Below are 115,343 nucleotides of genomic sequence, written 5' to 3'. Positions count from 1 at the left end.
GGTGCGGTCGGCGGAGCACTTTGCAAATCGCGAAGATGTCTCGCAAACGCTTGTGGTGGTCAGTCCCGATGACAAAGATTGGTTTCGGGAGAAGTTCCGTCCGCATTTGGCATTTATGGATGTGCAGATTGTCGAAGGCGGAGCTGAGCGAGCCGACAGCGTGCAAAATGCACTCGCGCAGGTCAAAGCCGACACCGAGTTTGTCGCCGTTCACGACGCTGCCCGCCCGCTACTCGTGAAAACATGGATCGACGCGATCTTTCAAGCGGCCACCGAAAATGGAGCCGCCATCCCAGCGGTCCGCGTTTCCAGCACCTTGAAACGCGGGGAATCGAACAACAACACGCACACCATTACGGAAACCGTCCCGCGGGAAAACCTCTGGTACGCTCAAACGCCCCAGGTGTTTCGGCGAGAATTGCTACTCGAAGCCTACGCAAAACGGGGCGATTTCGTGCCGACCGATGAAGCGAGTCTCGTTGAACGATTGGGCCATGCGGTCACGCTCGTGGAGGGATCGCCCATGAACCTGAAAATCACCACACAAGAGGATTTCCGAATCGCCGAGGCACTCCTCGATGTCCTCCCGAAGGAAAAAAGCCTGAAGAATCTCCACCCGTTTCAAGATGAGAGACTCGACTTCTTTTCCTAAGACAACTTGATTCTGGTCATCGTGCGTTCTGACGTTCCCAGAACGCACGTTCGGTGGACACCATCAACGCCATCGCACCTCCGCGATCGTCACGGCCGAGGATCGCGGTTCGGTGAAAATACGCTTCCAAGTTCTTCTGCTTCCCGGTTCCGGTGCAGACGTCGGTGAGATCGAGACCGTTCGAACCGATCCGTGATTTGATCGCGTCCCATCCGCGGTTTGCCGGTTCTCGATACTTGTCTGGATCAAGCCAACCGTGACGCATGCCTCGCAACATCGCGAATGTGATCATGCAGGTGCTCGTGAATTCCCGGTAGCTCTCAGGACGATCGACCACTTGATGCCACATACCTGTGGCGTCCTGATGCTTCACCAGTGCAGCGATGTGGTTCTGAAAGTCCTGAAGAATCTCCGCACGCCCCGACCAGTCGACAGGCAACTCACTGAGCACCAGTGCCAAACCGAGTGCGGGAAAACCATTGCCACGCCCCCAGGCAGCTTCATCGAGTGGAGAGTGGCGATAGAGTCCATCATCTCGTAGGCAGAGTTCTTGCATTTTCCGAGTGTGATTGAGACACGCCTCGAAATACCGAGTATCACCGGATAAACGACCGGCAGTGGCGAGAATCGGTCCATCCATGAAGACGGAATCGCTCATTTCACTATGGTTCGGGACAAAACCCACCGGCTGACCGGATTTCTTCGCCAGTCCAATCGATGCGATGTCCAATACGATCTCTTTCGCTCTTGGTTCCTTCGTCCGGGCGTAGGCATCCGCGAAAACGAGGTAACCCGCAACCGTGGAACCGCCGGGGACCTTGTTGCCCGACGGCTGGTGATCCCGTTTCAACCACGGCGCAATCACCGCTTCAGCTTCTTTGTTCAATTCCGCATTTCCGGTGAATTCCCCTAATCGCTGACGCCCAATGACAGCCAGCGAAGGGATGTAGGCGATCGAACGCAGTTGCTTGCCGTAGTGACGAGAAAGTGCGGTGGCAACTTCGATCGGCGTGCGTTGTTTCCGCTGGCGAATCCGCACCGCCGCGGAATCCGGCTTTCCAACCATGACACCATTCGTCTGGAGTGCCGTTTTCACTTCACCCGCAGTCGCGACCAATCGACAAGGGACTTTCCCGACCTTGGCCACGTCGTGAGATTCCAACGCGTTTTTGAGAGCTTCGCCACCGTCACCGATGACGAAAACCGTGTCGAACCCCTCCGAGCCAATCCAACGCCACAGATACAATCCCGCGATATCACCTTTGTTGTAGGCCGTTCCTTTGGGCGGAAACTCGTGCCCCTGAAGCGGGAAATCGATCGCGAAGACATCCACAGATCTGGGAAAACTATTGCTTGATTGACTTGCCAGCCACTTCGCACCGCCGATCAACAAGACTTTGGCCCGCGACGCCTCCACCGATTCCGGAACCATCGCATGCAAGACGTTCCCCTGGACATCACGTCCGATTGGTCGTTCCTCCCACTGGCCAAATGCTGAAACATGGCTCAAGCCGAATACCAACGTCAGGGTGGCGACGACGAAACGAAGACTCAATCTAATTTGCATAATGTGACTTTGCTCAATTGATTGCCGTTCTTTTGCACATGTTCACACGCTACGCTGCCACACATGACGTGTAAAGTTGACCGAGGGAAATTCGGAAGTGCTGTCGATGCTCGGAAGAGTCCAATTTCCAAAATCCGATGGTTTTCGATCGATGAGTTGGTCGATCAACGGAGACTGACAGTCGTCCGAAACGGAAATTCAGTATTCGAGCTTGGGCGATCCGTTGACAACAATCACGGGCATGGCCTATTCTATTCGACTTGGATTTCGCCGTGTTGAAGGTTTATGAAGTCGTGTTTCATCTCGAAACGGGACTGCTAGGTGAGGTGATTCGATGACAATTGATAAGAGTCTTAAAGGATCAGGCCGTCTCGTGCGGTCCCGAAATGTCTTGAGCCGTGGTGAACGGATCAAGCAGCTCCAAATGGAAGAACGCTGGAGCGAAGGACAAAGCCCATTTGGCTTGCCGAAAGTCCGCGTGATCAAAACCGTGGTCGGTAAGAAGAAGAAAAAGAAGAAGAAGGAAGACGACGAAGATTAAGCTGGTCCGACAAAGCACCACGCCGATCGTTCTTCACGGACGGATCGGCGTTTTCGCTGCGCTGCTGCGGATGAAAATCCATTTGCCCCGATGAGTTCTGTAGCAATTCCAACGAGGGCCGAACTTTATGAGCTGGGTTGGCAAACTCCGTCACGTGGTCGGTTCCGTCCCGCGTGCGCGAGTTCGACGACAACTCCGCGAGTTCCAACACGCCACCCAAAATTGCCAATCGGTCCAGCAAACCGTCTTACACAACCTGCTCGCTTTGAATGCCGACTCGGAATTCGGCCAGCGACACCGCTTATCGGCAATTCAAACGCCCGCCGACCTGCAAAAGCAGTTTCCCCTCACCAATTACGATTTCTACCGTTCTGACATTGATCAGGTTCGTGAAGGGAAATTCAACGCGCTCTTGGGGAGCGGCAACCCATTGCTGATGTTCTCTCTTAGCAGCGGGACGACATCGGCGACGAAATACATCCCCATCACTCAACGATTCTTGGATGATTACCGGCGTGGTTGGCAGGTGTGGGGCATCCGAATGCTCGACAACTACCCCCAAGTCTCGCAAGGACGAATCCTTCAGCTCAGCAGTAATGACGATCAGTTTCGCACACCGGGGGGAACTCGTTGCGGCAGCATTACCGGACTTGTGGCGTCGCTGCAGAAGCGAATCGTGCAATCGATGTACACGGTCCCGGGGGTGCTATCGAAGATCGAAGATTCCACCACTCGACACTATACCGCCTTGAGAATTGCGTTGGCCGATCCGGAAGTTGCGTTGGTGATGACGGCCAATCCCAGCACGCTCATTCACCTTGCACAGCGGGCTGATCGGGAAGCGGAATCTCTCATTCGCGACATTTCCGACGGGACGCTAACCGTCTCGGCCGATGTCCCATTGGTGGTGCGTTCCGCCATTCGGCGTAAAATCCAAGCTCGGAATCCACGCAGAGCAGCGGAACTGGAGCGGTTGAAGTCATCTCGAGACCGACTCGATCCGCAAGACTATTGGCCGAATTTAGCGCTCATCGCAGTTTGGACGGGCGGCAGTGCGGCGGCTTATTTGCCGAAACTGCGAGAGTACTACGGAGACGGTCCGATTCTCGACCCCGGACTCTCCGCTAGTGAAGGTCGAATGACGACTCCCCTACAAGACAATCGTCCCGATGGTGTGTTGGACGTCACAAGCCACTTTTTCGAGTTCATTCCGGAGGCGGAATACGGATCACCAAGTCCGTCCGTTTTGTTGGCTCATGAACTGCAAATCGGCGAGTCCTATTACATCCTGCTGACAACTTCTTCGGGGTTTTATCGCTACGACATCTGTGACGTGGTTCGCTGCACCGGCTACTATCACACGACGCCGACACTCGAGTTCCTTCACAAGGGGGCTCATATTTCGAATTTGACGGGCGAAAAGATTGCTGAATCGCAAGCGGTGCGAGCCGTCCGGGAAGCCGCCGATGAAGCAGGGCTCGTGCTCGAACAATTCACGCTTGCCCCGGCTTGGGGTGATCCGCCGGGATATGAATTGCTGACCGAAACGGAACTGTCAACGACCGCGAACTTGGCAGATGCCATCGACCGCAAACTGAAGACGCTGAACAGCGAATACGCCGACAAACGTGCCAGTGGCCGTTTGCAGCCGTTGCGATGCGTGGCCCTGTCGCCGGGCACTTGGCAGCGATTTGCGATCCAACGCCAATGCGGTGAGGGCGGATCGGTCGAGCAATACAAGCATCCCTTTCTCAGCCCAGAAATTGGTTTCGGCGAACGAATTCAAAAGGAATTCGGTTCGTCTACATAGTGGCTCCGTCCGAGCGAAGTTCCGCAGCGGCGTCTTCCGGCAACACGAGATTCACGTGTGTGCCACCGCCAAGTTCGAGCCCCGCCAATCCGGTGATTCGCGGCAGAATGCGAATCTGCCAACGATAGTTCGGATGCTCTTCGCCAAACGGAGCCGAGTGCAACACAAAGTTGTAGGCCGCATCGCCGGTGACAGCTTCTAATCGCAGCAACACATCCCGCAACACATCTGCAAGCTCAAACAAATCGGAATTGTTGGTTTGTTCAAAGTGAGAGGAACGCCGGCGAGGCAACAGCCACATCTCGTAAGGAAATCGAGACGCGAACGGACAAAAGACGACAAACTGAGGCGAGGTTCGAACAACGCGTAAGCCGTCTTCGAGTTCCTTTTGGATCAATTTGGTGAATGCGTCGCCTGTCGATTGCTGGGCGTAATCCAGTCCTTTCAGAACCATCGGTGGAACAAACGGGAACCCCATGAGTTGCGAATGTGCATGCAGCAACGATGCACCAGCAAATCGACCGTGATTCTTAAAAACGAATGCGTGTCGGACGCTCTTTTCATCACGAAGCGACTGCATCCGCGTGCGATATGCCAGAAGCACGTTGCGTGTTTGTTCAATCGGTCGTCGAGTGAGGTGCGATTCCCGCTGCGGACACTCGATGATCACTTCATGCACACCGCTGGCGGGGTGGGACGCGAACTCGACGCCTGCCGGTGATGAAGTCGCGCTCCCTGGAGACAACGCGGGAAACTTGTTCGGAACCACGCGGACCAACCAACCGGGTGTATTGGCGGCCGTTCCTGGTTCACGAAGGGCGAAAACTTCGCCGGGCGTTTGGTGCTCTTGACCTTCGGCGAATGGATCGTCCGCGGGCAGTGTCCAATCGATCTGGTCCGATTTCGCGTGCGGACGACGAACTCGATCCGGTGCGAACAAGATCATATCGCCGCTGATGGGTTCGCATCGCCACTCGGACGCCATGAGACTACCATTCAAAAACCGGAAAAAGCCAATTCGGTCCGCAGTATAGAGAGCGAAGTGTTTTCCGACCAACCCGAGTGGAAATCGGTGATACGGCGGAAAGTCAGTTCCGGGTTTGTTAGAATCACCGCCAACCCGCCGCTCGATCGAACACACCGTTGGAAACTCCTCAATGTCCCAGACCTACCAAATCTCCAAAACTACCGAAATTTTTTCGCCTGCGTTGGTCGTTTTCACCGAAGTGCTGGATGCGAATATCGCCGAGATGGTCCGTGTCGCGGGCGATGTGAACCGACTCCGTCCGCATTGCAAAACGCACAAAATGCCCGAAGTCGTGAAACGACAATTGGACATGGGCATCACCAAGCATAAAGCTGCCACGTTCGCAGAAGCCGAGATGCTCGCCGATACCGGCGTCAAAGACATTTTCCTGGCGTACAACCTCGTCGGGCCGAACATTGGACGTGCCGTTGCATTCTGCCGAAAATATCCGGATGTCAAATTCGCCGTGACCGCAGACGACACCCGAATGCTGGCTCAACTCTCGGAAGCGATGACCGCCGCCAGTACCGAGATTGATGTGCTTCTCGACTGTGATTCCGGCTTACATCGCACGGGAAAAGAGCTCGTCGAAGAAGCCGCTGCGTTGTACCAACAAATCGCGGATTCACCGGGCGTGAATCCAGGTGGTCTGCATTTTTACGATGGACATCATCACCAAGTCGATTTCGAAGAACGGAAATCGGCAGTCCTCGCGGACTTCCAAACGGCTCTGGATTTTCGCGAGCAACTGCAACAACGCGGTCTAGATGTGCCCAAGATTGTCGCGGGCGGAACGGGGTCATTTCCGGTTTACGCCGGCGTCGATGATCAGACGGTGGAACTCTCACCGGGCACCTGCGTGCTGCATGACTGTGGCTATGGCACGATCTTCCCCGACTTGAACTTCCAACCTGCCGCGATGATGCTGACCCGTGTCATCAGCCGACCGACCCCGAATCGGCTGACCGTCGATTTAGGCAACAAGTCCATCGCCGCCGATCCACCGATGGGCAATCGAGTCATGTTCCCCGACTTGCCAGACGCCGAACAGGTGTTGCACAACGAGGAACATCTCGTGCTGGAAACACCGTTGGCGAGCAAGTACCAACCGGGCGATGAACTTCTCGGCATACCGCGACACATCTGCCCCACGTCGGCATTGCACCGGCAAGCCTATGTCGTCGAAAATGGCGAACTGATCGGCCGCTGGGATGTCGTTGCCCGTGATCGGCAAATCACGATCTAGGCCGAATCCCCGTGTTCAGTGTCGTGGTGGATGCGGAAGCCTTTGTGTTCCGAAATCCACCTAGCGGCAGTCATTCCGTTTGAATGTAACCCGGTCTCGTGAGTGTCATTGTGCGATAACCGTGTTGCGGCGTTGGTTGACCTTTGCGCTCCCACCACCAATGCCGAAATTCCGACTACCGAATCGGGAGCCCTGAAATCATCGAAGAGCATCTGATGTCTAAACGTGTTACGACTGGTCTCCCCGAACTTGATTCGCTTCTCGGCGGCGGACTGCTGCCCGGCACACTCACCGTTGTGCTCGGGGCGACTGGCATCGGCAAAACGCAACTGGGCGTGACCTTCGCCAATCAAGGACTGCAAGAAGACGGCGAGCGTGGCATCATCTTCGACATGACCAGTCGAGGGGATTCCCAAAACCAAACCGATTACGCGAAACGTCTGTTCAATTGGTCCATCACCTCCGGATCGACGGATGAAAATATCGATCCCGAATCCGTATGGGATGCAGAACAAATTCGTCGTGATTATCTCCATCTCTTCCGTCGCAGCGGTCGGCGGGTGACATTCAGTGACTTGGAAGTCGATGCCAAACGGGAATGGAAAACCGAACTTGCGAAAAAGCTGAATATCGCCATCGCCTGGTTCTACGGTAACTTCGTTCACGGCGTGCGACGCTGTGTGATTGACGGGGTCGAACCCGCGGAAAAGGCGAGTGACTCTTTTCAGTTTCATACCTTCGACTACGTGTACCACCAAATCTTGCACAAAGACGCCGATTGGGTCGCCAGAGACTTATTTCGTGTGAAATACCGAGCCAATGCTGAGAAGGTTCAGGAGCATCACTACCGACACGAAGACATCGCCACGCTGCTCCTCTACACAACTCACGAAGTTATGTTGGACGACATGCTCGCACGACCGATCGAAAGCGGCGATGTCCTCTCGAACGCCAACACAATTATCATGATGGGCAAAACCCGTGACGGCGCGAAAATGGGCCGAGCATTGCACGTTGCCAAACACCGAGGCAGTGCCTGTGACGACCGCATCGTACCGTTTCAAATCACCGAAGATGGACTGAATTTGCAAATTTGAAAACTCGACCGAAACCATCTCCGCTGAGCGGTGTTGCGTGTGTTGTACGATGTGTTCATAACAGTTCACCACTCGGTTTTCCGACCGATCATCAATTCAACACTTCGACGTGGACGCATTCATCCTATCAAGTTAAAATTCTATTAGATTCACATTATTGATGAGTATTCACTCACGATCCTCAGTCTTGTTCTAGGTCTCTTTTCAATTTTCTCGGAGGAACTGTCATGGTTAGACACAACAAGCCACGTGGCTTCACGTTGATCGAATTGCTAGTGGTCATTGCCATTATCGCGATTCTGATCGCGTTGCTGCTACCCGCCGTCCAACAAGCGCGAGAAGCGGCTCGACGGACACAATGTAAGAGCAATCTCAAGCAAATTGGGATTGCGATTCACAATTACCATGACACTCACGGTTCATTCCCGCCCGGATGTATCAGCACCACGAACTCCGCCGATCCGCCGACCGGGCCGCAACAGTGGGGATGGGCAGTTTTCATCATGCCCATGATCGAACAAAACAATCTCTATGAACTGCTGGACCCTGCCAATCGCACCTTGGCTGACACATTAGCCGATACCGATTCAAGCGATGGTACCCCGGATCGCTCGATCGTTCAGCAGCGAATTGAAGTCTATCGTTGTCCGTCGGACCGCACGAAAGACACAGTGAAAGGCACTCCGCAGACCGTCGATTTCCAGGGAAGCGGTTCCGGTGCCGCGATGCCAGGAACCGGCTTCTTTGGTGGCACATCCAACTATGTGGGTGCGGGTGCATTTGCGGCGTTGGATATTATCGAATACCCGACAGGTCCGCTCTACCGAAATAGTGCGACCGCCTTCGCTGACATGATCGACGGTTCAAGTAACACGTTCTTGGTCGGTGAGAGAGACTTCGATTGTTCCGCCGGAGTGTGGGCTGGCGTTCGGAATGATGGTGGCCCTGGTCCCCGTGGGATCAACTATGTGACGGGACGCGTGAGTATCCCGTTGAACCTGAAGACACAAAAGACTGGCAACAACGGATGTGTGGAGGGCTTCAGTAGTTCGCACCCTGGCGGTGCCCACTTCTTGTTCGGTGATGGCACTGTGCAATTCATCAGCGAAAACATCAATTTCAGCAACAGTAACGCCAATGTCGGTGACAGCACCGGACTCGCCGGCAATTTCAATCAAGCCAATCTCGGCGTGTATCAGCGTCTCGGCTTGATGGATGATGAGCAACCAGTAGGCGAGTACTAACCCGAGTGCTGCATACTAGCAGTCAAACTCGGTGAACACTTTTTGGTTTCAGATTACACATGGGAAACTTGCGCACGCACCGAGGCCATCTTCGGTGCGTGTTCCATTTTGAGCGTCGCTGCATCTCAAAGAAAACCGGAGACCTTCAGACCGAACCTTCGGTTTCTTTTCTTCAGAAATTCTTACAAGGAATGATTATGAAAACCATGACCCAGCTGCTCGGTCGTTTCGCGATTGTCGTTTGCGTTTTCGGATTGGCTGCCGGGTGCTCTAGTGCCCCTGATGACATGCCCGATGTCGCGGAGGTGACCGGTACAGTGACATTCAATGGCGAACCATTGACCGACGCCAGAATCACGTTTCAACCGGAGTCTGGTCGACCTTCCTCCGCAACGACTGGTTCCAATGGCGAGTACACATTGATGTACAACGAGAACACTCCGGGAGCAAAAATCGGTAAGCACAAAGTTTCGATTAGTAAAGCCAACGACACCAAAGACGCGGCCGGCGAAATCATCAAATCTGAGGAGATTGTCCCGGCGAAATACAATCTCGAAACAACCCTCGAAGAAACTGTTGAAGACCAAGCCAACGAGATCAATTTCCAACTGGAGTCATAACCGCAATTGTCGTGTTTTCACTGGGATCGAATTTCTCGAAAGTTAGATTCTTGCGAAGAACGTTCGCATCAATAGACTGATGCGCGTTATACTGTTGAACCCTGAAATCGCATTGAATCTTTTTCATTCGATTGACTTCAACAATGGTTCGACTTGTTCAACTTTCAACACTCCTTTCGATTGCACTCTGTGTCAGCCAGAGTTTGACCGTTCACGCAGCCGATGCGAAATTCTCGGCGGACGATTTGCAGTTTTTCGAGCAGAAAATCCGCCCGGTTTTGGTCGAGCATTGTTACGAATGTCACAGCGAAGCCGCCGCCGAGAACGATGAACTCAAAGGCGGGTTGCTCGTCGACACGCGGGCGGGGTTACTCGAAGGTGGCGACAGCGGTGCTTCGGTAACCCCAGGTGATCCGACCGACGGGATGCTGCTCGATGCGTTGCGGTATGAAACATTCGAGATGCCACCCAGTGGTCCATTGCCGAAATCTGTGATTGCAGACTTTGAGGAATGGATCCGTCGCGGTGCGCCCGATCCACGCAGCGGAAAACCCGTCACCTCCGTGAAACGCACGATCGACATCGAAGCCGGACGCCAACATTGGGCATACCAACCGATTCCCCACGTCGTCGCTTTGCCTGCGAAACCAAACTCCAATCGGACGTCGATCGACGCATTGATTGATCGCCGTCTCCGTGAAGCAGAGATTAAACCATTTCCTGCTGCCAACGCTCGCACGCTCGTTCGGCGGTTGTATTTCGATTTGCTAGGCCTACCGCCCACGCCGACACAGATTGATGAGTTCGTTTCCGACACGTCACCGAACGCGTATGAGAAGCTCGTCGATCGACTGCTGGCCTCACCGGCGTTTGGACAGCGTTGGGGGCGACATTGGTTGGACGTGGTTCGGTACGCGGAATCGGTCACCCTGCGAGGGCTGGTCCAGCAGCAAGCGTGGCGATATCGCGATTATGTGATTGATTCGTTCAATGCCGATCTGCCCTACAATGAATTTCTGAAACAGCAAATCGCAGGAGATTTGTTACCAGCGGAGTCGCTCGCGGAGCAGCGTCGCAATGCAATTGCCACCACCTTCCTGACGATGACCGACGCCAATCTCGAGGATCAGGACAAAGAGAAGCTGCGGATGGATGTGGTTGATGAACAACTCACCGTCATTGGCAGCGCGTTCCTCGGCCAGACGATTGGATGTGCGCGTTGTCACGATCACAAGTTCGATCCCATCCCCACGCGTGATTACTACGCCATGGCGGGCATTCTTAGCAACGTCCGAACGCTGCGAACGAGTAACGTCTCCCGCTGGTTGGATTTGCCTCTCGCCGTCACTCCAGAGCAGCAAGCACAAATCGACCAATTCGCGGAGCGGTCAAAATCTCTGGAAGATGAGATCGCAAGTGTCAAGAAACAGCTTGGGAAGAACTTGCCCAAAGCGGTCGTCGTGCCGATCGATTCGCTGCCGGGTATCGTGATTGACGATGAGGACGCCACCTACGTAGGTGACTGGCAGCAATCGACATCGAACAAACCCTACGTCAACAACGGCTACCATCACGACCAAAACGAGGAACGCGGAAATAAGTCGGTCATCTACAAAACGAAATTGCCCAAAAGCGGAACCTATGAAGTTCGTCTTTCCGTTTCGGTTGGAAGTAACCGGAGCACGCGAGTTCCGGTCGTGGTGCACTCGGCAGACGGCGAGCATATGACGTCCATCAATCAACGGGTGCGACCGCCGATTGACGGATTATTTCATTCGCTCGGCAAATTCGAGTTCACCACTGATAAGCCGGCAATCGTGACGGTCTCTAATACGGGTGCAAACGGTGTTGTTATCGCCGACGCAGTTCAGTTTCTAGCCCCCGATCTGCCGAATTCCATTGCTGTTCCGGAGTCCCCCGAGGACAAAGCCAAGGCATTAGCCGAGAAGCAACGAATCGATACGTTAACGACTCGTCTCAAGTCACTGGAAGCCGACCTCAAGAATCTCCAGAGGCAAGCTCCGAAACAACCCCAGTACATGGGCGTGGTCGAACAACCGGAAATCACGGACACCCGCATCAACATTCGGGGCAACGTTCACAATTTGGGAGCGGTCGCCCCGCGAGGCTTTTTGCAGGTCGCGTCTGGCAACAGCACGGTTTCCATGCCCGACGATCAAAGCGGCCGTGTGCAGTTGGGAGAGTGGTTAGCGGATCCGAGCAATCCGTTGCCGGCTCGCGTGATGGCCAACCGCGTTTGGCACTGGCTCTTTGGTGCTGGTCTCGTCCGCACTCCCGACAACTTCGGCAAGACCGGGGAAACACCATCACATCCAGAATTGCTGGATTATCTCGCTCGGCAATTGATCAACAACGATTGGTCCTCCAAGTCGCTCATCCGTGAGATTGTTCTGACAGACGCTTACCAGCGAAGTAGTCACCCCCCTGGCATCCAAGAGAATGCTCATCGGATGACAGTCGATCCAGAAAATCGTCTTCTCTGGCAAATGAACCGGAAGCGGTTGGAGGCGGAGTGCATATTGGATGCCTTGCTGTGTGTCAGTGGAGAAGTTGAACTCCGACACGGTGGAAAAACATTTCGAGACGGTTTGTCCGCCGATTACGGATATCAGTATGAAAGTAGCCGACGCGCGGTGTATTGGCCGGTCCTGCGGAATTCGATTCCCGAAATGATGCAAGTTTTCGATGGAGCGAATCCCAGTTTGGTGACGGGTCGACGCAACTCCAGTGGTGTGGCACCGCAGGCACTGTATCTGATGAATAACTCGTGGGTGATCGGTCGCTGTGAGGCGGCTGCGAAGTCGTTACTGGCCGACCACAAATTATCGGATCAAGAGCGTGTTCAACGACTCTTCGAAGTCGCGTTGGGGCGTCTCCCGAGTTCCGAAGAACTGGCATTGAGTTTATCGTTTCTCAAATCGGATTCGGATGATGATGCCGATCGTCTCCAACGGTGGGCGCAACTTGTTCAATCGGTGATCTCAACGCTGGATTTCCGGTTTGTGAACTGATTCGCCAATCTCCGCGTACACGATCGTCTGTTTGCAATTCCGAAAAGGCAATACTGAAGGACTCTCATGAATCCACAAAGACTCCATCCGGTTTCTCGCCGACAGATGCTGCAAAACGTTGCCTGCGGATTCGGTGGATTGGCCTTCACGGCAATGGCTCATCAAGCGGCGTCGGCTTCAACGAACCGAAACCCACTCGCGGAACTTCCGACCCATTTCCCACCTCGTGCGAAGCGTGTCATTTTCATCTTCATGCAGGGTGGGCCGAGCCATGTGGATTCCTTTGACTACAAACCCTCGCTCGCCAAACAGCACGGCAATTCGTTCGAGTTCGCCGATGATCGAGCAAGAGCGAACTCCGGCAAGAAGCTCACGACACACAAGCTGATGAAATCGCCATGGAAGTTTCGGCGGTACGGCGAAACCGGGCGATGGGCTTCCGACTTGTTCCCGGAAACCGCCAAGCACATGGACGATTTGGCGATGGTGCATTCCATGCATACCGAAGGCGTTGCCCACGGACCGGCCACGCTGTTTCTGCACACCGGTGCAACGAACTTCGTCCGGCCGTCGGTGGGGTCGTGGATTACCTACGGACTCGGTTCGGAAAACTCGAATCTCCCTGGCTTTGTTGCGATCTGTCCATCCGCCGGAAATGGCGGGCCGCGAAATTACGGCAGTGCGTTTTTGCCACCGGTCTATCAGGGAACCGCAATCGGCGATCCCAATTCGCAGGACATCATGATCCGCGATTTGAAAAACCCCGCCGCCACACGTCCCGAACAACAACGACAGTTGATGCTGACGCAGGCACTCAATCGTCAACAACTCCTGCAAAACGGCGGCGGTGCGGAATTGGAATCGGTGGTCAAGTCGTATGAACTCGCCTGGCGAATGCAGTCGCACGCACCGGACCTGCTCGATTTGGTTGGAGAAACGCCGGAAACTCTGAAACTCTACGGAATCGGAGAGAAAGAAACCGACAAGTTCGGACGGCAGTGCCTGATCGCCCGCCGATTGTGTGAAGCCGGCGTCAGATATTTGCAAGTCAATTACGGCGACAACAGTGCGAACCCGGCATGGGATCAGCATTCGAATTTGCCTCGACATGAGCAACATGCTCGACGGGTCGATCGCCCCATTTCCGCCTTGCTAACCGATTTGAAACGACGTGGCCTGCTCGAAGACACCCTGGTCTGGTGGGGTGGGGAATTCGGCCGTACACCGTACTCGCAAAGCAATGGCACCGGTCGTGATCACAACCCCAGCGGCTTTACGATGTGGCTGGCCGGTGGAGGTGTGAAACCCGGCGTGAGTTACGGGAGTACCGATGAATTCGGGCATCAAGCTGTCGAAAACAAAGTCCACATGCACGACATGCACGCGACCATTCTACATTTGCTGGGGATTGATCACGAACGCCTTACGTATCGCTATTCCGGTCGCGACTTCCGTTTGACCGATGTGCACGGTCGCGTCGTCCACGAATTGTTTGCGTGAACAGGCCGTGAATGGGCCGACGGCTTGGACAGATCGCTTGAAGACGACCTACAATGAACACACGATTCATTCGACGTCGTTTGCAAGAAATCGAGTTCCATGCCGAAATTTCAAGTTGCCAGCGAATTTGCCCCAGCGGGGGACCAACCATCTGCGATTGCGTCCCTCGTCTCCGGCATCAACGAGGGAAAAAAGGATCAGGTCCTGCTCGGTGTCACCGGGAGCGGTAAAACCTTCACGATGGCCAACGTCATCCAGCAGGTGCAAAAACCGACGTTGGTCCTCAGTCACAACAAAACGCTGGCGGCCCAACTCTACGGCGAATTCCGCGACTTCTTTCCGAACAACGCCGTCACATATTTCGTCAGCTACTACGACTACTATCAGCCGGAAGCGTACATCCCGCAGCGGGACATCTACATCGAAAAAGACTCCTCGATCAATGAGGAGATTGACCGCCTGCGGTTGCTCGCGACCAGTGCGTTGGTTAGTCGGCGGGATGTCATCGTGGTCGCCAGTGTGAGTTGTATTTACGGGTTGGGGTCGCCCAAAGACTACCTCGAAATGATGATTCCCCTGCAAGTCGGTAAGGAAATCGATCGTGATGAGCTGCTGCGAAAACTGATCGATATCCAATACGACCGCAACGATGTAGCGTTCGAGCGGGGTCGGTTCCGTGTGCGGGGTGATGTCGTCGAGGTTTGGCCAGCGTACGAGGAATTCGCCTATCGCGTTGAGTTGTGGGGCGATGAGGTCGAAAAACTTTCGATCATCGATCCGCTCACCGGCGAAGAGTCCAAGTCGCTGCCAGATGCGTATATCTATCCGGCGAAGCACTTTGTGTTGCCTCAGTCGCGAATCGACAGCGCGATGGAGGAAATCGATACCGAACTCAACACCTCACTAGAAACGTTTCGCAAAGAAGGCAAGTTGCTCGAAGCGCAGCGGTTGGCGGCCCGGACGCGACACGATATGGAACTGCTCAAAGAGGTCGGTTTCTGTCCGGGCATCGAGAACTACAGTCGGGCACTTGCCGGTCGAAAACCGGGACAACCACCGTACACCCTGCTCGACTTTTTCCCTGACGACTTCCTCATGATCATCGACGAGTCGCACGTCACGGTTCCGCAAATCCGGGCCATGTTCAATGGCGACCAGGCCCGAAAAACAACACTCGTCAATCACGGTTTTCGGCTGCCGATGGCTTTGGACAATCGGCCGTTGAAGTTTGAAGAATGGGACACGATCCGCAAGCAGACTGTATTCGTCTCGGCCACACCTGCTGATTGGGAGTTGGAACAATCGGCGGGTGAAATCGTCGAACAAGTGATTCGCCCGACCGGCCTGGTCGATCCAGTGATTCACGTGGTTCCCGCCCGTGGTCAGGTTCCGCATTTGTTGGAGCAGGTGAAAATTCGCATTGAGCGGGGCGAACGTACGTTGATCACTACGCTCACTAAGCGACTCGCCGAGGATCTGACAACCTACATGCAAGAAGAAGGCATCCGCTGCCAGTGGTTACACTCGGAGTTGGATGCCATCGAACGAGTGGAAATTCTTCGGGAACTTCGCGAAGGCCGGTTCGACGCCGTGATCGGCGTCAACTTGTTGCGGGAAGGTTTAGACCTGCCGGAAGTCTCGTTGGTCGCCATTTTGGATGCCGACAAGGAAGGTTTCCTGCGAAGCGAAACGAGTCTGATCCAAACGATCGGGCGGTCGGCTCGGAACGTGAACGCCGAGGTGTATTTATACGCCGACACGGTCACGAACAGTATGCAACGGGCCATCGAGGAAACCGAACGCCGGCGAGCCTTGCAATTGGCGTACAACGAAGAGCATGGAATCACGCCGGAAACCATCCGCAAAGCGATTCGTCGGGGCATCGAAGACGAGATCGAAGCCCGGCAGATCGAACGAGAAGCAACCGGCCAGAACGAAACCCAATTCGTCACACAGGAATATCTCAACGAGTTGGAAGCAGAAATGCTGGCCGCGGCCGAGAATCTGGAGTTTGAACGAGCGGCGAGTTTGCGAGACCGGATCACGGAACTGCAGCAAAAACTTGGGGAGAAAATCTCCGTTCACTCCGAGTCTGCAGAATCAAACGAACCGAAGCGTCGAGGCGGTCGCAAAGGAAAAGGCAAACGCTCCCGCGGAACTGGCAAACGCGTCCCTAAACCCCAACGACCTGATAGTTAAAAGTTCCGCAACGGTCCTAGGGATTCGATGTTCGGTTGCAGTCTCGATCGGACCGTGACCGTTGGTGAGATCCGCCAATCTCACGGATTCCAAAGTCCGACATACCACTCAAACCAACCGGCAATCCAGTCGAATTCGCACAGTAGGACAATCGGGTAATAGAGAAAGTAAATGAGCCGGTCGATTGATCGGCCGCCGATGTTGTACGCCTCATAGATTGGCCAATACATCGGACCGGTCGAAAGGACGTAAAGCAAGAAGACGATGGCAATGCGATTGTAGATCCTCCAACCTCGACCGTCATCCAGGCCGGAGCGATATCGGTTGGAGGTGTTGGAAGGGGACGTCCCCGTTGGCGTCGGTGTCATCGAATAGAACGGCCCTTCTCAAATTCTCTGGTAATTACAGTGGCTGGGGGAAAATGTGTCTCCGACCGCCGTGAGACTGAACTCGCTGCAAAGACGTGATAACGGCTGAATCGGGCGTTAGGGAACCATGTCGTGTTGGCGGTACCACTCTAGAGTGTTCTGTAAACCCTCTTGGAAATCAACTGCAGGAGCATATCCGAGCACCCGACGGGCCTTCTCGATGGAATAATCCAAGTTCAGCCCGAGGAACTTAATTCGGGCACTGGAGAGGATCGGTGCATGCTTCGCCCCTACAAGGCGATACGTGCCTTCTAACAGTCGGGCCAAACCTTTGGCGATCGGAAGTGGTACGGTTCGCGTCGGCACATGATAGCCCACCCCCTCCGCAATCCCCGCCACGAGTTCTTCCTTGGAAACCAAACGCGCATCGGTGATGTTCAAAGTCTCGCCCAACGCTTCTTCGCTTTCCAACGCGAGAAAAATGGCATCCACCAGATTGGAGACATAGGTGTTGTTGATCAACTTGTCCCGCGAACCAAGATAGCGGAACTGCTTCGATTTCAGACGTTCCATGATCCGAGGGAACACCGTGCGATCGCGTGGCCCGTAAATAAAACCAGGACGTAAAATGATCGCTGGCAGGTTGTGTTCGTCGATGTGTTGCCGAACCGCCTGTTCTGTTTCCGCTTTGGAAACCGTGTACCCGTCAATTCCTGTGGTGCTGATAGGAGTCGTTTCATCGGTTCCGAAATGATCTTTGGCCGGATAGACCCCCAACGAACTGACGTGGACCATTCGACGCACGGTGCCAGCGGTTTCCATTGCAGCTAGCAGGTTCTTCACTCCACCGACGTTGACAGCGCGATAGTCCGAAACTGGCCCCCAATCACCGACTTTCGCGGCACAATGCACCACTAAGGTGACGCCATCCATTGCGGCTTTCAACGATTCGGCGTCGCTGAGATCGCCAGTCACCAATTCCACGCCCAGGTCATCTAGGAATTGCGTGTCACTCGTCGGTCGGACAATCGCGCGAGTTTTCAAACCGCGTTTGTGAGCAGCTTCAACGAGATGACTCCCGACAAGCCCAGTCGCTCCGGTGACCAGCAAAACGTCCTGTTCCGTGATTTCCATTTGTTGAGAATCCGTTCGACCGCAATATTACTGGGGGGTGAGAACACTCATGATGATACTGGCGACTTCGCTCGTCGCGTTGGGTTTCGCTAGCGAAGTCATCGCTTGCCGCATTTTGGCACGCATGGCGGAATCACACAACAGCCGTTGCCCAAGTTCGATCCACTCCGTCTGATTGGCGTTTTGCTCCATCACAACTGCTGCACCGGCGTCCGCGAAGAACTGAGCGTTCTTACGTTGGTGGTCGTCTTTGGCAGTGGGGTAGGGCACTAGAATTGCCGGCACGCCGACACACGCCAGCTCACTGAGCGTCGTCGCCCCCGCCCGAGAGATCGCCAACTCCGCATTGGCGTAGTGTTTGGAGAGATCAGACATAAAACGCGAGACCGTCGCGGAAATCCCAAGTTCATCATATCGATCACGAACACGCTGTTCATCCAGTGCTCCGGTTTGATGAACGATTTTCCACCCGGCAGTTTGGGGTTTCAATGACGGAAGGAGCGACAGCACACGGTCATTGACAGCACTTGCTCCCTGGCTTCCCCCAAGAATTAAAAGCGTTTGGTTCGATGGATTGATGCGGTTCCCAGACAACGCTGTGATCGATTCGCGAAGTGGATTCCCGGTCGAGACCACGTTCCGAGGGCAATTGCTGCCAAAATCTGTCTCGGGAAAGCTGGTGCAGACGGCAGAGGCATTCCCAGCGAATAACCGCGTCATCCGACCGGCGACAATGTTTTGTTCTAACAAAATCGTGGGCAGACGATGTCGTCGTCCGAACCAGATCGGCAACCCCGAGGCCAATCCTCCCAAACCGATCACTGCCGACGGTGTGCAATCTCGAAAAATGCGTCTCAGTAATTGCAGGCTGCGAGAAATTTGGAATGTGGATCGGACGGGTCGTCGCACGGTCTCTCTTGGTGTCGGTACCGGAATGGAAAAATGCTCGTAACCGGCGGACGCCAGGATGTCGCGTTCGAGCGGCCGATCAGAACCGACGAAGACGCAGCGAATTTGCGGATCGCAGCGAGTAAGTTCCTCAGCGACCGCAATGCCCGGTATGAGATGTCCCCCGGTTCCGCCACCCGCGAACAACACGGTTCTACGTGTCATGCGACCTCACTCCGTGGAATCAGCCGGCGATGTCAGTTCCAAACTTCGCCAACAGTACCAGCTGGCAATCGTCGCGTACGGTCGCCAGGGCATTGCGAGACGTTCGGCGTCGGCTCGGTTGGGGAGGTCATCGAGAGCGTACAGATTCTTGAGGGCGGTGCGAATCCCCAAGTCGGCGTGCGGCAACACATCCATGCGGCCTAGCGAGAAGATCAGGAACATCTGAGCGGTCCACTCACCGATGCCTTTGACCTGTGTGAGTGCAGCGATAATTTCCGTATCATCCCGTCGGCCGATCGTAGCCAATTCGATTTGCCCGGACTGGACGTGATCGATCAAGTCGCGGAGATATCGAACTTTTTGGCCGGAAAGCCCGACGGCTCGCAAATCTTCGTCCGTGAGATTGGCAAGTGATCCCGGTTTGAGTGGCTCGGGCTTCAATCGTGTCAGCAAGCGGTTTCGAATCGATTCCGCAGCCTTTGTCGAGATCTGCTGCGAAAGAATCGAACGAACCAGCATGGCAAATCGATCGCGTTTGGCCCGCAATGTGAAAGGCCCCACGCGATCGATCACGTCTTCAAGAACCGGGTCGGCACTTCGCAAATGTGCCAACGCTTGTTCGACCTGCACCGTTCGAAATGCCATCCGTTGACACCTCAGTTTCCGAGTGTGTCCGATGTTATCGTTTGGCCAACGAAGGTGGTTCGGCATTGCGATGAGGAATCATCCAGATATTGCGATAACGAACGGGATCCCTGTGATTTTGCAGTTTGATGGGCAGGGGATTCGGGCCTTCGCCAACCTTCTGCCCGGCACCGGTTCCGCGTTCGATTTCGAACTGATCTTGGACGGGCACACCGTTGTGATGCACCGAAATCACGGCGTTCTTGATCTTCTTGCCTTCGGCGTCGAAACGAGGAGCGATGTAGAGAATGTCGTAGGTTTGCCAGGTCAGTGGTGGCAAGCACATGTTTAGCTTCGGCGGCTGGTAGCGGTACAGGGCACCACATTCGTTAAACACACCGTCGAGAGCAAACGAATCGAGGACCTGAACTTCATAGCGACTGTGAATGTACACACCACTGTTGGCCCGACTTTGCCCCCGACACTCGGGCATGTATGGCAGTTTGAATTCCAAATGCAGGGTGAAATCGTTCGCGGGCATGACGATTTCACATCCCTCTTTCAGAAATCCTTCTTCGTCGATAGCACCGTTCTTGAGGTGTTCGCTGGAAAGGCTTCCATCGAAGATTGTGACGGCATTCGAAGGAGCAGCCTTGCCGATCGTGGGACTGTGCCGCTCGACTTTGGTCAGATCACCGACCATGAGCTTTTCCGTCGAAGCCAACTTCGCGGCTGACTTCGTGACCTCAACTTGAAGACCATCGCCGAGCAATTCGATTTGATCGCCCTGACGAACGCCACGGACTTTGAACTTGGTTTCGCGATCCCAACCGGACCCTGGCAGCCCACCGAGATACACAACACCGATGAACTCCCCTTTGCCTTGGGCGGCGACTTGGAGCCCTAACTTGTGCGTCTCGAAACCACCATTCTGGTGAATCGCACCCTGGCCGCTGAATTCTCCTTGGAATGCGAAATCCTCGTCGACTTGTTCAACGGATGTCGCGGCAATTCCGGGACCGGCGGCAGAGGCGATGCGATCAGAAATATTCAGCCCACAGGAAATCAAGCCGGCGAGCAACACGACTATCGGAATACGCATCGAGAGAGTCCTTCAGTATCAAATCGTCGTCATCGGATTACTTCAAAATAGGAGGACTTTCCAGTCTGAGCAGACTGAGCCGTTCGTGCAAGCGTTGTGTCGGAGATTCTGCTCTCGAATTGGTCAAACTTCGTCGGATGACTACGATATTGGCGGTTGGAATCGAAATGTCCTCATTCTTCAAACCCACCAGAATACCGTGCAGCTGTTTTATACCGACCATTTCGTGCTTCCCCTGCCGACGACGCACCGTTTCCCGATGTTGAAATACTCCCGGCTTCGTGAACGGGTTTCCACAGCGGATTTAGTCGGCACAGACAATTTGCGTGTACCGGACGCTGCCACGAATGAGCAACTCATGTTGGCACATCAACCCGACTACATACGACGAGTCGCTGACGGTGAACTGACTCGGCAGGAGGTCAAGCGGATCGGATTTCCATGGTCGCGAGGGTTGGTGGAGCGATCACGGCGGTCGGTGGGGGGCACGATTTCCGCCTGCCAATCGGCCCTAGAATGTGGTGTGGGTGGCAACCTTGCCGGAGGGACGCATCATGCGTTCGCCGATCGGGGAGAAGGTTACTGTGTGTTCAACGACGCTGTCGTTGCCGCTCGCGTGTTGCAATCGACGGGACACGCCCGGCGAATTGCGATCATCGACTGCGATGTTCATCAGGGCAACGGGTCCGCTGCTATGACGGTGGGAGACCCGACGATCTTCACGTTCTCTATCCACGGCGAAAAGAACTGGCCACACCGCAAGGAGCAGAGTGATCTCGATGTCGGTCTGCCGGACGGAACTGAAGACGAAGCTTATCTCGTCGCACTCCGAGCGGGAATCGATCAAACGCTAACGCAGGCGGAACCGGAACTGGTCATCTATGTGGCTGGTGCGGACCCGTATCATGCCGACACTTTGGGCCGCCTCAGATTATCAAAATCTGGTTTGGCCCAGAGAGATCGGCTTGTGATTGAGAGTTGCCGAGAACGCGGAATTCCTGTTGCGGTCTGCATGGCGGGGGGATATTCCCCAAACATCGAGGATATCGTGGATATCCATTTTCAAACGCTACGAACGCTCCGCGAGTTCGCCGATTGAGTGAAATTACTTCGCACCGGCGAACAGGCCGAACAACCCCTTGCGAGCTTTCTTGTCTTCCTCGGGGACGACTTCTTCTTTCGCATCGTCAAAGGCGCGGGCGATTTTCTCGATCGCTTTTGTGAGTTTGGCTTTTGGAGCTTTCTGGATCAGCGGGATTCCGTTGTTCCGGGAGTCCACCATCGTGGCGTAATCGTTGGGAACCTCGAAGGAAATTTCTCGCCCCAACGTTTCTAAGGCTTTCCCCAAACTGATTTGGGAATCCTCCAGCCCCAACCGATTGATCACAACCTGAACGCGGTCGCTGAACGTTTCCAAGCCATCAAAGAATTGCAGCAAACGCACCGCATTTCGCAAGCTCGGGAGATCAAGCTGCGTGACCAGCAATGTCGCATCGGATGCTTCCATCGCGGCCAAGTCCAACGGACCGAATGTCTTGGTCACGTCGATCACGAGGTGCGTAAAGGTGGCTTTGAGCAAGGAGATCACTCGCCGCATTTGATCCGGCGACATGATCGGGTTTTCTTCCAAATGCACCGGACGCGGCAGCAAAAACGCACCGCATTCGTGTTTCGTCAGCGACCGCTTGAGTAACGAGTAATCGAGTCGTGAAATGTTCTCGGAGACATCCTGAATGGTGTAGTCTGGAATGATGTCCAACCAAACGTCGGCATCGCCGAGGGCAAAATCCATGTCGATGCACGCTACGCTATTCGCAGGATTCTTCGCGAGAATGCATGACAGATTGATCGCCAGACTCGTGCAGCCGACACCACCACTAACACCAGCCACCGTGATGACCTGACTCCCACGAGTGTTGCTTTCACCGCTGCGTGTTGTGAGCGTTTGCTTGATTCGATCCAACGCCGCCAGGAAGTCGTCCAAGTTTAAGGGTGAGCTGAGAAACTCTTTCGCACCATTTCGCATCGCCTGCAGAATGATGCTGCCTTCGTTGGAACTACTTACCACAAGCACGTTCGTGCCCGGCATGTCTCGGTTAAGTTGACCGACCAACGCCAACGCTTTCGTGGGATCGCTGTCCAGACACACCAAAGCGATATCTGGTTGCGATTGCCCGACAACATCGGAGAAGAACTCATAGCGAGAACAATCGGCATCCAGCCAAATTTGATCGATACCCAACAACAAGCTCTTCAACGAGGAGCGGGTCGCATCATTGGGGTCGACGATGGCCACTCGCACAACGTTGTTCATTTTGAAGTCCGTCCATTCCCAAGTGAACCGTGATTTCCCACCAAATCGGTTACCATCATCGGCAATCAATTGTCGTTTTGTGGATCATGTAATGACGAGAACCGCCATCATCCAGAGGCCCATTCGCGTGTTGATCCGACAACACGAGTTCGGTCTCATGATTTGGTGAATGATGCCGCCGTTTCGGGGCGTCGCATTTCGCCGTGTTCAACACTGTTGACCGAAAAGACAATCGAAACGGGAGGCAACACTTGTGTAAACATAGCTCAAGAATTCGGTCGTGAGTCGAATAGATGACGAGATTCTGGGGTTGAGTGTTCGGAATCGCCGGAAGTGCGAGTTTTTCGTAATCGGACATTGAGCAAAGATTCAGTCCCCAACAAAGAAAGCCGGCCACACCGAAATGTGACCGGCTCTTTGACCGAACAAATTGGTTCAGACGATTATTGCGGTGCAATCAGTCCACTTCGCGAGGGAGCTGAGTAACGATTTCCCGCGGGAACAACTCGCGAATCGTTGGCAGGCTGCCAGTTCTGACCGCCTGATCGACGCTGCGTCGTCGGCAGTGGCGGTGGTTGTGGCATCGAGTTGTTCGGCGTCGGAACACCTAACCGCGGCAGTTCAAAGGCAGACTCAGGCTGTGGTTGGACCGGTTGCAACGGTGCAACTGGTTCTGCCTGAGGCATCGCCGTTGGACCTGCTTCCATGACCGGTTCGTAATCCGAAGTCGGAGGTGCAATCTGTTCCGGACCTGGAGCCATTGCCGGAGCCGCCGGCATCATTCCGGCACCCGTGTCAGGACCGGCATAGTGGACTCGGCTGAACGGGACACCACTTGGTTCGCAGTCTGGGCAAACGCCACCGTAATTTGGCACTTCGATGAAGCCATCACGGTAGAGTTCACGGTCGGTTGGCACATCGGTACTCAAGCCAGGACCACCGGCTGGAACTTCGTGAGGTTCAAGAGGACCAGCAAGTTCCGGCGTGACGAGGATCACGAGTTCCGTTTCGCCTTCGTCATATTGAACGCGTCGGAAGGCGGCACCGATCCAAGGCAATTCGCCAAGGAACGGAATTTTACTGGTGGTTGCTGTTCGACGCAGTGAAAGCAAACCGGCCAGCATATAGGTTTGTCCGAACTTCATCTCGACTTGTGTGTTCACGCGGCGAGTCGTCAAACCCGGCACGGTGAACCCGTTGATGTTGACGGAATTCGAGAAGTCCCGTTCGCTGACTTCCGGTTGAAGTTCCAACCGCACGCGACCAGCTCCGAGGATTGTCGGAACAGCTTCCATTCGGACCCCGAACTCACGCCATTCGATTGTGGTCGTCCCCAACGATTGCGGCACCACAATCGGGAATTCCCCACCCGCCAGCATTTGAGCCGGGCGGCCGTTGGTTGTGTTCAGGGTTGGTTCGGCGAGGATTTTCAACAACCGCTCTTGCTTCAAAGCATCCAAGAAACTTTGGAAGATGTTGTTGTCGTCAACAATCCCACCTGCCAGCGACAGCGAACTGAGTGCGGTGTTGAGGATTTCAAGCCCCTGTCCGCCGGCACCATTCCCAGTGAAGTTGGCAGTCGAGTTCGAAAGCGGAACCAACGTTCCCGGCGTCGAGCCCACGAAACCGTTGTCGTTGACATATAGGAAGTTCAAACCTAGCTGACGAATTTTCGAGCGTTGAACTTCCATCACGCGGCATTTCAGAATGACTTGTTGCATCCCGCCGACGTACATTTGATTCAGAACCGTTGGGTAGAATCGTTCCGCGATCTCGACGATCTTGGTGATTTCCTCCGGTCGCGTGACCCACCCGCGAAGGACAACACTGTCTTGCACAGCCACCGCTTTCACTGCGGAGCCGGGGAACAGGCGATCGATGTAGGCTTGCAGGTGTCGCACGTCGCCAGCCACGAATGTTTCGACCGTATAGACGGCACCGAATTCATCGGTGAAGACAACGGTCGTCACGCCGGGCGTGAGTGCTTGCAACCGGAAGCTCGTTGCGGACAACGCGGTGACGTTGAGCACCACCGGATCGAACCCGTCAACACGGGAAATTCGCTGCGGCAACTTCAAGACTTTGGAGAACTTTTCCGTAATCTGCGTCTGCGATTCCGGTTTGTTCACCACGAAAACGGGATCGTTTGACGACACCGATTGGTCGACCTCCGCCGTTTGAGCGAAGGACACCGACGGCGAAACCAGAGTCACGGTCGCGACGAGCGTGCAAACCGCGATGAATCTGCTAACGCGATTGTTGCCGGCGCGGAGCCGTTTCCGGTTCATGCGGTGACCTCCGAGGTCGATTGTCGCCTGTGCCCAACGTGGGGCCGCAGTTTTCTTATGCATCCATGCACCTCAGACAGGTAATTACGCTGGCTGGATTTCGGCTCCGCCAGAGCCGGAGATGGGAACTGACCGAACACTTGTCCTCATGGGGAGTCAATTCCCGTGAGAACAAGTGTCAAGGTCAAGAACGGTTTTTCGGCCCGTTATCTCACTCTATCGTCTTTTAGAGGGTCGGAACTTTCGGCATGTCCGCTGCAACCCCATTTTCCGTCAAATCTTCTTGTTCGTTTTCCAGGTCAACCTCTTCAACCCGGTGATCATCTCCGAAAAATATTTCGATCTTCCATTTTTGCTGGATTTCCGGAGTCGGTTCGACCGAGACGGTCGGCTCGGGTTCGGCTGGTGACTGGTCCTGTTGTTGTTCCAGTTCCATCTTCAAGGCATCTTGAATGCTCAATGCTCCCGTATCGCCGGTTCCGTCGTCCTCGGCGTCGGCAAACAGGTCTTCGGAGAAGCGGCCGACGCTACTGCCACTGTCTTCAAAGAACGCATCATCGACCGATTCCGTTTGCACGGTGCCTTGGTCGGTTTTGTTTCGCAGGGCCAAGTGAATGGGCCCTTTGTTCTGGGCAAGCATCACCAAGTTGGCTTGGTTCGGTTCGACGAGCAGCGAAATGTTCTTGGCGACGTGTTCAGTTTCCTCAGTCACAGCGGACGAACGAACACTGTCGGACGCGAAGACTTCGATGTACTCCAAGATGGTCTTGGTTTTGTTGGACATCCCCCGGTCGGTGCGAACTTTGTAAGTCACTAACACGTCCACACGGTCGCCTGCTTGGATCAGACCAGAGTGCGTTTTGGTCGCATCCACCGGCACTGAAACAACTCGCATTCCTTCGGGAATCTCCAAAGACGCCCCGTGCATCCCGGGTTGATTGAGCTTCGCCTCCAAGATCAGGTCACCAGCCACACAGGCGGCTTTCAAGGAGCGATCGGCGAATTGCTCGTCGGTGGTGACGGCACCAGCCGGGATGGCGTCGATCGGCCATTTCTGAAAGGCGACGTTGTCTCCGTTGAGCGGAATCCCTGGTTGGATATTCGCCATCGCGACCAAAACTTGTCCGTATTCGCTTTCCGCAGGGCCATCCTTGGACACATATTTGTTAGCCAGCACAACGCCGACGAGTCCCATACTGACCGAGAAGGCCAACAGGACAAACGATTTCATTCTCATAGGACGACTCTCTTTGTGTTCAAAGTATTGGCCGAGAAGACTGCCTTACACGAACGGGCCGCGACCGTGTGAGGAGCCAAAATTTTTCAATACAACAAACCGGCGTAGCAGAAGTAACCGATCGATCCGATGCAGATCGGAATTCCATAGGGCAGCAAGAACATTGTTGGCTTCCGTTCCTTGGCGATTTTGGAAAGTTCCGCCGGGTTTCGGACGGTCATCCATTCGTTGAGGATCATCAAGAACTGGGCGTAGTGCTTTTGCACGCCGCGTTTGTAGATGACCATCAGAACCGCCATCACGGCTCCGACAACAACCGTCGCCACGAATGCGTAAAAAGTGATGTAGGAACCAAGCCATGCTCCGATTCCGGCCATCAATTTCACGTCGCCGGCTCCCATCCCGCCAACCGAGTACAACGGCAGCAGCGTGAGCAAACCGACAACCATCCCAAGCAACGCAAAACCCAAACCGCCCCAACCGCCGACCACGGTGTTGTAAACCAAACCGCTGAGGACCATGGAATAGGTCAGCCAATTCGGAACTCGAAGTTCTTTACCGTCGATCCAAGCTGCCACAATCAATACGACTGCGACGAACTTCACGTGCCAGTTCTCAATCAAGAGAGCTTGCCAATCCATTGTCTGCCGCCTTTCTTATTTGTCTTCTGCCGAATGGCTAGAGGGGAATTTTTCGGAATTGTCACAAGACACCGGAGACTGCCACCGCCGCAATCACGGCAGCGGTCCTCGCTGTCTTTGTTCATCGTTGTTGTCACGTTCTCTGGACGGAAAGCCGTTACGCAGCTCCGCGACCGAACATCATGGACGCCAGCCACATCGTGACCGCGACGAACACGGGAGAAAGTTGCCACAGTGTCGAGAAATCGATCCAAAATGCAGACATCACAAGACCTTTGTAAGTGGTTTCCAAGCGAGACTGACGTATGCTCTAGACGTAAAGGGAGGCCGACCGACGGAGTCCCGTAGAACTCCATCGGGCGGCCCAGCCCGTTGACCCCGCGACATCAATGACACAACCAGAGGGCCGACTGGTATCAACAGAATCCGATGGATTCGGTCGATTATGTCAACGCGTCGCGAACACCTTCGAATTTGGTGTTGGCGTTCGTGCCGATTTCACCAATCGCTGTCAAGCAGACGATGACGATCAACGCCAGCATGACGGCGTATTCGACGGCCGTCGGGCCATCTTCGGAAACCAGGAACTGTTTGACACTGCTGAGGATGTTCTTCATGAGTTGCCCTTTCTGGACTCGTGTCACCCCGAAACGGGGTTCAACCTGTTTGCGGACCATTTCAAGACGGCTGACCCTCCGCCAAGTTGGATTCCGCGACCCGAAAAACCTCACCGCGAGGTTTATCCACAAGTGAATCTCCCAGACGACGAACAGACGCTCGTCACTGGCAGTTCAAAGCCGATTCCCTAAATCGTTTTCAGGAAACCGTTTAGAGTGACAGGCTCGTATTAACGCCTGACACGTCAAACCTAGGTCACACTTTGCAACAGTCAAACTGCGTTCTTTAGAAAACTTAGAGAATTCAAGAAGTTTCTTTTGAACCTGCTCTCCTGGGCAACCGGGGGACGCAAAGTTACACTAGGCGTTTGACCCAATGGGACTCGATCGAAACCGCACTACGATTCGCAAAGATTGTCGACCGAGATGTGGACTGACCTTGTTGCCAACATCACCGACTGGATGGACGAACACAATACGTTCGTTTGGACGCTCTCAATCGTGTCGGCCCTCACGTTCATCGCCAGTTTGATGTTGGTGCCATTTCTGATCACCCGCGTCCGGGCAGATTACTTCGTGACCGATGAACCGTCCGCGATGGCGTTCGCCACAAAGCATCCGGTCTGGCGGGGCCTGTTCTTAGTTGCCAAGAACCTATTGGGAATCATCCTGCTTCTTGGTGGCATCTTGATGCTGGCACTTCCGGGGCAGGGGTTGCTGACGATTCTGATTGGCATCTCGTTGTTGAACTTCCCCGGTAAACGCGAATTGGAGTTGTGGATCATCCGCCGGCCAGCCATTTACCGGACCATCAATTGGATCCGCATCCGACGCGGCGGCGAACCTCTGCAACTCCCTGAGGCCACGGAGTGAAGTCATGCCGGAAACTCCCAACGAACACACGCCGCGTAAACGACTCTCGTTCGGTTTCATTGGGTTTCTCGCATTGATGTTCGTGCTGCTTTGGCCCTTGAGTCTTGGCCCCGTGGCGTGGTTGTACGACCATGGATATCTCAGTGACGAAACGGCTCGAATGATTGGCGTCCTCTACCAACCGCTGTCCTGGGTTTTTGAGGCGTCTCCATTGCTGGAAGATGCCATGATGCGTTATTTGGCTTTCTGGCGTCAGTGATTTTGTTTTCAAAGGAAATGTTGACTGATGAACTCTGCTTCGCTCGATCCGACCGCGATGATCAAACCCCGCCGAAAGGTGACCGGGATTTCCGCAATTTTGCTTCCGTTTCTCGATTCCGGAGAAGTGGATTGGGAAAGCCTGGAAGCCCACATCGAACGCACCGCGAACGCAGGTCTCACACCGGCAGTCAATATGGACACCGGATATACGCACCTCATCGACGAGCAGACGAAGCTCGAAGTGCTGAAGCGAACTCGCGAAGTGCTTTCCGGGGGCAAGTTCGTCGCAGGAGCGTTCGTGAAAGATGAGCCCGGCGCGGAATTCGACCTGGATGCTTACAGCCGGGAAATGACACTCATCAGCGAGTACGGCGGGTTGCCGGTCGTGTTCCAATCCTTCGGGCTCATCGAGCAAGCCGGTCCCGAAATTGTGGAGTCTTACCAAGCCCTCGGCCGTGCGGTGAATGAATTCTTGGGTTTTGAACTCACCCAGGATCTAGCACCATTCGGGAAGGTTTACGACCTCGAAACCTACGCCGGTTTGATGGCCATTCCACAGTGCATCGGTGCAAAGCATTCATCGTTTCATCGCGAACCGGAATGGCAACGGCTACAGCTTCGCGATCAGAAACGACCGGACTTCACCGTCTTCACGGGGAATGATTTCGCCATCGACATGATCATGTACGGCAGCGATTATCTGCTCGGATTGAGCACGTTCGCGCCGGACTTATTCGCGAAACGCGACGCCATGTGGGAAGCGGGCGATCCGGCGTTTTACGAACTCAACGACCAACTGCAATACTTGGGCTACTTGACCTTCCGGAGCCCAAGCGCCGGATACAAACACTCCGCGGCACAATTCTTGAAATTGCGAGGTTGGACCAAAACCAACAACACTCACCCCGACAGCCCTCCGCGACCGGAAAGCGACATCGCTGTACTGAAGGAACTTGGCGAACGACTCGGAGTGTTGTAATCAAAAATTCCGCAGAAGTGTCGGTCATGCTTGAGTGGACCGGCTTCTGCGAAAAGTGTCTTGAGACTGTTATTCCTCGTCCGCATCCGCGGGCGGGGCTCCCATGATGTGGTATCCGCCATCGACGTGTAATGTTTCGCCGGTGATGCCGGACGCCAAGTCGCTCAGCAAGAACATCCCGGCTTTGCCAACTTCACCCGGTGAAACACCGCGACGCATTGGCGAAAACGCTTCGTAGAGCTTCATCATTTTGCTGAAATCGCCCACGGCTGACGACGCGAGCGTCTTGAGCGGTCCCGCACTGAGCGCATTCACTCGGAAACCTTCCGGCCCTAATTCGCTGGCGAGATAGGTCATCGTGCTTTCCAGAGCGGCTTTGCAGATCCCCATGAGGTTGTAACCAGGGATCACGGTTTCACCGCCGAGGTACGTCATCGTCAGCAAGCTGCCGCCCGGATTGAGGATCTCACGTCCCCGACGAGCCAACTCAATTAGGCTGTACGCACTGATGTCCATGGCAAGCGAGAAACCTTCCCGCGAGACATCATAAACCGGGCACTTCAGTTGATCGATTGCCGCGAATGCCATCGAATGCAGAATGAAATCCACTTTCCCGAACGATTCTTTGGCCTGATCGAAGACGGCATCGACCATTTCGGGATTTTGAATGTCACAGGGCATGACGAACTTGGCACCGATCGGGTCCACAAGTTTGCGAAGACGATTCTCGCTCTTGGGTCGTTCGGGGTCTTTGTCGGGCAGGTGCGTGAAACCCATTTCGGCACCGTTTTCATGCAATTCCTGCGTGATCGCCCAAGCAATCGACCGATCATTCGCGATGCCGAAGACCAGACCTTTTTTTCCTTCGAACAACTTCATTCTTCCACTCCTTGCCACTCCGAAGGCAAACTGCGGCCGATCTACGGCGACCGCTCATGCCGTTCGTGCGGTGGATTGTCTCTAAGTCCGATGCCAACACCCGTCGACACGCCGGTACGATTCCAAAGCAAACATTTACGCCGTGACAGCGAGCCGTAGAGATATCACACACGGAAGTGACGATCAATGCTAGCGAAATTCGAACAACGACCGATTCCACATCATTCATTCTCAGAATCTTAATAATCCTCGACTAAATTGCCTCCGTTCGCGATCTGGATGGCTTGCGGCTGCCGAACCTCACAACCCCCGGCCCCTTGTGTTTTTGCTGCAGTATGCGATTATAATTCCTGCCGTCAAAACTCGGTTTTTTCCACGCAATGCCATCACGAACTCGCCGGTGAAAAATTCATGACGATCCACCTATTTCGAGACTTGGAAGAGATCCACCGCGACATTTTGTCCATGTGCGCTCAGGTGGAAGACATGATTCACCTGGCAGTGGACAGCTTGAACGAACCAAGTCCGCAAATTGTCGAGGAACTCCAAGAACGCGACACTAAAATTGACGCATGGGACGTGCGGATCGAAGAAGACTGCCTCAAAATTCTGGCATTGCACCAGCCTGTTGCGGTTGATCTTCGGCGAATTATGGCCGTGATGAAGATCACCGCCGAACTGGAGCGGGTGGCGGATTTAGGTGTCCACATTGCCGAACGTGCTTGCGGACTCATTGGCTATCCAGAACTCCACGTACCTGAGAAGTTGAAAACGATGGCTCAGGTTGCATTGGACATGCTGCACCGCAGTATTGACGCCTATGTGGAATTGGACAGCAAAGTCGCTCGGCGTGTCTGCGCTGAGGACGACTTCGTCGATCAAATGAATCGTGAAATGATCGAAGGCCTTCAGAAAATCATGAAGGAACAACCGCAGTTGGCCGAACCGGCTATGCACGTTTTTTCCGCCTCCCGACACATCGAGCGAATCGCCGATCACGCCACGAACATCGCTGAAGATGTGGTGTATCTTGTCGAGGGCGAGATCATCCGTCACAAACGACCGCCTGAGTCAAAATCCGATGATAACTAATACTGAGATTGCCCCGACTTCATCTACACGTGCTAGCAACCCCATGAGCAAGCAAAAGATTCTGGTGATTGAGGACGAACGCTCGATCGTGGAGGTTCTCACTTACAATTTGACGCACGAAGGCTTTGACGTCATCAGCGCCACCGATGGGCAAGACGGACTTCGAAAGGCGCAACGGGAACTGCCGGACCTGATCGTTCTCGATCTCATGTTGCCGGTCACGGATGGTTTGCAGGTCTGTCGGCAACTCCGTAGCGATCCCAAAACGCAGCACATCCGTGTGCTCATGCTGACCGCCCGTAGTGAAGAAATCGACGAGATTGTCGGCTTCAACATGGGAGCCGACGATTACGTCACCAAGCCTTTCAAGATGAAGCCGCTGATTCATCGTATCAAAGCCTTGTTGCGACGACCGGCTAGCGATTCGACCAATGTCGACAAAGTGGCTGTCGACGGCATCGAGATTGACAAGTTGAACCATCAATGCCGAATTGATGGGGTCGAAATCATGCTGACGCCGACCGAGTTTCGTCTGCTATGGGAACTGGCTCGCCAACCGGGACGGCCCTTCACTCGGCATGAATTGATGGACAAGAGCCGTGGTGAAGATGCCAACGCATTGGAACGCACGATCGACGTCCACATTCGCTCTCTGCGTCAGAAACTCGACCCCTATGCCGACTGCGTCGAAACTGTTCGCGGCGTGGGTTACCGATTCCGACCGCAATCCGCGTCCAGCAATTAGATTCGAACGGCCCAACAAATCCGCTGACTCTCCAACGTGAACTTGATGACCGCAGGAAGACGCAAAGGTCGCCTTCAAAACAGTTTACGTCAACCCGCATTCGCATCCTAAGTTTCGGCGAGCGACTTCTTATGGGCGTGGACTGGTCCGCCGGCTTGTTATTCGTTAGAAGTTGCAGGCAAACTCACGGAAACGCCGTTCCAGTTGTTAGATCGTATGCCGGACACCCCGCGAAAGTCGCCCCGCAGTGAATACCTCGACCGTCTACAGTCGCGATCCGCGGTTGTATCAGCCTTAAAGACCGTAGACGGTCGGATCGCGACCGCCCGAGGATTGGTGTTCCTCGCCGGAATCATTCTGACAGTTCTTGTCTTTCAAGAAACTTGCTCGGCCGGCTGGCTTCTACTGCCATTCTTGGCGTTTGTTGCATTGGTGATCTGGCACGGTCGTGTGCTGAAACGTCTCTCGGCCGCTCAACTGGCCGTGACGTACTACGAACGCGGACTCAAACGCCTGGACGATGAATGGTTCCAAACAGGGGCGACAGGAGAACGCTACGGCGACCCCAATCACGTGTATTCGGGTGATCTCGACTTATTTGGAGATGGCTCGCTATTCCAGCTGCTCTGTCGTGCACGGACGCGGTTGGGCGAAGATGTCTTGGCGAACTGGCTGCTTTCACCCGCTGGTCAGGACGAGATTCAACAGCGTCAGCAAAGCGTGCGGGAGCTTCGCCCCGAACTCGATCTCCGAGAAGAGTTGGCGTTGCTGAGTGCCGTCGTGCATGACGAGCTTGATCAGAACCGATTGCGGGAATGGTCGGTCGAGCCTCCCGCTCCTGTTGAACCTTGGCGACGTGTTCTCGCCTTTGTTCTGGCTGCTTCGACGCTGACCGGGCTCGTACTTTGGTTGTTCTTGGGATATCGGCTGTCGGTTTTCGTCGCTCCGTTGCTGTTAGAAATTGTGTTCGTCGCCAGCTCGGCCGGCACGATCCGCCGGGTGTTCGATTCTGTGGATATCGGAAACATCGGCTTGCAAATTCTGTCGGAAGTGTTGGTGATCATTGAGGCCAGGCAATTCGAATCGGAACTCTTGGTCCGAAGCCGCCAAGCCTTGGAGACCGATGGCCTCCCGCCCTCCGCACAGATCGCAAAACTGCATCAGCTCACAGGTTGGCTCAACAACAGCTTGCAAAATCAGTTTTTCTTTCCGTTCGCGTTCGTGTTGTGTCTGCCATTGCATCTGGTACACGCGATCGAGAAATGGCGGGAAGATGTCGGTTCTCACATTCCTCAGTGGCTGGATGTCGTAGGACGTTTTGAGGCGTTGTCGTCGCTGGCCGGTCACAGTTACGAACGTCCGGACGATCCGTTTCCGGAGATTGTTGCCGAAGGCCCGGTGCTCGATGGTGTGGAATTGGGGCACCCACTGCTTCCCGATGCCGATTGTGTTCGGAATGACTTGGCACTTGATTCCAACCGTCAGCTGGTGTTGATCAGCGGTTCGAATATGTCCGGCAAAAGCACATTGCTTCGCACAGTGGGAACGAACGCAGTCTTGGCATTGGCGGGCGGTCCGGTGCGGGCGAAGTCGCTGCGGTTGACCTCACTCCAATTGGGGACGGCCATGCGAATCAGTGATTCATTGCAAGACGGGCGATCGCTGTTCTATTCGGTCTTGCGACGATTGAAAGCCGTCGTCGACCTTGCAGAAGACGAACGACCGTTGCTCTTCCTGCTGGATGAGATTCTTCAGGGCACGAATTCCCATGATCGTCGAGTCGGTTCGGAAGGCGTGATCAAGAAGCTTATCGAGAAGGGAGCCGTCGGTTTAGTGACGACGCACGACCTTGCACTCACGGATATCGTTCAGGAACTTGATGGCAAAGCCGAGAATGCACACTTCGAAGATCACATCGAAGACGGCGAAATGACGTTCGACTACAAAATTCGTCCGGGTGTTGTTCAGAAGAGCAATGCGTTGGAATTGATGCGGATGATCGGTCTGGACGTTTAAACCATTCTGCGGTCTTCGGCATTCCTGGCGAACTCGAAAAGAGTCTTTGGCCCCCGGTCTGCACGAGACGGATCCTGCTTTGATCATTCGTGAACTGCTCGCGTACGTTGTCACTTCTTTCATCTCGCGGATACACTGAACGCTGTTTTCTCCCGTCAACCCGCAGCCGTTCCGGTCCGGGGTGTTTGAATGCCGCATGAATTTTGGGTTCGTTCCGCTAACAAGGTCCGAGGGCCGTTTGCCGCCGCCGACCTGCAACGCTTGGCTCGCGACGGACAGTTACAACCAACCGACGAAGTCAGCCGCGATCAATCCCGCTGGAAACCGGCCGGTGAGATTCGAGGACTCGGGTTGCAACAAACGGCAAAACAGCAGCCGTCAACGCCGCTCCGTCAACGGAATCCTCTCTTGATCGCGGCTGGAACTGTGTTGCTTGTGGGGCTCACGGTCGCAACCTGTGGCGCAGTTGTCTCCGCAGGTTTTTTTCAGACGTTCGTCGTGCTGCTGCTTTTCTTGGCGACAGTTGGACTGGGATATGCGGCATCAAATATGGGCTGGATGACGGCCGGACTCTACGCGGTTTTGGTGGCCGGGTTTGGTGCCTTCGTACTGGCTGAGAAGTTTCCTTCGGATACCGCGTCATTGGCCGCCGGGATTGTTGTCGCTAGCATCGTTGTCCTGGCCTGGCGACTCATTGCGATGGGTCTCGGGCACGACTACCAAGACGCGATCATCACGCAACACGACTTAGATTACTTCACCACAAAACCGATCAGCCCGCGAGAATTCCGCCGTGTGCAACAGGCTCTCGGCGGTTCTCGCCCGGAAGCCAGCTCAAGCCGCGTTCGATTGCGTCTCGATCCGGATGACCTGCTCCGCACGGAGGATACGTTCGTTGAGTCATTCGAAAAGGAGACCAAACGAAGCCTCCCCGCCCTTGGTATGAGTGCGGTGGCTCATGTTCTCTTGTTGGCGATGCTGTGGTTGTTCAAAGTGAGCTTTCTCGACCAAAACGACATTGTCATCAATGGCGGTTGGATCACCGAACGGGAACAAACCGAGGTTATCGAAGCTCCGAAAGAAACAGCCGCTGTCGAGTTGCGGGGGTTGGACTTCAATGCCGATTCGAATACCACGCCAACGCGAAACCCGTTGCGAGCCATGCGGGAAGACGACGAACCGACGGACGGTCCAGCTTCGTTGGCGAATGTCAAAGAACTGCTTTCCACTCGCACACCGGAAAAACGACGCGTAGCACTCTCAGAGTTTGAAGGGGCAGAGCGAATTGATGAGGCCGTTTCTTCCGGACTGAAGTGGCTATTGCGGCATCAACAACCCGAAGGGCATTGGCAACTGCACGCTGGGTATCCGAATGCGAGCGAAGTCGTCTTGAGAACCGACACTGGCGCAACGGCATTGGCATTGCTGGCATTTCTAGGGCATGGGCAAACCCACGTGAATGCCGACGATGAAGCCACGCGTGAGGGCATCGAACGCGGTCTGAATTGGCTCCTCGATGTGCAGAAGCCGAACGGTGATTTCCATGATTGGGACGAACTCGGTCGGCAAACCGCTTACTACGCTCATTCCCAAGCCCTGATCGCCATTTGCGAAGCCTACGCGATGACGGGCGATCGAAAGTTCATCGAACCGGCCGAGCGAGGAATTCGGTTTCTTTTGGACAGCCAACAACCAATTGAAGGCGGCTGGAAATATCAACCACAAGATGATCAATCGGTCGGTGATTTATCTGTTACCGGTTGGGCGTTGATGGCGTTGCATACGGCTCGAGTCGCGAACTTACGTGTGCCAGGCGAACCGTTCCGTCGCGGGATGAAGTTTCTCGACTTAGTCCAACTTGAAGACGGTGCCCGTTACAAATATGAACCACGTCCCGGTTGGGATGCGACTCACGCAATGACGGGTGCCGGGTTGTTATGTCGTCAGTACTTCGGCTGGACGCAGCAAGAACCGGCACTCAACAGCGGCGTGGATTACTTGCTCTCACCACCCAATGAGCCAGTTTGGGCCAAGGGGAAACGCAATGTCTACTCTTGGTACTACACCGGCCAAGTGCTGCACAACTTGAATGACGAGCGATTCCAGCGGTGGTATCAACAGACGGCGACGGAGATTCTCGACCATCAATTCACCGGCGGCGGGCGATCGACCCGTGGAAGTTGGTCGCCGATTCCAGCGGGTGATCCTTACGAGTACGGCGAGAAAGCCGGTCGGCTATACATCACCGTGATGTGTCTACTCATCCTCGAAACACCATACCGCCATACATCGCTCGAACAACCGACATCGTGAGCCCCATCGAATCGTCTACAGATCGATATGCAAATGGGCACTGTGGCCATGCCGTCGATACGGTCGGCAGCGTCTTGGCGAACGGAACCGGATCGGTCCAGGATGCACGAAAATGGGCGCCGGTCGCGGTTCGACGACGATCACCTCAGGACCGATCGCAGGCGGCGGAACCACGGTTGTTGTGCTCACCGGAGCGATTGGCGAGCCGCTTTGTTGCATGGTCGCGATTACTGCATCGGAGACGCCACTGTTTTTCAACCAGATCAATGCATTGGGACTGGTGTCGAATTGTCCGCCCCGTGTGCGGATGGCGTTGATGATCACTTCCTGACTGACGCCGCTTTGCGTCATCGTGACCACATCGGCGTTTGTCACGGCTTGGGCTGCGAATTGCTGTTGTTCGACTTGGTAGGCATGTGCCCAGGCGGCGTCACGTTGACGTGCGGCGTCTTCGGCGTTTCCGACCAACGCTCCCCCGAGAGCACCGGCGGTCGCGCCAATCAATGCTCCCTTGCCAGCGTTCCCTGAAACGCTCCCGAGAACTGCCCCGGTCGTTGCGCCGAGTCCGGTACCGAACAACGCACCGTTCCCAGTCGATGTGGCACACCCCGTCAAAGGCAAACTACCTAAGATGACTAAGCCACCAAGAATCCATTGTGTCGGCATGGCGTTTCGTCCATGAAACAATGCCCGCGCGAAATTGTATTGAAGGGCAGGATATTACCCCCATGTGACAACCGTGTCACCCCCGGATTTGATCGGTATTTTGTTCGCGTCGGTGGAACGAATCCTTCGTGGCAATCAAAAAAGCCGCCTCGCACGGAGCGAAGCGGCTTGGAGTTGGTTGACGTTTGACTCGGTTAGACAGAGCGGCTAGCCAGTCGATTGAAGCCACCGATCGGATCGAAGAAGAACAATTCGTCTTCGACTCCACCGTTGAAGTTGAGGCCAATCACGATCTGGAATGCCCCACCATTGACCGCACCGCTGGGCACGCCATTGGTTTCGAGACCGTAACTGAGGCCATCGGTGTTGTCGACGAACGCCGTTCGGTTGCGTCCGGTTTGTGGGTTCCAGAAGAACAAGTCATCGTCGCCGTCACCATCGTAGTCCGCGACCGTCAACTCGGTGAAGTCATTTCCGTTGAGTGCCGAGGCTTCGATCACGTTGGTCAGGATCACATCTTCGATGACTGCCGTTCCCGGTCCACCGGACTGAACCAGCGTGATGTGCCGATTCTTACCAGTTGTTCCGTTCCAGAAGTACAGGTCGTCCAAACCTTCTCCGTCGAAGTTCCCCGTGACCACGGTATCGAAGTCGTTACCGTTGATCGCCGCAGGATTGACGAAGTTGGTCTGCACCGATGCCTGCGTTGGAATCGGGCTTGTCGAGTTGAAGGCCACAATTCGGTTCTTACCGGTCGTTCGGTTCCAGAAGAACAAGTCGTCGCCGTCATTCGCAGCCGAGACGCGGAAGCTACCGGAGCTGACATCCGTGAAGTCGTTGCCATTGATTGCGGTCGGGTCCACGATGTTCGTTTCCACTTGCAACACGCCCGCGGCTTGGAAGGTCGCCATGCGGTTCTTACCGGTGAGCGGGTTGTAGAAGAACAAGTCAGTGAAGCCGCCCGTTCCACCGAAGTCGCCAGCAACGAGCTGAGTAAAGTCGTTACCGTTCAACGCGGTTGGGTCAATGGCGTTCGTGAGATACGTGATGTCGGCAACACCGTTCATCAGGAATCGGTTGGCACCGGTGAGCGGATTGTAGAAGAACAAGTCTTCGCCGCCATCGCCACCATCGAAGTCACCTTCGACCACTTCCGGGAAGCCATTAATCGCGAGTCGGTCAACTGGCTGATCCGTAATGATTGCTTCCGGTCGAGACAGCACCGTCAATCGGAACGTGTCAGTCGCGGTTTCATTCGCTGTCGTGGCCGTCACAGTGATGTCAGCCGTGCCGATGAAGCCGTCGACCGGGTCGAGAATAATATGGTTATCCTCAACCGTCACCGTGACTTGATCGTTGTTGCTGACAGCGGTGTAGACGATGACTTCACCCGTTGCATCCGTTCGCGGCAGCGTGATTTCACGGATGTCTTCCGTGGTCAGCATGCTTTGATTCGGAATTTGGAGCAACTCTTCCAAAGTCGTGGTTCGGTCGAGGATCGTTCCAACACCGATACCGTCAAGGATACCGGAATTCGTGGCGTCGCTGAGGACCAATTCGAAGTCTTCGAACAACTCATCGACGTCGTCGATTCGGATCGGCACCCGCACGATTTGACCATTTGCATCCGCGTCGGTGAAGGACAGCGTGCCGCTGGTGGCTTGGTAGTCCAAACCGGCCGTGGCAGAGCCGTCCCGCGTTTGGAAGCGAACCGTCGCCGTTTCGCCTGCAAGGGGAAGTTCGGTCATTGTGACAAGGAATTCAGCGAAGTTGACTTGGCCTTCGACGACGGTCACGTCATCGACCATGAATTTCGGCGAGTCGTCGTCCAGAATCGTTCCGGTGCCTTCCTCTTTCAACACGATGGCCGGTACCGGCGGTGGTGTCGGGATGTTCGGGTCATCCACATCGGGCAGAGTCAACAAGACCGTGAATTCTTCGTCACCTTCCCGGATATCGTCGTTCGTGATCGTCACTGAGACGGTTTGCGAATCTGGTCCCACACCTTCGAGGAATTCCAACCGTCCCATGATTGGCGTGTAATCCGCTTCGGTCGCGGTGCCAGCCACGGTTTCGTAATCGATATAGTAGTCACCGGTTTCCGGACGGTTGAGCAAGGTGACGGTGAAGACTGCCGTTGCCGGAGTATCCGGATCGTCGCCTTCGATCACCGTGACATCGCTGATCGTGAACGATGGGGTATCGTCGTCGATGATCGTTCCGGAGACCACAAGTTGATTGTTCAGGCCGCCGACCAAGTTGGCCGAACCCGGATCCTGGAGCGACAAGACCAGTGAGAACGTTTCCGATGGCCCTTCGGCGATATCGTCACCGAAGACTTTCACCCGAACGGTATAGGTCCCCGCATCTGTCACCGTGATCGAGGTATCTTGCAACTGGTAGTCAGCATCCATCGCTGGGAAGCCGATCGCGGTTCCGTCGACAGTGTCGAAGTTCAACTGGAACGGAGTCACGACTTCGCCTTCCACTTCGACGCGGAAGTCGAGGAATCGATCTTCACCTTCCTCACCTTCCGTCACTGTCGCAGAGAACAGGGAGACGGTCGGTTCGTTGTCGGTGATGGTCCCCGTTGCCTCGCCATCAGCCACACCGATGGTTCCGGCGACGGTGCCGGTGATTTGACCATTGCCGTCGGTCGTCACTCGGCGTGCATTCGACAGCAAGAGGTTGAACCGTTCTGGAACTTCCACCAGGGAGTCGTCGAGCAGTTCCACACTGATCGGAACAACCAAGTTCGCAACGTCCGACGCATCAATCGGATCCAACTCTTCCGTGGAACCACCAGAGTGGATGAAGACTCGGTAAGTGTTGTCGTCGATGTTGTACTTCAAGACCAATGTACCGTTGGTCGCGAAGTAGTCCGCCCCAGCAGTTGCGGCGTCGCTTCCCGTCACATCCTGAGTTGCGAAGTCCACGGCGACACTGGCTTTGGGGTCGTCGAGCAGGGCAACTTGGAAGACGATTTCGCCGCTGTTCTCCGGTGCCATCGGATCGGTCACACCGACCGGGAAGGAGAACTTCGGATCGTCGTCGATGATTGTTCCCAATGCGACCTGATCATCCGGGGTCTCGAATCGGCTGTTCACAGGGTTACTGAGCATGACCACGAACGTTTCGTCGGTCTCAATCATCGAATCACCGATGATTGGGATCGTAATCGTTTGGGTCGTCTCACCTGGGTTGAAGGTGACGGTGCCGGTGATGGCACGGAAGTCTTCATCAACCGTAGCCGGATTCATTCCATCAGGATCGACCATCGCTTCGTAATCGACCGAAACGGTGGAGGCGGATGGCGAAGTCAACGTTACGGTGAAGTTCGCGAACGATTCGCCGAAGTCACCTTCGGTAATCATCGGAGCATCGCTGATGCTCAGTCCGCCAGCGATGAGCTGAATGGTGAACTGAACCGAACCATCGCCCTGGTTGCCGATAACCGGATTGCCAGCTTCGTCGCGAACACCAGTTGCAACCCCCTGACCATTGACCGCATTGTCGACCACGATGGTGTAAGTCCCGAATGGATAGAGACCGGCCACCGGTGCCAACGTCACTTCGTTGGTATTGGAGTTGTAGAAGAAGAGGTAATCGTTCGTGAGTTCCAGCGTTCGCGGGCCAGTCCCATCATCGTACATGATAGTGAACTTGTCCGGGGTGACGCTGTCGTCATCGATACCAATTCCGAGGTCGTTGAACTTGATCACGAACTCGCGTTGAGCTGGGTTATCAAGTCGAACGATGGTGTTTGCGGGATCCTCGTCTTCGGGATCGTTGCCGTTGTCGACTGGATCAACCAGTTCCACGGTCGGCCCGTTGAAGTCGGCTCGCTCGACTGCACCACGGTCTTTGATGATCTCCTCAGTTCCCCCACTGAATGGCGGGTTCTGCTGTGGATCATCGACACGGGTTTGGCCGAAGCGATCGATATCAGGAGCCAGGATTGTCGATTCCGGAATACCGAGAGCGTCGGCAAACGAGGTGATACTCGCTCGGTCCGGCAAAGAGTTCGTAGCACTATCAATGGCTGGCGAGCCGTCCGCCGGATAGAAATTATTCGTTGACGGATCAACAAACAACTGCTGTGCCGGATCGGCGACGATGTCTTGCGTCGCAACGACCGCCGTCGGACCGAAGACAGTCCCACCGATACTCGCGTTGTTACCGTTGTTGCTGTAGAGGTTGAACCCGGTCACCGTGTTCGCTTGGTCCGATGAAGCATCGACGATAATCCCGGTCGTGAGATTCGCGAAGATGTTGTTGAGAATCGTCGGGCTGGCGTTGTTCGTGACACTGATCCCAGTTCCGGTGGGAGTCTCCCCACCGTAAAGTGTGTTGTTGATCACACGAGCGAATGGTACGGCGGCATTCGCGACGGTTCCGGAGTTCGGGTCGCCGGCAAGTGAAATCCCACTCTGACCAAAGGTCGCCACCACGTTGTTGACGATCTTCACACCAGGCACGAGGTTTTGGTCGTTTTGTGGTGCAAAGTTGATCGGCACACCCAACGGAGCCAACGCACTCTGCGAACGCTGAGCAGCATCGACCGAAATGCCGGTGTTAGCGGTGTTGGTGATTTTATTTTGCGAGATGACCAACTGCCCTTGCTCACGTTCCAAGTTCGCGTCACCGATTCCGGTGTTCACGATGTAGGAAATCGGGCTTTGTTTCTCACCGATATTGGCACCAGTTCCGGCATCCGTGTTCGCAACGAACACAGCGTAGTTCGAACCAGTCCCTTCGAGGAATCGACCTTCAACCGTGCGAGTTGCACCAGTGATCGGGTGCTCAAATTCGAATGTGACAATCGTGTCGATCAGCTCCGGTCCCAGCGGCAAGCCAGAGGCGAACGGAATTCCGAAGTTGAATTCCTCACCAGATTCGAACGGGCTGGAATCGAGAATGTTAACCGTCGCCGACGAACCGTCCGGGCTGACTTGCACCTGCGGCGTCGGCAGGTTGATCTGCGAAGTCGTGCCACGGATGGACAGGCTTGTCGCGGCCGGATCAAAGACCGGTGCAGTCAGACCGAGTTCATTGCTACGGAGCTGAGCTTCAGTCAAGTCGAGTGTGATCGAAGTAATCCATTCACCAGTCGGTGAGTCGTTCGTGAAGCTGAACAAGTCAGACAGGAATTGGACATACTCCAAGTTGATACTCGACGGAATCGTAAAGAGCGGTGCTCCCAATGGACCAGGGTCGAGGTTCGAGGCGAACGAGTCGTCCCGAATTCCGCGATTGACCGTACCGGTGACGCCACGAGTCAGATCGAGGTTAACGCCATTCGGTGCGAAGAAGTCGACGGCACCGAACAGGTTGACCCGGTTACTCGTGCTCGAAGATGCACTCGCATCGGTTCCATCATCGATTCCGGCCACCACGTCGAGCAGAACCGGGTTGAGCGGATCGAGCGGTTGCGGATTTGGATTCGAATTCGAAACCCGATTGATCGCGTCCCGCATCGCGGCAGCGATGGTGCTGGCCCGGTCGTCCACGAGGAACGGCACGGCGACGTTGCCCGCTCGGACACTACTACCCCCGGTGATCCGTCCTGCTGGACCATTCAGGTCTGGTACAGGCTGGAAGGCCTCGTTGAGGACGGTATCACCATTGACATCGCGGAACAGAACTTGTGTTCCAACGATGCTTGAACCGTTGATGGTTTCCTCACCGTTGTTAGGGTCACCGTCGTTTTGGTCCACGTCCATCCCGAAGGAAACGGTTTCACCCGGTTCAAAGTTGCTGAAGGACACTCGCAACACACGGCCATTACTGCCTTGGAAGTCCGGCGTTGTGCTGATGCCGGTCAGGCTTCCTCCAGATGACACCGTAATGTTCGACTGATTGACGTCGAAGACAAGACCACTTGGCAGAGTCAGGTCCACGGTTGCGATGTTCGTATCACCGGTATTGGTGAGGGTGAACAAGCTGCTGTTGTTCAGAGTGTCACCGCGTGACAATTCGGCTGCGAGAGCGGTCTGAGCAAACTCGAAGGTGAAGGTGTTCACGCCATCGCTGACCAGGAACGTCTGGCCTTCAGCGATCTCCGCCCCACGAGGGGCGACAACCGTGACATCCGAACCGGTCTGCAAGTCCTTGATGTCGATTGTGAAGTCCAGCGTTGAATCGTAGTTCGTGTTGCTGTTCTTCTGTTGGAAGATTTCGAAAGCGTCGTCGCGGCGATCGATGTCGAATTCGGTCGCTCGGCGAATCTCGAGTTGGTACAACCCGGTTTCGATTTCGCTCGCAGCGGTCGAGGTGAACGTCGTGTTCTGAGCTTGCGAGTAGACGTCGGTTCCGGTGACGTAATCACCTCGGCTCGCAAAGCCGATGATAATGTCGTCAATGTAGACGCCTTCGAAGTTATTGTTTTCCAAGCCCTTATTGTTAGCCACCGAACCGAAGCTGTCGCCAGGCATACCGACCAAATACTGACCGTTGACGGTCGGCAGTGGGTTGCCGACGGCTTCCCCATCTTCGATGCGTCCGCGGGCTCCATTCGCTTCGGTCAACCCGAGCGGACCGGCGTCGGTCACATCGAGCTTGATGATACGGATGACTTCGCGATAGTTCTTGAAGACCTGCTCACGCCAGAATTCGTCAGCGTTCGCGTCGGTGTAGACATCGACCAAAGCATTCTTGATCTGCGTGACCACATCGGAGTTTTCGGGGGTTTCCCGTCCGATGCCATCACTCACGGCTCCGTCGTCAAACCGGTTCATGCCCGAGTGGACACGAATTCGAGTGTTGGTACTCGCAGCCTCGAACCCGGCTTGGCCACCGCCGATCCCTTCCAGTTCGATCTGCGACGTGTTTCGGACGGTGACGTCGATCACGTCGGCCACCGAGAACAAGTTCACCCGTTGCGGTTGATCCAGTTCTGCATTCACGACCAAATCGGAACCGAAGGTTGCTCGCACCGCATCTCGGAACGCACGAGCCACTTCTTGAGCGGTGTCGGTCTTGCTGTACTCGACGGGAATATTCGCGCCGGTGTAGCTGGACGCATCTTGCGTGAACTCAAAGATCGCATCTTGAACGTCATTGACTTCGATTTCGTCGCCGTCATTGATTCGCGAACCCGTTGGGAAGACGACAGTGAAGTCGTTGTCGAACTCGAAAGTTACGTCTTCCGGATGGTTCGGTTCCACCTCTGCGATGGGGTCTTGCCCGAGCGGGTTCAGCGGGTGATTGTCTAGCGACAGATGCAATGTATAGACATCGCCCATTTGCGGCGGATTACCAACGATGGCTCCAGCGTCGTCCGTCGAACCGAACGACGACACTCCAAGATAGTAAGTCCCTGCGGACGCGAATGTGAAATCTTGGATATCGGCGCCAAACGCGCTACTTGCGATTACTGTCCCACTATCATTGAACAAGAACAGTTGCGTAGCGAAGTTTTCGTCATCGATATCAAAGGTGCCGACGTCACCCGCATTAGCCACTGTAAAGCTGTAGTAGTCGAACGTGCCATCTCCAGCTCCGTCGATGGAAACGTGCGGCCGTGTTGTGGCATTTTGAATATCAGGATTCGGGTTCGTATTCCAACCACCATTATCGACATTTTGAGCAGCAGCGAGGACGGTCGACGGAGACGTTCCAGCAATGGTGAAGGTGTCACCGTTGGCGATTTGCCAACCGTTCACCGCACGAAGTTCTTCACCGACCGTGTCGATCAGACCGGTTCCCATCGAACCGAAGGTGCTGAAGTCGATTCGCAGTCGCAGGTTTTCTTGTCCTGCATACGGACCGAGGTCCACCTTCACTTGTCGCCAGCTATCCCGTTGTTCGATGTCGAACGTCTGTTGAACATCGAAGATTGACGAGTTGTTGAGTTCGTCACCCCGCAGGATGTCGACAGGGTCGTACTCATTGTTCGTGGTGAGCAACTGCCACTCACCAGAGTCGTTGGCGATGAAGACTCGCAGTGAGTCCCGGAACAATTCGTCTTGGCTCGAAAGCGGATCGTACTGGGCGTTTTCCGTTTCCAGGTAGTAGTTGAAGTACAACGACGGTTCATCCAACGCGGAGTAGCCGGTCAGATCGAACGTATTCGTTTCGATGCTCCCGTGAGCCCCACCCGCGAATTCGTAGTCGTCACCGAGACCACCGGCACCGAATTGCAAACTCGACGAGCCAATCCGACCGGTGTCACCACCGAGTGTCTCAGGTGAACGCGGGTCGTAGCGATCCGTGGGGACTGGATCGTAGAGACGACGACGATCGAAGGTGGTATCGAGACCGTGTCCCGGATCAGCACCGCGGTCGCCTTCGATATGCCATAGGTTCTCCGTCAGGTTCGAGAACACCAAACCTTCTTGACCACTGAGAGGAGTTCCGAACGAACTCGTCAACTGGACGCTACGCTGAGCATTGAAGAACACTGGCAGCAAATCACCGGCTTGTTCCGTAGTGTCGACCGTGGCGAAATCATCGCCGGTTGCGATGGCGTACAATCGACCGTTGGCGTCGGTTGCAAAGAGAGTGTCTTCGTACCGACCATCTTCGGTCCGTTCTGGTCCTGGGGTCAGGCCTGTGAACTGAATTGGATTGCCGGCTTCGTCCAAGACCGTTGTCACGAAGTTCAACTGAGCGTTCGTGCTGGTCGCACCTGAGATCGTGTAGAGGTCGCCACTTTCATCGACGGCCCAGACAATGCCGTTGACGACAGCCATCCCTGTGATGAGGTCCGAACCGTTGACCATGTCACCCGTGGCACCAACACTGGTGTCGAGAATCCCACGTTCTTCGATGTTCGTTCCCGCTCCAATCACCTGCGAGTTGGGATTTCGGCTATTGCCGACCGCGCTGCCGTTTGAATTGAACTGGTAGAGAACGTTGTAGGTGATCAACCCCGTTGGACTATTGCCGGCACGGATCAAGTCGTTTCGCGTTCCGATCGCGAAGTAGCCATCATTGGTGCTTCCGGGACCGCCGTCTCGCAAGAACAAGTCGCGGTTTTCGTTGAGCGAAATAGCATTCCAGGTGAACCCAACCCCGTTGTTGTTACTTCCAGGAGGTGCGATATCGTTCGGTCCGGAATACGTGACGAGGTTGCCGCCGGTCCGGTTGTTGGTAATGGTGTCGTTGAACTGATTGAAATCGTCGTTGGCAATGTTCGTGGTATCGATTTGGTTGAACCCGCCGGTATTGCCGTCGGTCGGGGTTCCGTTCTGGCTATCGAACGAGATCAATCGCCCGTCGGTCATGCGAACGGTCAGGTCCTCCAGACGTTCGTTGACAACACCGACAACCACTTCCTCATGCCCGGTGAACGGGTCCACGATTCGAACTCGGCTGGTGTTGTTGCCCAATGGTTCGACCACGAACAACCCTACGTCCCCTAAGTACCAAGGTACGAAGGAACTGCCCAATTCGATTTCGGCATCCCGAGTGTCGACAATCTTCTTCAGTTCTTGCTCGTCATTCCGCTGATCGGTTGACGCACCTTGCTCAAATGTTTCCCCGATGAACGTGCTGTCTTCGTCGGCGTCAGGGAGCGTGAAGAATCCGTCGTAATCAATATGGTCTTCCACGATCCGATCGACCGCCAAGTTCGGCTCCACACGGGTGAGCGGGAAGGCTGAGTTGGCATCGGTGAATTGCGTGAGCACCTGCGGCACGCGTGAGGACCGCGAGAGATCCGTTGGGTCTTCGAAGTCGGTTGCGACGGCTACGATGTAGTCGCCCTGTGGCAATTCCACCGGCCCCAAGAACGGATCGGTCGAACTGTTTGTGCCACGGGTGAGGTCATCGCTATCGTTGCCGTTGAGCGGTGCTGGAACGTCGGCTTGATTCCGCGAATCCTGCGACATCAGCACCAAACGGCCCGTGTCGTCGAACACGAACAACGTCATATCGCCGCCTGCAAAACCTTCGGCATAGTCGATATCGAAGGTGACCGCGAAGCGTTCAAAGTCATCGCCGTCGAATGTCGGGTCGATGTCTTGGTAATCCACTGTGAAGCGGTAGAAGTCAACGTCCGCATCGTTCGGAAGAACACCGGCCACGGAGAGCGTATTCCGATTCGTAGCGAGCAAGTTGCCAAGACTGTCTGCGGTGCCGAAGGAGTTGTTCGTTTCGGCTCCGTCTAGACCACTTTCCCCGGCTTCGCCAGTCAGCGGTGAATTGGACGGCAACCCACTGACTTCGATCCCGTCGGTCGAGTAGCGAATATCCGCAAACCGCACGGTCGAGCCGGCATGCTCGTCCTCTTGCTGCAAACGGACTTGCAGTTCGTACTGACCCGAAGTGTATTCGCCACTATCCGGAGTTCCCCGACTGCTCACTCGCAGGTAGTAGATGTTGTCGTCGCCTTCGATCCCCGGCAACACAACCCGCATCCCGGCGTCTTTCGGGTTGGTGGTGTAGAAGTCGCCACCGTCGCGAGAATCCTTAATCAACGGCAACCCGATCGTGTTCGGACGGGGGTTCCCGAGTCGGTCGACATTCAAGACCGTATTACTATCGGAACTCGCAATCACCACCCCAGCCGAGTTCATCAGCTCGATGAATGTATCGAGCGAGGAATCGGTGCGGTCAATGTCGATCCAAACTTCCGTCCCTGTTTGGGCGATGAAGCTATAGGTATCGCGATCGTCGTTGCCATCCGGATTGATAATCCCGTGAATTTCGAACCCGGCACGGTTGTTGGCATCGGAACCTTTTGTGCCGTTGCTGGCTAACAAACCAAGTGGCTCGGCGAGGGTGCGTTGTGCGTTCGTGTCCGGACCGACACCGCCACCTCGTTCAGCTTCCAGAATGATATCAACGTTGCGATCGTTCGCGTATTGATTGAACTGAATGCTTCGCCAATCGCCAGCGGACGGTGCAGCACCGCTACTTCCGTCGCCGTTCGTGTCGCTATTCGGGAAGCCGTCTGGGCGGAACCCGGCGGACACGGAGTCGTCGTTAAGCGAAGTCATTACAACTGGGAAGCCAGGGGCCCCAACGATCTGCACGGTACCACCGATGCGATCGTCGATATCAAGTGGTTCACCGTCGGCGGTGAATCCTGCCGTTGCTCCCAAAAGTTTCACAACGAGACTCGAAGTCGCACTACTTTGGAGCAGCAAGCTGCCGAAGGTGTGCATATTCGTCGTGCGAATTTCGTCGCGGACCACGTGGACGATGTCGGTGTCGTCCCAAACCGTGTCGGTTGTAATAACCGAGGGTGCGATGTCACTATCGTTGAAGGCCAAGCCTTCCGTACCCCGAACTTCCATCCCGTTTGTGACATCGATGCCGGCGTCGGTGTCGTCGGAACCGGTAATCCGGTTGATCCGAACCAATGGGCCACGGTTGTTCGCGAAGCTGGTGAACAACGCTTGTTCTTCGGCTCCCGAGTAAGCGAACCCAGTCACGTTACCGGTATCAGCCAACGTATCTGCGATCAAAGCATTCGCGTTGATGCTGATCGTATTTCCGTCGTTATCCCGGAAGTCGTTGTCCATGATAATTGGCTGAGCACCACGGACGAAGATCGTCGCGGAGGAGTTCTCACCACGACCATTTCGATCGACATCTTGTCCCGCAGGACCCGTTCCGTCAGCGTTCAAGCGGAAATCGCTGTTAACGACACGCACTTCGGCTTGATGGATTTCCAGCGGATTGAATTCGGCGAAATCACCTTCTGCTGGGGCACCACCACCTGCGTACGACACCCGGATGTTGTTGAACGATCCAGAGCTCGTTGCGTTGAAGACAATCCCTGCCCAGTCCCCAGGAGCTGCCGTTCCTCGTTCCACACCTGGAATGACCGGGGGTGTACCACCCGTGCCGTCAATCAAGTGCGTACCGAGTGCGTCGACAAGTTGCTGAATGTGGAACTGTGATTGATTCCCAGCCTCTTGGTTCTGACCACTCAGGGAGAACTCGCGATCGATAATCCGGTCGCTATCCGGCAGGTCGATCGCACCGGTTCCCATGATCGGCGGCTTGCCGTTTGGTGTGACCACTCCAGCCCTGTTGATGTGGTCAAGCGAGACGGTATGGCCGATCTCGTGCGAAGTTGTCCCGGCAATTGCATTGGTCGTCGCTACCAAATCGCCTTGGACGCCTGCGATGGTGGAGACGATATCTGTGAAGACCGTGGCGACCACGTCCCCAGTCTGGATTCCGAAGGCAGGACCAACGCCCGTCGCGTTGCGTACAACCGATCCACCAGCAACACCGAGCGGCCCATTGAAACCAGGACCAGAAACACCCGAGCCAATCTGAACGTAATAATATTCGGTCACACCAATCGGGGCGGTTCCGATATCGCCGATCAGGAAGTCGATGACCAGGTCCTCACCCACTGGCACAGGGGTGGTTCCTTGTGGAATGCCGAAGTAGTCGAACTCGACGGCAGCTAGGACCGATTGGGCGATCGTATCGAAGTCCGCAGGTGTGAAGCCGAACGAAGACAGGTCAATCGCGTCAACAACGTTATTGAAGATATCGGACGAGGTTGCCTCGCCGACTTCTTTGAAGTCCAACACGATCGTCAGAATATCATCGCCGGGCCGCGCGTCGGCCTGGGCCAGCACTGGTGGTGTTTTCGTGCTGTAGCGACTGTGACCAGTGACGGACTCAAGAGCTTCGAACTCTTCTCGCGAAGTGCCTTCCAGTACGTCCGCGTGCATCGTTGGCAAGTCGGCGACGCCGTCTTGATCGACATCGTCATTGTCGTTGTTCGTGTCGAACGTGCCGCTGCCGCCGTAGGTATCGTCGAAGATCGACGTGAAGATGATCGGGTTGTCATCGGTTCCCTCAGCGATGACTTGAGCGCCACCACGTTCGGCTTCGATTCGCGAGGAACCGAGTTTCACAACCACACCCGGGTCAATCGTCAATCGCCCGGAGAATCGCGGACGGGTGACGTTGTTGAACTCAACCGAACCACCGGGGTTGCCGGAGACGATCAAGTTTTGAGTCACGACGTGGACAATATCCGTATCATCGAATTGCGCACCAACTTCCAACTCGTCGAGAGCTTGATTGCCAGACTGGTTGATGCGGACGAACAATCCATTGACGGTGTTTCGTTGGATTGTGTTGTCGTGGATATCGGGACCGATCCGCCCCAGCGTGTCGCTGAAGTTGTTCGGGTTAGCGGAAATCGCGTTTCCGGCGTTGTCGAAGATCGTGTTGAAGGACAACGTCGGACGCGGACCGAAGCCACGGAACTCACTACCGGTTGGCACGCTGTCCAACGCGATCGCTTCGTCCTGTGAGTACGCGAACAAAGTAATCGGGTCGAAACTTGCCGATCCCGATCCGGTCGCTACCAGACCACCACCGAACAGAATCGTGGCGTGATTGACGTAGTTCAGGAAGACCGCTTCGGCCTGCCCTGGGTTCATGGTGTTGAAGGTCTGGAAGTTGTCGAAGTCCGAGTCTTCGCGGAAGACCAAGCCACCCCAGTCGTCGGGTCGAACGTTGGGGCCGACACCGTCGCTATCGCCACCGAACAGATCGTCGCGGTACGACGTGAAGATCACATCGTCATCGGTGGTCCCCAAGACCTGCAATGCCGCACCTTCGCGAGAGACGAGGGCCGATTCCGATCCGACGTCGATATTGGCATTGCTCAACTTGAAGATCGCACCTGCGTCGATCATCAATGTCACGCCTTCAGGGACTTCCAAGTTCGCAAGTTGCGCCCCCGCGACCGGATTGCCGTTGTTGTCCACCCCGATGATGTAGGGCGTATCGCTCACGTTGCCACTGACACGAACGATCGTATCCGGTGTAGCTGCGGCAAATGCGTCCGAAAGACTTTGGTACGGATTGGCCACTGAACCACTGCCGGAATCCGTATTGGTGACATCCACATAAATCGTATTGGTGCCGTCGTTGCCGCGGAAGGAGAAGGTGAACTCTCCGCCAGCTACGCCGTCGGCATCACCATCCAATGGCGTTGGGTTGCCGTCGGCATCGAGGATGGTTGCCGTGTCAGATGGTTGCGGCGTGAAGCCCAAACGCAGTTCGTATTCGCCGTCACTCTGACCGCCAAAACCACTATTTCGAACGCTCGGGTCGTAGTCGTCATTTCCGGCGGCACTCACACCAATGTAATAGGTGCCCGACTGGAGCATGACCTCAATCAGCGAATCTTTGCTGAAGTAATCATCGTTGCTGGCGAGAACGTTTCCATCGGCATCGAACAAGATCAAATGCGAGTTCAACAGACTCGGTTCAGGCGTCCCATCCGGCACATTGTCCGCGCCGTTTTGGTTCACCAGTCGTTGAGCGAACGTCTGGGCATTGAGAGTCCCAGTTTCTGTGACGTTGAACTGATAAAGATCGATGTCCGTCGCGTGACGTGGGTACAAACGCCGTAAGTGAGTGATGTCGTGATCACCAGGGAAGACCGGTTCGCCGATTGGATTCGCCCCGGCGACACCGACGGTTTCTTCACCCATGATGGCGGCCAGTTCGAAGGCACTGCCCAAACCGATTGCCTGACCAATCCCTTCCATCGCCTGACGGAAGAAGAATCCACCGTATTCGTTGTTGTCTTGGTTGAACGGCTCGTTACCGTCCATGATCAACAAGCCCGTTGAGAACGGATTAATTGCACCGTTCGTTTGCGTCAGCGGAACGACCGCGTACTCGACTTGGTCGTTCGCACGCGGCTCGATCTTCGTGACCTGCGGTCCGCCAGGGAACTGGCTGACATTGATCTGACCAACCGCGATCGTCAAACCTTTCGATTCCGTCTCGACGAATTGCACACCGGCGTAGTAGCTGAACAAGTCGAAGATTTCTCGAATGCGTTGTTTTTGCAAGTCGGAAATCGTGTTCTCTTGTTGAACGCCACCTTCGTTGAATCCGTAAACCGTCTGGAAATTGTAGTTGATGACGGGAATCTGTTTCGGTACCTGCAGCGGAGTACCGTCTTCGTTGAACTGCAAATGGTTTTGCGGCGTGACATCCCGATGACCAGGCTCGTCGTTGCCACCCGGTTCTGGTGGGAGCAACACAAACGCATCCTGCGGCTCAATCAACGCGTTGATGACACGACCAGCTGATGACAAGAGTTCGCCAAGATCGGTGGCGGTGTTGAAGCTCGAGTTGTCGTCGTTCGTCTCATTGAACGGCGTGATCGTGGCTCCACCTTGGAAGTCCTGACCGATTTTCAAATTGTAGAGTTCGCCATCAATTGGATTGGCGAATTGCAATGAAACCGTATTCGAAGACTCATAGAACAAAACGTTCGTTGGCAGCGTCGTGTCGCCAGTGATCGCGTCAACCAACCGGTAGTTGGAAGCGACCGTCGCAGTGACTGGATCGAGCGGATCATTGGTGTTGAAGTAAACGTTGATCCGGTCGAGTTGCGGAACGATCGCGCCATCACCGAGTTCAATGCCCTCGCCGCTTACAGAGACGTCCGCCGAGAACGCGGTACCGACCACTGAAACGATCGTGCGATCGGTCGGATCCTGCGAAACCGTAACCGCTTGTTCGGGGCCAACGAAGTTGTTGTTTAGCGTTGTTTCAATCGCATTGCGAATTCGAGTCGCCAACGTGATCGGATCGTTAATCGCTGGAATCGAGACCGCATTCTCATTGCTGACACCATCGTTATTGGTGTCGAACTCGAACTCAAAGACCTGCCGGGCAATTGTCACTCGCAACGTGTCGCCATCTTCGACGGCGGCGGGGTCGGTGACTTGGATCAGCGTTTCCCGAATGATCGGCTGCGGGACAACGCCTTCCACCTTGGCGCCAAGATCCAACTCGAAGTTCCGGGCGAAGTCGCTACCGTCTTGGAAGCGTTCACCGTTGACGTTCGCCAAAGGCCCACCCGGCCCGACGTATGGTGAATCCGACGCAGGATCTCCGATAATGACGATCTGGTACAGATCATCCGGGAGGTTCTCGGCGAATCGCACGATGACTTCGTTGTCACGGTCGCCAACGCCAATGAACCCGGGAGAGACGATGACATCATCGGTACTCGTCGGGTCAGCGCTTGCGAACACGCCGTCGCCACCGCTCCGCACAACCCGAATGCCACCGAGGGTGGCCGGATCGATTTCTTGGCCTTCACTGAACTGAATCGTTAATTCGCGGAATTGCTCGTCCAGCGTCGTGTTGTTCTCGATCGTCCCGCCGGTATTGGGGGAGATCGTAACGACCTGAGGCCCAGCGAGCAGAACTCGCTCTTCTAGCGACTCGACGGAGCTGACTCCTCGTTGCCGTTTAGTGATGGGGCGTCGTTTTCGACTGGGGCGGGGGGTGCCCTTTCCACGAAACGCCAGTCGGGAATACACAGTTTCAAGCCAGTGCTTGATGAGCATCGTCGGAATCCTTGGTGGGTCTCTGAGCAATATCGATATGGGAAAATCGTCGGATTGCAGGAATCCGACCCCGCAGGATACCGCTTACGCACGGAACCCGGGGCGAATCAACTGAAAGACTCAATCGGTTCAAATGAATGACAATTTCAATTCACGGGGAAGAGTCCATCGCCAGCGTTGCCGACAACGATCAGACTCTTTGCCGACCAACATCAAACGGTCAATTCCCATCGTGGTTGAAAACTATTCTCTTGGCGGCCAATCGCCAGATTGACACTAAATGCAATGGTTCGCATGTGGGCGAGCCATCGTTTCAGTGTGAAGTTGTGACGTTTGCGAAAGAGATGAGTTCCTAAAAGATAGGACCGAAATGGACTGCCAAGCAGAATATTTCGAGCGACTTTCCCTCTTCACCAAATTCAGACCCCGAGAATCCCCCGAGGTCATCCTGACACACTTCAATTCAGGCAACCTATGCGAATCTTATGCCAAAACCCGGACAGCTTGATGGCAACCACCAGACAGGTGGCTACTATCGGGCGGTCCGAATCGCCGCAATCGTTTCACCAGAATCAAATCAGTCAATGGACCAATTTCGATTTCGGCCAATCTGTCAAGATAGCTAAAGGCCGACGTGGGGAGTTAATGCAAAGATTGCGGAAATCCGGCAAGAGAGCGGGATTATTCGGGATCTACCGGCTGATCAAATCTCTCTAAAGATTGACAAACCACCAGCAAAACCAGCACAAGAGGGGAAAGAGAAGGAAGAGTAATGCCGCCGTAATCCATGTGGATTGGCGACCATCTGGCCAGCGTCCCATGAGATTCAATTTCCAAAATTCACAACAACTTGATGAAAATTGCGTCACTCAGCGGCAAGACGAAGCATGAGTGTTGCATTTTGAGCGCATCATTTTGCTTCACTTCGTCCAAAACTGCCGCACTTGTTGTGGGATTAACCACTTTGTTTCTGAAACAAGTTTTTAACCTGGACTCTTTGAGGAACATCTCGACGAATAGTCGCAATTCCGCGAATTCGGCCAGATCGACATCCATGAGACTCGCATACTCGGTGGTTAATCTCGCTTGGTCGCTTCTTCACCGAGTGCGTAGAGGTAGTCAAGTGTGTAGATGCCGGTGTTATGACCATCACTAAAAGAGATGTGATAGGCATAGTTTCCCGACGGCTGCATCGCAACAGGACGGATCGGCTGGGTCTCTTCGGGCTTCAAAATCGTCAGAACCGGTTTTTCCGGCGGCGGTTTGACACGTTCCGCCCGACAGGTCGCGCAGGGACAGGCCCTCCGCAGGGTTTCCCATCGCAGGCGATGAGTTGCACCATCCGCCCAGGTCAACACGAGGGTATCCCCATCGTTCTTTAGCGACTTTGGTGGTGCAGGCGTGTCCGCAGCCATGATACATACCGTTTTCAAATGTACTGTTTGAAGCGAACGTCGCCATCGTGCCTGGCTCATGCCGGTGTTGGCCGAGAATCAATGCGTTCCGGCCGAAACATCGACTCCGCTCTAGTCTTCGTAGTCCGTGTCTTTTGTATCGATTTCGAGCGGTCCGCGAATATCTTGCATTTCAACAGGTGGCAACGTCAAGACTCGGTACAGGCAAAAGCTGACCAACGTTAACACGGACCCAACCGACAAGATCATGACCGCTAGTGCACCAAAACTCATGTGTCCGTCTCCTCATTATTGACAGTTGTCGCCGTTTTCGGGGCTCCATCGGGTTCCGGATCGTAATTCAACCGCCCTTCACGTTCCCATCGACGCCCCGCGATTCGAATTAGCATCAGCAAGAAGCCAATGATGACCAAAATGAACAAGACCGAAGCCAAAGCGGCTGGCGTATTGCTGATTTTCTCAAGGTAACCCGGTGCGTTGTTGAAGCAAAACGCGATGAAGATCACCAGCAGATAACACGGGACGACATACTTCAACATGTACTGAACAAAAACGGGGATGCGAATATTCGCCCCTTTGTGGGCTTCGTCTTCCCCTTTCATAATTCCCATTGCCCAACCGTAGAGGATCGCTTGGACCAACGCCAACACGAAAATCATGACGCTGCCCACCCAGAAATCCATCGTGTCCAGCGCGACAAGCCCCTCCGAGAGATACAGTGTGATACCGCAACCAATTGCGGCAAGTAGCCCTAGGAAAGCCGCTGAGTCTCGCCGACGGAGGTTGAACCCTTCCTCAAGGAAGGCGATCACTGGCTGAAGCATCGAGACGCTACTTGTCACCGCAGCAATGAACAGCATGAAGAACCATAAGAACCCAAAAACCTTCCCGCCGGCCATTTGAGCAAAAACGTTCGGCAAGGCCACAAAACCCAGCCCGAATGTTCCCTGTTCGCCGACCGCCGGGCCAAGAAAGATAAATGCGGCTGGTAGGGTGATCAATCCGCCAAGACAGACCTCGAAGAATTCGTTCATGCTACTGGACGTCAAGCCACTGAGAACGACATCGTCGCTTTCACGTAAGTAGCTGGCGTAGTTAATGATAATTCCAAAACCAACGGAAAGACTAAAGAAGATCTGCCCGGACGCCGCCAACCACGTTTTGGGGTCTTTCAGGGCCTCTCCTTTCGGACTCCACATGAAATTCAATCCACCGAGGACCGACTGATCTGGCTTGGTCGGGTCGGGAGTTCCCAACGTGAGAACACGAACCAAAACAATCAGCGCCAGCACGATCATCACAGGCATGGCGACTTTACAGAACGATTCGATTCCCTTGGTGACACCGCGATAAATCAGCATGAAATTGAATGCGAACACGCCAACCAAAATCAGCAGCCAATTTCGTCGTCCTGGCGAGAGCAGTGCGCCATTCGCTTCCGCACCGACAAAGTAATTGAAGAACGACTCAAAAGCCTTTGACAAGGCTTCTTGGTCAGATATCGGTGTCTCGGCCGCTTGTTTGGCCTGAGCAGCAAGTGTATCGATCGCGCCGCCGGAGCCTGCGACAAGATCGCCCGTCAGATAACGGATCGCGTACCCAAGACACCACGCCTCGATTAACACGTAGTACATGTAGATGACTAGAGGCAGCAACAACGCGATCGCACCGAAGTACTTGGACCAACGGTTTCGCCAGATGGTCGAATAGATCCCCGGTGCGGAGTTGAACCCGTTCAGCCCGCCGTACCGTCCCATGGTCCATTCCGCCCAACAAAGGGGAATCCCTAGGACCAAAAGGGAGATGAAGTATGGCAGCATAAATGCACCGCCACCATTTTGAGCCGCTTGGCCGGGAAATCGCAGAAAGTTCCCCAACCCGACAGCGGATCCGGCGACTGCCAGAATCACCCCGATTCGGGAACCCCATTGCTCCTTCGACTTCGGTTGCTCGCTCACGGATACCGTCCTTTACTCCAAATGCTGATCAGGGAAGAGTTTCGAGAGCCTGGGCAGTGTAACAATCTTTCTGTCTAGGAGAAACTCATCGATAAAATCAACGGCGTGGGACGCGTCGCTCAGCGATTCGTAGGCAATCCGGTTATTTTTCGCATTTTTCGTTGTTAAAATTGCTTCAGCTGTCTAGAATCCCGTCAGAGAGATTGGTGAATGGAAACCACATCGGCCAACATGCACCACATGAAAAACCAACATGCAATATCGACTTGAATCCCAAGACCAAGAATTCCTTCAGCGATTGAATCAAATCGGTGGCGGGACCATTCAAGAGTTGTGTGTTGAGTTCGGTGTGACTGCAACAGCCGTTCGGCAACGCCTGACCCGTTTGGAAGGTCAGCAGTTAGTTGAGCGAGTTGTCGTGCGTGAAGGGCGAGGGCGTCCTGCCCATCGATATTGTGTCACGGAAATCGGTCAGCGGGAGTTGGGAGACAACTACGCGGACTTGGCACAAATCCTGTGGCGGGAACTTATGGAGATCGAGGACATCGAGGTTCGCGGCCGTGTTTTGGCCCGAATTACTGACGCTTTGGTCGAGCGATTCCGTTCGGTATCGTCCGGGAAGACGTTGGGCGAGAAGTTCGAGCGGCTCAAGGATGCGTTGTCGGATCGAGGGTTTCAGGTCGAGTTGGATCACACAGGTGACCTGCCGATCCTGCGGGAAAATCACTGTCCCTATCTCGATCTGGCCCAAGCGGACGACTCGATCTGTGAATTGGAAAAAGAGGTGTTTCGCCGTGTCCTTGGAACGGACGTTCGTCTGACACAGTGTTGCCTCGATGGACATTCCTGTTGTGAATTTGAACCGGCCTAAGCGGTCCAATTGATGAGGCCCGTGGTCTTCCATCGTCGGGCGTGTTGCATCCGAGAGATGGTCCTCGTAAAGTGCTTTTTCAATTTGGGTTGAGAATTTCGTTCCTCAGGTTTGCTTAGGCGGATAGATCGATGACTTGGATCGAAGGACGATTTGAAGAAAACGTTGGTCTGACCACGTTGGAACAAGCCATGAACTGGGCACAGGAGTCCAGCGTTTGGCCAATGACCTTCGGGTTGGCGTGTTGTGCTATCGAGATGATGGCCACAGGAGCCAGCCGATACGATTTAGACCGCTTCGGCGCCGGTGCCTTTCGAGCAACACCGCGTCAAGCTGACCTGATGATCGTCGCTGGCACTGTGACGTTCAAAATGGCCAGCCGAGTGCGTCGGCTTTACGAACAAATGCCCGATCCCAAATACGTGATCGCAATGGGAGCGTGCACCGTCGGTGGTGGCCCGTACTTCAAGCACGGCTACCATGTGGTGAAAGGTGTCGACTTGGTGGTCCCGGTCGATGTGTATGTGCCTGGATGCCCTCCACGGCCGGAGGCTTTGCTCGAAGGCATCATGCGAATTCAGGATAAAATTAAGACGCGACGGATTGGTAAACAGCAAGGAACCGCCGGTTTCGGCAAACAGGGTGACAAGGTGGCTGATGCCACAATCGTACCGCATCACCGAGGCCAAGTTGCCGTGCCGCACGTCGCAACCTTGGACGTTTGAAATAGTTGAATACGTGCGATTTGAACAGGGAATTTTGGTGTGACTAGTATTCTGTCCGTGAAAGACCTCCACGTCTCGGTTGGCGAAACGCCGATTTTGAAGGGCGTGAACATCGAGATCAAGCAAGGCGAGGTGCACGCTTTGATGGGGCCAAACGGTTCCGGAAAAAGCACATTGGCTTACGCACTCGCCGGACACCCGAAATATCAGATCACCAGTGGTGAAGTGACCGTCGATGGAACGAACATCGTCGAACTCGATGCCACCGAACGGGCGCGAATTGGTCTATTCCTCGCGTTCCAGTATCCGACCACAATTCCCGGCGTCAAAGTCGCCGACTTCCTTCGACACGCGATCACGAATGTCCGTTCTCCGGAGCGAAAAGAAGGTGAGAACCTGATCGGCATGCGTGAGTTCCGTAAAGAACTTCGTTCGCGAATGGAAGAACTCGGCATGCCGTTGGATTTCGCTCGGCGGTACGTCAACGAAGGTTTCTCCGGCGGTGAAAAGAAACGCATGGAGATCCTGCAACTGGCAATGCTCAAACCGAAGTTTGCTTTCCTCGACGAAACCGACTCCGGGCTCGATACCGACGCGGTAAACGTCGTGAGTGAAGGAGTTCAGCGGTTGTCCAAAGAAAACGGCATGGGTTCGCTGATCATCACTCACCACGATCGGCTTCTACAATACAACGTCCCAGACTTCACACATGTCATGCTTGCAGGGCGGATTGTCGAATGTCAGTCCGGACCAGACCTCGCCCATGAGTTGCATAGCAATGGATATGTGAAAGTCCGAGAACGTCACCCCGAAGCGGCAGCCGAACAAGAGGCGGCTGAAGAGCAAGTCACGGCGGGCGCCTAGTGCAATTCATGGTTTGGTATCCTTGTATCCAACTTGTGACGACACGTCTGCCACTCATTGGTTGTGTGTTGACAATCGTAGTTCGATGCCAAAGCACGATTTTGCAACTCAAATCATCCCCGCTAGGCTAGAACGCTGCGTCAAAGCCTTTGCTAGTTGAATTTAACTCGCGGACCCTAGTGAGCCGCAGGAGATTATAATGTCGACCGAAGTCAACCAACCCGTGAATCCGGAAGCGTCCGCTGCGATCGGCGACTATCAATACGGCTTTCACGACCCAACAGATAAGTACGTCTTCACAAGTCGCAAAGGCTTGGATCGCGAAATCGTCGCTCAGATTTCAGAAATGAAGAACGAGCCGGCATGGATGCGAGACATGCGTTTCGACGCTCTTGAAACATTCTTCCAAAAGCCGATGCCGAACTGGGGTGGCAAGCTTTCGGAACTCGATTTCCAAGACATCTACTACTTTGTTCGAGCATCCGATCGGCAAGGCAAGAGCTGGGACGATGTTCCAGACGACATCCGCAAAACCTATGATCGGCTTGGTATTCCCGAGGCGGAAAAGAAATACCTAGCCGGTGTGAAAGCTCAGTATGAGTCCGAAGTGGTCTACGGATCGCTTCAAGAAGATCTCGAAAAGCAGGGTGTGATCTTTACAGACACCGACTCTGCATTGCGTGATCACGAAGACTTGTTGCGGGAATACTATGGCACCGTCATTCCTCCACATGACAACAAATTCGCTGCATTGAATTCAGCGGTTTGGAGTGGTGGATCGTTCATCTATGTGCCGCCGGGCGTCCACATCGACTTCCCGCTGCAAGCTTATTTCCGCATCAACAGCGAGAACATGGGGCAGTTCGAACGAACCCTCATCATTGTCGATGAAGGTGCCTCGGTGCACTATGTTGAAGGCTGTACGGCTCCGACTTACAGCAGCGAAAGTCTACACTCGGCGGTTGTGGAAATCGTCGTGAAGAAGAACGCTCGGTGTCGTTACACGACCATCCAGAACTGGTCTGATAACGTCTACAACCTCGTCACCAAACGGGCGATGGCCTATGGCGATTCGTTGATGGAATGGGTCGACGGCAACCTCGGCTCGCGATTGACGATGAAATATCCTGCCATCTACTTGATGGAACCCGGTGCTCGTGGTGAAACGCTCTCCATCGCTTTTGCTGGTGAAGGACAACACCAAGACGCTGGTGCCAAGATGGTGCACTGTGCTCCAAATACGAGTAGCCGAATCATCTCAAAAAGTATTAGTCGAGCGGGCGGACGGAGCTCCTATCGCGGCTTGGTGAAAGTGCAAAACGACGCTAAGCATTGTAAGAGCAACGTTGTCTGTGATGCATTGATTCTGGATAGCGTCAGTCGAAGCGACACATACCCGTACATCGAAGTCGATGAGGACGATGTCGCAATTGAGCACGAAGCGTCTGTGTCGAAGATTGCCGAAGAACAACTCTTCTATCTGATGAGTCGCGGACTCTCGGAAGCAGAAGCATCGAGCATGATCGTCACCGGCTTCATCGAGCCGCTTGTGAAAGAATTGCCGATGGAATATGCCGTCGAAATGAACCGATTGATCGAACTTCAAATGGAAGGTTCAATTGGGTAGTCGGTTGCTAGGATGTTCAATCGAGTTGGTGCGTTCGATCGACACCAACTCGAAAAGAACACACGATTGGCGTCGTATCCCTAGCATTCGAACTTCGTGGTCAACGAGTCTACAGAAACGTACGCGACTAAGTTCGAACACGGTTCGTAACTGCATCTTAGTTTGATGCCAGCTTGCGAGTCGGTATAGCTGGCAGTCGACAAATGCTAGTTCGATCAAGAAAACGACGATAGACAATAACTGCTAATTGGTGTTCCGCTGACGAATGCTGATCGCGACACCACGGCGGAATTCCGCCCCGAAAAGCTCTAACGAACCGGCAAGCCATAACATACCAGCCGGTCTGTTCGCAAACTCAGATCAAACCCTCGCAATCCTATGACTTCCGCGACCGCAACAGCACAACTTCCATCGACGTTCGACGAGAAAGCACTCGAAGAGTTCTTGGATTCCCGTGACGAACCCGCTTGGTTGACCGCCCAACGACGAGCAGCGTTCGCGGTCTTCCAAGAGAAATCTGCCGCTCCTTTGGATCCGGAAGAGTTCAAGCGGGTCAATCTTCGAACTTTTCGCCCTGAACAATTCTCGCTGGGCACCGCCGCCGCGGCGACAGACCATCTCGGCGGTATGATGCAAGACCGAACCGATTTTGCCGGTCGGATCGTGCACGTTGACGGACATTGCGGCGACGTCTCTCTCGAGAGTGAACTCGAAGCAAAAGGCGTTTTGTTCGGTAACCTAGCCGATATGGTTCGAGACCACGCGGAGTTGATCAAGCCTCACCTGATGACCAAGGCCGTTCAACCGGAAACGGACCGGTTTTCTGCTTGGCACGCCGCCTTTTGGACGGGCGGAACCTTCCTCTATGTGCCTCGCAACGTTGAGGTCAACATTCCGTTGTATAGCTTGATCGCTCTTTCAAACGCGAACTGTGCCGATCTCAGCCACACTCTGATCATTCTCGAAGACGGTGCCCAAGCTACGTTGCTCGAAGAGACAGCCTCCGCTGATCCCGACGCTCCCGGCTTGCACGTAGGAGCCGTCGAACTGCTGATCGGAAAGGGAGCCCGATTGCGTTACACCCAGCTTCAAAACTGGAACGAGAAATCCTACCACCTTGCACATCAATGCGGGCGAGTCGCTGGCGACGGTTTCTTGCAATGGACGGTCGGTGGATTGGGATCGAAAGTGGCTCATATCCATCAGGATGTGCACCTCGATGGACGCGGAGCTGAAGCGGAAGTGAATGGGGTCACGTTCTCGACGCATCGCCAGACCTTGTCCTACTACACGAAACAAGCACATAACGCGGCCAACACACGAAGTGATCTCCTGTATCGGGAAGTCTTGCGAGATCGTTCGCGAGTCGCGTGGCGAGGAATGATTCGGGTCGAGCCGGACGCTCAGCAGACCGACGGCTACCAACGTAGTGATGCCCTTCTCATGAGTGACGACGCTCGAAGCGACGCCATTCCTGGCTTGGAAATCGAAGCCGACGACGTTCGTTGTACACACGCCGCTACGGCCGGCCGCGTCGACGAGGAAGAATTGTTCTATTGCCGGTCGCGAGGCCTCTCCGAGTACGAAGCGATGCACATGATTGTGGAAGGCTTCTTCCACGAGGTTTACGATCGCATCCCAGTCGAATTGGTTACGAACCGCGAAGACATCGAAGAACAAGGCGCCTTTGAACAAGAGCCAATCGGGTTGGTGCGGGCGGTATTGAGTCAGGCCGTCGAGCAGAAGCTCGGTATCGGCGACTAACCGGTCTGTGATGGGCGTTTATTGAGATTTTATTTCGACGTAGGGCAGGCGAAATTGCGATGACAATTGAGTGGAACCAAGTAGCAACTCCTGACGAAATTGCTCCGGGAAACCGGAAGTCGCTCGTCGTCGATGACCTTCCGGCATTGCTAATCCGAGTGGGTGACGACTACTTTTGCATCGAAGATACCTGCACTCACGACGGCGGTGAGATGACCGACGGGCCCGTGCAAGACAAAGAGATTGTTTGCCCGCGACACGGCGCACGTTTCAGTCTCGAAACCGGTGCTGCCCTATGCATGCCCGCCACCGAGCCCATTCGTACATTCGAGGTGGACATTCGCGACGACGGTATTTACGTTGGCTTTTGATGCGTGAATCGTTGCGAACCTAACCGCTCTCGCAGACTTTGCTTTTAACCTTCATAGTGGCAGAAGGAAACACCATGGCTGAAGAATCTCAATTGGTGGAAGCCTTGAAACAGGTGATCGATCCAGAATTGATGATCAATATTGTCGATCTGGGTCTGGTCTACGATATCTCCCAAGAGGAACGTCAGGTTGATGTCCAAATGACTTTGACCAGTCCAGCGTGTCCAGCCGGTCCGCAAATCATGCAGCAGGCGAAGATGGCATTGGAACGGTTGGAGGATGTCGACGAAGCGAAAATCCAACTGGTGATGTCACCGCCGTGGACCCAAGAACGCATGACGGATGACGCCCGAGACCAACTCGGCATCTTCTAAATCGTACCGACGCCAGCCTCCTTTGATCGTCCCGATCGTCATAGCGACTGTGAAGGCGTAATGACGAACAGGCCCCCCGTCTTTTCCGCTTCTCGCGTATTGAACGTTGTTTCAGTAGAACGACGTGCGTATCGCTAAGTGGCAGGAATTCCAACCCGCACAAGTTGTGTCGTAACTTCCATCAGACACAACATCTTCGGTTTATTCGACCAAATCCATAAAATCCGCGGAACCGACCGACTTACATTTGCCTTTTTGGCTTTGTTCGGCGCATACTGTAGCCGTGCTTTGCTGCATCCGGAAGGCACGTGCGACTGACTCAACCTCAAAGCGAGTCAGTTTTCATGTCCTGTTCGACGTGTTGTCAAATTGCCCCTGAAATTCGTTCTCGGACCATCAATTTTAGTCTGAAGAGAGGAACTGGCGATGACTTCAGAAACTCCGCGTGTGAACATTGAAACCCCTCGAACGGAGGATGTCTCCCGACGGCGATTTGTCCAAACCGTTGGTGCGGGAATCGGGGCAGCCGGGGTGTCACGCCTGAGCTTCGCGAACGAAAAACCGGCTGGAAAAACGCCAGCGAAGGAACCGAAGTCGGAGCAGTTGGTTCGAAAACTCTATGACAGCCTCGACGAGCGACAACGGAAACAAATCGCGTTTCCTTGGGATCACAAGAAAGACGGTGTTCCCCATCGGCTTCATGTGCGGGCCAATTGGCAGATCACCAAGCCAAAGGTCAACAGCGATTTCTTTACCGCTGATCAGCAAGACATGATCGAAGCCATTTTCTGGGGGCTCTACAATCCCGAATGGCATCCGCAAATCAAGAAGCAGCTTCGAGATGATGCGGGGGGATATGGTAAAAGCCAATCCATCGCACTCTTCGGTGAACCCGACAGCGGTAAATTTGAATTCGTGATGACCGGTCGTCACCTCACCATCCGGTGTGATGGCGACTCGACCGATCATTTCGCATTCGGCGGCCCTATCTTCTACGGACACGCCGCACAAAGTTTTACCGAAAAGCCGGATCATCCAGGCAACGTATTCTGGCCTCAAGCATTGCAGGCAAACAAGCTCTACGAAATGCTCGAAGACGGCAAACAACGTAAACAAGCGTTAGTAAAAACTTCGCCGTCCGAAGATGATGTTCATTTCGAAGGTGCGAAAGGTGACTTCGACGGAATTGCGATTCGCGATCTGTCATCCGATCAGAAAGAGCATGTTCAAAAGGTCTTGAAGACACTCATCGAGCCCTATCGGAACTCGGATCAAACGGAAGTCATGAAGTGTTTGAAGGCCCAAGGCGGACTTGATGAATGTCATATTGCGTTCTACGAGTCCGATGACGTTGGAGAGGACGAAGTTTGGGACACGTGGCGACTGGAAGGTCCATCGTTCGTCTGGCATTTCCGTGGCGACCCACACGTTCACGTTTGGGTGAATGTGGCAGACGATCCTTCCACCAAAGTCTCGACTGGTTGATTCAACTCACATCTCTGGCAATCGAGCGACGTTGCGGAGCGTCGCTCGACGTCTTTCTGTTGCTTGCATGTTTTGGCGCCCGAAAGCTGGCGTCGGTAATTCCGTTCTGAATTGTCGACGAAACTCTTGATATCCGAATGCCATACAACTTTGGAAATCCAAGAATTGTCTTGCCGCTTTCGACGTTTCGGATGCTCTGCTCTAACACACACTACCGCGCCGTCCGTTGTACGGACTGGCGGCGGATTCTGACTTCCCCTCCCGTGTAGATCGATGATCGCCACGCACGGTTTTGAATAGATGTGATGTGAGGAAAAACGTGTTCAGCAAATTTCTATCGCGATGCAAGTCGTCGCGTCGATCAGCGGAGAAACCCGCGCAGGATGATTCCATGATTGACGACGATCCTGAACCTCCACCGGCAAAGCCGTCGAAGAGTTCGTTGGTTGCGAAATTATTTTCCGGTCGATCTTCGGCGGAAAATCGTCTTGAGAAGACACCTGATCTCAAGCTTTCGGTGAACCAAATTACGACGTACCGCTGGTTGTTCGAGGACGACATCGCAGGTTATCGTCATGCGGGAATTGATGGGATTGGGTTGTGGTACCCGAAACTCGTCGAGTTCGGTGAAGATCGAGCGGTCGATCTGTTGGCGGAATCCGGGTTGTCGGTTTCCAGCGTTTCTTGGGTTGGAGGTTTCACCGGGCGGAATGGCTATGCATTTGACGACGCCATTCGAGAAGCCAAAGAGACGATCCGCACCGCTGCACGAATTAACGCCGAATCGGTGATTGTGATGAGCGGCTCGCGAGCCGGTCATACCGCGAACCACGCTCGTCGACTCTTGATCCAAGGGCTCGACGAACTCGCGGGGTTTGCGTGCGAATATGGCGTGCGGTTGGCCGTTCAACCGATGATGCGACTCTACGCTCGCGATTGGACATTCCTCGCGACGCTTGATGAAACACTCGCCGTTTTGGATGAGTGCCAATTCGCCAACGTTGGGATGGTGTTCGATGCGTACCATCTTTGGCAAGAAGATCGGTTACTCGAACGCATTCCTGAGATCGCCCCGCGAGTTTCACTGCTTCAGCTCAGCGATTGGCACCGAGAGCCACAATCGCAATACGATCAAGCGCTGATTGGCGACGGCCAAATTCCGCTTGATGAGATTCTGCAAGCCTTTGTCGAAGCCGGGTATCAACGGCATTGTGAAGTGTCGGTCTGGTCGGAAGAACTGTGGAAATCCGACTACGAGGAGTTATTGTCGCAGTGTCGCTCACGGTTTGATAACCTAGTCGCAGCTCCGGTTTCGTAGTTTTCACGCAGGCGACTCATGACGACCTCCAACGACCCGTATTCACTGGATGATTTGTCGAAGGAACTGGGACGCGACCGGAGAGAGGTGGAAAAGGCCGCTAGCCGAGGACGCATCCCAGGACGCAAAGTGGGCGGTGAGTGGCAGTTCCACCCTTCCGAAATTCGACAGTGGCTCGAACAGGCGATGCGGGCATTCTCGGATGACGAGCTCATTGCGTTGGAACGGTCGCAAAAATCCGTGGAGATCAACTCCGATTTACCGATCTCCAAACTGCTTACACCAGAGACAATTGCAGTCCCCTTGGAAGGCCGAACCAAACGGTCAATCTTGGAATCGTTGGTTGAAGTCGCTGGTCGGACTTGGCATGTCTGGGAGCCTGCGACGGTCTTGGAAGCAGTTCAAGCTCGTGAGGATACGCTTTCGACCGCGTATGAGTCCGGCGTTGCGGTGCCACACCCGCGAAATCCCTTGCCGCATGTCCTGGGTGACTCGGTCATCGCTTTTGGTCGAACGTCGCGTGGAATCCCTTTCGGTGCCCCAAACGGGTCACTGAGTGATCTCTTCTTTCTTATCCTCTGTCGCGACACTCGCTCCCATCTCCAGGTCCTCGCGCGGCTTGGCCGTATGTTGCAGCAGCCGGCATTCATCGAAGGACTGCGGACCGCTGAGTCCGCCGACGAGGTCTACGGTATCATCTGCGAGACGGAAGAAAAGCTAACCTGAAGCCGCACTACGCCTCGGTTTTGCTCGCGGTCGATGACGTACCTCATATGGAAGATACGTGTTGAGCATCGACTACAGAATCTAGGGCGGTCAGGCAGAACTGAGATAACACATCGTTGCTACACAAGCGGACAGATTCCCCCAGCTTGCCAAGTCTCCGTTGTTTCCATGAAGTTGAGCAAGATTCGCTCATCCGCACGAAAAACATCAACATTGAGCACGATTGTTCCGATTGGAACGAAGATGTCCCGCGCCGGCTCCGACAGTGTCGCCGCGCTCGGTCAATCGCTTCGGAACCTGCTGGTGTTAGTCAATTTTGTTGCGATACCTCTACACCATCTTTCAGCTCGCCTTCATTCTGGCGTTTGCATGTCATTCGGTTGACGCAAACGAGCAGATGACGTCACGCGCCGCCAAACTGGTTCACGCGGTGCCCGCGGCCGCAGGTTGGGTTCCAACTGAGATCGTCGTGCAGGCCGGCCAGGCAATTACGGTGACTGCGACTGGTTCCATCACCGTTGATCCGGGCTCCGAGGTGTGTCTCGATCCGGCCGGAACCTTTCTCCATACCGACGAAATTATCGGTCGACAATTTCCGCTTCCTGCCGCTGGAGCAGGACCGGCCCCGTGCTTCAGTCTGATTGGACGCATCGGCAACCAACCGCCTTTCTTCATCGGTCGAGGGAAAAGTTGGATCGCCAGTCACACTGGACCGCTGTGGTTGGCTGTGAACGATTTTCATCACGCCGACAACACGGGTGAGTTCGTAGCCAGGATCGAATCAGGCGTTTTGCGACCGATGTCCGCAGAGAATGTCATCGACCAAAACATGGATTTGCGTCTCGCGAGAGCCAATCTGAATGCCATGCCTGGCGGTGCCATTCCGAATGCTCAGGTCGTTGTGTTCTATATGGACGGTCTTCGACCAGACGTCATCCGCGAAATGGCTGCGATGGGGCATATTCCGAACATCAATGAGTTGTTCGTCTCTGGCGGCACGTGGATGAGCAACGCATTTACCGCGTTTCCGTCCGACACCATTACGTCCAATGCGACGATGTGGACGGGTTGTTTCTCCGACCGACATGGCGTGAAAGGGCAAGTGCGATTCAGTCGGCGATTGTTGCACTCCGATTCCTATTTGGACCCGCTCGGGCCGCACCGTTCGTCGACCACGCTCTCACCGGTCGGTTGGCCGAAGCTGACTCAGAAACTCCACGAGAAGACGGTCGGCCTGGTAAGTGGTGATGAGGCGGAACGGGTTTATCGGGAGTCCCGTGTCACCAACGTCCCGCCCCTCTATGAACACCTACGACGAGTGGGAAAAGACTGGGCCACCGGTGTGCTGCCGATGATGACGGACACGCCGCCGTTGTTGTGGAGTCGGTCATTGGTGCGTCATATGTGCTACTTTCACACCCATGAGGCATGGAAGTACATCGACGAAGCCAACACGCACTACACGCAATTCCGGCTGCTCGATCGAGAACATCCGGTGACTGTCGTTTGGCTGCCCGAGACAGACTCCGTAAGTCACAAAAAAATCCGAGGACAATTCGGGCTCACACGCCGAACGATTGCCGAAGCCGACCGGTTAATCGGCCAAGTGGTGCACCAATTGCGTGAGCAGAACCGATTGAGCCGCACCTATTTCATGCTGATCAGCGATCACGGGCACCATGGTGGACGGCATCAACACTTGACTCATTTCGATTTGGCAAATGAGTTCTTTTTTGCACCGCGAGAAATCTCCAAGGATGGCCGTTGGAGCGGTGGCGGAATGGGACTATCTGTTCGACAACATCGGTTCTCCAACCGGCATCCTGGGGATCGTGGGCAGGAGTTCGTTTTCATCGATGGCGATTTTGACGGGGCGGCACGTGTCTTTCTGCCAGCCGCACATTACCAATCTGGCCAATGGATGCCGCGATCCAAACCCGCTCATTTGCTGAGTTATCGTATCGCAGACCATCTGCCACCGGTCAATTTGGTCGAAACGCTCACATCCATTGAAACCACGCAGCCGAGCACCGGTCATCGAGCATCGCCAATCGACTTGGTCATGATGAAGCTGACGGATTGTTCGATCTTAATTTCCACTCGAGACCGTGGGAAAGCGGTGATCGAGCGGACGCAAACCAATGACGGACGCTGGCACTACCGGTATTCGGTGGTCGACAATGTCCAGCCGTTGAGTAGCGGCGAGGTGGCTTGGCGTGCGGTTCCAAATCCACAAGTTGACCCCTTAGGGCTCTTGAAGTTTCATCGTGCCGAGACATTGAGCAAGTTCCACGACGAACGGACCTGGCTCCATCTCACATTGCCGACAGATTACCCGGATAGCGTTGTCACCTTGACCCGACATCTTCTTTGGCAGGCGAACCTGCGGGAACGCGAACGTGAATACGCCCCTGATCTGGTCGTGACCGCGCGACCGGGCTGGTACTTTGGAACGTCCGCATCTCCGGGCACCATGCATGGTCACCCATTGGCTGATGCCATGCGAGCCACGTTGTTTATGTCCGGCCCCACGATCCGGCGTGGAACGCGAATTGACGTACCGTGTCGATTGGCGGACCTGACACCGACACTTCTTGAACTGACTCAAACACCGTACAACGCGAGTGAACTCGAGGGGTCGGCTCTGCGGCTGATTTACGACGGTTCTTTGCCGCCCGAGATTCTTTCGGAGCATGAACCAGGAACCGTCCGTTTGAGTTCGGCCGAGAGTCTTCCGCCGTTGCCGGTCGCTCCGCCGCCGGAACCGCTCGATGATCAAACTTCGCGCCTGCAGGCCACTCCCATCCGGCGTGCGGTCCAACTTCGTCCGGTGTATTGGCATGATGTCGACCTACAAGCTTGGCATCCGCTGGCGTATCGTGCGAATCCCCCGTATCGGTATCTGCCGAAATCCATCAACAAACCTGATAGTCCGTTTGACCTCAATAACATCGGTCGGAATCTGGTGACTGTCACCGACATCAACATCGTGCGTTTGGCGGACGATGTGGCGAGTCCGTTAACGGGCGGTGGCCAGCCAATGCTACGACGTTTGGAACGCCACGATCTCTGGGTCCGTTGGAAGGCAAACTGTTTTCTCAGCGGAACGGCCCGCGCGTTGGATGTTTCCAACGTAGGCCTCGGCGATTACACCATCACGGCCCTGGGGAACCTGTCACGAATCGATCGAGGAATCGACGAACTGCAAGTCGGTGCATCCCGTCTCAACCGTAAGGCTGCCGGTGTCTTCGGTCGAGAATCACTTCCGGGACTGAAACTCGTCAACGGCACGATTGACGCCGCCCAGTGTGTATTCCGTGAGACGTATCGATTCGCGCAGCTGGTACTGATCAAGTTGATTGACGAGACAGCACTCAACGTGGTCGAGGATGGCATCGATCATGCGATCAATTCCTTCCATCGTGTGCCGTCGGAAGTGGCTGTCCCGTAAACGGGTCGGCTAATCTTCGTCTTTTCCCGACGAGTCCGACAACACTTGCACGTACTCCGCACCGAAAAAGATCAGCAAACTGATGTAGTACAGCCAGAGCATCACCGCCAGGAATGATCCGACAGCACCATATGCGTTTGTGTATTTGGTTCCGATGAGGACATTGGCAAGGACGTATCGACCGATTTCCCAACCGATGGCGACGAACGCGGCACCGCGTGCGGCATCTCGCCAGCGGACATCGGATTTCGGCAGCCAACGATAGAGCAACGCAAAGATCGTCAGGTTCAACAAGATTGTGACCGTAAATTCGAGGGTCGTCACCGCAATCGTGGGCAGCGGAATCCATTGGGACGCGACCGACTCGATCGCGTGAATCGTCATACCCGACAGGAACACTGCCACGACCATGACGCCCAAGCCACACAACATCAGAAACGCTCGGGCTCGTTCGAGCAGAACATACTTGATCGAAGCGATCACGCCTTTACTTTTCTGCTCCGCCACATTCCAAATGTTGTCGAAGGCACGCTCGAAGTGAGCGAACAACGCGATCGCCGTGAAAAGGAGTCCCAAAGCCCCCCACCAACCGCCAACAGCGGCACCGGTTTCGACTTGTTTGAGGATGTCGGCCACCTGAGCACGAAGCACTTCTGAACCTTGTTGACTGACGGCGTCCAAGATTTGCTTCTGGGCGTTTTGCCCCATATTGGTTGTGCGAGTAATGACCCCCAAGACCGAGATCAATACGAGCAGCAACGGAAACAGAGCCAACGCAGCATAGTACGCAACCGCGGCTGCCATCAGCGTGCCGTCGTCGCGTTTGAATTGTTTCGCGGTCGTTTTGAAGCGTTGAAATCGTTTTTTCGTCCAGGTCCACATACCTTGTCCGTCAATTTTTTTAGCCGCGAGAAGCTTGATTACCGAGACTTCCGCGGTGCTTGTTTTTCGAGTTGCTGGAATTTCGATCGCCATTTCGGTCCCCCGAGTTGGGGATGGAGAATCGTGGTGACTTGCATTAACTTTCGGAACTCCGCGACGTTACCAGTCCGAAGCATCAACTCCAAATTGTGAAATCGCGCTGCGAACCACGCATCCGTGCCCGGTTGTGTCATCTTCTCAACGCGTTGCCAATACGTCTGGGCACGAGCAAGTGATTCGGCGTCCGTTTCACGGTTCAGATTCCTGGCAGCTGCCGCCATTACTTCAGGATCGACCATTCCTTTAGCCGTCAGACGCGAATAGATTTTCGCCGCTCGTTCCGATTGACCAACCAATGTCAACGCCTGAGCCAACGCGAGGTCAATCGTTTGCAAATCGGTCTGATCAAGAGTCTCTCGTGCATCCTCCAGCGGTTCCGCGATACTCAGCAGCAACTTTCCCCACTGGCGTTGGGTTGAATCTTCAGCTTCGACTTCGAGTTTCTGCAACTGTCGAAGTAGTTCGAGACGCCGCTTGGGTTCGATCTGTGGAATGGCATTTGCCACTGCGAGAGCATCAGAGAACCGCTGTCGCCCGGCGAATGCATGAATCCGTTCAACGACGGCCAAATCAACAACTTGCTGCCAACGATTCGACTTTGTCGAGGACTGGGATTCTGCTCGAACGACTTTCGCAAGTGCATCTTCAGCAGCGGCAAAGCGGGGGGGATTGCGTTCGAGATTCAGCCGAGCCAACCAAACTGCGATTTCCGCTTGCCAGGCATTCTGGTCGGTTGCGGTTTCGGGGAACGGTGTCATCCACTGCGTAAGTTGCTGAATCGCACGGCGTTCCCATTCGGCTCGTTTCTCGACGATCGCCTGTTTTCGGGATGCATCTTGTTCACGACGTTCCAGCGTTTCCAACCAACGGACAATCTTGAACTGACACCGTGCCGCGGCCGTTCGTGAGAACGGTCCGCGTGGGTGTTCCAACGGAATCGCTTCGTAATAATTCAGAGCCTCGGTGTGTTGCAGTCGGGCTTCTTGCAGAGAGCCCAACATCCAACGGGCTTCGGCCGTCGTCGGTGATTGCGGGAACTTCTTCAAGTGCGTCTGCAGCGTCATCGAGTAGGTTTCACGATTCGCCGATGTCGGCTGTTGCTGGTAAACCTTGCCCAAGCAAATCGCACGAAGCAAATCCAATTCCGCGGTTCGTGGTTGGTCGGGAAACTCCATCACCAGCGTCGCAAGCCCCTCCGCAGCGATTGCATATTTTCCCTGACGAATCAAAAGGGATGCCCGCGTGTCGCTTAGCTCAAAGATCACCTCACGCCGGTTCCTCTCGATTGCCTTCTCGATTGCGGACTCGTAGCGTTTCTGAGCCAGTGACCAATCTGCCTCGGCGACGGCGGCTTCCGCGTGACGCACGATTTTCGATATCTCGGGCCCGTATTGAATGTCGGATTGAATGTTCTTCCAGACACGATGTGACCGCGCAGCCCAATATCCACCGATGAGCACGTCCGTCCGCTCGACCGCGTCACGGATGAGCCGTTCCAGCTGTTGCGTTTCGGCTGGTTGCCCTTTCTCGACGGTAATGCGACGCAACTCCGCGAGGGTGTGTACGTGCCAAAAACTCAGCTCCCCCGATACTTGCGAAACACGTTGCCGATGCTTTTGCAACAGTTCCGCCGCGTCGGGGGCTTTTCCTTCGGCGAGCAGCAATCGCACCCGTTCGACGAGCACAGAATCTGCAATCTCTGCGGATGGATGACTTTCCGCGACCGTTTGCAACAACCGTTCTGCCCGATTCCATTCGCCCTGTTCACGCAATTGACCGGCCCACGCGACTCGGGCACGCGCCGGCAATTCGACGTCGGCTTTTTCCCGGGCACATGCTTCCAGCCACTTCGCAGATTGCGAACGCGAACCGGCAGCGTCTGTGACATCAGCGTGATGTTGCCATGTCGTTCCAAGGGCGAGCCAAACCGATTGCCGAAGCGATTTCAGTTCCCAAAGATCGAACGCATCCACAGAATCCGGCTGCGGTTTGATCCGGTTCAATCGGTCTTCGACACTCGTGAGTTTCTCAATCGCGGACTCGGCGGTTGTCGCAACTTGAGAGCGAAGTTTGCGGTTGTTCGGATACAACGCAAGTTGGTGGGTCAGGAACTCCACACGACTCACGGGCACCATCGCATCTTGCACGTCCAACTCGATCAGACGCGGATGCTGCGGAAGAGTGTCACGAACACGTTCCAAGACTTGAGTCGCTTGCTGCCAATACGTGGATCGTTCCGCGTCGAGGACCGTGGTGGCGTGATGACAATACGTTCGGGAAAGTTCGACGGCGAGTGTAATCCGTTCGGCATCGAGCAAATTCGTTTCAGCTAAACGACCAAGACCGAAACTTTCCGCCACAAAGTATAACTGGCGATCACGTAACCCGGCGAAATACCGTTCGAGAGCCTCGTCAGCGGAAGCAACCGAGACACTGAAAAAAGCAATATTGAGCGCGAAGAGAATTCGAATCAAGAAACACGTTTCACACAAGAGTTCGACATGGAAAACCTGTTGTATTGTTTAAGCAACCTCACGATCCGTCCACCCCAATAACACGGGCAGCAGGAGCAGATTGCCGGCCAAACCTCCAAGCATCGCCAAGCTGACGAGAATTCCGAAGTACACCAGCGGAATGAAGTGAGAAAGTGTCAGCACGCTGAATCCGGCAATCAACGCCAAGTTTGCGTACACCAATGCCCGACCGACCGAAGCATGTGTCTCTCGCAATGCGGCCTCGCAAGACAACCCGGCAGCACGGGCGATGCGGTAGCCGAAAATGTAGTGAATGCTCGAATCGACCGTGAGTCCGATCGAAACGCTGGCGATCATCGCCGTCGCAATGTTGATCGGCACCCCCAACCAACCCATCACGCCGATGACAAAGATGATCGGAAAGATGTTCGGAGCCACCGCCACCAACGCGGTTCGCCAATCGCGGAAAGCCAGTAGCATCATCAGTCCAATACCGATCACGGCCAACACGAAACTCGTCACCTGATCGCTCAATAGACTTTGAATGAGGAAGGCCAACAGTACGAACAACCCGGTCGTTTTTGCTTTCGCTTGCGGGAATTGTTCGCCCAGCTCCTCGTCCACCCAAGTTTGCGAGACGTCTCGAACACGTCGAATCAGGTCGAGCTTCGCACCCGCCGGTTGTCGTTCCGGTGCCCGGAGTACGATCCGCATCCGTCCCGCTTCTGGGTTGTACAACGATGGAAGAAACTCCGGCTGCACTTGTTTCAGGACCGTCAATTGCCGCTCAAAATTCTGAGTCACGAACGGACGTTTCGGCACTGCGTTCACGCCATCGCTCACACTCAGAACCTTGGAAATCTCACCGGTGCCGTCGTCCTTTGTAAATTCGTCCCGGAGTCGCTTCGTAAGTTTTTCGACACGTTCCACAAATGCTTCTGAAAGTTCCGAAGGAGCGGGAAAATTCACTTCCCAAGTTCCGGCACCTCCCAACCGATCCGGTGTTTCCGCAAAATTCAGACCGCGAACGATTGGGCTGTCATCGCGGAAGTTCTTGCTGAAATCCGTTTCAACCTGAAGACGAAGAAACCCGAGACTGCAAAAAACCGTAATGACGGCGAACGCGATCAGAACTCGGATGCGGTGTCGGATCGTCCAATCAGTAGCAACCGTCAATCGTGCGGATAGTCGCTGTCCACTGACCCCACGAGGAGCAGCGTGTCGAGGTTTCCCAAGGAGAACACCACCAGGAAGCGTCGTAGCGACAGCGAACAAAACCAGTACGGTGGCCAATGTCATCATCATCCCGAAACTACTGACCGGAGTGATTTGGCTCGCCAACAACGCTGCAAAACCGGCGGCTGTTGTCAGACAGGTCCACATAATCGGAGAGAGCTTTGCGGCTAACGTGTTCCGCAGGGCCGATTCGGGATCGACTTCACCTTGGTCCCGAAAATGCACGGCCAAGTGCATCACGGTCGCGACTCCGATGATCGTCACAAGGGAATTCAACATGGAACTCACCATGCTGAGCCGTGCGTCTGAGAGCACGAGAATCGCCTGAGTCCAAGCAATTGTGACGACCACAATCAGCACCGGCAACGCAACCCATCGCACGCTTCGGAGCAAAATCAACAAAACCAACGCCAACAACACCAACGAAACGGTGAACAGGATCTGCCCGTCATCTTCGACGTATCGGAACATATCCAACACTTGCACCGGTTCACCGACCACGAACATCTCACGGTCGAACTCAGTGCCGAACGATTCGGTGACAGCACGAATCCGGGCAATGGTCTCCGCACGGGGGATTGCCGCTTCCGTTTCTGGTTGCAAACGGAGCACCAACGCAGTCGTCTCGTCGTTCCGCCCGATCAACACACCACGCATCAAGTCGTGTAAGATTCCCTGGGGCAGTTCAAAATCTTTCAGCGCATTTTCCACGAACGACTTGAGCAAGCCGGGAACCGTTGAAAGATCAATTTCGATCGTTTGCGGAGCCGACGCGGACGCCAAGTCTTGCGTGCTACTTGTGCTGATTCCGGGAATGTCGTGGAGACGGCTTCGGAATTCGTCCAAGCGATTACGGGCCTGATCAGAAAGATTGCCGAACTCGTCGAGCAATTCGGGCTCGTCAAACGCGATGATCACGAATTCGTCGCCGCCGAACAACGCCTTGCTTTCGCTGTAGTCCCGGAGCACAGGATCGTCGGACGCATACAGCGATTCGATACGGCGATCGAATTCCAAGTTGCGTCCGATCCACCACCCAAGTCCCAGCAAGACAATTGCGATTGGCAACAGGATGCCCCGCCAGCGTACAAGAGTCGCCGCCAATCGCATCCGGAGAGGCTTGCTCGAAGTTTCCTCGTTGGGAGGGGTAGACATCACTGCGAACGCTTTCCATTCTATAAAAGATTTTTTGCAGCGTATTCGACGTGAGCGGAACCGTCTATGCCCACACCGAGCGTATCCGAAACAAACCGGCCAACGACGAACCGAGCAGAGATTATGCTCGGTTTGACGCTGGTCACATTCACGATGATTCTCCGAATTGGAATTATTCTAGGTCTTCGTGGCGACCTGACCGGAGATATTGACGGTTATCTCGGAATTGCTCAGCAAATCGCCGATGGAAATGGATTTGCCAATCCAGACACGGGTCAGCCGACGGCGTTTCGGCCGCCACTTTATCCGGTGTTACTCTCTGGCTGGCTGGCAGTTGGCCCGCTGACCATCGGCGTTGCCATCTTGCACGTTTTGCTTTCAGCGGGAACCGTTTGGCTGACGTTCGCGACGGCTCGTCGACTTGGCTTGTCACTCGTCGGAGCAACCCTCGCAGGTGGTGTGGTCGCATGCGATCCGCTACTCGCACGCTATGCCGCGTTACCCATGACAGAAACACTGGCGACATTTCTAGCAGCGAGCCTGCTCTACCTCAGCTTCGGAACAAGCCGCCTGCAACAGTTTCTACGTGGAACAGCTTTTGGGCTGGCGGTGCTATGTCGGCCAACGTTTTGGGTCTTTGGCGGTTTTGCCGTCATCGCATGGATCATTCGTACCTGGGGAGACCAAGCCAACGAACCTCATATTTCTCTACGAAATCGAATTCCATGGACGACAATTTCCGTCGTCTGCATCCTTGTAACGCCATGGATGCTCCGCAACTGGAGCGTTTTCAGTCGACCAATTTTGATGACGACACATGGCGGCTACACATTGCTGCTGGGAAACAACCCCACGTTCGCGAGAGAAGTGGTCCACCAGCCGTTCGGCACGGTCTGGGAGGGCGAAAGTCTGCTGCGTTGGCAAGCGTCGTTAGAAGACGACATGCAAGCGGTTGGTATTGCGACGAGCGATGAATTGGATCGCGATCGATACCTTCGTGATCGAGCCATCCATTTTATTCGTTCTGAGCCGACGACGTTCTTTCAAGCGTGTTGGTTACGGTTCCGTCGGTTCTGGGGCATTTCCCCGCCGGAGTCGGCTGTTGAGTCGGTCGGTCGACTTTGGACACGTCTTGGGGGGCCACCGGATTCCGTGGACATGATCAAAGGTGGTGTCCGCTGGTCCGTGCGAGTTTTCTATCTCGCGTTATTCGCTGCCGCCGTCTTGGGAACATTTTCCAAAATTCACCGACCAAGTTGGCAACCCGTTTTCTGGTTGATCATCAGTTTGATGCTGGTTCACTTGGTCTATTGGTCCAACGCACGAATGCGAGCACCGACACTGCCGGCAATCGCATTGCTAGCAGCGTCGGTGCTCCGTGAGAATCAGCTATCGAACCGGAAGACATCGCCAACTCACTCGTAAGTTGCCATCATCGGCGAGGTTTACAAGCGGTAGAGTGGAAGCCAATCGTCTTCGTGCCACACCCGCACTTTACCGTCATAGCCGGCGGAGACCAGGAAGTTTGACTCCGGGATGTAGCGGACACAGCGAACACCAATCCGATGGGCAGGGAACGTGTTGACGGTCTCGCCGGTTTCGACATCATGAATCCAAACGTGCGGATTCAAGGCACCGCAAGCGAATGACTTGCCATCGGGAGAGAGCGTCAAAGCCAATACGCTTTGGCGACGGTCTGCTGTAATCTCCCACAACACCTCTTGGTTTTTCAGATCGTAGGACTTCAATTCGCCGCTCACGAATCCGCAGATCAATTGCGAGCTGTCCTTGGAGAAGACACATGCGGAACACGTCACAGATTTGTGATGCTCGAACTCGAATTGCACGTTTCCGGTTTCGAAATCTCGAATGGCAATGTTGCCGTGGAATCCCGTCGCCACAAAGTATTTGCCATCCGGTGATGTCGCCAACGCTTCGATTCGTCGCGTCCCAACGCGGAATTGTCCGTCACATTGCTGCGTTGCCAGATTCCAAATGGTCACATTTCCAATTTCATCACCGATGATCAATCGTTTGCCATCGGGTGAAAATGCGAGTTCGACAACGGCTTCCTGTGATGGAAAATTGACTTCAACATCCGACTGGCCGTCACCACGCACAGTGACCGTTCCGTCGAGATGCCCTAGAGCCAACCGCTCACCGTCCGGGAAGAACTCCACGCAGGTCACACCGTCTTCGGTACTCTCGTCCGCCCGCATCTCGCCAGGTTGAATATTGAGAGACTGCGCCGATCGCCCGGAGCGAACAACCATCACACGTCCCTGTTCAGACGAAACACTCAGTCCATAAATCGGAGCACTGTCGGTGCCGGGCGTTTCTTGCTCACTTGTTGAAGTCGAGGCCGTTGGCACCGCGAAATCTTCTTGGGAAAAGACGAGGGTCGCGATTGCGGCACATCCGGTCGTTGCCAGCAAGCACAGTTCACCCAGCCAACCCAACGCGATGCGACCACGCCGTGAGAGCCGAGCAGATTGCGATTTTTCGGTCCGAAAACGATCTCGCGTTTTCATTGTCGTGACTTCCTTCGCGTACTTTTTCTGTAGGAATTGTTTGCAACTAGCAAGGTGGGACAGTCGGCAGTTCCGAAGTAGATTGGCTCTACTTTGAAAGACACCCGATCGTCGTTTTTCCCGTGTAGAAAATGTGTGTTTGTGCCGAATTCTCTAAGATTTGTTCGAGACAAATTTTTTCAAACAACATATTCCTTCGTCATCCAACAACTTGCAGCAGGTGCAAGCCGACTGACGAATTCGGGAGAAAAGAAACTGAGCGCGAACCAAGAAAAAAGCGGTAGTTGGATTCCAATCACCAAATCAAAATCTCAGTTCAGTTGGTAGGAAACATGGCGGGAGTCGCCTCCGCGACGTTGATACTCCGTATGGTCACTTCCTATTGCAGATCACGTGCCATTCGCAATTTGCAGTGCTCGCCATCTTCCGATCAACGTGCGTAAGTGCAGTCTGAGGAAAGCATTAGAGAAGAGAGCGGCAAGGGGAATCCCTGAAGTGGTCGCAGCCGTGTGCCCTGTTTGTTTGCAGGGCGCGTCGAAATGAGATGCAGCCAGTAGGTGTTTTCCCTCACACAATCTTCACAAAGATCAATGAGCAGTCGAAACCAGCTTACGGATTGCGTCCCAAACGGCTTGCGTTTGGTCTTTCGCCAATTCGCCGGAACGAAAGGCAAACGTCTTCACAACCTTTTGCTGTTCATATAGCACGACTGTGATTGCGGCATCCGGATGAAGATTTTGATTGGCGGGTCCAGCGATGGCTTGGCTTGCGATTGTCATCGGGACGACGACTTGGTGGTTGAACGCGAACGTTTGCACGTCGGAGATTGCTTGACGAGGGGTGTCGCTCACGAGCACACAGAAACTCCGCAATCCATCGGCTCGATGAGCATCGACGATTCGATCGACACCCTGCAGCAGCGGTTTCAATTCCGGTTCGATTTGCCGCAGGAGAATCATCGCCACCGGACGACTGCCGTTGCGGCATACGTAGCAAGTCGACCGATTTTGCAGCGGCCCAGTGACAGCTCTTACGTAGAACGAGGGAACTTTCTCGCCGACTGTGCGTCCCGAACGAAGGGCTTCGGCCGCCGCGTTCGAAGTGGAACTCAGCAAACCAATGACGACGAAACCAAGAAAATGACGGAGGCAGGTTTTTCGTCGCATGGTGTTTTGGCCGAATCGTTGGTTCGTCAACATTGCTCGCGCGAGCCTGGATGGAATGGCATTCCCATCAAGAGGACGGGATATGTTTAGCCATTCTTTCGATTCCGAAGAGGACGTGCAACGACAAATTTCCGCGGACAGGCGACCGAGCCCGCCTTGTCGTTTATAATACCTCGATTTCATGCCTACGCACGGTTGCCCCGTCGGACCTGCCTTTTGAGTGAAAATCGACTTGTTGCATGCACACTTTGAAACGGTTCGTTGAATCTTACCTCGGACTCCCTCCGAACGATCCTGGTCAGGGAACGGCTTGGAACTTCTTGTGGAATTCGCCGTGGCCATCTTGGATGCCATCGTGGGCAGTCATGCTGCTGATCGTGTTGGTGATCGGCTTCATCGTGGGCATCTACCGCCGCGACGCCGCGAATGTTCCGATGCGTGTTCGCTGGGGCATGATCGCACTACGGTTCGGTGTGGTTTTAATGGCCGTCTTCTTTCTCTGCGAACTGCGACTGGCGGTCGATCGGACTGGTCTTCCGACTGTTGTTTTATTGATCGACGATTCCCTCAGCATGGGGTTTGAAGACGAATACACTGACCCAGCGATTCAACAAGCCGCCAGGCAGTTAAAAGCATCCAGCGAGTTGACGGAAACGACGCGATTGAATCTCGCCAAAGCATTGTTGACCAGCGACGACGGCGAACTGTTAAAGGACCTGCTCGCTCGACACAAAGTCCGTGTGTATCGCTTCAGTGATGACGCCATCGTGTTGGGTGAAGGTGGCGAATTGCTGAATGCCGACGATGTCGATCGACTCCTCCCAATCCTGCAAGGGTTGCAACCGGATGGTGAATCGACTCGCCCCGGTCCGGCTGTTCGGAAGGTTCTGGATGACCTTCGTGGCACACCACCGTCGGCGATTGTTCTGTTCAGCGATGGAATTACTACGACAAGCCAAGCGGATTCGCTTGCAAATATCACGGATGTCGTACGGAATCGTTTGGTCCCGGTTTTCACCGTTGGCCTGGGAACGGAAGAGCCTGCGCGGGATTTGCAGGTCTACGGTTTGTTGTCGGATGACATCGCATTCGTGGACGACCCCGTCACGTTTTCGGTCAAACTGAAGGCGTATGGCCTGGAAGGGGAATCTATTCAGGTCGTCCTGAAACGCAGCGACACCGGTGAAGAAGTGGATCGAACAACGGTGACGGCCGGTGAAGATGGCGTCAGCGAGAAAGTGGAATTTTTGTGGACTCCGACTCAAGAAGGGGAATTTGAATTTGTCGCGGAAACGGCCGTGCTGGACGACGAAACCAATACGAACAACAATCGTTCGCAACCGCAGATTGTCAGCGTGCGGCAAGAACCGATTCGGGTGCTCCTAGCGGATTCGGTTCCAAGATACGAATTCCGATATTTGAAGGCTTTGCTTGAACGGGAAGCATACCGTGAGGAAGGGCGACAGACGCTCGAAGTTTCCACGGTGTTGCAGCAGGCTGATCTCGACTTCACGGCCGAAGACCGAACCGCTTTGGACCACTTTCCCGTCCAGCGAGAGGAACTGTTTCGATATGACGTCATTCTGTTTGGCGATATCGATCCGTCTTCGCTTAGTCCGATCGTGCTCAAGAACCTTCAAGATTACGTTCGCGATGCCGGTGGAGGACTCGTGTTAATGGCCGGTCCGCGACACAATCCGCTCGCGTTTCAAGGGACGCCGTTGGAAACTTTGCTTCCGGTCGAATTGGAAAACGCTTCGCTTCCCCAGGAAGGCATTCCGATCGTGAATGGCTTTCATCCGGAACTGACCATTGAAGGCCGCACGTCCAACGCGGTTTTCCGATTCGAAGATACCGAAACGGAGAGTCTTGCCGTCTGGTCGAAGTTGCCCGACTGGTACTGGTACGTCCGCACGCCATTGCTGAAACCGGGAGCCGTAGTGTTCGTCAATCATCCGTTTCAGAACGGCGAAGACGGATTGCTGCCGTTGATTACGGTGCAGCAATATGGTGCGGGCAAAGTCATGTTTCATGCGACCGATGAAATCTGGCGATGGCGGTTCCGTCGTGGCGATTTGTACTACGGCCGATATTGGTTACAGGCGATTCGTTACCTCACCCGGTCGAAATTGGTTGGACAGGATCGCGGCGCGAGGCTCACCGCAGATCGTGAACAGTACCAACGTGGCGAGACGGTCACGCTGCGTTTGCGGTTCCTCGACGAACGTCTGACACCGACAGCATCCGACGGGGTCAGCGTGATGGTCGAACGTCGTGGCGACGTTCAACGCACGATTCAACTCAATCGCGTTCCGCAAGCGGCCAACGTTTTCGAAGGGCAGATCAGCGATGTCGGCGAGGGCTCTTACCATGTGTGGGTCTCCCGACCGACGTTTACGGAATCTCCGCCATCCGACGATTTTGTGGTGGAATCGCAAAGTCGAGAACTCATTCAACGGAACTTGGATCGTGATGATCTCGTCCAAATTTCCAAAGCGAGCGGCGGACGGTTCTTGTCGCTCGCCGAGGCTCGTCGTTTGAGTCGAATCATTCCACCGGGACAACCGGTGCCGCTCGAAAGCCAAGAACCGATTTTGTTATGGAACCGCTGGGAGTTTCTCCTGTTGTTCACCCTGCTGCTCGCTGGGGAATGGATCTGGCGGAAGCGTTGGCGATTGGTATGATGAAGAGTCACCCAATTCGCCTCCAAAAACCGGATCCGCATATTGGCTTTTCAAGCCATCAGAAATGAAGACCCTGAAAACGCAGCCCACCGAGTACGACGACTCGATCAGTCCCCGAGATAAACCATGACCAACCAGGATCTCAGGCAACAGTTGTTGCAACTCCGCAAACGCGTCCGTCAACTGTTGGCGTTGTACGGTGTGAGTTGGCTTGTCGCGGTTGTGTTCGGCGGGTTATTCCTAGCGGGATTTTTGGACTGGCTCATTCGGATTGACGATCCGGGTATCCGATTGATCTTCGGATGTTCGATCTTGATCGGCTCCGCATGGATCGCGTGGCGATTGCTGATCACACCACTTCGACGAACACTCAGTGATATCGACATCGCCCTCCGGATCGAGAAACGCTACCCCGGTTTTCGGGATAGTTTCGCCAGCACCGTTCAGTTCTTGGACGGCGAATGCGATGCCCGGATCGGTTCACCCGATCTGCAACGGCAGGTCGTTCAGCAAACGCTCCGTCACGTGCGACAACTGCGTGTGGAGGAACTCGTGGAAACACGGCCGATTCGTCGAGCGGTGATGGTCGCGATCGGGGTGTGTCTTGTTGTGGCGGTTGTCGCCGGATTCAACCAGGCCAACGCATCGACGGCATTACAACGGTTGCTCTTCCCATTTGCGGAACGTCCATGGCCCAAGAAAACACGTCTAGTCATTCTGGACCAGCAGTTCCAGCCGATTGGCACACAGATCGAACCTCTCCGCATCGCCCGCGGTGATCGACTCGATCTCTATATCGAGAACGAGCGAGGTGATCTTCCGGACGATGTTAAACTTCTCATTCGGACGGATGCCCCAACAACAAGTTCTCCAAAAACGACAGATGGCACCGATCCAGAAACCACTGCCGGCGTGCGTACCGAGACCGTTCGGAAGGTCACTCGCCAGGACGATCGTGGCGACGCGAGACCCGTCGGTGTGAGCCAATTGCGTCCGCTCGAAGAACAATTGTGGTTTCGGGCGGTCGGTGGAGATGATGACGAGATGCCTTGGCACAAAGTCGAAGTTGTGCCTCCACCGCAGATCGACTCGCTTCAGGTCACGCTGACCCCACCTGAGTATCTTGGGAAACCGCCCGCCGAACTTCCGCCCGGCACGGGGCACGTGGAAGGTTTTCTGGGCACACGCGTTGACATTACCCTGCATGTCAACAAACCGTTGCGAACGGCCCGTTTGCGAGTGAAGGAAGCCCCCGCCATTGCGATCCCGATCAATGCGGACGACAAACGCACATTGCAAACGTCATTCGTCATCGAAGAGGCTGGCGTCTACTCCTACTGGTTTGAACTGCAAGATTACCAAGGTTTCGAGGATGCCGACGCTCCGCGATACGAAGTTCGCGGCATCGCCGACAACACCCCTGACGTTTGGATCGCGCTGCCCGAGACAGACCGCCAAGTCACCCCCACCGCCGTGGTGCCATTCCGCCTTGGAGCCAAAGACGATCTCGGTTTAGCCGGATTGCGTTTGGTCTATCAAATCGCGGATGCGGAATCGAAGTCCGAACCGGTTTCGATCAGTCTGCCCTTCGAGGGCGAAGATCGGATGCAACAGGTCGCGAATTACGAGTTGGACTTAAGTCAATTCGCCCTCCAACCAGGCCAACAAGTCGTGACCTGGGCGGAAGCTGAAGACGCATTTCGCATTGACGAACAGCGACACATCGGGCGGTCGCTCACGCGGACCTTGTCGATTGTCACACCAGAGCAGAAAACACGGGAGTTCGAGGATCGACAGTCCGGCTTGGTTGATGAGTTGGCAGATGTCGAGGAATCACAACGCCAGGCACGGGAAACGATTCAGCAACTCCAAATCCAATTGGAGAATGCCGGCGAACTTCGACCGGAAGACATTGATCAACTCAAACGCGTTGAAATGGAACAAAAGCAGATCGGCAGTCGGTTGACACATCCGCTGGATGGGATCGACGCTCGGGCCGAAAACATCCAAGACGAAATGCAGGCCAATGCCATTCAGTCCGAACCGATGCAGCAACGGCTCAAACGGATTCGAGAGGAATTGCGTGTCATCCAGGAGGATCATCTTCCCGAAATCGAACGGGCATTGATCGACACGCGAAAGCAAGCCGAATCCGAGACCAACGCTTCCACAAAACCATCCGAGGACGAGCAACGGAATCGTCAGAAAGAGCAATTGGAGGAAACCGCCGGTGAGCAGGACGCGATATTGAAGTCGTTGGGGACTTTGCTCGATGAACTCTCGGAGTGGCGGCGACAGCGTGACTTGTCGACGGATATCGAGAACCTCCGTGACGAGCAAGATTCTCTCAACAACGAACGAGCCGAGATTGGCCAACGAACGCTTGGCAAGAACCGCTCGAAACTCTCGCCGCAAGATCGGGCGGATTTGGCGAAGCTGGCGGATCGTCAACGTGATCAGGCCGAGCGTATTGAAAAACTTCAGTCCGATCTCAAGAAATCAGCCGAGACACTAAAAGAAAGTCGCCCGGACATCGCCGAACGATTGGACGATGCCCAACGGCATCTGAGTGAGTCGGCCACCGCAGGCATGCTGAGGGAAGCTGCCCAATCGCTAGCCGAAAACGAAATCGGTTCCGCCGCCGAGCAACAGTCGCAGGCCACGGAGCAACTCAAGGAACTCGACGACATTCTGCAGAACCGGGGTGCCGCGAACACCGAGGAACTTGTCAACGAATTAGAGACCCTGCGGAAGCGGTTGGAGGAACTGAAACACGATCAAACCGAGATGCTTCGCAAGATGCAGGATGCCGAGTCGATCGACGATCCGAAGGAGCAGAAACAAGAACTCGAGCGGCTCCGCAAGGAGCAAGAAGAACTCCAACAACGAGCGGCGGAATTAGCTCGTGAACTTCGCCGGATGCAAGCCGGTCGTCCTGGTTCGTCGGCACGTCGGGCAGCCAGTCGTATGGAAGAAGCCGTTCAACGCTTGACCAAGGAGGACCCGAACGCAGTTGAGGAAATGCAGGAAGCCCTCGAAGACTTGGAGCGAGCCGAGCAGGAACTTGCGGAGGAACAACAAGCCGCTGAGGAACAACTCGCGCGGGAGCTGCTGGAAAAAATTGCCGACGAAATTACGGCCTTCGTCGAGCGTCAACAAGCGGTCATTGATGAAACCAATCGGTTAGAAGCCGAACGTCGCGATCGCGGTCGACTGACACGCGGGCAACTCGTCTCACTACGGAATCTTGCAGAACTACAAATCACGCTCGCCGACGAAACTTCCGAATTGGCGAAGAAGATTGAAGCGGCCGCCGTGTTCGCACTCGCCATTCGGGGGGCCGAGCACAACATGCGACAGGCTGCCGAACGATTGCAAAAGCGGATGACGGACCGTTCCACGATCGATGCCGAGGAAGCCGCTCGGGATCGGTTCCTCGATTTGGTAGCGGCTCTGGAGAAAAACAAAAAGGAACCCGACGCGGAACAGGAAACGGACGGAGAACAAGCGGACCAACAACAGGACAAGCCTCAGTCGGGCGGACCGCAAACCGACGGCATTCCGCAACTCGCCCAACTCAAAATGCTCAAGTCGCTGCAAGAAGACATCTTGCGACGCACTGCCAAACTGGACCGCAAACGTGCGGATGGGGAACTCAACGAGGACCAGCAAGCGGAATTGGCCGAACTGACCGAGCAACAAAGCACGCTTGCCGACATTACACGCAACTTGACCAAACAAGTTATGGATTCGTTCGGCGGTGATCCCATTGGTTCCGAGCCTGATCCAAGCGAGCCGGACGAACCGCAAACGAAACCTGCCAAGGCGAAGAAGCCGGAATCGAAGTCTAAGGATGATGAACTCAAGGATTTGGGAATCGACCTGGACTTGGAACTGGACGACCTCACCCCGGAGAAACCGGAGTAAACTTCATGCGACGACAACTACTCAAGTGGACGCTTTCGGCGTTCTGTTTGGCACCGATTCCGGTTATGGCCGACGATAGTGAACTGGCGAAACCACCAGCGAAGGCCACGCCGCCAAGACTGCTGAAGCAAAAGCCGCTCGACGAGAAATTACTCGATCCAGAACAGCTTGAAGAAACCACCGACGAGGAGAAACCGGCTCCGACGTTGGAAAATCCCATTGAAACCGCTGTGGCGGGGATGCGATCGGCTAGCAAGCGACTTCAAGAGTCGCAAACCGATGAAGAAACACGTCAGATTCAAGAGAAAGTCATTAGCGATTTGCAAAAGCTGATCGATCTGGCGGAGCAATCGCAGAATCAAAAACCAAAGTCGCCGCCGCCTTCGCAACCACCACCGCAGGATCAGGATCAATCCAACGACAAGAAATCCGATCAGTCACCGCAACAAAACGAAGCGAATCAGCAGCCTCAACCGCAATCCGGAGAATCGGAGACGTCGCAACGACCACAAGCCAACGATCGGTCGAAGGAGTCCTCCGAAGACGCCAACCAAACAGCTGCCGGTGGTGGTGCGTCGCCTCCGGATCGTCAACATTTGATGCGGGATGTATGGGGACACCTGCCGCCCGCTGTTCGGAAGAAATTGCTGAATATGACTGGCGACAAGTATCTGCCGAAGTACGAAGATCTTCGGAAAAGCTACTTCGAATCACTTGCGGAGCAGGGACGGGACGCTGGTGAATAACGATAGGGGATGAGAATTCATAACGTTGCTCTGACACAGAGGTGACGAGATCACTACAATTCCGTGAACTTTTTCGGACCATCTGACGGAGCCACGAATGTTTCCCATCCGCGACGATATCCCCTCCCGCGAAACCCCATATGTCAACTATGCCTTGATCGCCGCCTGCGTTGTGGCATTTCTGATGCAAATTTCGCGTCCGGACGGTGAACCGACCCTCGTCGAAGAATACGGGATGATTCCCGCCCGTGTGTTGCATCCCAATCAAGCCGTCGAAATCCCCGACGTGCAAACTCCAAAAGACGGTCGTGGTCAGCAGGGAAAGCCGGAAATCATTATGCGGGAGGCAGCACCGTCCGCCGTTCCCGCTTGGATGACACTACTGACCTGCATCTTTCTGCATGGCGGTTGGATGCACTTGCTCGGCAACATCTGGTTTCTCTATATCTTCGGCGATAACGTCGAAGACTGTTACGGGCATTTGGGTTACCTTGTGTTTTATCTTGCTTGCGGTGTGGCTGCGAGTGGTACGCACTTACTGCTCAATGCAAATTCGGCGATTCCCACCATCGGGGCGAGTGGTGCGATTGCTGGTGTGATGGGGGCCTACTTCCTGTTGTATCCGCACTCGCGAGTACTTGCGGTGCTGCCGCTGTTCGTGATCTTCTACACCTTGACCGTCCCCGCCCCGGTGTTCTTGGGAATCTGGTTCCTGATCCAGTTGGTGCAAAGCGTGGGCAGCATCAACAATGTGGAAGCGGCAGGAGTCGCCTTCTGGGCTCATGTGGGCGGATTCGTCGCGGGTTTGGCGGCTACTTACGGTTTGAAAGCATCGTCCATGTTGCGGCAATGCGTGAGCGAACGGCTTCCGGAATCGACTGGTCGCGTCAGTTTTCCAACCAGCCGAGGACGCCGTTCATCAGGTCAAGCCGATCCATTTGCGGATGACGATTTCTTCTCGAATCGACGGTAGATCGAGACGTTGATCGGTGCGGTCAGCGTCCGAAGATCCAACGACCGAGACGAGTCGAGAGCAACGCGGGAACGAGGATCAAATCCGAGAGGACCGCGACGATCAGCAGGCAAAAGATCGTGATCGCAAACCGACTTTGAGTTGCCAATGGACTCGGCAGAAACACCAGTAGGCCTAAACCGCAAACGAGCGTGGTGGTCAGCATAGCGGGGGCACATTCTTGGAAGGTGTGCTTGAGGGCATCGTTGGGGCATTCCGATTCGTGGTCACGATATCGCAATAAAAAGTGAGCGGTATCGTCGACCGCGATTCCCAACGCCACGCTCCCCGTCACAATCGTCGCGAAATCGAAATCGAATCCCAACGCGGCCGTTCCCCCGAATACGACAACACTGGGTAGCACGTTCGGAATCATCGAAGCCATCCCGGCAAAAACGCTTCGCAGCACAAGTGCCATCACGACCGCGATAATCAAGAACGCCAACGCGTAACTCTGAAACAAATCGCGAATTACACTCTTCTGAGATCGTAGGTACAGCGGTGCAGCTCCCGTGTATTCCACTTTGACATCCGTTGCTTCGGCGGACTGCAACTCTTCATCGACGACCGCACGGACTGCGCTTTCAAAATCGACCAAATTGATCCGTTCGATTTCATTGGCCCGGATCGTAATTCGCCACCATTCCCGATCATCGAACTCGACAAGATAGGCACCGTCCAGCATTTCCTCGCGAGAGTCGCGGAGTTGCTTTCGAGCCACTACTCGCGCGAGGAAGCCCACGCGGCCTTGTAGTCGATCGGGCAGGGGAACCAACGTGGTTGCGGAGAACGTCGTCGAGACATCGGAGAGTCCTTTGAGCTGTCGTTCGATCGACTGCACTTGTCGGAATCGCTGATCGAAATCGCTTGATTGCGTATCGGGAAAACCCAGCACCACCTCGACGGCACCGAACGGTCCGATTTCGCTTTCGATGAAGTACAAGTCGCGAAGGTAGTCGCTGTCACTGCGAAAGTGATCTTCGACCGCCACCGATGCCCGGATGTTACCAAGTTGCATTCCGAGCAGAATGGCGATGGTGAAAATGGCAAGAACGACGCCGACCGATTTCGTTGTTGCCAAACGAAAGCCACGCCACAACGAGCGTTGGAGAAATTGCGGCGGATGCAGCCCGCCACGCGAGCCGATCACGCAATACGCTAACGGTCCGGGAGCGAGTAATAGAATCAGCACGAGCATCAGGAGCGTGCCCGCTGCGGAGTATATCCCGAACTGTCGAATGGCGGGAAATTGGCTGGAGATGAGCGATCCCATGCCAATCGCTGTCGAAACCGATGAAACCACCGATGGTTTCCAGGCCAACGCGAATCCACGTCGCGCCACTATCTCTGGAGTCGCGTGCTCTGTCGGTAGTGTTTCGGAAGCCGACCTCAAGTAACTGATCAGGTGAATGCAAGTTGAGACCGCCAGAACGTAAATCAACGAGGGAACCGCCGTGAGCAATCCGTCAAGCTTCGTTCCAAACAACGGAATCAAGGCAACGGCAGCACCGGTCGCGACACCAGATAGGAACAACGTCACCAGGACGGCCAGAAAATTCCGCAAACAAAACCACGCGACGATAATCGAAACCAGACACGCCGGCGGGGTGAATAGTAGAATGGCTCGTTTGATAGCGGCTTCGGCAACGTATCCCGAATAGGGGTAGCCGGCCATCCGCAATTCTTTTCGGCTAAGCCCCGGCGTCGCGGCGGCCGCACGGAAAATCTCTTGGATGGCTTCGGTCCGATGCCGTTGTCCGGACGGCGTGAGTCGGATCGTCAGACAGGTTGTCTTCCCGTTGGCTCCGATCAACGTTCCCGCGAGACGTTCAATCACATCGCCCCGCGTGAGTTGGCTATTTTCACTCGTGAGACGCTCGACAATTTCCGGACCGGTCAGCACTTCCGCAATGAGTCTGGAATGCTGCAGAGATTCAATTTGGCCGGCGAACAACTGAATTCTTGGATCGTTTAAGTCGCAATCGGGCCAAGAGACCACAACGACATCGTCGGAACCAAAGTGTTCCAAGAACCATTCGTACGTGACCAACCCTGGAGAATTATCCGGAAGCCATTGGTAGACGTCGTCGATGTTCGTTTCAATCTTTAGTGCCAGCACGATGATGCTGGGCACCAAGGCAGTCAACAGAAGGACTCGCCACCAAATTGTGGTGTGGATGCGTTGCATGACGCGGGAATCAAGGAAAATCGGCGTCGCGACACGCATTCCTTGAGGCAATCAACACCGACCGATTGCGGGGCGGAAAACGATTCCAACGGGAAACCGCTCACCATGCGAAATCACGAATTACCGAGGGGGAAGGACACGGTCGCGTAGCATAGCGATTTCAAATTCCCGATGCGAGAGTGGGGAATCCACCGATGACCGACGGTTTGTTCGCGGCGATTCCAGAGTGTCTTCCACGCGACGAACCAACGCGCCCAATGCGGAGAGTTTTTCTTCCAGTCGTTCGTAACCACGATCCAGATGAAAGATTTGATGGACCGTCGTCGTCCCTTCAGCGGCCAACGCCGCCAACACGAGTGCGGCACTGGCTCGCAAGTCTCCGGCGGTCACGTCTGTTCCGCAAAGGCGTTCCACTCCTTGAACCATCACGGACGAACCATCGCGACGCAGATTGGCACCAAGCCGCACCAACTCCGGGCCGTGCAGGAAACGCTCGGGGAACACGCGGTCCGTCACCAAACTCGCCCCATCAGCCAAAGCGAGCAATGCCATCAGTTGAGCTTGCACATCCGTGGGAATTCCCGGATAGGGCATCGCCACAACTTCGGCGGGGGTTGGTCGACGATTGGCGATGACTCGGACCGATCCGCTTTGTTCTGCGACATCAATTCCGTCCGAAGTTCGATTGTCGGCCAATGGCTCGATTGTAACCCCGATCTCCCGAAGTTTTTCGATGACAGTCGTCATCTGAGCCAACGGAACGTTGTCGAGTTCGATTTCCCCCCGTGTCATTGCCGCTGCCATCATGAGTGTCGCAGCTTCGATTCGGTCCGGTGTAATCACCTGTGTGGCCCCGTTGAGACGGCGTACCCCTTCAATTCGAAGTTGCGATGTTCCCAACCCCTCGATACACGCCCCCATGCGGTTTAGGAACCGCCCGAGTTCGACGACTTCCGGTTCACACGCGGCGGATTCGATGGTTGTCACGCCTCGTGCCAAAGTCGCAGCGGACATCACATTACAGGTTCCCGTGACAGTCGTGCCAAACGGACCGCCGAGGAAGACTTTGCTGCCAATGAGTTGCTTCGCTCGGGCTTTCACGTAGCCGCGTTCGACTTGGATTTCCGCACCCAATGCGCGTAAACCTTTGAGGTGCAAGTCGATCGGGCGATCACCGATGGCACACCCACCCGGTAATGCCACACAAGCCTGGCCACGTTTCGCCAGTAAAGGCCCCAAGACGCAAACGCTCGCCCGCATCTGACGAACTAAATCGTAATCGGCGAGGCACCCAGCTTCGTCGTGGACAGCCAACTTGAGCGTCCGACTTTTGGTCTCGGAATTTTCATGTCGCCAATGAACTTGAAGTCCGAGTAATCGCAACAGTCGCGACATCGTCCGGACATCGAGCAAATCCGGCACGTGATGCAATTGACAGGGCGATTCCGCCATGATGGCCGCCGCCATGATGGGTAGACTCGCGTTTTTTGAACCACTGACGCTCACCCGTCCGACCAACGGACGTCCGCCCTCAATCACGAACATGTCCATCCGTGGACTCCCTAATGCCACCCACGCCGCCGAGGAATTTCTCGAATGATATCAGAAAGCGGAACAACAGGGCAGGTCACAATTGCGGACGGGAGTTCTGCAATTCGAGCACCATCGATTCGTCCGGCTTTTTGGTGTATCGCTGCAACGCGTAGGCCCGAAGCCAATCGGCGAATGCGTGGGCGTGGTGTTTCTTGAACTCATCGGAATCCGCACTGGGTTCTCGTTCGACGGGACGAGCCAAACGCAACGCAAACTGATGGAGCGTTTCCGACGCGGACCGTTTCCAGCCTAACGGTTGGAGATCTCGTTCGACCCCCTGAAGCAAATTTTCCAAAGCCAATTCCCACTGGTCTTGCGAACGAGCGTGTGCTCTTTTCCATCGCAACCGCCAGGGCAAGCGTTTGTAGAGCCAATAGACTAGACCGATGAAAATCAAAGCCGTGAAAACGGATGTCACCGATCCCCACAGGGTTCTCCACACGAGACTCCAATTTCGATCTCCAATGTGGACTTGAAGACGCACGATGGCTGCTTTCAATTCTTCCCACCATTGCCGCCAACCGGATACCGCCACGGACTGGGGAACACCGCCGGCAGGTGTGGCTTCGACGATCACCCAACCGCGTTCCGGATCAAAGGCTTCACACCAAGCGTGTGCATCGCGATTCCGCGCGACCCAGTAATTGCCAATCTCATTTCGTTCGCTGACGACAAACCCCGTCACGTATCGAGCCGGCACGCCCGCACGCCGCAACAAAACGACCGCGGCAGTGGCAAAATATTCGCAATGGGCGGGTGGTTTTTGGTCAAGGAAGAATTGCAGCGGATCGGGGTCATGCCAGTGCTCTTCCGGGATATCAATTCCCAATTGATATTCGTAGTTCCGATGAAAATACCGTTCGACCGCTGCCATTTTCTCGGCGGTTGTTTCACAACCATCAAAGACAACGTCTGCAACTTTCCCAAGCCAATCACCTTGATACGGTGCCCGTGACACCATCATCTCAGGGTCGTTGAAGCGACTATCGAAACCATGATGTGGCCATGGATGATCCGGAGGCAAACTTCGGGGGTCTTGCCAGCGGTCGAAACGCGGTCTATGGCCCTCGGGTTCCTCAGCGATCGCCGGACGTGCCGGTTGGTCCGGTTGGTAATACCGAGACAAACCGGTATAAAGCGTCGTCTCTTCCTCGGTCATGGCCACGAGCTGCTTCGCCGGGTGGTCGTCTCCGGTAAGTTCCCAAGCAACATATGGCGTTCCCGGTGGCAATTCTCCCAAGTCGAATAATCCGGCTCTACGGTAACGAAGTTCGTCCGTCTGTGCTTGGAGATGCGTGGTACCAATCGTGGAAAACGAGAATCCTTTTAGCGATTCGTCTCGCCAGCACTCTAAACTTCGCCAATCGCCCTTGGTTGGCAAATCGTACTTTGGGTACCGGAACAGAGAGCCCTTGTCAGCGATCGGCTCCAGTCCCGACGGGGGCGAGTATTGGGGATACAATGGGTATCGCAGTGAGGACGGAGATCTCCATTCCCCCAAGATATAGTCCACATAAACTTGGCCACGGAGATATCCCGGTTCCCGCTCGGCGAACACCCGCAACGCGACCGTTTCGTCTTCGATGGTTTTCCGAATTTGCACCGCATTGAGATTGGCTCGCTCGCTGAAACCAACGGTGCTGCTGCCGAAGTCTTTTTGAATCCAATGAGAGAGCCAATTCTCGACTTGCCTCACGAGCCATTCGTCGATGGGTCGGTGATATCGAACAACAGAGCGTGCAATCGCCCCCGTCGAAAACACGAGACCTAGAAATACCAAAATCAGGGTGATTACTCTCAGCCGCAATGCCCGGCGATTTGTCGCATCGGACGGAGCCCGAAACTCCACAGCACCGCGTTGACGCCAAGCCATCTGAAACATGGCCCACCCCAACGCATAAGCGACGGCGAGAACACCGACGATGATGCCCTGGTCTGGTCCCATCTCAACATCGCTCGCACAGACCAACGCTCCCGCCCCCAATGCGGGCAAGGACAACGGCAACTGATCTTTCGGGTAGCGGATCAGAAATTGGGCCGCCTGAATAAACACCAAGCAACGGGCCATCTCATGCATGAGATCCGTGCGGATGAAATACTGATCTGCGGAAAACTCGACGGGCGACAGACGGTATTTCAGCAGGAAGAACGCAACGCAAACTGCCGTCCAGATGAATTGCCGTTCCGGACGCAGCGAAATCCGAAAACGTGTGAACGTCCCGAATCCGGCGATGGCCATCACGATGATTGCGAACAGGACTCCGCCCGAAACGAATCCGATTAACCCACACTGTAATGTGACGAGGACCAAGGCCCAAAGTCGTTCGTTTCGCATTGTTTTTCCTCAATGATGACGCCACTTATTGTGCGCCATCACAAGGCAAACTCGCAAGGACGGGTCACTGGACCTCTTCGTATTCGGGCTCGTCGCCGTTCTTCACTCGTTCCCATGCGTCATGGAACAGTTGATGCACGGGCTTCGTTGGCAAGATCCGCGACAACGGCATGACGAGGCCGCCCTCGGAATCGCGTTCGATGCCGAATAACGGCAGTTTCCAAGTCTCAATCGGTAAGTGAGGCAACTTGAGAGCTTCCCAACCGCCGGGCAAGAAGAAACTCCGCCCCGCTCGCGATCGCTTGGCTTCCAACACCAACTCTTTTGCTTTCAACTCTTTGACGGCCTTGTTGAGTTCAGCCGTCTTCCAATCGTTCCAAAGTTTGAGGTTCGCCGTGGTCGGGTCTGGCAACGACAGCACTTGCAGATAGAGTGCCGCTGCCGATTCATCAATTTTGTAGTGCTCGGCGACTTCGGAGACGAGTTTCGGAGCGGACTCCATCGGGTTGGTTTCATACCCGCCATCGGCCACGGGCGTTTTCTTGATTCGCTGACAAATCTTGCTGTACCCGTCGGAGTTCACTAGCTGCAAGTGGGCAACATGTTGGTTCTGGTACGAGCTGTGGGGAGACATCACAACCTCACGCAGACTTTCCAACCGTTTCCAATCTTTCGCCTTCTTGAGTTTCGACGGACGAATGGCATACACGAGATGATGCTCCTTCATCAAGCCGATGATCAGGCCGTCATCGACTTTCGAGACCCCTTTGCTGGTCTTGGGTTTCCCAAGGAGCTGCTCAAGTCGTTGTTTGCCTTGTTCGAGTTCTTTTTCGCTGTAGAGATAAAGATGTCCCAACGGCAGAAGCAAATTCGCATTGGCCAAGCACTTGAGCGTCGCGGCGTGCAAGTCGACCAAACTATTTCTTGCCGCATCTCCGACCGGAAGATGATAATTCAGAAACGGAATCGTTATCGTCACGGCCGCGAGTACGGACTCATCGAAGGTGTGCTCCTCGGTATCCGCGTGCAACTCGGGGTAGTAGTCGTCTTCGTCCTGACGGATTTCCCACTTCGCGTTCGCATCGAAGTAATTATGCGTTTGAGGCGACGCCAATGCAGAGAGCAATTCGCCATCCGGCCGGTAGTAACCAAAGGACTGACAAAGTTTTTCCGAAAGTTTTGCGGGAATCTCCAAGCGTTTGGGAACGACTTTCGCCCATTCGGCTACAAGGCGATTGAGTGCCGGAGTATCTTCGGTGTTCCAAAGCTCCGCCGGGTCGCCGTCCAAAAGTAAGTCCTGAAGCCGAGTCAGCGTATGATCTGGTAGCGACTTCAACGCCGTCTTCGCGGCCGCCGCTTCGGCGACTTTCAACTTGAGGTGCTCTCGGAGCGGCTTCGGCATGAAATTCTTGTCGTACCAACCGAAGTTCGGGCATCCGAACCACAATAGTCCAACCTCCGCAGCCGACACACCGAGGGACTCTGCCTTTTCGACGAAAATGTCACGGTCGAGCAGCGGTTTCTCCTGCGTTTCTATGGACTCCAGAAACACCTTCCACTGCTCCGAGGACCACATCAGTTCGTAGTTGGTTTCGGATTCGATCTGAAATTTCGGCAGCACTTGGAACTTTCCGTCGGGAGCGTATTCCACGATGGTCCATTGATCATGCCACCCGCAATTCATCAGATAAAAGTTCTTTTTGTGATCATGAAAGTACCACGCATCATCGTATTCGTCTTTGCGAACTGGGAACGGTGCCGCTCCGTCGAATTCTCCTTCGATCTTCCGAATTTTTCCGGGCAACTCGATGAACGGCAAATCGCTCCAGATGGCCAGGAGTTTCTGCCAAGCATCCTCGTTTTTGTCATCGGTCCAATACTTCGACCAAGCTTTGCGTTCCAACCCATCGAGTAGATCGAACCACTCAAACGGAATTTCCGCGGCCGGTGTGCGAGATTTTCGAGGTTCTCCCTGGAAGAATGCCGCCGTTTCGTACAAGTGCGGAAGTAACGGTTCCTGTTCCCCCCATCCCGCTTGCATGCCGAGTTGCCGTATGCCTTCGACGACATTCGCTTCCGCAACGGGATCGGATTCTACGGGTGATTCTCCCTCGGGATCACGGGTTTCAAGGAGCGTTTGCAAGCGATTCGTCAATCGACCAGCCAACAAGCACACCCCGGCCACACCATTGATGAAACGACTCGGCTCCGGCTTTTTCATCCAGGTCTGAATGGCTGCCGTCGTCTCCGGTAACTCGATCGTCTCTGCATCTGGGTCGTGTGCTTCGATATCTTTCAACGCGGCGGCGATCAGCTTCTTCGCTTGCGTCGCGCTCGTTTTCCGAAGTTTCTTGGAAAACGCGACCGAGCGTGGTTTCATCGCATGCCAACACACGATCGGCAACGAGGTGACTTGCCCTAAATTGTAGTACCGTTCGTCGGTGTCGAAATCGGCAAGCAGGTATTCCCCGTTCGGGTCCCACAGGTGCGGTTCTTGATCGGTCAGCCAGTATCCGGACACGGGCAAACGGGCATCGGTCCCAGGTTGATCCAGCAAGGCCGTCGCGGCACCGTACCCGAGGGTTCCCCGCCACGAACGCCCATCGATTCCTTCGCACTCATAGGATTTTTCCGAACCGTCTTTGGGATAGCGAACCCGCCAACCGAACATGTTGTCCTTAATCCCCAGCGGCGAGTCATCCACGTTTTCCAACCGCATCAAAGCGCAAGCATCTTGCTCGATCGTCGTGTTGGAAGTCACAAAATCTTCCAAGAACGATGGCATCGACCACCGTCCTTTCGTCTCGGTGACGGGGTCATATTCGCGAAGTTGCCGATCGTCGACACGCCACTCCAGTATCCAGTAGTGTTCGCCGTCGAAGAAGAAGTTATCGGTGTTCCGCATGTTTTCGTTGTCGCCAGCATGAACGACCCGATGCCCATTGAACGTGCCGCCATCCGGCATGTCCACGACTGCACCACTTACACCGCCTCCGTGATGCCATTCTTTGAACGTTTTCTTCGGCGCGTTTGACCAATAGAACGCCGACTCCCATCGCGATGTCTCGTAGAACACACAGAGCTGTCCGTCGTAGTAACGCAGGTCGGATAGTTCCGCTTTCTTCGGAAGCCGGAGTTCATGTTCAAAGACGATTTCCGTCGCGTTCACCACGATCGCCGTTTGGCCGTCCGTGACCACAAGGTGCGGAAACGCTCCGAAACATTGCACGGTTTGTTTTCCATCCGGGTTGAGACGATCGGCGACTTCCTCCAAGATTGGCCAACCGTATTCGTCGATTAACCCGCCTTGCAAATTTCGCACGAGTGCCGGTTGAACACTGGCATCTTTGAGCGTCGCGTAACACTCGGGGAATTCGCGAAACGTCTCCCGTGTGGTTTGATTTTCCAGCTGGTTCAACGCATTTTGTGCATCGGGTAGTGCCTTCGTACCCACCGACCCGATGAGCCCCATCAGCCATGCTTTTCGAGCTGCTTTCAAAGCCTCTTTGCCGCGGGCGGCGGCTTCAAAGCCCGGTTGACCGGCCGCGTTGGGGACGGCTTTTTCCAGCAGCTTCCCAAAACGTTGATCACGATGCACGAAGACCGGGTCACGGGGACGATCTTCGGCTTCATCCGCTGCCGATGCCCAGTCTGTGAGGTTGAAATAACAGTCCTCCGACGGATCGGCGACTGGAATCTTTCGTTCCAATGCGAAGTCGAGTAAGTCGACGCAAATCGACGGATCGCCCCATCGTTGCACCTCCAACTTCACCGGAGTCTTGTCTTTCTTCAATCGCTTACTGGCTGAATCCAAGAGGTCGAAGACTCGCTGTGTTGGCCGTTCCGTGGCCGTTGTGAAGCGAGTCAACCAGGCCGCTGTGCCGCCATCGGGGCCGTTGTTGTCGGTCGCTTGAGCTTCCCACGCATTCTGCAGGATTCCCCAACTTTCCAGCAATTCCAACCAAGTCCAAAGTTGCTCGGGTTCCCCCCAACTGTTCGTTTCCGGCACCAGATTCAACAGTTGCCCCGCGACCTCATCGTTTTTCTTGACGAGATCGGTGATAATTGCGGAATACCCTTTCCAAAAGCCCATCGGAGCGCGAGAAATCGCAGGCGAGTCAAGGATTTCGATGAGGAACCGTTCCGATTCATCCTCCACATCCAAATCTGCACTGGTAACAAGTTGTTTGATGTCGGTCGCCATCGACGTCCAAGGCGGCATTCCGCCGAGTGTGCGGCGTACGCAAAGTTCGCGGAAGATGTTCCACGCTTCACGCGGAGAATGCGATTTCTGAAGTTCCTTGCCGTACTCCGTGATGGCCTTGTTCGACAGACAACCGGCGAGAGCGAACTCCAGAAATGCGTTTTTGCGGAGATCTTCATCGACATCCAAAGCATGGACCCGCTCCGCCTCCCGAGCTTTGCCGAAGCAGCGTGAGGCATACGTATTGTTGCCCAGCTCGATGAATTCACGCCCGGCTTGCTCCCAGAAGGATGGCAGAAAATGGGCCACACTTTTGCCCAATCGTTTGGCGATCTCCACATAGGCATCGTAAGCATGACCAGGTTTGGACTTAGCTTTTCGAGCCGCCTTTTTGAACTCCTTGACGAGTTCCAACGCATACCGCGCGTGATCCGGATCGTGAATCAACGCCCAACCGGGAAACCCGAGTGCTTGCCGACGCTTATGAGCCAAGGGGCCATCGACCTTGGGAGTGTCAAACCCTAGAAACTCCATCTCGAGGTCATCACCCTGTGAAAGCGAATCTGGCGTTAATCGCACCACCACCCGCTCACCCATCGCCGGATGCTGGTAGGCACGTGCACTGATCGCATCCACCTGTTCTTTTTTGCTAATACGCGTTTTCTTGGGCAACAAAGCCCCGGCTTCCAGAAGCGCAGTCGTATCGGTCATTGCGGGTATTCCAATGAAAAACGCTTGGTGATCCGTGAACGGTTTCTGCTATTTCATCAATCGTTCTAGGTTCGAGCGAACCCATTTGAATTTTCTCTAATCCTAGAATGGATTGTTCGCTATTCGTTGTCGTCTTCGTCGATGACACGTTTGGCGTAGATCGCGGCGGCCATTCTCATGCCTTCGCTGAAGACGACGGGGCCAACATCTTTGATGGGCATGCTGCGTTCGCGTTCGTCGGTGAAGATGAGATCTCCCGTCCAAGTCTCCGCTTCGGGGTATTCGCCGCCGATCCAGTAACGGGCTTCGGTGAGTTGCCCTTGTTCCCACACCGCACAAGTCGCGCTGCCACCCCGCACGCGGTACCCCAACCGACGGCACAACCCCAATGCATGATTGAGCTGCTCGAACTTGCCGTTCTGGAACTGTTCAATTCTCGTTTGGGACTGCTGATCCTCGGTGGGCTGCCATGTTTCGCGGAAGAGTTGATCGAGGGGTTGTTCGAAATTCAGTTCGACAACCAACTCACGGAAATCTGTCAAATCCGCGAGCAGAATCGGATGAGGAATCGCGACGGTCGGGGTCGTAATCCATTGCGATTCGCCGTCGAGATCAATCACACCGACGCCTTTTTTCTTGTCGATGTCCTTTAGGAATCCGGACTCATCTTGATTCAACTCGTGCGTGTCGACGCGACAGACCACCAGGTTTTCCAAGAGATTCCGCCACGTGGGATCGGCCCAAACGGCGGCGAGGATTTCACGCGGCACCGGCAGCGACCGCATCATCCAGAGTTCCACGGACTCGCGGCATTCCGACTCATGCCGTTCAAGCCAGTCGCTCAATGTTGCGAGTTGCTGAGCAAGTTCGCTGTCTTTGAGCCACTTGGGGACCGACGCCAACTGCTTCCCCTTCGGGTTGCGACAGACGAGTTTGCCGTCGATCAATGCGAGTTGGTAATCCTTGTCTGCAGCGACCCAAGTCGGTTCCATCGACGCCGGAGCGGTAGCGGCAACCATAGCGAGATCCGAATGATGATGTTCAATGATCGTGCATCCCTTGAGATCGGGATGCGTAGATTTGTGTTCGCCACACTAAACTGATGAGTACGGTTTGTCCATTGAACGGCGATCGGAATTCATCGGTTCTTCGTCGGACAACAATTTGACCGAAAAACGAGAGACTACTCCCATTCAATCGTTGACGGTGGTTTCGAGCTCACGTCGTAGACCACACGGTTCACACCGCGAATTGAATTGATGATGCGGGTCGACATCCGACCAAGAACTTCGTGCGGCAGTGGATACCAGTCCGCGGTCATAAAGTCATCAGTTTGCACCGCCCGAATGGCGATCGTGTCTTCGTAAGTGCGAGCGTCGCCCATCACGCCAACGGATTGAATCGGCAGCAACACCGCGAAGGCCTGTTGAACCGTTCGATAGAGATTCGCTTTGCGGAGTTCCTCGATCACGATTGCGTCAGCTTCGCGGAGAGTTTCCAACCGCTCTGCCGTGATTTCACCGAGACACCGGACGGCCAAACCCGGTCCGGGGAACGGATGCCGCCAAACAAGTTTGTCCGGCAATCCCAATTCCACCCCCATGCGACGGACTTCGTCTTTGAACAAGTCGCGGAGTGGTTCGATCAGCTCAAAACCAAGTTCTTCCGGCAACCCGCCGACATTGTGGTGCGATTTAATCGTTGCCGCCGGGCCATCCACGTTGGCGCCGCTTTCGATCACGTCGGGATACAACGTCCCTTGCGCTAAGAAATGGGCGTCCTGAATCGACTTGGCTTCTGCTCGAAAGACATCGATGAAAACCTTGCCGATAATTTTGCGTTTCTTCTGAGGATCAGTCACACCAGCAAGTGCGTCGAGGAATTGCTTTTCCGCATCGACGATGTGCAAATCGGTTTTGAAGTGGTCACCGAATTCACGGCGGACTTCTTCCCGTTCGTCTTTCCGAAGCAACCCGTTATCAACGAAAATACACGAGAGTTGATCACCAATCGCTTGGTAAAGCAGGGCGGCGGTGACGGATGAATCGACTCCGCCCGAAAGACCGCAAATGACACGATCGGAACCGACGCGTTCGCGGATGATCTGCGATTCCCGTTCGATCAACGAACTGATTCGCCATGTGCCGTGACAACCGCAAACTTGCGTCACGAAATTCGCCAGCAACCGACCACCAAATTCGGTGTGCGTCACTTCCGGATGGAATTGCAACCCGTAGATTGCGGCGTCTTTTTGTCGGACTGCCGCGTGGGGGCAGGTTTCCGTTTCCGCGAGCGAGACGAAGTATTCGCTAAGGTTATTGACTTGGTCGCCGTGACTCATCCACACCGTGGACTCCACGGGGATCCCTTGAAACAGGGCATCCAAATCGTGACTTCGCAGTGTCGTCCGGCCGAACTCCCGCGATTCGCCTGGCGTAATCGCACTGCCTTGCGAACGACAAACCAACTGCATGCCGTAACAAATCCCGAGGATCGGAATGCCAAGTTTGAAGATTTCCGGATCGGGCTGTGGAGCACCGTCACCATACACGCTCGCTGGCCCTCCGGAGAGAATCAGCCCCTTCGGGTTCAATTCCCGGATTCGTGACGCGGGAAGATCATGCCGGACAAGCTGGCAGAACACGTTCTGTTCTCGCACTCGGCGAGTAATCAATTGGGCGGTCTGCGAACCAAAATCCATGACGAGAATGAGTTCTTCGTCTTGGGTATTGACCAATCCGGGCGATGAACCCGCTGGAGCAATGTCGGACATCGATCGAAATCTTCCTGCTAAATCCTGGAGGGGCCGTCTGCACGGACCAATGCAACCGGGCCAGTCCGCTCAGTGGACCTTCCGGTATTCAATTGTCTCTAGTTCTTCGGCGCTTCTAATCCAATTCCCGAGTAGAAGAAACCACGTTCGGCCATCTTGATGGGGTCGTATAGGTTCCGCCCGTCGATGATGACGGGATTCTTGAGTTTATGCTTCATGAAATCGAAATCGGGATTGCGGAAGCCATTCCACTCCGTAACGATGGCCAATGCATCGGCCCCGTCGAGTGTGTCGTAGTGATGCGGAAAGTACTTCACCCGATCTCCGTAAATCGCCTTGACGTTCTCTTGGGCAACGGGATCGTGCACCTGGGGAATCGCCCCGTCTTCGAGCAATCGCTCGAGCAACACCAACGATGGAGCTTCCCGAATATCGTCGGTGCGTGGTTTGAACGACAACCCCCACACCGCGATCGTTTTTCCCTTCAGATCGCCGTTGAAGTAGTTCTTGAGCTTGCGATGCAGGACTTCTTTTTGATTGTTGTTGACCGCATCGACGGTTTTCAGGATTTGGGCATCGAGCTTGTTATCTTCCGCGACGCGAATTAATGCTCGCACGTCTTTCGGGAAGCACGATCCACCATAACCAACGCCAGGAAACAGGAACGAAAACCCAATCCGTTGGTCATGGCCGATACCGCGACGGACATCGTTGACATCCGCACCGACCAACTCACAAAGATTCGCCATTTCGTTGATGAAGCTAATTTTCGTCGCCAACATGCAATTGGCAACGTATTTCGTCATCTCGGCACTTTCGAGTCCCATGGCCAAGAACGGACGATCGGTCCGCAGGAATGGCTTGTACAGCTCGTGCAGAGTTTCACCGACTTCGGGCCGTTCCACCCCGACGACCACGCGATCGGGTTTCGTAAAATCGTCGATCGCGGCTCCTTCTTTGAGGAACTCCGGATTCGATGCCACATCGACCTTGCGACCAGTCAGCTCTTGTAGTCGTCGAGAGACTTCGCGATTCGTCCCGACCGGCACGGTGCTTTTCACAATGACGATGACGTGATCGTTCAAATGCGGAGCCAACGTCTCCGTCACTTTCCAAATGCCGTTCAGGTTCGCGGAACCATCGTCACCCTGAGGTGTACCGACAGCAATAAAAACGCAATCCGCAGTCGGCACAGCTTCTTCGTAGTCGGTCGTGAAATGTAATCGTCCGGCGGCTGCGTTCCGAGTGACGAGTTCCGTTAGGCCGGGTTCGTAAATCGGAATTTCGTTCCGCTTCAGACCGGCAACCTTCTTCTCGTCGATATCCACGCAGGTCACGTCGTTTCCGCTTTCCGCCAGACACGTCCCCGTGACCAAACCGACATAGCCGGTGCCAATCATGACAATTTTCACGTTGTATCTCCTTGCCAGTCGGGACGAGTCCCTTTGAATGCGTTTGGCCCAAATTGAAAACTCACGTTCGTGGCTCTCGATACCACGACGTGAGTGATCTCGAATCGGAAAATTCGATCAAGCAGGAATCCTAATCAAATGCTGACGATCTGACCAGCGAAGGTACGCGATCCCTGATGAATAACACGTGGCTCTAGCGTTGGGAGTGGCTGACAGTACAATGAAGGACGGTGAATTCCTTGCATTTCCCGTTCGTTTGCGTCTCCTCACTTCGCCGCGGAGTTCCGTATGGCCAACCAATCCACATTTCCTGCGGAACTATTAGACCAATTTCATGCATTGGACCGCCGAATTCGCCGGGCCGACGTGCTACGGGGTCTCGGAGGACTTCTGCTGTTGGTCGGTGCATTGGCCGGAATCGCTCTGCTCGCCGATTGGCTTTGGGGACTTCCCACGCCGATGCGTTTAGGAGCCTTGGGACTTTCCGCTGGATTCATCGTGATTGTCGGATGGCGAAGCGTTGTGCGACCAGCGTTTCAGCGACGTTCTTTACCCGAGTTGGCGGCTGTTGTGGAATCGGCTCATCCGGAACTAAAAGGCCGATTGGTGACGCTGGCGGAGTGGAACGACCCCGAGACAACACTCGACCACGAAAGTTCCGCCCTCATGCGGCGACTTCTCGAACGTCAGACATTGAAATCCATTGATCGGGTTCAGTTTGGCGACGTCATCTCCACTCGCCGGTCACGACGTACGATACTCGCAGGTCTCGCTGCCGTTGCGGTTCTGTTTCTGCCTTGGTTCATTCAACCAACCGCGTATGGACAGCTTTGGTCGCGACTGCTGTTCCCGTGGGGGGAATATCGAAACCCAACGCGACTCACGTTTCAAATCGAGGACGGCAATCGAGCGGTCGCCAAAGGTGACGACGTAACACTGCGTGTTCGGGCGAACTCCGATCTAGAATTGAGTGACAACAAGCTCCCGCCAGCGATCCGTCTGGTCTGGCAAGAAGACGGTGGCGGCACCGATGATCGGTTGCTCGAGTTCGAAGCGACCACCAACTCTTGGATACTCACGCGATCCCGTGTCCATCGGTCGTTCACGATGTTCGTCGATCACGACGGCCAAGCATCGCCGGAGTACCGTGTGGAAGTCCACCCGCGTCCGGAGATCACGGGGGCAACGCTGGAAGTGTTTCCGCCCAGCTACACTGGAATGCCCGCCCAGACGTTTGATGGCCTCGTCGGTGACATTCCAGTTTTCGAGCATAGCCGCATGATCGTGAAGGTGGAATCGTCGTTGCCAATCGAGTCCGCCCGGTGGGTGTGGCTACAAACTCGCGTTCATGAATTCAACGCCGATCCGGAAACCCCCTTGCCGGATGCAACACCCATCCCGCTCACGCTCACTAATGATGGTCGAACCGCGACGGCGGAATGGATTGCCACACACGGCGGAACGTTCACATTGGAACTGGCCCATGCCAACGGATTGACCAATCTCGACGAGACGTATCGGAACCTCGCCGTCATCCCGGATTTGCCGCCGCAACTCACGATAATTGATGAACCGGTCTCCGATCGGGTCCGACCTGACGACGTGTTCCTGATCACAGCAGCGGCAAGCGACGATGTTGCGATCGAGGCATTGGAACTGCATCTCGATCTGCCGGCCGACCGGCACGAAGTCCAATCGGTTCCGGCGGAGACGCTGTCTGAAGATCAGGTCGAACACGCGTTCCGAATCGATTTGTCCACACTAAATCTAGAGCCCGGTGAGGTTCTCACATACAGTTTGCGGGCGGCGGATGGCCGGAAGATTCCCGGTCCGCAGGAAACGTGGTCTCGGTCCCGTCGATTGACGCTTCGCACGGACGCCCCCAGCGTGGATGCCGCGAAAGTTGCCCATCGCCAACAAAACTGGCGGAAAACCTTCGACGACATTCGCAAAGACTTGGCAGACACTCGTCAGGAAGTCGAATCCCTCCACGATGAGGCCGTGAGTAATCGGAAGGAAGACCGCGAATTTGAATCCGACAGTGAAATTGGACCGACAGCCGAACGGGAAGCGGCATTAGCAGATCGGCTCGAACAACTCGGCGAAGAACTCGCTGACCATCCGTTGTTCGAGCAAGTTGCCGACGAGTTTCAAAAGACCGCCCGTGAGAATTTGGAACCAGCGGCAGCCGAATTGACGGAAGCACCGGGTCAGGAAATCGACGAAAAAGTCGCCACGCTTGATCGAAACCAACAACAGTTGGCGAACGCCGAGCAACAATTGGATGCTGCGGCCCGTGAATTCGAGTTGGCATCGGCATTGGAACGAGACCTCCAAGAGATTCCGGAATTGGCCCGGGAGGCTGAGAAACTTGCGGATCAGTCGGAGAAGCTCGCCGACGACCAAGCTGCTGCGGACCAAGAAGAGGACACCGCGAAGCAGCAACAACTGCAGGACGAACTAGCCGATCGGCAAGAGGAACTCGCGGCGGATCAAGCGGAGTTGGAGAACCGTTTGGATGACTTATTGGACCGCCGACCGGAACTGCTCGATGCTGCTCGCCGAGACGAACTGGAACAGCTCCAGCAGTTGATCAAGGAAGCCGAACGCTTGGCCAAGGCCGAAGATCAATTGGCCGAGACATTGGAAGAAGACGCCCAAAAAGCTGCGGAAGCCGCCGAGGAATTGGCGAAACGTCAAGCGGAACTGGCGAAAGCAGTCGAAGAACTAGCGAAGCAGGAAGCCAAATCCGACGCCAACGAAAATCAGTCGATCAATCCACAACCCGCTCGTGAAGCGGCGGAGGCATTGGAGCGGGGTGATCTTGCTGAGGCCGAACAGAAGAATCAGCAACTCGCGGAACAGATCGAGCGGTTACTCGATGCTCCGGGTGAGGACGCCACCGAAAACGAACGCAACTCTTCGCAACCGCAAACTGCCGCGGGGTTGGCCCAAAAGCAGCAGGAACTTCGGCAACAGACCGAGAACTTATCGAAAAATGAAGCTGCAACTGCCGAGGACCGTGAAGAATTGAAGTCCGCGCAGGAGCAACTTGCCAAGCAAGTGGGCGAGTTGCCGAACTCTCCCCAGGAAAATGCCGCCGGCGACCCGCAAGCGTCTCCCAAACGAACGGCACAAGACGCGATGCAACAGGCGAGTGAGGCACTCGACAATGACAAGTTGGATGATGCCCAGTCGCTCCAGAAAACGGCGGAGAAAGCGTTACAGGAACTCGCGAAGCAACAGCCGAACTCGAAAACACCTCAAGGACCGATTGACCCCGAGACCGCGAACAAAATGCAACAACTCGCTGATGAGATGCGGGATTTGCAGGAAGAGATTGAACAGCTCCGCCGTGAGCAGGGTGCCACCGAAGAAGCTGAGGATCGTCAAGCCCAGGAAACCACGCAAAACCAGCAAGCTGACACGAATTCAGCAACCAACGAGAACCGTCCGGCTGACTCCCCTATGAATCAGGACGCCGCCGCGGACTCATCCGAATCCAGCGAATCGCAAAATTCTCAGGAAGCCAATCAGAACCCGGCCGACAATACGGAGGCCACCGCAGACATGCCACCGCAGCAATCGCAGAATTCGGAAACCGGTTCGCAGCCGAATTCAAACAATGCAGACGAAGCGACATCAAACGAAACGACAAACGAACAAACCAACTCTGAAGGCCCGCAGAACAGCGAGCCAGAATCAAACTCGACCGCTGAGAACGCGGAACCAGCTTCGCAATCGAACCAACAGCAAGCTTCGGAACCATCGGTTGGGCAACAACTCGCGGAACAGCAACGACAGTTAGCACAGCAGGCAGCTCAATTGGCTTTGGATGTCGCTCGCGAACGGGGTGCGGAATCCGAAGCGGCTCAGAATTCTTTGGAAATGGCGCGTCGGGCGGAACAGGCAGCTCGTGCGATGGAAAGCGGACAGCCTCAGCAAGCCAGCCAAGCGGCGGAACAAAGCGCAAGTGCTGCCGATCAAACTGCGGAGCAACTGGGCCAGCCGAACGGGAACTCACCGGCCAACACCGAATTGCAGCAACAAGCCGAGCAACTGGCGAATGCCCAACGAGAGCAGCAACAGTCGCTTCAGCAAGCTGCGTCATCGCCAGCATCGAGACGCTCTGCCCGCCAGGCTGGCCAGGAATCTCTGAACCAAGCGACGCGGGAACTTTCGCGGCAATTGGCCGAAGCCGCACGCAATTTGAATTCCCAGCCGTTGAATCTGGAGGAGCAAGGGCTTCAAGCGGTTCAACAAGCTCAAGCTGCGGACGACGCTCAAGGTTCCATGCAGCAGACGAGTCAATCACTGGGTCAGGGGAACGATAGCCAAGCCGCCCAATCGGCCAGAGAAGCAGCGGAATCACTTCGTCAAGCGGCAGGTCAAGCCGCGAGTTCCGCAGATGATTCAGCCGATTCTGGTTCGTCGCCGGTCCCTGGAGAATTAGCCCGACAACTTGCGGAAGCCAAACGTCAGCTTGCCGAAGCCCAACAACAGATGGCCCAGCGAAATCAATCACAGAACGGCCAGCAGACCGGTGAACCGTCGAATTCCGAATCACAGCCGCAACAAAATGCCCCCGGTCAGAATTCCGAATCAGCGGACTCTGAGGGATCGAAGACCGACCCAGACGGTTCACCAAACCCAATGAGTTCTCAAGCCAGTTCATCCAGCTCGAAACCGTCCAATCAACCAGGACAGCAATCAGGCAATTCGCCGAGTCAGTCGTCGCAAAGTCTGAAACAAGCGGCCGAGGCGTTGCAACAAGCTGCTCGAAGTATGCAGCCAAGCCAGCCGTCCTCTCAGCAAGCGTCCTCCGAACCGGGACAGTCATCGCAGTCGCTGGAAGGTGGCGACGGAAGCGGTACCCAAGCCGACACGGATATTCACAGCATCGAGCAAGAACTCAAACGCCGTGCCCGTCGAGAATGGGGGCAACTCCCTGGCAATCTGCGAACCGAAATCCTTCAAGGCAGCCAACGAAAACCCAACGGAGACTATGCGAAACTCATCAAATGGTACTCCGAGGAAATTCAAAAGGCCCAGGAGAACAAGACTCCATGATGCGGTTGGTACTTGGAATCATTGTCACCTTGAGCATTTGGGGCCCCGCGGTTCCGTCATTGATGGCGAACGAACGGACTGCGGAAGAGCGGAAAGTCGATGCCGCGATTGCCAAGGCATTGAAGTATTTGGCCAGCGTGCAGCAGCCGTCTGGCGCTTGGCGAGTCGATGCCTATGGTGAATCGACCGCCGGGACTTCGCTCGCGGTAATGGCATTCCTTGCCGCCGGACATCTGCCCGGTGAAGGACCGTATGGAGACGCGATCAACAAGGGCATTGATTGGGTCCTTGATCATCAAGAACCGAACGGCATGCTGATCAACCCGCGTCACACGAGCCACGGCCCGATGTACAGTCATGGTATCAGCACACTGATGGTCGCCGAGATCATTGGCATGGTCGATGTGGATCGGGGCAGGAAAGCCAAGAAGGTCTTGGAAGACGCAATCCGACTAATTCTCAACGCCCAAGGAGTTGCCAAGTCTCCCGGCAACGAGGGTGGTTGGCGATACACGCCTCACAGTCGGGATAGCGATTTAAGTGTCACGGGGTGGCAGTTGCTGGCTCTTCGAGCAGCTAAGGATGTCGGATGCGACGTGCCCGCCGACAACATCGAACAAGCCATCGAATACGTGAAGCGATGCCATCATCGCGGTGGGTTTGCATATCAACCGCGCCAAAACCCAACGGCCGTCCGCACGGGTACGGGAATTCTTTGTTTGGAAGTCGCGGGCGATCATCACAGCGACGAAGCACTCACCGGCGTGCAATATTTGCAGAACCGCCCGTTGCGTTGGAACGATCAACATTGTTTCTACGGGGTCTATTATTGCAGCGTGGGCATGTTCAAAATCGGAGGCGATGCCTGGAAGCAAACACAACGGCATATTAACAGCATGTTGCTCGAACACCAGTCGTTCAACGGGAGTTGGCTCTGTGACAGAGAAAACAATCTCGGTCGCGGCTATTGCACGAGCATGGCAATTCTGGCTCTCTCGATCGACTATCGCTACCTGCCGATTTACCAACGTTAGTGCGATCAACACGCAGCGTGGACAACGAAATACGGAGAACGCGACTGTCAATGGATCGATCGAGAATCCAAGAGTTCTCAACGTCGGCCGAAGGTCGATTTTCTTTTCCCGTGGTTTGCGATAACATGGTGCACGAACCGCTGGATTAATCTGTGCGGTATCATCAATTCGAATTTTTCATCGCCATTGTCGAGACTTCACTCCGATGCCGTACTCCATTGATCGTGCCGAAGAACTGAAGACCGAATTGACAGACAAGTACGTGGTTGTCGACGCGAATCAGCCACACTTGAAACGGTTCGCCAAACGCACCGGGATTGTGAAAACCGTCAATATGAACGGTCGGGCGTTGGTGCAGTTCGATGCTCCCGAGGATATTTCCTGGTACGACATCGACCCGACACATCTGAAAATTGTCGCAAAGCCGCAGCCCAAACCCAAAGCAGAAGAAGCTCCAGCCAAGGAACCGGCTGCCACCAAAACCAGTGCCACGGCCGCGAAACCGGCCAGTGGGAAGAAACTCAGTCCCATCGAAATGGCCCGCCAACAGGATGCCGCCAAAAAAGCCGCCGCTGCAGGTGCGAGTGAAAAGAAGCTCAGTCCGATTGAGCTTGCTCGTCAGCAAGATGCCGCCAAGAAAGCGGCAGCCGCCGACGCAGGCAAAAAACTCAGCCCCATCGAGCAGGCTCGTCAGCAGGACGCCGCCCGAAAAGCCGCGGAGAAACCGGCTCCATCGGCTCCTCCAGCTGGCAAGAAACTTTCGCCCCTCGAAATGGCTCGGATGCAAGACAAGAAAAAGTCCGAGTAAGCCGCGTCTTTTGTTCGTTTGATCTGGACTATTTAGAAAGCAACCAGGGCATCATCTCATGTCCTGGAATTTGCCAATCGCTCCGGCTTGCAATCACTTCGTTATAGGCTGTCAAATCATCGGCGGAGATGCCGGTTCCGCAGCCGGTGAATGGCACCAGACCGTGGCTGTGTGTTTTCGTGCGTAGAAACGTCGGGTGATCGGGAGTGATGAGAATCCGGTAGTCACCTTGGCTCTCGAGAAACGCATGCAGCGGAGCCACGATGTGCCGATCGATTTCTTCCAGAGCATTCACCTTTGCGGTGGCATCACCTTCGTGAGACGCTTCGTCCGTTGCTTCAACATGGACGGTGATCAAATCGACGTTCGATAACGCATCAATCGCATATTGACCTTTGGCTGCGTAGTCGGTGTCGGTGTAACCGGTTGCCCCAGGAACTTCGATCACGTCCCATCCGACCAATCGCCCCATCCCGCGTAAGAGATCAACCGCTGTGATCACGGCCCCCTTCTTCCCGAAGCGAGCGTCGAATGGTTTCAGATTCGGTCGAATTCCCAGTCCCCACAACCAAATGCTGGAAACCGGTCGCTCGCCTCGTGCAATTCGCCGTTGATTCACCTCACAATCAGCGAATAACTCCTGACTTCGCTCCATCAATGCTCGCAGGTCATCCGAGCCGGGACCATTAGGGAGATGTGGTGCGATTGGTTGGTCGGTGATGTCGTGTGGCGGCGTCGAAGTTGTGTCTTTCGAAAACGGTGCTTGGCCATCGCGGGACCGATAAACCAGCAAATTTCGGTAGCTCACACCTGCATGAAACTTCCAATTGGAATCACCGCAGCATTCGCGTTGCAGCAATTCGATCAGTTCCTGCCCTTCCTCATTGGGAATTTGATGAGCCGTAAACGATTCCATCTTGCCGTCATCCAGGGTGACGAAGTTGCAGCGAATCGCCCAATCGTCCGGCCCCAGTTCGATCCCTTGTGCCGCAGCCTCGATTGGTGCCCGACCGGTGTGACATTGCAGAGGATCGTACCCGAACAAACTCATTGTTCCGACATCGCTTCCCGGCGGGAGTGACTCGGGCACCGTTAAGGCTTGTCCGACGCGGCCAAGCGTCGCAACACGATCCATGGCAGGGATATTGGCTGCCTCCAATGGCGTGCGACCTGCCAAAACGTCTTGTGGTTCGTCGGCACACCCGTCGGGAATGATCAACACGAATTTCATCATTGAGCTCATGCTAGGTATTCGAAACACGAACTATCGCGAATCCGTCGAGTTGCTTCAAGGTACGATGACCAACATCCCGCGTGGATCGAGTGACACGCAGTCATTTAACACCGCACAGCCGCCGATGTGGCTGTTGCCATTCTGATGAGTAATATGGATGCTCTCGAAACGACTTGCAAAGATTCGGGAGAAGAATGTCATTGGGCTCAGCACGAACTAATGCGGTGCCAATTTCGCCAGTTCTTCTTTCGCAGTTTCTGAATGCAGGAGCGAGAAATGAGGGTTGATTTCAATTGCCGTTTCGAATGCCTTTTGCGCTCGCTTCGATTGCCCCAATGCATTGTAAATCATCCCGGCGTGGAAAAACATCTTTGCATCTCGCGTGCCGAGTCTCAATGCTTGCTCGATGGATTTCGCAGCCTCCTCAAACTTGCCGTTCCGATAGAGTGTCCAGGCTAGCATGTCATGTCCGTAAACATCTTGCCGAAGCGCGAAGTCTTTCTTCGCCAATTCCAATGCTCTCTGAGGCTTCAAATCTCTGTCGGCGTAGAACATAGCAACTTCGCGATAATGGGCCGCCGCTGCATGAACCGCCTCTTCCGCCATCGCTTCCTCGGCTTGTTCGTACCAGTGCATCGCCTCTTCCTCGTCACCGAGTCGACGATAGACATCGCCAAGTGCTGCCATCATCGGCGGTTCACCGAAGTCTTCGATGGCCCCAAAGTATGCCGCGATCGCTTCACCGTGCTGCCCTTGAGCAGCCTGGACTTTCGCAAGACCGACAACTGCCTGAGCATTGGAGGAATCGATGGCGATCGCATTCCGGAAATGCCGACTCGCCCGCTTCAATCGGCCAGTGTCAAACGCAATCGACCCCAGTCGCCATTCAAACCATGACTCGAGACTGCCGAGCCCACCAGCATCTTGAACATCTCGGAGTGCCTCCGTAAGAAGTTCCGTAGCTTGCTCGGTATCGCCTTTGAGTTCAGCAAGTCTCGCGAGTCTCGCTTGAACTGAGGGACCGTTGGTCATCTTCGCAAGCGTTGCGAAACTCTCTTCCGCTGCATCGTATCGACCAAGCTCAAGCTGGCAATCTCCAATTGTCGCCTGAGCGAGCGTATTCTTCGGTGATTCTTTGGCGACGTCGCTGGCGATCTTAAGAGCTTCCTTGAATTGATGCTGAGCTTGCAACGCGGTCGCCAGATAGGTGCTTGCCTTCGAATCTTTCGGATAGTTCTTGAGCACTTTTCGGAAGGTCTGTTCGGCCTTTTGATACGCGAGGTGATCGCCTTGTTCTTTAGCCCTCCGCATGTACAACTGGCCTAACAATCGCTGCAGCGAAGCGCTTTCCGGAGCAGTCGAAAGCCTTTTTTGGACCGAGGCAATCGCTCCGTCTACCGGAATGAGTCCATCTTCGTTCAATCGACGGGCAGCGTTGTTGGCCGGTGTCGCTTCATCTTGGCGATCCTGCGCCAAGAGCATCCCGCCCGTCTCACAAAGAATGAAAACCAGCGTGGTTAAGCGACTGAACGTTCGAAAATCCATCGTGGGAGCCTATCTGAGAGCGAGTCGATAGAAGTGAATCGTCGTGCAACAATCGGTGCGAGGCTTGCAGTGCCAAAGAAAGAATATGGCATGCTCGATCCGCATTGTTCAAAAAAAACGGTCTCTCAGGTGTATCCCCCGAGAGACCTTCATTCGATCTGAGAGTCAGGGCGTGCCTAGACCGCAGTGCATTCTTCTGCGTCCACGACGGGGGCCATTGCAATCAGTAGTCATCGGCTCTAGTTCGGTGCGGCCAAATAGGGGAAGGTGTCCAAGAACTGAGCATCGTTCTCGTCGATACCGTCTCCGGTGAGCCCGCCTGCAGTGAGAAGGTTGAGTTCCGCGTCGATCACATCATCCTCCAATCGACGACCGTTCAGAAAGCCGCCCGCAGATGAGGTGTCGAACGTAAGAATATCCGGAAGCAGAATCGGGGTCAGATTCATTGCATTGGTAGCATTGCTGAGCCCGGTGATGCTGGCTTCGACGTCAGCTCCGAAGTCTGCGAGATCGTCGGCAGGATCGCTCTGGTTGAACTCATCTTTCCGCGGACCGGGAATCAGGACCGTGTTAATCGCCGGTCGCCCCACTCGATCGAATTGGCCGCCACGATCTCGCGTCGTGGCCCAAATTCCAACATTTTGTCCGCCGAAGGTGCTACTGGGAATCTCCAATACTATTGCTGTCACGTTGAAACCGGCAAAGTTGTCGACCTGATCGGCCCCCGAACCTAAAACATCTGAATCGAAGAAGAATGGATCCTCGTAGAGGTCAGCGATCAACTTCCCACCACCACGCACGTTGATTGTTCGTCCAGTGGAACCGCTGGCTGCGACACGATTGTTCTCGCGTAATACAATGACACGCTGCGGTCGGTTACCACGCGCTCGGCTGAAATAGAAGCTGAAACTCACGTTGGAAACGGCGTCACCATTGTTGTCGATGTGAATCGTGTAAATCCCGCGAGAGTTGAAAGAACCTGGGCTATTTGCCAGGACACCAGCCCGGGGATTGACGGTTGCGATGATGACCGTGTTGTCAGGGTTCTCAGGGGATTGAAACGCATAGAGATCGTTCAAGTCCATCCGACCATCGACCGCGACCGATGGCGAATCCAAGTGATCTGCCGCCTGAAGGCCAATCAATGGTGTCAAACACGTACAGAGAGTCGCCGCGAATTTCCAAATTCTCATGCCCGTCTCCTTGACAATTTGCGTAACATGCGTAGCTGTCACAAGACGTTATACAGATGATTCGATCTGAACGCAAGCAGACAGTCGACAGATGCCAGTATCGGCATGCGCATACGAAAACAGCCCTGATCATTTCTGACCAGGGCTGTTTGTTTATAAACAAGGTTGATAGTTGCGTGTGAGAATCTGAGTGGACTATTGCGTTTTGTGGGTGGTGTTCCCACGTGTGAGTTTGCACTCACTGAGGTTATGAGCTGGTATAGTGAGTCGTTCCAACC

70 protein-coding genes (1 of these 70 running past the window's edge) are annotated in these 115,343 nt (G+C 54.8%); 37 read left to right on the top strand and 33 right to left on the bottom strand.

The genetic code is table 11. The features are described from left to right. On the top strand, nucleotides 1-652 hold the 3' portion of the coding sequence (gene ispD, locus G6R38_RS10700) for a 2-C-methyl-D-erythritol 4-phosphate cytidylyltransferase (RefSeq protein WP_166824422.1). The gene continues 104 nt to the left of window position 1, outside the view; the window shows 652 of its 756 coding nt (coding positions 105-756); the start codon falls outside the window, past its left edge; it ends in the stop codon at nucleotides 650-652. A 16-nt stretch (nucleotides 653-668) separates the two neighbouring features. Here the strand turns inward: ispD and G6R38_RS10695 are convergent, their stop codons facing one another. Beyond that, nucleotides 669-2,219, bottom strand: a complete 1,551-nt coding sequence (locus tag G6R38_RS10695; protein ID WP_166824419.1) for a glycoside hydrolase family 88 protein — start codon at nucleotides 2,217-2,219, stop codon at nucleotides 669-671. A gap of 334 nt (nucleotides 2,220-2,553) precedes the next feature. Here G6R38_RS10695 and G6R38_RS10690 point away from each other — a divergent pair, with 334 nt between their 5' ends. Together G6R38_RS10690 and G6R38_RS10685 are read left to right on the top strand one after the other, a co-directional pair. After that, nucleotides 2,554-2,760 carry a small basic protein gene (locus tag G6R38_RS10690; protein ID WP_166824416.1) on the top strand — a complete coding sequence of 69 codons (207 nt, stop codon included), beginning with the start codon at nucleotides 2,554-2,556 and terminating at the stop codon, nucleotides 2,758-2,760. Nucleotides 2,761-2,887: 127 nt separating this feature from the next. After that, nucleotides 2,888-4,570: a GH3 auxin-responsive promoter family protein gene (locus tag G6R38_RS10685; RefSeq protein ID WP_166824413.1), complete on the top strand. Its 1,683-nt coding sequence runs from the start codon at nucleotides 2,888-2,890 to the stop codon at nucleotides 4,568-4,570. Here the strand turns inward: G6R38_RS10685 and G6R38_RS10680 are convergent. Next, nucleotides 4,563-5,555, bottom strand: coding sequence for a galactose-1-phosphate uridylyltransferase (locus G6R38_RS10680; RefSeq protein WP_166824410.1), 993 nt, complete (start codon nucleotides 5,553-5,555; stop codon nucleotides 4,563-4,565). The genes G6R38_RS10685 and G6R38_RS10680 overlap by 8 nt on opposite strands. Nucleotides 5,556-5,727: 172 nt before the next feature. Here G6R38_RS10680 and G6R38_RS10675 point away from each other — a divergent pair, with 172 nt between their 5' ends. From G6R38_RS10675 to uvrB, 7 genes are all read left to right on the top strand, one after another. Beyond that, nucleotides 5,728-6,843 (top strand): D-TA family PLP-dependent enzyme, encoded by a 1,116-nt coding sequence (locus tag G6R38_RS10675; protein WP_166824407.1) that lies wholly within the window; start codon nucleotides 5,728-5,730, stop codon nucleotides 6,841-6,843. Between the two features lie 215 nt (nucleotides 6,844-7,058). Continuing rightward, nucleotides 7,059-7,940 carry an RAD55 family ATPase gene (locus tag G6R38_RS10670; RefSeq protein ID WP_166824404.1) on the top strand — a complete coding sequence of 294 codons (882 nt, stop codon included), beginning with the start codon at nucleotides 7,059-7,061 and terminating at the stop codon, nucleotides 7,938-7,940. Between the two features lie 227 nt (nucleotides 7,941-8,167). After that, nucleotides 8,168-9,184, top strand: coding sequence for a DUF1559 domain-containing protein (locus G6R38_RS10665; protein ID WP_166824401.1), 1,017 nt, complete (start codon nucleotides 8,168-8,170; stop codon nucleotides 9,182-9,184). Nucleotides 9,185-9,381: 197 nt separating this feature from the next. Then, the gene (locus G6R38_RS10660; protein ID WP_166824398.1) at nucleotides 9,382-9,804 is read left to right on the top strand and encodes a carboxypeptidase-like regulatory domain-containing protein; all 423 of its coding nucleotides are present in this window, start codon (nucleotides 9,382-9,384) and stop codon (nucleotides 9,802-9,804) included. 143 nt (nucleotides 9,805-9,947) lie between these two features. After that, nucleotides 9,948-12,836: a DUF1549 domain-containing protein gene (locus tag G6R38_RS10655; RefSeq protein ID WP_166824395.1), complete on the top strand. Its 2,889-nt coding sequence runs from the start codon at nucleotides 9,948-9,950 to the stop codon at nucleotides 12,834-12,836. A 66-nt stretch (nucleotides 12,837-12,902) separates the two neighbouring features. Next, the gene (locus G6R38_RS10650; RefSeq protein WP_166824392.1) at nucleotides 12,903-14,336 is read left to right on the top strand and encodes a DUF1501 domain-containing protein; all 1,434 of its coding nucleotides are present in this window, start codon (nucleotides 12,903-12,905) and stop codon (nucleotides 14,334-14,336) included. Between the two features lie 99 nt (nucleotides 14,337-14,435). Next, nucleotides 14,436-16,535 carry an excinuclease ABC subunit UvrB gene (gene uvrB, locus G6R38_RS10645; protein ID WP_166824389.1) on the top strand — a complete coding sequence of 700 codons (2,100 nt, stop codon included), beginning with the start codon at nucleotides 14,436-14,438 and terminating at the stop codon, nucleotides 16,533-16,535. A gap of 80 nt (nucleotides 16,536-16,615) precedes the next feature. Here uvrB and G6R38_RS10640 read toward each other — a convergent pair whose 3' ends face one another. From G6R38_RS10640 to G6R38_RS10620, 5 genes are all read right to left on the bottom strand, one after another. Then, nucleotides 16,616-16,903 carry a hypothetical protein gene (locus tag G6R38_RS10640; protein ID WP_166824386.1) on the bottom strand — a complete coding sequence of 96 codons (288 nt, stop codon included), beginning with the start codon at nucleotides 16,901-16,903 and terminating at the stop codon, nucleotides 16,616-16,618. 117 nt (nucleotides 16,904-17,020) lie between these two features. Further along, nucleotides 17,021-18,037, bottom strand: a complete 1,017-nt coding sequence (locus G6R38_RS10635) for an NAD-dependent epimerase/dehydratase family protein (protein WP_166824383.1) — start codon at nucleotides 18,035-18,037, stop codon at nucleotides 17,021-17,023. A 27-nt stretch (nucleotides 18,038-18,064) separates the two neighbouring features. Then, the gene (murG, locus tag G6R38_RS10630; protein ID WP_166824380.1) at nucleotides 18,065-19,150 is read right to left on the bottom strand and encodes an undecaprenyldiphospho-muramoylpentapeptide beta-N-acetylglucosaminyltransferase; all 1,086 of its coding nucleotides are present in this window, start codon (nucleotides 19,148-19,150) and stop codon (nucleotides 18,065-18,067) included. A gap of 6 nt (nucleotides 19,151-19,156) precedes the next feature. After that, on the bottom strand, nucleotides 19,157-19,795 hold the full coding sequence (locus G6R38_RS10625; RefSeq protein ID WP_166824377.1) for a DNA-3-methyladenine glycosylase family protein: 639 nt from the start codon (nucleotides 19,793-19,795) through the stop codon (nucleotides 19,157-19,159). A gap of 34 nt (nucleotides 19,796-19,829) precedes the next feature. After that, entirely contained in the window at nucleotides 19,830-20,876 is a 1,047-nt protein-coding gene (locus G6R38_RS10620) for a 3-keto-disaccharide hydrolase (protein ID WP_166824372.1), read from the bottom strand. Between the two features lie 199 nt (nucleotides 20,877-21,075). Between G6R38_RS10620 and G6R38_RS10615 the strand changes: the two genes are divergently transcribed. Beyond that, nucleotides 21,076-21,975 carry a histone deacetylase family protein gene (locus G6R38_RS10615; protein ID WP_166826593.1) on the top strand — a complete coding sequence of 300 codons (900 nt, stop codon included), beginning with the start codon at nucleotides 21,076-21,078 and terminating at the stop codon, nucleotides 21,973-21,975. 6 nt (nucleotides 21,976-21,981) lie between these two features. Here the strand turns inward: G6R38_RS10615 and G6R38_RS10610 are convergent, their stop codons facing one another. The 5 genes from G6R38_RS10610 to G6R38_RS10590 all read right to left on the bottom strand — a co-directional run bounded on the left by G6R38_RS10610 (nucleotide 21,982) and on the right by G6R38_RS10590 (nucleotide 27,973). Continuing rightward, a complete protein-coding gene (locus G6R38_RS10610; RefSeq protein WP_166824369.1) occupies nucleotides 21,982-23,190 on the bottom strand; it encodes an AAA family ATPase in 1,209 nt (402 codons plus the stop codon). A 443-nt stretch (nucleotides 23,191-23,633) separates the two neighbouring features. After that, a complete protein-coding gene (locus G6R38_RS10605; protein ID WP_206028546.1) occupies nucleotides 23,634-25,478 on the bottom strand; it encodes a type II and III secretion system protein family protein in 1,845 nt (614 codons plus the stop codon). A gap of 226 nt (nucleotides 25,479-25,704) precedes the next feature. After that, nucleotides 25,705-26,715 carry a Flp pilus assembly protein CpaB gene (gene cpaB / locus G6R38_RS10600; RefSeq protein ID WP_166824363.1) on the bottom strand — a complete coding sequence of 337 codons (1,011 nt, stop codon included), beginning with the start codon at nucleotides 26,713-26,715 and terminating at the stop codon, nucleotides 25,705-25,707. An 86-nt stretch (nucleotides 26,716-26,801) separates the two neighbouring features. Then, nucleotides 26,802-27,356 carry an A24 family peptidase gene (locus G6R38_RS10595; RefSeq protein WP_166824360.1) on the bottom strand — a complete coding sequence of 185 codons (555 nt, stop codon included), beginning with the start codon at nucleotides 27,354-27,356 and terminating at the stop codon, nucleotides 26,802-26,804. A gap of 443 nt (nucleotides 27,357-27,799) precedes the next feature. Next, nucleotides 27,800-27,973, bottom strand: coding sequence for a Flp family type IVb pilin (locus tag G6R38_RS10590; protein ID WP_166824357.1), 174 nt, complete (start codon nucleotides 27,971-27,973; stop codon nucleotides 27,800-27,802). 426 nt (nucleotides 27,974-28,399) lie between these two features. Between G6R38_RS10590 and G6R38_RS10585 the strand changes: the two genes are divergently transcribed. Genes G6R38_RS10585 through G6R38_RS10575 form a run of 3 tightly spaced genes read left to right on the top strand, consistent with a single transcriptional unit; the run spans nucleotide 28,400 to nucleotide 30,086 of the window. Beyond that, a complete protein-coding gene (locus G6R38_RS10585) occupies nucleotides 28,400-28,846 on the top strand; it encodes a PGPGW domain-containing protein (RefSeq protein ID WP_166824354.1) in 447 nt (148 codons plus the stop codon). A gap of 4 nt (nucleotides 28,847-28,850) precedes the next feature. Next, a complete protein-coding gene (locus G6R38_RS10580; protein WP_166824351.1) occupies nucleotides 28,851-29,105 on the top strand; it encodes a hypothetical protein in 255 nt (84 codons plus the stop codon). Nucleotides 29,106-29,132: 27 nt separating this feature from the next. Next, a complete protein-coding gene (locus G6R38_RS10575) occupies nucleotides 29,133-30,086 on the top strand; it encodes a dihydrodipicolinate synthase family protein (RefSeq protein ID WP_166824348.1) in 954 nt (317 codons plus the stop codon). A gap of 69 nt (nucleotides 30,087-30,155) precedes the next feature. Here the strand turns inward: G6R38_RS10575 and G6R38_RS10570 are convergent, their stop codons facing one another. Next, the gene (locus G6R38_RS10570) at nucleotides 30,156-30,965 is read right to left on the bottom strand and encodes an enoyl-ACP reductase FabI (protein WP_166824345.1); all 810 of its coding nucleotides are present in this window, start codon (nucleotides 30,963-30,965) and stop codon (nucleotides 30,156-30,158) included. A 411-nt stretch (nucleotides 30,966-31,376) separates the two neighbouring features. Here G6R38_RS10570 and phoU point away from each other — a divergent pair, with 411 nt between their 5' ends. From phoU to G6R38_RS10550, 4 genes are all read left to right on the top strand, one after another. Continuing rightward, the gene (phoU, locus tag G6R38_RS10565; protein ID WP_166824342.1) at nucleotides 31,377-32,057 is read left to right on the top strand and encodes a phosphate signaling complex protein PhoU; all 681 of its coding nucleotides are present in this window, start codon (nucleotides 31,377-31,379) and stop codon (nucleotides 32,055-32,057) included. A 43-nt stretch (nucleotides 32,058-32,100) separates the two neighbouring features. Beyond that, nucleotides 32,101-32,802: a response regulator gene (locus G6R38_RS10560; protein ID WP_166824339.1), complete on the top strand. Its 702-nt coding sequence runs from the start codon at nucleotides 32,101-32,103 to the stop codon at nucleotides 32,800-32,802. 216 nt (nucleotides 32,803-33,018) lie between these two features. Next, entirely contained in the window at nucleotides 33,019-34,818 is a 1,800-nt protein-coding gene (locus G6R38_RS10555; protein ID WP_166824336.1) for a MutS family DNA mismatch repair protein, read from the top strand. A 189-nt stretch (nucleotides 34,819-35,007) separates the two neighbouring features. After that, entirely contained in the window at nucleotides 35,008-37,131 is a 2,124-nt protein-coding gene (locus tag G6R38_RS10550) for a GYF domain-containing protein (RefSeq protein WP_166824332.1), read from the top strand. A 15-nt stretch (nucleotides 37,132-37,146) separates the two neighbouring features. Here the strand turns inward: G6R38_RS10550 and G6R38_RS10545 are convergent, their stop codons facing one another. The 5 genes from G6R38_RS10545 to G6R38_RS10525 all read right to left on the bottom strand — a co-directional run bounded on the left by G6R38_RS10545 (nucleotide 37,147) and on the right by G6R38_RS10525 (nucleotide 57,477). Next, complete coding sequence (locus G6R38_RS10545) at nucleotides 37,147-37,797, bottom strand: glycine zipper domain-containing protein (RefSeq protein WP_166824329.1); 651 nt, start codon at nucleotides 37,795-37,797, stop codon at nucleotides 37,147-37,149. Nucleotides 37,798-37,991: 194 nt separating this feature from the next. Further along, nucleotides 37,992-54,104 (bottom strand): Calx-beta domain-containing protein, encoded by a 16,113-nt coding sequence (locus G6R38_RS10540; protein ID WP_166824326.1) that lies wholly within the window; start codon nucleotides 54,102-54,104, stop codon nucleotides 37,992-37,994. 1,076 nt (nucleotides 54,105-55,180) lie between these two features. Further along, complete coding sequence (locus G6R38_RS10535) at nucleotides 55,181-55,519, bottom strand: DUF971 domain-containing protein (protein WP_166824323.1); 339 nt, start codon at nucleotides 55,517-55,519, stop codon at nucleotides 55,181-55,183. 111 nt (nucleotides 55,520-55,630) lie between these two features. Continuing rightward, on the bottom strand, nucleotides 55,631-55,792 hold the full coding sequence (locus G6R38_RS10530) for a hypothetical protein (RefSeq protein WP_166824222.1): 162 nt from the start codon (nucleotides 55,790-55,792) through the stop codon (nucleotides 55,631-55,633). Next, complete coding sequence (locus tag G6R38_RS10525; RefSeq protein ID WP_166824320.1) at nucleotides 55,789-57,477, bottom strand: sodium-dependent transporter; 1,689 nt, start codon at nucleotides 57,475-57,477, stop codon at nucleotides 55,789-55,791. The genes G6R38_RS10530 and G6R38_RS10525 overlap by 4 nt, the downstream gene beginning before the upstream one ends. Nucleotides 57,478-57,730: 253 nt before the next feature. Between G6R38_RS10525 and G6R38_RS10520 the strand changes: the two genes are divergently transcribed. From G6R38_RS10520 to G6R38_RS10470, 11 genes are all read left to right on the top strand, one after another. Next, nucleotides 57,731-58,348, top strand: a complete 618-nt coding sequence (locus tag G6R38_RS10520; protein ID WP_166824317.1) for a helix-turn-helix transcriptional regulator — start codon at nucleotides 57,731-57,733, stop codon at nucleotides 58,346-58,348. A 131-nt stretch (nucleotides 58,349-58,479) separates the two neighbouring features. After that, nucleotides 58,480-59,073: an NADH-quinone oxidoreductase subunit B gene (locus G6R38_RS10515; protein WP_166824314.1), complete on the top strand. Its 594-nt coding sequence runs from the start codon at nucleotides 58,480-58,482 to the stop codon at nucleotides 59,071-59,073. Nucleotides 59,074-59,112: 39 nt separating this feature from the next. Further along, entirely contained in the window at nucleotides 59,113-59,937 is an 825-nt protein-coding gene (gene sufC / locus G6R38_RS10510; RefSeq protein WP_166824311.1) for a Fe-S cluster assembly ATPase SufC, read from the top strand. A gap of 199 nt (nucleotides 59,938-60,136) precedes the next feature. Beyond that, on the top strand, nucleotides 60,137-61,564 hold the full coding sequence (gene sufB, locus G6R38_RS10505) for a Fe-S cluster assembly protein SufB (protein ID WP_166824308.1): 1,428 nt from the start codon (nucleotides 60,137-60,139) through the stop codon (nucleotides 61,562-61,564). A gap of 378 nt (nucleotides 61,565-61,942) precedes the next feature. Further along, a complete protein-coding gene (gene sufD, locus G6R38_RS10500) occupies nucleotides 61,943-63,328 on the top strand; it encodes a Fe-S cluster assembly protein SufD (protein WP_166824305.1) in 1,386 nt (461 codons plus the stop codon). A 59-nt stretch (nucleotides 63,329-63,387) separates the two neighbouring features. Continuing rightward, on the top strand, nucleotides 63,388-63,699 hold the full coding sequence (locus G6R38_RS10495) for a non-heme iron oxygenase ferredoxin subunit (protein ID WP_166824302.1): 312 nt from the start codon (nucleotides 63,388-63,390) through the stop codon (nucleotides 63,697-63,699). 74 nt (nucleotides 63,700-63,773) lie between these two features. Then, a complete protein-coding gene (locus tag G6R38_RS10490; protein ID WP_166824299.1) occupies nucleotides 63,774-64,073 on the top strand; it encodes a metal-sulfur cluster assembly factor in 300 nt (99 codons plus the stop codon). 426 nt (nucleotides 64,074-64,499) lie between these two features. Continuing rightward, the gene (locus G6R38_RS10485; RefSeq protein ID WP_166824297.1) at nucleotides 64,500-65,558 is read left to right on the top strand and encodes a DUF3500 domain-containing protein; all 1,059 of its coding nucleotides are present in this window, start codon (nucleotides 64,500-64,502) and stop codon (nucleotides 65,556-65,558) included. A 391-nt stretch (nucleotides 65,559-65,949) separates the two neighbouring features. Then, on the top strand, nucleotides 65,950-66,876 hold the full coding sequence (locus G6R38_RS10480) for a sugar phosphate isomerase/epimerase family protein (RefSeq protein ID WP_166824294.1): 927 nt from the start codon (nucleotides 65,950-65,952) through the stop codon (nucleotides 66,874-66,876). A gap of 18 nt (nucleotides 66,877-66,894) precedes the next feature. Then, the gene (locus G6R38_RS10475; protein ID WP_166824291.1) at nucleotides 66,895-67,602 is read left to right on the top strand and encodes a PTS sugar transporter subunit IIA; all 708 of its coding nucleotides are present in this window, start codon (nucleotides 66,895-66,897) and stop codon (nucleotides 67,600-67,602) included. Between the two features lie 397 nt (nucleotides 67,603-67,999). Then, nucleotides 68,000-71,053, top strand: coding sequence for an alkaline phosphatase family protein (locus tag G6R38_RS10470; RefSeq protein WP_166824288.1), 3,054 nt, complete (start codon nucleotides 68,000-68,002; stop codon nucleotides 71,051-71,053). A gap of 9 nt (nucleotides 71,054-71,062) precedes the next feature. On the opposite strand, the gene G6R38_RS10465 is transcribed toward G6R38_RS10470, so the two are convergent. From G6R38_RS10465 to G6R38_RS10455, 3 genes are read right to left on the bottom strand one after another with little or no spacing between them, the layout of a single operon-like run. Continuing rightward, nucleotides 71,063-71,935 (bottom strand): YihY/virulence factor BrkB family protein, encoded by an 873-nt coding sequence (locus tag G6R38_RS10465; RefSeq protein WP_166824285.1) that lies wholly within the window; start codon nucleotides 71,933-71,935, stop codon nucleotides 71,063-71,065. A gap of 38 nt (nucleotides 71,936-71,973) precedes the next feature. Next, a complete protein-coding gene (locus G6R38_RS10460; protein WP_166824282.1) occupies nucleotides 71,974-74,508 on the bottom strand; it encodes a tetratricopeptide repeat protein in 2,535 nt (844 codons plus the stop codon). A 48-nt stretch (nucleotides 74,509-74,556) separates the two neighbouring features. After that, complete coding sequence (locus G6R38_RS10455; RefSeq protein ID WP_166824279.1) at nucleotides 74,557-76,899, bottom strand: efflux RND transporter permease subunit; 2,343 nt, start codon at nucleotides 76,897-76,899, stop codon at nucleotides 74,557-74,559. A gap of 66 nt (nucleotides 76,900-76,965) precedes the next feature. Here G6R38_RS10455 and G6R38_RS10450 point away from each other — a divergent pair, with 66 nt between their 5' ends. Next, nucleotides 76,966-78,324 carry an ArnT family glycosyltransferase gene (locus G6R38_RS10450; RefSeq protein WP_166824276.1) on the top strand — a complete coding sequence of 453 codons (1,359 nt, stop codon included), beginning with the start codon at nucleotides 76,966-76,968 and terminating at the stop codon, nucleotides 78,322-78,324. Nucleotides 78,325-78,344: 20 nt separating this feature from the next. Here the strand turns inward: G6R38_RS10450 and G6R38_RS10445 are convergent, their stop codons facing one another. After that, a complete protein-coding gene (locus G6R38_RS10445) occupies nucleotides 78,345-79,430 on the bottom strand; it encodes a WD40 repeat domain-containing protein (RefSeq protein ID WP_166824273.1) in 1,086 nt (361 codons plus the stop codon). Nucleotides 79,431-80,017: 587 nt separating this feature from the next. Next, the gene (locus G6R38_RS10440) at nucleotides 80,018-80,596 is read right to left on the bottom strand and encodes a hypothetical protein (protein ID WP_166824270.1); all 579 of its coding nucleotides are present in this window, start codon (nucleotides 80,594-80,596) and stop codon (nucleotides 80,018-80,020) included. Nucleotides 80,597-80,835: 239 nt separating this feature from the next. On the opposite strand from G6R38_RS10440, the gene G6R38_RS10435 reads away from it, so the two are divergent. The 4 genes from G6R38_RS10435 (at nucleotide 80,836) to G6R38_RS10420 (ending at nucleotide 88,926) form a co-directional block, all read left to right on the top strand. After that, nucleotides 80,836-83,280, top strand: coding sequence for a VWA domain-containing protein (locus G6R38_RS10435; RefSeq protein WP_166824267.1), 2,445 nt, complete (start codon nucleotides 80,836-80,838; stop codon nucleotides 83,278-83,280). Between the two features lie 126 nt (nucleotides 83,281-83,406). After that, nucleotides 83,407-87,207: a hypothetical protein gene (locus tag G6R38_RS10430; protein WP_166824264.1), complete on the top strand. Its 3,801-nt coding sequence runs from the start codon at nucleotides 83,407-83,409 to the stop codon at nucleotides 87,205-87,207. Nucleotides 87,208-87,212: 5 nt separating this feature from the next. Continuing rightward, nucleotides 87,213-87,953 (top strand): hypothetical protein, encoded by a 741-nt coding sequence (locus tag G6R38_RS10425; RefSeq protein WP_166824261.1) that lies wholly within the window; start codon nucleotides 87,213-87,215, stop codon nucleotides 87,951-87,953. Between the two features lie 97 nt (nucleotides 87,954-88,050). Further along, on the top strand, nucleotides 88,051-88,926 hold the full coding sequence (locus G6R38_RS10420; protein ID WP_166824258.1) for a rhomboid family intramembrane serine protease: 876 nt from the start codon (nucleotides 88,051-88,053) through the stop codon (nucleotides 88,924-88,926). A 22-nt stretch (nucleotides 88,927-88,948) separates the two neighbouring features. Here the strand turns inward: G6R38_RS10420 and G6R38_RS10415 are convergent, their stop codons facing one another. From G6R38_RS10415 to G6R38_RS10385, 7 genes are all read right to left on the bottom strand, one after another. Beyond that, nucleotides 88,949-91,192 carry an efflux RND transporter permease subunit gene (locus G6R38_RS10415; RefSeq protein WP_166824255.1) on the bottom strand — a complete coding sequence of 748 codons (2,244 nt, stop codon included), beginning with the start codon at nucleotides 91,190-91,192 and terminating at the stop codon, nucleotides 88,949-88,951. 81 nt (nucleotides 91,193-91,273) lie between these two features. Next, entirely contained in the window at nucleotides 91,274-92,704 is a 1,431-nt protein-coding gene (gene murA / locus G6R38_RS10410) for a UDP-N-acetylglucosamine 1-carboxyvinyltransferase (protein WP_166824252.1), read from the bottom strand. Between the two features lie 76 nt (nucleotides 92,705-92,780). Next, complete coding sequence (locus G6R38_RS10405) at nucleotides 92,781-95,081, bottom strand: transglutaminase-like domain-containing protein (protein ID WP_206028545.1); 2,301 nt, start codon at nucleotides 95,079-95,081, stop codon at nucleotides 92,781-92,783. A 64-nt stretch (nucleotides 95,082-95,145) separates the two neighbouring features. Further along, nucleotides 95,146-99,996: a hypothetical protein gene (locus tag G6R38_RS10400; protein ID WP_166824249.1), complete on the bottom strand. Its 4,851-nt coding sequence runs from the start codon at nucleotides 99,994-99,996 to the stop codon at nucleotides 95,146-95,148. Between the two features lie 119 nt (nucleotides 99,997-100,115). After that, nucleotides 100,116-101,015, bottom strand: coding sequence for a DUF4132 domain-containing protein (locus G6R38_RS10395; RefSeq protein ID WP_206028544.1), 900 nt, complete (start codon nucleotides 101,013-101,015; stop codon nucleotides 100,116-100,118). A 164-nt stretch (nucleotides 101,016-101,179) separates the two neighbouring features. Continuing rightward, nucleotides 101,180-102,769: a glutamine-hydrolyzing GMP synthase gene (gene guaA, locus G6R38_RS10390; protein WP_166824246.1), complete on the bottom strand. Its 1,590-nt coding sequence runs from the start codon at nucleotides 102,767-102,769 to the stop codon at nucleotides 101,180-101,182. A 98-nt stretch (nucleotides 102,770-102,867) separates the two neighbouring features. After that, entirely contained in the window at nucleotides 102,868-104,181 is a 1,314-nt protein-coding gene (locus G6R38_RS10385) for a UDP-glucose dehydrogenase family protein (RefSeq protein WP_166824243.1), read from the bottom strand. 288 nt (nucleotides 104,182-104,469) lie between these two features. Between G6R38_RS10385 and G6R38_RS10380 the strand changes: the two genes are divergently transcribed. The 3 genes from G6R38_RS10380 (at nucleotide 104,470) to G6R38_RS10370 (ending at nucleotide 111,093) form a co-directional block, all read left to right on the top strand. Continuing rightward, nucleotides 104,470-109,251 carry a hypothetical protein gene (locus tag G6R38_RS10380; protein ID WP_166824240.1) on the top strand — a complete coding sequence of 1,594 codons (4,782 nt, stop codon included), beginning with the start codon at nucleotides 104,470-104,472 and terminating at the stop codon, nucleotides 109,249-109,251. Continuing rightward, the gene (locus G6R38_RS10375) at nucleotides 109,248-110,285 is read left to right on the top strand and encodes a prenyltransferase/squalene oxidase repeat-containing protein (protein ID WP_166824237.1); all 1,038 of its coding nucleotides are present in this window, start codon (nucleotides 109,248-109,250) and stop codon (nucleotides 110,283-110,285) included. Before G6R38_RS10380 ends, G6R38_RS10375 begins: the two co-directional genes overlap by 4 nt. A gap of 205 nt (nucleotides 110,286-110,490) precedes the next feature. Next, nucleotides 110,491-111,093 carry a hypothetical protein gene (locus G6R38_RS10370; RefSeq protein WP_166824234.1) on the top strand — a complete coding sequence of 201 codons (603 nt, stop codon included), beginning with the start codon at nucleotides 110,491-110,493 and terminating at the stop codon, nucleotides 111,091-111,093. 28 nt (nucleotides 111,094-111,121) lie between these two features. On the opposite strand, the gene G6R38_RS10365 is transcribed toward G6R38_RS10370, so the two are convergent. The 3 genes from G6R38_RS10365 to G6R38_RS10355 all read right to left on the bottom strand — a co-directional run bounded on the left by G6R38_RS10365 (nucleotide 111,122) and on the right by G6R38_RS10355 (nucleotide 115,065). Continuing rightward, entirely contained in the window at nucleotides 111,122-112,324 is a 1,203-nt protein-coding gene (locus G6R38_RS10365; protein ID WP_166826583.1) for a cofactor-independent phosphoglycerate mutase, read from the bottom strand. A gap of 219 nt (nucleotides 112,325-112,543) precedes the next feature. Then, nucleotides 112,544-113,872, bottom strand: a complete 1,329-nt coding sequence (locus G6R38_RS10360; RefSeq protein WP_166824231.1) for a tetratricopeptide repeat protein — start codon at nucleotides 113,870-113,872, stop codon at nucleotides 112,544-112,546. Between the two features lie 239 nt (nucleotides 113,873-114,111). After that, on the bottom strand, nucleotides 114,112-115,065 hold the full coding sequence (locus G6R38_RS10355; protein ID WP_166824228.1) for a DUF4331 family protein: 954 nt from the start codon (nucleotides 115,063-115,065) through the stop codon (nucleotides 114,112-114,114). Nucleotides 115,066-115,343: the final 278 nt, after the last annotated feature.

Source organism: Thalassoroseus pseudoceratinae, from assembly GCF_011634775.1.
GTDB classification, from domain to species: Bacteria; Planctomycetota; Planctomycetia; order Planctomycetales; family Planctomycetaceae; genus Thalassoroseus; species Thalassoroseus pseudoceratinae.
Note: the sequence above shows the minus strand (reverse complement) of the source record. Positions and strands in the feature narration are given on the sequence as shown.

Coding starts and splice junctions, on each gene's coding strand:
- G6R38_RS10695 (WP_166824419.1), bottom strand. CDS start 2,219: ATGCAAATTAGATTGAGTCTTCGTTTCGTCGTCGCCACCCTGACGTTG.
- G6R38_RS10690 (WP_166824416.1), top strand. CDS start 2,554: ATGACAATTGATAAGAGTCTTAAAGGATCAGGCCGTCTCGTGCGGTCC.
- G6R38_RS10685 (WP_166824413.1), top strand. CDS start 2,888: ATGAGCTGGGTTGGCAAACTCCGTCACGTGGTCGGTTCCGTCCCGCGT.
- G6R38_RS10680 (WP_166824410.1), bottom strand. CDS start 5,555: ATGGCGTCCGAGTGGCGATGCGAACCCATCAGCGGCGATATGATCTTG.
- G6R38_RS10675 (WP_166824407.1), top strand. CDS start 5,728: ATGTCCCAGACCTACCAAATCTCCAAAACTACCGAAATTTTTTCGCCT.
- G6R38_RS10670 (WP_166824404.1), top strand. CDS start 7,059: ATGTCTAAACGTGTTACGACTGGTCTCCCCGAACTTGATTCGCTTCTC.
- G6R38_RS10665 (WP_166824401.1), top strand. CDS start 8,168: ATGGTTAGACACAACAAGCCACGTGGCTTCACGTTGATCGAATTGCTA.
- G6R38_RS10660 (WP_166824398.1), top strand. CDS start 9,382: ATGAAAACCATGACCCAGCTGCTCGGTCGTTTCGCGATTGTCGTTTGC.
- G6R38_RS10655 (WP_166824395.1), top strand. CDS start 9,948: ATGGTTCGACTTGTTCAACTTTCAACACTCCTTTCGATTGCACTCTGT.
- G6R38_RS10650 (WP_166824392.1), top strand. CDS start 12,903: ATGAATCCACAAAGACTCCATCCGGTTTCTCGCCGACAGATGCTGCAA.
- uvrB (WP_166824389.1), top strand. CDS start 14,436: ATGCCGAAATTTCAAGTTGCCAGCGAATTTGCCCCAGCGGGGGACCAA.
- G6R38_RS10640 (WP_166824386.1), bottom strand. CDS start 16,903: ATGACACCGACGCCAACGGGGACGTCCCCTTCCAACACCTCCAACCGA.
- G6R38_RS10635 (WP_166824383.1), bottom strand. CDS start 18,037: ATGGAAATCACGGAACAGGACGTTTTGCTGGTCACCGGAGCGACTGGG.
- murG (WP_166824380.1), bottom strand. CDS start 19,150: ATGACACGTAGAACCGTGTTGTTCGCGGGTGGCGGAACCGGGGGACAT.
- G6R38_RS10625 (WP_166824377.1), bottom strand. CDS start 19,795: ATGGCATTTCGAACGGTGCAGGTCGAACAAGCGTTGGCACATTTGCGA.
- G6R38_RS10620 (WP_166824372.1), bottom strand. CDS start 20,876: ATGCGTATTCCGATAGTCGTGTTGCTCGCCGGCTTGATTTCCTGTGGG.
- G6R38_RS10610 (WP_166824369.1), bottom strand. CDS start 23,190: ATGAACAACGTTGTGCGAGTGGCCATCGTCGACCCCAATGATGCGACC.
- G6R38_RS10605 (WP_206028546.1), bottom strand. CDS start 25,478: ATGAACCGGAAACGGCTCCGCGCCGGCAACAATCGCGTTAGCAGATTC.
- cpaB (WP_166824363.1), bottom strand. CDS start 26,715: ATGAGAATGAAATCGTTTGTCCTGTTGGCCTTCTCGGTCAGTATGGGA.
- G6R38_RS10595 (WP_166824360.1), bottom strand. CDS start 27,356: ATGGATTGGCAAGCTCTCTTGATTGAGAACTGGCACGTGAAGTTCGTC.
- G6R38_RS10590 (WP_166824357.1), bottom strand. CDS start 27,973: ATGAAGAACATCCTCAGCAGTGTCAAACAGTTCCTGGTTTCCGAAGAT.
- G6R38_RS10585 (WP_166824354.1), top strand. CDS start 28,400: ATGTGGACTGACCTTGTTGCCAACATCACCGACTGGATGGACGAACAC.
- G6R38_RS10580 (WP_166824351.1), top strand. CDS start 28,851: ATGCCGGAAACTCCCAACGAACACACGCCGCGTAAACGACTCTCGTTC.
- G6R38_RS10575 (WP_166824348.1), top strand. CDS start 29,133: ATGAACTCTGCTTCGCTCGATCCGACCGCGATGATCAAACCCCGCCGA.
- G6R38_RS10570 (WP_166824345.1), bottom strand. CDS start 30,965: ATGAAGTTGTTCGAAGGAAAAAAAGGTCTGGTCTTCGGCATCGCGAAT.
- phoU (WP_166824342.1), top strand. CDS start 31,377: ATGACGATCCACCTATTTCGAGACTTGGAAGAGATCCACCGCGACATT.
- G6R38_RS10560 (WP_166824339.1), top strand. CDS start 32,101: ATGAGCAAGCAAAAGATTCTGGTGATTGAGGACGAACGCTCGATCGTG.
- G6R38_RS10555 (WP_166824336.1), top strand. CDS start 33,019: ATGCCGGACACCCCGCGAAAGTCGCCCCGCAGTGAATACCTCGACCGT.
- G6R38_RS10550 (WP_166824332.1), top strand. CDS start 35,008: ATGCCGCATGAATTTTGGGTTCGTTCCGCTAACAAGGTCCGAGGGCCG.
- G6R38_RS10545 (WP_166824329.1), bottom strand. CDS start 37,797: ATGCCGACACAATGGATTCTTGGTGGCTTAGTCATCTTAGGTAGTTTG.
- G6R38_RS10540 (WP_166824326.1), bottom strand. CDS start 54,104: ATGCTCATCAAGCACTGGCTTGAAACTGTGTATTCCCGACTGGCGTTT.
- G6R38_RS10535 (WP_166824323.1), bottom strand. CDS start 55,519: ATGGCTGCGGACACGCCTGCACCACCAAAGTCGCTAAAGAACGATGGG.
- G6R38_RS10530 (WP_166824222.1), bottom strand. CDS start 55,792: ATGAGTTTTGGTGCACTAGCGGTCATGATCTTGTCGGTTGGGTCCGTG.
- G6R38_RS10520 (WP_166824317.1), top strand. CDS start 57,731: ATGCAATATCGACTTGAATCCCAAGACCAAGAATTCCTTCAGCGATTG.
- G6R38_RS10515 (WP_166824314.1), top strand. CDS start 58,480: ATGACTTGGATCGAAGGACGATTTGAAGAAAACGTTGGTCTGACCACG.
- sufB (WP_166824308.1), top strand. CDS start 60,137: ATGTCGACCGAAGTCAACCAACCCGTGAATCCGGAAGCGTCCGCTGCG.
- sufD (WP_166824305.1), top strand. CDS start 61,943: ATGACTTCCGCGACCGCAACAGCACAACTTCCATCGACGTTCGACGAG.
- G6R38_RS10495 (WP_166824302.1), top strand. CDS start 63,388: ATGACAATTGAGTGGAACCAAGTAGCAACTCCTGACGAAATTGCTCCG.
- G6R38_RS10490 (WP_166824299.1), top strand. CDS start 63,774: ATGGCTGAAGAATCTCAATTGGTGGAAGCCTTGAAACAGGTGATCGAT.
- G6R38_RS10485 (WP_166824297.1), top strand. CDS start 64,500: ATGACTTCAGAAACTCCGCGTGTGAACATTGAAACCCCTCGAACGGAG.
- G6R38_RS10480 (WP_166824294.1), top strand. CDS start 65,950: ATGATTGACGACGATCCTGAACCTCCACCGGCAAAGCCGTCGAAGAGT.
- G6R38_RS10475 (WP_166824291.1), top strand. CDS start 66,895: ATGACGACCTCCAACGACCCGTATTCACTGGATGATTTGTCGAAGGAA.
- G6R38_RS10470 (WP_166824288.1), top strand. CDS start 68,000: ATGACGTCACGCGCCGCCAAACTGGTTCACGCGGTGCCCGCGGCCGCA.
- G6R38_RS10465 (WP_166824285.1), bottom strand. CDS start 71,935: ATGTGGACCTGGACGAAAAAACGATTTCAACGCTTCAAAACGACCGCG.
- G6R38_RS10455 (WP_166824279.1), bottom strand. CDS start 76,899: ATGTCTACCCCTCCCAACGAGGAAACTTCGAGCAAGCCTCTCCGGATG.
- G6R38_RS10450 (WP_166824276.1), top strand. CDS start 76,966: ATGCCCACACCGAGCGTATCCGAAACAAACCGGCCAACGACGAACCGA.
- G6R38_RS10445 (WP_166824273.1), bottom strand. CDS start 79,430: ATGAAAACGCGAGATCGTTTTCGGACCGAAAAATCGCAATCTGCTCGG.
- G6R38_RS10440 (WP_166824270.1), bottom strand. CDS start 80,596: ATGCGACGAAAAACCTGCCTCCGTCATTTTCTTGGTTTCGTCGTCATT.
- G6R38_RS10435 (WP_166824267.1), top strand. CDS start 80,836: ATGCACACTTTGAAACGGTTCGTTGAATCTTACCTCGGACTCCCTCCG.
- G6R38_RS10430 (WP_166824264.1), top strand. CDS start 83,407: ATGACCAACCAGGATCTCAGGCAACAGTTGTTGCAACTCCGCAAACGC.
- G6R38_RS10425 (WP_166824261.1), top strand. CDS start 87,213: ATGCGACGACAACTACTCAAGTGGACGCTTTCGGCGTTCTGTTTGGCA.
- G6R38_RS10420 (WP_166824258.1), top strand. CDS start 88,051: ATGTTTCCCATCCGCGACGATATCCCCTCCCGCGAAACCCCATATGTC.
- G6R38_RS10415 (WP_166824255.1), bottom strand. CDS start 91,192: ATGCGTGTCGCGACGCCGATTTTCCTTGATTCCCGCGTCATGCAACGC.
- murA (WP_166824252.1), bottom strand. CDS start 92,704: ATGGACATGTTCGTGATTGAGGGCGGACGTCCGTTGGTCGGACGGGTG.
- G6R38_RS10405 (WP_206028545.1), bottom strand. CDS start 95,081: ATGCGAAACGAACGACTTTGGGCCTTGGTCCTCGTCACATTACAGTGT.
- G6R38_RS10400 (WP_166824249.1), bottom strand. CDS start 99,996: ATGACCGATACGACTGCGCTTCTGGAAGCCGGGGCTTTGTTGCCCAAG.
- G6R38_RS10395 (WP_206028544.1), bottom strand. CDS start 101,015: ATGGTTGCCGCTACCGCTCCGGCGTCGATGGAACCGACTTGGGTCGCT.
- guaA (WP_166824246.1), bottom strand. CDS start 102,769: ATGTCCGACATTGCTCCAGCGGGTTCATCGCCCGGATTGGTCAATACC.
- G6R38_RS10380 (WP_166824240.1), top strand. CDS start 104,470: ATGGCCAACCAATCCACATTTCCTGCGGAACTATTAGACCAATTTCAT.
- G6R38_RS10375 (WP_166824237.1), top strand. CDS start 109,248: ATGATGCGGTTGGTACTTGGAATCATTGTCACCTTGAGCATTTGGGGC.
- G6R38_RS10370 (WP_166824234.1), top strand. CDS start 110,491: ATGCCGTACTCCATTGATCGTGCCGAAGAACTGAAGACCGAATTGACA.
- G6R38_RS10365 (WP_166826583.1), bottom strand. CDS start 112,324: ATGAAATTCGTGTTGATCATTCCCGACGGGTGTGCCGACGAACCACAA.
- G6R38_RS10360 (WP_166824231.1), bottom strand. CDS start 113,872: ATGGATTTTCGAACGTTCAGTCGCTTAACCACGCTGGTTTTCATTCTT.
- G6R38_RS10355 (WP_166824228.1), bottom strand. CDS start 115,065: ATGAGAATTTGGAAATTCGCGGCGACTCTCTGTACGTGTTTGACACCA.